Annotated in this window: 106 protein-coding genes (1 of these 106 cut by a window edge); 36 read left to right on the top strand and 70 right to left on the bottom strand. The window is 71.4% G+C overall.

The genetic code is table 11. The features are described 5' to 3' along the window. On the bottom strand, nt 1–631 hold the beginning of the coding sequence (recQ, locus tag ACFV88_RS29355) for a DNA helicase RecQ (RefSeq protein ID WP_385495022.1). 1,463 nt of this gene lie to the left of the window's left edge; only the first 631 of its 2,094 coding nucleotides appear in the window; the start codon lies at nt 629–631; the stop codon falls past the left edge of the window. Nucleotides 632–854: 223 nt separating this feature from the next. Between recQ and ACFV88_RS29350 the strand changes: the two genes are divergently transcribed. The 3 genes from ACFV88_RS29350 (at nt 855) to ACFV88_RS29340 (ending at nt 3,731) form a co-directional block, all read left to right on the top strand. Beyond that, nucleotides 855–1,439: a TetR/AcrR family transcriptional regulator gene (locus ACFV88_RS29350; RefSeq protein WP_385495006.1), complete on the top strand. Its 585-nt coding sequence runs from the start codon at nt 855–857 to the stop codon at nt 1,437–1,439. A gap of 154 nt (nt 1,440–1,593) precedes the next feature. Next, nucleotides 1,594–2,976 carry an MFS transporter gene (locus ACFV88_RS29345; protein ID WP_385495005.1) on the top strand — a complete coding sequence of 461 codons (1,383 nt, stop codon included), beginning with the start codon at nt 1,594–1,596 and terminating at the stop codon, nt 2,974–2,976. Further along, the gene (locus ACFV88_RS29340) at nt 2,973–3,731 is read left to right on the top strand and encodes an SDR family NAD(P)-dependent oxidoreductase (protein ID WP_385495004.1); all 759 of its coding nucleotides are present in this window, start codon (nt 2,973–2,975) and stop codon (nt 3,729–3,731) included. The genes ACFV88_RS29345 and ACFV88_RS29340 overlap by 4 nt, the downstream gene beginning before the upstream one ends. A gap of 90 nt (nt 3,732–3,821) precedes the next feature. Here the strand turns inward: ACFV88_RS29340 and nuoN are convergent, their stop codons facing one another. Genes nuoN through ACFV88_RS29270 form a run of 14 tightly spaced genes read right to left on the bottom strand, consistent with a single transcriptional unit; the run spans nt 3,822 to nt 19,850 of the window. Continuing rightward, the gene (gene nuoN, locus ACFV88_RS29335) at nt 3,822–5,471 is read right to left on the bottom strand and encodes an NADH-quinone oxidoreductase subunit NuoN (protein WP_385495003.1); all 1,650 of its coding nucleotides are present in this window, start codon (nt 5,469–5,471) and stop codon (nt 3,822–3,824) included. Next, nucleotides 5,468–7,039 (bottom strand): NADH-quinone oxidoreductase subunit M, encoded by a 1,572-nt coding sequence (locus tag ACFV88_RS29330; protein WP_385495001.1) that lies wholly within the window; start codon nt 7,037–7,039, stop codon nt 5,468–5,470. The genes nuoN and ACFV88_RS29330 overlap by 4 nt, the downstream gene beginning before the upstream one ends. Nucleotides 7,040–7,043: 4 nt before the next feature. Then, complete coding sequence (gene nuoL / locus ACFV88_RS29325; RefSeq protein ID WP_385495000.1) at nt 7,044–8,942, bottom strand: NADH-quinone oxidoreductase subunit L; 1,899 nt, start codon at nt 8,940–8,942, stop codon at nt 7,044–7,046. A gap of 14 nt (nt 8,943–8,956) precedes the next feature. After that, complete coding sequence (nuoK, locus tag ACFV88_RS29320) at nt 8,957–9,256, bottom strand: NADH-quinone oxidoreductase subunit NuoK (RefSeq protein ID WP_385494999.1); 300 nt, start codon at nt 9,254–9,256, stop codon at nt 8,957–8,959. Continuing rightward, complete coding sequence (locus ACFV88_RS29315) at nt 9,253–10,065, bottom strand: NADH-quinone oxidoreductase subunit J (RefSeq protein WP_385494998.1); 813 nt, start codon at nt 10,063–10,065, stop codon at nt 9,253–9,255. Before ACFV88_RS29315 ends, nuoK begins: the two co-directional genes overlap by 4 nt. Then, nucleotides 10,062–10,757, bottom strand: a complete 696-nt coding sequence (gene nuoI, locus ACFV88_RS29310) for an NADH-quinone oxidoreductase subunit NuoI (RefSeq protein ID WP_385494996.1) — start codon at nt 10,755–10,757, stop codon at nt 10,062–10,064. The genes ACFV88_RS29315 and nuoI overlap by 4 nt, the downstream gene beginning before the upstream one ends. Beyond that, nucleotides 10,750–12,144: an NADH-quinone oxidoreductase subunit NuoH gene (gene nuoH, locus ACFV88_RS29305; protein WP_385494995.1), complete on the bottom strand. Its 1,395-nt coding sequence runs from the start codon at nt 12,142–12,144 to the stop codon at nt 10,750–10,752. Before nuoH ends, nuoI begins: the two co-directional genes overlap by 8 nt. Beyond that, the gene (locus ACFV88_RS29300) at nt 12,141–14,657 is read right to left on the bottom strand and encodes an NADH-quinone oxidoreductase subunit G (protein ID WP_385494994.1); all 2,517 of its coding nucleotides are present in this window, start codon (nt 14,655–14,657) and stop codon (nt 12,141–12,143) included. The genes nuoH and ACFV88_RS29300 overlap by 4 nt, the downstream gene beginning before the upstream one ends. Further along, a complete protein-coding gene (nuoF, locus tag ACFV88_RS29295; RefSeq protein WP_385494993.1) occupies nt 14,654–16,015 on the bottom strand; it encodes an NADH-quinone oxidoreductase subunit NuoF in 1,362 nt (453 codons plus the stop codon). The genes ACFV88_RS29300 and nuoF overlap by 4 nt, the downstream gene beginning before the upstream one ends. Continuing rightward, nucleotides 16,012–16,803 (bottom strand): NADH-quinone oxidoreductase subunit NuoE, encoded by a 792-nt coding sequence (nuoE, locus tag ACFV88_RS29290; RefSeq protein ID WP_385494992.1) that lies wholly within the window; start codon nt 16,801–16,803, stop codon nt 16,012–16,014. The genes nuoF and nuoE overlap by 4 nt, the downstream gene beginning before the upstream one ends. 44 nt (nt 16,804–16,847) lie before the next feature. Then, entirely contained in the window at nt 16,848–18,170 is a 1,323-nt protein-coding gene (locus tag ACFV88_RS29285; RefSeq protein ID WP_385494991.1) for an NADH-quinone oxidoreductase subunit D, read from the bottom strand. Next, nucleotides 18,170–18,904 (bottom strand): NADH-quinone oxidoreductase subunit C, encoded by a 735-nt coding sequence (locus ACFV88_RS29280; RefSeq protein ID WP_385494990.1) that lies wholly within the window; start codon nt 18,902–18,904, stop codon nt 18,170–18,172. The genes ACFV88_RS29285 and ACFV88_RS29280 overlap by 1 nt, the downstream gene beginning before the upstream one ends. Beyond that, nucleotides 18,901–19,455: a NuoB/complex I 20 kDa subunit family protein gene (locus ACFV88_RS29275; RefSeq protein ID WP_385494988.1), complete on the bottom strand. Its 555-nt coding sequence runs from the start codon at nt 19,453–19,455 to the stop codon at nt 18,901–18,903. Before ACFV88_RS29275 ends, ACFV88_RS29280 begins: the two co-directional genes overlap by 4 nt. A 35-nt stretch (nt 19,456–19,490) precedes the next feature. Further along, the gene (locus ACFV88_RS29270; RefSeq protein ID WP_073792966.1) at nt 19,491–19,850 is read right to left on the bottom strand and encodes an NADH-quinone oxidoreductase subunit A; all 360 of its coding nucleotides are present in this window, start codon (nt 19,848–19,850) and stop codon (nt 19,491–19,493) included. Nucleotides 19,851–21,020: 1,170 nt separating this feature from the next. Here ACFV88_RS29270 and ACFV88_RS29265 point away from each other — a divergent pair. Then, nucleotides 21,021–21,956, top strand: coding sequence for a C40 family peptidase (locus tag ACFV88_RS29265; protein ID WP_385494987.1), 936 nt, complete (start codon nt 21,021–21,023; stop codon nt 21,954–21,956). 124 nt (nt 21,957–22,080) lie between these two features. Here the strand turns inward: ACFV88_RS29265 and ACFV88_RS29260 are convergent, their stop codons facing one another. Further along, nucleotides 22,081–23,469, bottom strand: a complete 1,389-nt coding sequence (locus tag ACFV88_RS29260; RefSeq protein ID WP_385494986.1) for a tetratricopeptide repeat protein — start codon at nt 23,467–23,469, stop codon at nt 22,081–22,083. A 240-nt stretch (nt 23,470–23,709) separates the two neighbouring features. Here ACFV88_RS29260 and tgmA point away from each other — a divergent pair, with 240 nt between their 5' ends. The 3 genes from tgmA to ACFV88_RS29245 are packed head-to-tail and all read left to right on the top strand — an operon-like array spanning nt 23,710 to nt 26,164. Then, nucleotides 23,710–23,988 carry a putative ATP-grasp-modified RiPP gene (tgmA, locus tag ACFV88_RS29255; RefSeq protein WP_385494985.1) on the top strand — a complete coding sequence of 93 codons (279 nt, stop codon included), beginning with the start codon at nt 23,710–23,712 and terminating at the stop codon, nt 23,986–23,988. A 32-nt stretch (nt 23,989–24,020) separates the two neighbouring features. Further along, the gene (locus ACFV88_RS29250) at nt 24,021–24,989 is read left to right on the top strand and encodes an MvdC/MvdD family ATP grasp protein (RefSeq protein WP_385494984.1); all 969 of its coding nucleotides are present in this window, start codon (nt 24,021–24,023) and stop codon (nt 24,987–24,989) included. Then, the gene (locus ACFV88_RS29245) at nt 24,986–26,164 is read left to right on the top strand and encodes a methyltransferase domain-containing protein (RefSeq protein WP_385494983.1); all 1,179 of its coding nucleotides are present in this window, start codon (nt 24,986–24,988) and stop codon (nt 26,162–26,164) included. Before ACFV88_RS29250 ends, ACFV88_RS29245 begins: the two co-directional genes overlap by 4 nt. A 68-nt stretch (nt 26,165–26,232) precedes the next feature. Here ACFV88_RS29245 and ACFV88_RS29240 read toward each other — a convergent pair whose 3' ends face one another. After that, nucleotides 26,233–27,516 (bottom strand): geranylgeranyl reductase family protein, encoded by a 1,284-nt coding sequence (locus ACFV88_RS29240; RefSeq protein ID WP_385494982.1) that lies wholly within the window; start codon nt 27,514–27,516, stop codon nt 26,233–26,235. 100 nt (nt 27,517–27,616) lie between these two features. On the opposite strand from ACFV88_RS29240, the gene ACFV88_RS29235 reads away from it, so the two are divergent. Continuing rightward, a complete protein-coding gene (locus tag ACFV88_RS29235; RefSeq protein ID WP_385494981.1) occupies nt 27,617–28,177 on the top strand; it encodes a GNAT family N-acetyltransferase in 561 nt (186 codons plus the stop codon). 157 nt (nt 28,178–28,334) lie between these two features. Beyond that, nucleotides 28,335–28,655, top strand: coding sequence for a PASTA domain-containing protein (locus ACFV88_RS29230; RefSeq protein WP_385494979.1), 321 nt, complete (start codon nt 28,335–28,337; stop codon nt 28,653–28,655). A gap of 545 nt (nt 28,656–29,200) precedes the next feature. Here the strand turns inward: ACFV88_RS29230 and ACFV88_RS29225 are convergent. The 5 genes from ACFV88_RS29225 to ACFV88_RS29205 form a co-directional block, all read right to left on the bottom strand. Then, the gene (locus ACFV88_RS29225) at nt 29,201–30,922 is read right to left on the bottom strand and encodes a zinc ribbon domain-containing protein (RefSeq protein WP_385494978.1); all 1,722 of its coding nucleotides are present in this window, start codon (nt 30,920–30,922) and stop codon (nt 29,201–29,203) included. A 184-nt stretch (nt 30,923–31,106) separates the two neighbouring features. After that, nucleotides 31,107–31,802 (bottom strand): demethylmenaquinone methyltransferase, encoded by a 696-nt coding sequence (locus tag ACFV88_RS29220; RefSeq protein WP_385494977.1) that lies wholly within the window; start codon nt 31,800–31,802, stop codon nt 31,107–31,109. A 45-nt stretch (nt 31,803–31,847) separates the two neighbouring features. Then, nucleotides 31,848–32,315 (bottom strand): hypothetical protein, encoded by a 468-nt coding sequence (locus ACFV88_RS29215; RefSeq protein ID WP_385494976.1) that lies wholly within the window; start codon nt 32,313–32,315, stop codon nt 31,848–31,850. Between the two features lie 7 nt (nt 32,316–32,322). Next, nucleotides 32,323–33,522 (bottom strand): cyclic dehypoxanthinyl futalosine synthase, encoded by a 1,200-nt coding sequence (gene mqnC / locus ACFV88_RS29210; RefSeq protein WP_385494975.1) that lies wholly within the window; start codon nt 33,520–33,522, stop codon nt 32,323–32,325. Between the two features lie 81 nt (nt 33,523–33,603). Then, on the bottom strand, nt 33,604–34,341 hold the full coding sequence (locus ACFV88_RS29205) for a prepilin peptidase (RefSeq protein WP_385494974.1): 738 nt from the start codon (nt 34,339–34,341) through the stop codon (nt 33,604–33,606). 230 nt (nt 34,342–34,571) lie between these two features. Between ACFV88_RS29205 and ACFV88_RS29200 the strand changes: the two genes are divergently transcribed. Continuing rightward, nucleotides 34,572–35,285, top strand: coding sequence for a hypothetical protein (locus ACFV88_RS29200; protein WP_385494972.1), 714 nt, complete (start codon nt 34,572–34,574; stop codon nt 35,283–35,285). A 22-nt stretch (nt 35,286–35,307) separates the two neighbouring features. Here the strand turns inward: ACFV88_RS29200 and ACFV88_RS29195 are convergent, their stop codons facing one another. Then, the gene (locus ACFV88_RS29195) at nt 35,308–36,993 is read right to left on the bottom strand and encodes a serine/threonine-protein kinase (RefSeq protein WP_385494971.1); all 1,686 of its coding nucleotides are present in this window, start codon (nt 36,991–36,993) and stop codon (nt 35,308–35,310) included. Between the two features lie 579 nt (nt 36,994–37,572). After that, the gene (locus tag ACFV88_RS29190) at nt 37,573–38,448 is read right to left on the bottom strand and encodes a menaquinone biosynthetic enzyme MqnA/MqnD family protein (RefSeq protein WP_385495020.1); all 876 of its coding nucleotides are present in this window, start codon (nt 38,446–38,448) and stop codon (nt 37,573–37,575) included. Between the two features lie 495 nt (nt 38,449–38,943). Between ACFV88_RS29190 and ACFV88_RS29185 the strand changes: the two genes are divergently transcribed. Further along, complete coding sequence (locus tag ACFV88_RS29185; RefSeq protein ID WP_385494970.1) at nt 38,944–39,147, top strand: cold-shock protein; 204 nt, start codon at nt 38,944–38,946, stop codon at nt 39,145–39,147. Between the two features lie 136 nt (nt 39,148–39,283). Here ACFV88_RS29185 and ACFV88_RS29180 read toward each other — a convergent pair whose 3' ends face one another. Further along, entirely contained in the window at nt 39,284–40,855 is a 1,572-nt protein-coding gene (locus ACFV88_RS29180) for an alpha/beta hydrolase (protein ID WP_385494969.1), read from the bottom strand. A 529-nt stretch (nt 40,856–41,384) separates the two neighbouring features. On the opposite strand from ACFV88_RS29180, the gene ACFV88_RS29175 reads away from it, so the two are divergent. The 4 genes from ACFV88_RS29175 to ACFV88_RS29160 all read left to right on the top strand — a co-directional run bounded on the left by ACFV88_RS29175 (nt 41,385) and on the right by ACFV88_RS29160 (nt 44,997). Continuing rightward, nucleotides 41,385–42,275: a helix-turn-helix domain-containing protein gene (locus ACFV88_RS29175; RefSeq protein WP_385494968.1), complete on the top strand. Its 891-nt coding sequence runs from the start codon at nt 41,385–41,387 to the stop codon at nt 42,273–42,275. Continuing rightward, nucleotides 42,272–42,931: a short chain dehydrogenase gene (locus ACFV88_RS29170; protein WP_385494967.1), complete on the top strand. Its 660-nt coding sequence runs from the start codon at nt 42,272–42,274 to the stop codon at nt 42,929–42,931. The genes ACFV88_RS29175 and ACFV88_RS29170 overlap by 4 nt, the downstream gene beginning before the upstream one ends. After that, nucleotides 42,928–43,431, top strand: a complete 504-nt coding sequence (locus ACFV88_RS29165; RefSeq protein WP_385494965.1) for a precorrin-3B C(17)-methyltransferase — start codon at nt 42,928–42,930, stop codon at nt 43,429–43,431. Before ACFV88_RS29170 ends, ACFV88_RS29165 begins: the two co-directional genes overlap by 4 nt. 210 nt (nt 43,432–43,641) lie before the next feature. Continuing rightward, entirely contained in the window at nt 43,642–44,997 is a 1,356-nt protein-coding gene (locus tag ACFV88_RS29160; protein WP_385494964.1) for a capsule biosynthesis protein CapZ, read from the top strand. 128 nt (nt 44,998–45,125) lie between these two features. On the opposite strand, the gene ACFV88_RS29155 is transcribed toward ACFV88_RS29160, so the two are convergent. From ACFV88_RS29155 to ACFV88_RS29125, 7 genes are all read right to left on the bottom strand, one after another. Then, the gene (locus ACFV88_RS29155; protein ID WP_385494963.1) at nt 45,126–46,478 is read right to left on the bottom strand and encodes a dicarboxylate/amino acid:cation symporter; all 1,353 of its coding nucleotides are present in this window, start codon (nt 46,476–46,478) and stop codon (nt 45,126–45,128) included. Between the two features lie 177 nt (nt 46,479–46,655). After that, nucleotides 46,656–46,805, bottom strand: coding sequence for a hypothetical protein (locus ACFV88_RS29150; protein WP_385495023.1), 150 nt, complete (start codon nt 46,803–46,805; stop codon nt 46,656–46,658). A 199-nt stretch (nt 46,806–47,004) separates the two neighbouring features. Continuing rightward, nucleotides 47,005–47,307 (bottom strand): DUF4229 domain-containing protein, encoded by a 303-nt coding sequence (locus ACFV88_RS29145; protein WP_385494962.1) that lies wholly within the window; start codon nt 47,305–47,307, stop codon nt 47,005–47,007. A 128-nt stretch (nt 47,308–47,435) separates the two neighbouring features. Beyond that, the gene (locus tag ACFV88_RS29140; RefSeq protein WP_385494961.1) at nt 47,436–47,960 is read right to left on the bottom strand and encodes a GNAT family N-acetyltransferase; all 525 of its coding nucleotides are present in this window, start codon (nt 47,958–47,960) and stop codon (nt 47,436–47,438) included. 163 nt (nt 47,961–48,123) lie between these two features. Then, on the bottom strand, nt 48,124–49,287 hold the full coding sequence (gene mqnE / locus ACFV88_RS29135) for an aminofutalosine synthase MqnE (protein WP_385494959.1): 1,164 nt from the start codon (nt 49,285–49,287) through the stop codon (nt 48,124–48,126). Nucleotides 49,288–49,408: 121 nt separating this feature from the next. Further along, entirely contained in the window at nt 49,409–49,864 is a 456-nt protein-coding gene (locus ACFV88_RS29130; protein WP_385494957.1) for an Lrp/AsnC family transcriptional regulator, read from the bottom strand. A gap of 117 nt (nt 49,865–49,981) precedes the next feature. Further along, nucleotides 49,982–50,689, bottom strand: coding sequence for a UbiX family flavin prenyltransferase (locus tag ACFV88_RS29125; protein ID WP_385494956.1), 708 nt, complete (start codon nt 50,687–50,689; stop codon nt 49,982–49,984). 254 nt (nt 50,690–50,943) lie between these two features. On the opposite strand from ACFV88_RS29125, the gene ACFV88_RS29120 reads away from it, so the two are divergent. Together ACFV88_RS29120 and ACFV88_RS29115 are read left to right on the top strand one after the other, a co-directional pair. Next, nucleotides 50,944–51,537 (top strand): rhomboid family intramembrane serine protease, encoded by a 594-nt coding sequence (locus ACFV88_RS29120; RefSeq protein WP_385494955.1) that lies wholly within the window; start codon nt 50,944–50,946, stop codon nt 51,535–51,537. Between the two features lie 111 nt (nt 51,538–51,648). Continuing rightward, the gene (locus tag ACFV88_RS29115; protein WP_385494953.1) at nt 51,649–52,521 is read left to right on the top strand and encodes a helix-turn-helix domain-containing protein; all 873 of its coding nucleotides are present in this window, start codon (nt 51,649–51,651) and stop codon (nt 52,519–52,521) included. Between the two features lie 141 nt (nt 52,522–52,662). Here the strand turns inward: ACFV88_RS29115 and mqnP are convergent, their stop codons facing one another. Together mqnP and ACFV88_RS29105 are read right to left on the bottom strand one after the other, a co-directional pair. Beyond that, nucleotides 52,663–53,583: a menaquinone biosynthesis prenyltransferase MqnP gene (gene mqnP / locus ACFV88_RS29110; protein ID WP_385494952.1), complete on the bottom strand. Its 921-nt coding sequence runs from the start codon at nt 53,581–53,583 to the stop codon at nt 52,663–52,665. A gap of 28 nt (nt 53,584–53,611) precedes the next feature. Then, nucleotides 53,612–55,063, bottom strand: coding sequence for a menaquinone biosynthesis decarboxylase (locus tag ACFV88_RS29105; protein ID WP_385494950.1), 1,452 nt, complete (start codon nt 55,061–55,063; stop codon nt 53,612–53,614). Nucleotides 55,064–55,152: 89 nt separating this feature from the next. Here ACFV88_RS29105 and ACFV88_RS29100 point away from each other — a divergent pair, with 89 nt between their 5' ends. After that, nucleotides 55,153–55,539 carry a PLD nuclease N-terminal domain-containing protein gene (locus tag ACFV88_RS29100; protein ID WP_385494949.1) on the top strand — a complete coding sequence of 129 codons (387 nt, stop codon included), beginning with the start codon at nt 55,153–55,155 and terminating at the stop codon, nt 55,537–55,539. 105 nt (nt 55,540–55,644) lie between these two features. Here ACFV88_RS29100 and ACFV88_RS29095 read toward each other — a convergent pair whose 3' ends face one another. The 9 genes from ACFV88_RS29095 to hemL form a co-directional block, all read right to left on the bottom strand. Next, entirely contained in the window at nt 55,645–56,559 is a 915-nt protein-coding gene (locus ACFV88_RS29095; protein ID WP_385494948.1) for a CU044_5270 family protein, read from the bottom strand. Beyond that, a complete protein-coding gene (locus ACFV88_RS29090; protein WP_385494947.1) occupies nt 56,556–57,206 on the bottom strand; it encodes an RNA polymerase sigma factor in 651 nt (216 codons plus the stop codon). Before ACFV88_RS29090 ends, ACFV88_RS29095 begins: the two co-directional genes overlap by 4 nt. 100 nt (nt 57,207–57,306) lie before the next feature. Beyond that, nucleotides 57,307–58,386 carry a c-type cytochrome biogenesis protein CcsB gene (gene ccsB / locus ACFV88_RS29085; protein WP_385494946.1) on the bottom strand — a complete coding sequence of 360 codons (1,080 nt, stop codon included), beginning with the start codon at nt 58,384–58,386 and terminating at the stop codon, nt 57,307–57,309. After that, nucleotides 58,383–60,224 carry a cytochrome c biogenesis protein ResB gene (locus ACFV88_RS29080; protein WP_385494944.1) on the bottom strand — a complete coding sequence of 614 codons (1,842 nt, stop codon included), beginning with the start codon at nt 60,222–60,224 and terminating at the stop codon, nt 58,383–58,385. Before ACFV88_RS29080 ends, ccsB begins: the two co-directional genes overlap by 4 nt. A gap of 4 nt (nt 60,225–60,228) precedes the next feature. Continuing rightward, nucleotides 60,229–60,951 (bottom strand): cytochrome c biogenesis CcdA family protein, encoded by a 723-nt coding sequence (locus tag ACFV88_RS29075; RefSeq protein ID WP_385495018.1) that lies wholly within the window; start codon nt 60,949–60,951, stop codon nt 60,229–60,231. A gap of 104 nt (nt 60,952–61,055) precedes the next feature. Continuing rightward, nucleotides 61,056–61,748: a TlpA family protein disulfide reductase gene (locus tag ACFV88_RS29070; protein WP_385494943.1), complete on the bottom strand. Its 693-nt coding sequence runs from the start codon at nt 61,746–61,748 to the stop codon at nt 61,056–61,058. Between the two features lie 144 nt (nt 61,749–61,892). Continuing rightward, a complete protein-coding gene (locus tag ACFV88_RS29065) occupies nt 61,893–63,233 on the bottom strand; it encodes a hypothetical protein (RefSeq protein ID WP_385494942.1) in 1,341 nt (446 codons plus the stop codon). 132 nt (nt 63,234–63,365) lie between these two features. Then, nucleotides 63,366–64,064, bottom strand: a complete 699-nt coding sequence (locus tag ACFV88_RS29060; protein ID WP_385494941.1) for a histidine phosphatase family protein — start codon at nt 64,062–64,064, stop codon at nt 63,366–63,368. Then, the gene (gene hemL, locus ACFV88_RS29055) at nt 64,061–65,401 is read right to left on the bottom strand and encodes a glutamate-1-semialdehyde 2,1-aminomutase (RefSeq protein WP_385494940.1); all 1,341 of its coding nucleotides are present in this window, start codon (nt 65,399–65,401) and stop codon (nt 64,061–64,063) included. The genes ACFV88_RS29060 and hemL overlap by 4 nt, the downstream gene beginning before the upstream one ends. Before the next feature lie 1,158 nt (nt 65,402–66,559). Between hemL and ACFV88_RS29050 the strand changes: the two genes are divergently transcribed. Both ACFV88_RS29050 and ACFV88_RS29045 read left to right on the top strand, forming a co-directional pair. Next, a complete protein-coding gene (locus ACFV88_RS29050; protein WP_385494939.1) occupies nt 66,560–67,177 on the top strand; it encodes a hypothetical protein in 618 nt (205 codons plus the stop codon). Between the two features lie 343 nt (nt 67,178–67,520). After that, nucleotides 67,521–68,813 (top strand): glycosyltransferase family 4 protein, encoded by a 1,293-nt coding sequence (locus tag ACFV88_RS29045; protein WP_385494937.1) that lies wholly within the window; start codon nt 67,521–67,523, stop codon nt 68,811–68,813. A gap of 124 nt (nt 68,814–68,937) precedes the next feature. Here ACFV88_RS29045 and ACFV88_RS29040 read toward each other — a convergent pair whose 3' ends face one another. The 3 genes from ACFV88_RS29040 to ACFV88_RS29030 form a co-directional block, all read right to left on the bottom strand. Then, entirely contained in the window at nt 68,938–69,627 is a 690-nt protein-coding gene (locus ACFV88_RS29040; protein ID WP_385494936.1) for an FMN reductase, read from the bottom strand. Continuing rightward, nucleotides 69,624–70,745, bottom strand: a complete 1,122-nt coding sequence (locus ACFV88_RS29035) for an LLM class flavin-dependent oxidoreductase (RefSeq protein WP_385494935.1) — start codon at nt 70,743–70,745, stop codon at nt 69,624–69,626. Before ACFV88_RS29035 ends, ACFV88_RS29040 begins: the two co-directional genes overlap by 4 nt. Nucleotides 70,746–70,980: 235 nt before the next feature. Continuing rightward, on the bottom strand, nt 70,981–71,628 hold the full coding sequence (locus ACFV88_RS29030) for a TIGR03086 family metal-binding protein (RefSeq protein WP_385494934.1): 648 nt from the start codon (nt 71,626–71,628) through the stop codon (nt 70,981–70,983). 83 nt (nt 71,629–71,711) lie between these two features. Between ACFV88_RS29030 and ACFV88_RS29025 the strand changes: the two genes are divergently transcribed. Next, on the top strand, nt 71,712–72,548 hold the full coding sequence (locus ACFV88_RS29025; protein WP_385494933.1) for a DUF6597 domain-containing transcriptional factor: 837 nt from the start codon (nt 71,712–71,714) through the stop codon (nt 72,546–72,548). Between the two features lie 183 nt (nt 72,549–72,731). Here ACFV88_RS29025 and ACFV88_RS29020 read toward each other — a convergent pair whose 3' ends face one another. Then, nucleotides 72,732–73,307: a hypothetical protein gene (locus ACFV88_RS29020; protein ID WP_385494932.1), complete on the bottom strand. Its 576-nt coding sequence runs from the start codon at nt 73,305–73,307 to the stop codon at nt 72,732–72,734. A 198-nt stretch (nt 73,308–73,505) separates the two neighbouring features. On the opposite strand from ACFV88_RS29020, the gene ACFV88_RS29015 reads away from it, so the two are divergent. From ACFV88_RS29015 to ACFV88_RS29005, 3 genes are all read left to right on the top strand, one after another. After that, the gene (locus tag ACFV88_RS29015; RefSeq protein WP_385494930.1) at nt 73,506–73,844 is read left to right on the top strand and encodes a YnfA family protein; all 339 of its coding nucleotides are present in this window, start codon (nt 73,506–73,508) and stop codon (nt 73,842–73,844) included. Nucleotides 73,845–73,985: 141 nt separating this feature from the next. After that, on the top strand, nt 73,986–74,783 hold the full coding sequence (locus ACFV88_RS29010; RefSeq protein WP_385494929.1) for an SDR family NAD(P)-dependent oxidoreductase: 798 nt from the start codon (nt 73,986–73,988) through the stop codon (nt 74,781–74,783). After that, nucleotides 74,780–74,980, top strand: a complete 201-nt coding sequence (locus ACFV88_RS29005; protein WP_385494928.1) for a hypothetical protein — start codon at nt 74,780–74,782, stop codon at nt 74,978–74,980. Before ACFV88_RS29010 ends, ACFV88_RS29005 begins: the two co-directional genes overlap by 4 nt. Before the next feature lie 31 nt (nt 74,981–75,011). Here the strand turns inward: ACFV88_RS29005 and ACFV88_RS29000 are convergent, their stop codons facing one another. After that, complete coding sequence (locus tag ACFV88_RS29000; protein WP_385494927.1) at nt 75,012–76,205, bottom strand: RtcB family protein; 1,194 nt, start codon at nt 76,203–76,205, stop codon at nt 75,012–75,014. Nucleotides 76,206–76,421: 216 nt separating this feature from the next. Here ACFV88_RS29000 and ACFV88_RS28995 point away from each other — a divergent pair, with 216 nt between their 5' ends. The 3 genes from ACFV88_RS28995 to ACFV88_RS28985 all read left to right on the top strand — a co-directional run bounded on the left by ACFV88_RS28995 (nt 76,422) and on the right by ACFV88_RS28985 (nt 79,976). Continuing rightward, complete coding sequence (locus tag ACFV88_RS28995) at nt 76,422–77,306, top strand: DUF3558 domain-containing protein (protein WP_385494926.1); 885 nt, start codon at nt 76,422–76,424, stop codon at nt 77,304–77,306. Nucleotides 77,307–77,428: 122 nt separating this feature from the next. Next, on the top strand, nt 77,429–78,316 hold the full coding sequence (locus tag ACFV88_RS28990) for a DUF3558 family protein (RefSeq protein ID WP_385494925.1): 888 nt from the start codon (nt 77,429–77,431) through the stop codon (nt 78,314–78,316). A gap of 145 nt (nt 78,317–78,461) precedes the next feature. Continuing rightward, on the top strand, nt 78,462–79,976 hold the full coding sequence (locus ACFV88_RS28985; protein ID WP_385494923.1) for a DUF2637 domain-containing protein: 1,515 nt from the start codon (nt 78,462–78,464) through the stop codon (nt 79,974–79,976). A gap of 14 nt (nt 79,977–79,990) precedes the next feature. Here ACFV88_RS28985 and ACFV88_RS28980 read toward each other — a convergent pair whose 3' ends face one another. Continuing rightward, on the bottom strand, nt 79,991–80,206 hold the full coding sequence (locus ACFV88_RS28980) for a hypothetical protein (protein ID WP_385494922.1): 216 nt from the start codon (nt 80,204–80,206) through the stop codon (nt 79,991–79,993). A gap of 132 nt (nt 80,207–80,338) precedes the next feature. Further along, entirely contained in the window at nt 80,339–82,072 is a 1,734-nt protein-coding gene (gene lysS, locus ACFV88_RS28975; RefSeq protein WP_385494921.1) for a lysine--tRNA ligase, read from the bottom strand. A 272-nt stretch (nt 82,073–82,344) separates the two neighbouring features. On the opposite strand from lysS, the gene argS reads away from it, so the two are divergent. Together argS and ACFV88_RS28965 are read left to right on the top strand one after the other, a co-directional pair. Then, nucleotides 82,345–84,126 (top strand): arginine--tRNA ligase, encoded by a 1,782-nt coding sequence (gene argS, locus ACFV88_RS28970; RefSeq protein ID WP_385494920.1) that lies wholly within the window; start codon nt 82,345–82,347, stop codon nt 84,124–84,126. A gap of 489 nt (nt 84,127–84,615) precedes the next feature. Further along, nucleotides 84,616–85,101 carry a beta-class carbonic anhydrase gene (locus ACFV88_RS28965; RefSeq protein ID WP_385494918.1) on the top strand — a complete coding sequence of 162 codons (486 nt, stop codon included), beginning with the start codon at nt 84,616–84,618 and terminating at the stop codon, nt 85,099–85,101. Here the strand turns inward: ACFV88_RS28965 and ACFV88_RS28960 are convergent. The 7 genes from ACFV88_RS28960 to ACFV88_RS28930 form a co-directional block, all read right to left on the bottom strand. After that, complete coding sequence (locus ACFV88_RS28960) at nt 85,085–86,296, bottom strand: PLP-dependent aminotransferase family protein (protein WP_385494916.1); 1,212 nt, start codon at nt 86,294–86,296, stop codon at nt 85,085–85,087. The genes ACFV88_RS28965 and ACFV88_RS28960 overlap by 17 nt on opposite strands. Before the next feature lie 151 nt (nt 86,297–86,447). Continuing rightward, entirely contained in the window at nt 86,448–87,197 is a 750-nt protein-coding gene (locus ACFV88_RS28955; protein ID WP_385494915.1) for a hypothetical protein, read from the bottom strand. 176 nt (nt 87,198–87,373) lie between these two features. Beyond that, nucleotides 87,374–88,273, bottom strand: a complete 900-nt coding sequence (locus tag ACFV88_RS28950; protein WP_385494914.1) for a DUF3592 domain-containing protein — start codon at nt 88,271–88,273, stop codon at nt 87,374–87,376. 219 nt (nt 88,274–88,492) lie between these two features. Beyond that, nucleotides 88,493–89,683, bottom strand: a complete 1,191-nt coding sequence (locus ACFV88_RS28945) for an ABC transporter permease (protein WP_385495017.1) — start codon at nt 89,681–89,683, stop codon at nt 88,493–88,495. Between the two features lie 89 nt (nt 89,684–89,772). Beyond that, nucleotides 89,773–90,471 (bottom strand): ABC transporter ATP-binding protein, encoded by a 699-nt coding sequence (locus tag ACFV88_RS28940; RefSeq protein WP_385494913.1) that lies wholly within the window; start codon nt 90,469–90,471, stop codon nt 89,773–89,775. Continuing rightward, the gene (locus tag ACFV88_RS28935) at nt 90,468–91,646 is read right to left on the bottom strand and encodes a peptidoglycan-binding protein (protein ID WP_385494911.1); all 1,179 of its coding nucleotides are present in this window, start codon (nt 91,644–91,646) and stop codon (nt 90,468–90,470) included. Before ACFV88_RS28935 ends, ACFV88_RS28940 begins: the two co-directional genes overlap by 4 nt. Nucleotides 91,647–91,684: 38 nt before the next feature. Next, on the bottom strand, nt 91,685–92,221 hold the full coding sequence (locus ACFV88_RS28930; protein WP_385494910.1) for a hypothetical protein: 537 nt from the start codon (nt 92,219–92,221) through the stop codon (nt 91,685–91,687). A gap of 277 nt (nt 92,222–92,498) precedes the next feature. Here ACFV88_RS28930 and ACFV88_RS28925 point away from each other — a divergent pair, with 277 nt between their 5' ends. The 4 genes from ACFV88_RS28925 (at nt 92,499) to ACFV88_RS28910 (ending at nt 96,759) form a co-directional block, all read left to right on the top strand. Further along, entirely contained in the window at nt 92,499–93,155 is a 657-nt protein-coding gene (locus ACFV88_RS28925; protein ID WP_385494909.1) for a response regulator transcription factor, read from the top strand. After that, a complete protein-coding gene (locus ACFV88_RS28920; protein WP_385494908.1) occupies nt 93,152–94,534 on the top strand; it encodes a sensor histidine kinase in 1,383 nt (460 codons plus the stop codon). The genes ACFV88_RS28925 and ACFV88_RS28920 overlap by 4 nt, the downstream gene beginning before the upstream one ends. 86 nt (nt 94,535–94,620) lie before the next feature. Then, nucleotides 94,621–95,514, top strand: coding sequence for an NAD(P)-dependent oxidoreductase (locus ACFV88_RS28915; RefSeq protein ID WP_385494907.1), 894 nt, complete (start codon nt 94,621–94,623; stop codon nt 95,512–95,514). Between the two features lie 471 nt (nt 95,515–95,985). Beyond that, nucleotides 95,986–96,759 carry a glycosyltransferase family 2 protein gene (locus ACFV88_RS28910; protein WP_385494905.1) on the top strand — a complete coding sequence of 258 codons (774 nt, stop codon included), beginning with the start codon at nt 95,986–95,988 and terminating at the stop codon, nt 96,757–96,759. Between the two features lie 70 nt (nt 96,760–96,829). Here ACFV88_RS28910 and hemB read toward each other — a convergent pair whose 3' ends face one another. The 6 genes from hemB to ACFV88_RS28880 all read right to left on the bottom strand — a co-directional run bounded on the left by hemB (nt 96,830) and on the right by ACFV88_RS28880 (nt 103,808). Further along, nucleotides 96,830–97,825 (bottom strand): porphobilinogen synthase, encoded by a 996-nt coding sequence (gene hemB / locus ACFV88_RS28905; RefSeq protein ID WP_385494904.1) that lies wholly within the window; start codon nt 97,823–97,825, stop codon nt 96,830–96,832. A 185-nt stretch (nt 97,826–98,010) separates the two neighbouring features. Continuing rightward, nucleotides 98,011–99,705: a uroporphyrinogen-III synthase gene (locus ACFV88_RS28900; protein ID WP_385494903.1), complete on the bottom strand. Its 1,695-nt coding sequence runs from the start codon at nt 99,703–99,705 to the stop codon at nt 98,011–98,013. After that, the gene (gene hemC / locus ACFV88_RS28895; protein ID WP_385494902.1) at nt 99,702–100,661 is read right to left on the bottom strand and encodes a hydroxymethylbilane synthase; all 960 of its coding nucleotides are present in this window, start codon (nt 100,659–100,661) and stop codon (nt 99,702–99,704) included. The genes ACFV88_RS28900 and hemC overlap by 4 nt, the downstream gene beginning before the upstream one ends. Next, nucleotides 100,658–102,217: a glutamyl-tRNA reductase gene (locus tag ACFV88_RS28890; RefSeq protein ID WP_385494901.1), complete on the bottom strand. Its 1,560-nt coding sequence runs from the start codon at nt 102,215–102,217 to the stop codon at nt 100,658–100,660. The genes hemC and ACFV88_RS28890 overlap by 4 nt, the downstream gene beginning before the upstream one ends. Then, the gene (locus tag ACFV88_RS28885) at nt 102,214–103,008 is read right to left on the bottom strand and encodes a redox-sensing transcriptional repressor Rex (protein WP_385494900.1); all 795 of its coding nucleotides are present in this window, start codon (nt 103,006–103,008) and stop codon (nt 102,214–102,216) included. Before ACFV88_RS28885 ends, ACFV88_RS28890 begins: the two co-directional genes overlap by 4 nt. Before the next feature lie 512 nt (nt 103,009–103,520). Then, nucleotides 103,521–103,808: a glutaredoxin family protein gene (locus ACFV88_RS28880; RefSeq protein ID WP_385494899.1), complete on the bottom strand. Its 288-nt coding sequence runs from the start codon at nt 103,806–103,808 to the stop codon at nt 103,521–103,523. Nucleotides 103,809–104,089: 281 nt separating this feature from the next. On the opposite strand from ACFV88_RS28880, the gene ACFV88_RS28875 reads away from it, so the two are divergent. The 3 genes from ACFV88_RS28875 (at nt 104,090) to ACFV88_RS28865 (ending at nt 107,945) form a co-directional block, all read left to right on the top strand. Beyond that, nucleotides 104,090–105,043, top strand: coding sequence for an HAD family hydrolase (locus ACFV88_RS28875; protein WP_385494898.1), 954 nt, complete (start codon nt 104,090–104,092; stop codon nt 105,041–105,043). Nucleotides 105,044–105,409: 366 nt separating this feature from the next. Next, nucleotides 105,410–106,255 (top strand): ECF subfamily RNA polymerase sigma factor, BldN family, encoded by an 846-nt coding sequence (locus ACFV88_RS28870; RefSeq protein ID WP_385494897.1) that lies wholly within the window; start codon nt 105,410–105,412, stop codon nt 106,253–106,255. A gap of 328 nt (nt 106,256–106,583) precedes the next feature. Further along, nucleotides 106,584–107,945 carry a DUF5667 domain-containing protein gene (locus ACFV88_RS28865; protein ID WP_385494895.1) on the top strand — a complete coding sequence of 454 codons (1,362 nt, stop codon included), beginning with the start codon at nt 106,584–106,586 and terminating at the stop codon, nt 107,943–107,945. Nucleotides 107,946–108,008: 63 nt separating this feature from the next. Here the strand turns inward: ACFV88_RS28865 and ACFV88_RS28860 are convergent, their stop codons facing one another. The 7 genes from ACFV88_RS28860 to ACFV88_RS28830 form a co-directional block, all read right to left on the bottom strand. Beyond that, nucleotides 108,009–109,046, bottom strand: a complete 1,038-nt coding sequence (locus tag ACFV88_RS28860) for a lysophospholipid acyltransferase family protein (RefSeq protein WP_385494894.1) — start codon at nt 109,044–109,046, stop codon at nt 108,009–108,011. A 59-nt stretch (nt 109,047–109,105) separates the two neighbouring features. Beyond that, nucleotides 109,106–110,158 (bottom strand): NAD-dependent epimerase/dehydratase family protein, encoded by a 1,053-nt coding sequence (locus ACFV88_RS28855; RefSeq protein ID WP_385494892.1) that lies wholly within the window; start codon nt 110,156–110,158, stop codon nt 109,106–109,108. A gap of 326 nt (nt 110,159–110,484) precedes the next feature. Continuing rightward, the gene (locus ACFV88_RS28850; protein ID WP_003948845.1) at nt 110,485–110,583 is read right to left on the bottom strand and encodes a 30S ribosomal protein bS22; all 99 of its coding nucleotides are present in this window, start codon (nt 110,581–110,583) and stop codon (nt 110,485–110,487) included. 139 nt (nt 110,584–110,722) lie between these two features. Next, entirely contained in the window at nt 110,723–110,932 is a 210-nt protein-coding gene (locus tag ACFV88_RS28845) for a helix-turn-helix domain-containing protein (protein WP_351249121.1), read from the bottom strand. Between the two features lie 128 nt (nt 110,933–111,060). After that, the gene (locus ACFV88_RS28840; RefSeq protein WP_385494891.1) at nt 111,061–111,876 is read right to left on the bottom strand and encodes a phosphatase; all 816 of its coding nucleotides are present in this window, start codon (nt 111,874–111,876) and stop codon (nt 111,061–111,063) included. Nucleotides 111,877–112,015: 139 nt separating this feature from the next. After that, a complete protein-coding gene (locus tag ACFV88_RS28835; protein ID WP_385494890.1) occupies nt 112,016–113,188 on the bottom strand; it encodes an acetoin utilization protein AcuC in 1,173 nt (390 codons plus the stop codon). 56 nt (nt 113,189–113,244) lie between these two features. Continuing rightward, nucleotides 113,245–113,889 (bottom strand): HAD family hydrolase, encoded by a 645-nt coding sequence (locus ACFV88_RS28830; protein WP_385494889.1) that lies wholly within the window; start codon nt 113,887–113,889, stop codon nt 113,245–113,247. Nucleotides 113,890–114,163 lie beyond the last annotated feature (274 nt).

Genomic DNA, 114,163 nt, shown 5'->3' with positions numbered 1-114,163 from the left:
TCGCCTCGAAGTGCCTGGCCCGGGGCATGCCGAGCCGTGCGGTGATCTCCTGGTGCGTGGCGGCGGTCGCCGTGGCCGTGAGGGCGACCCGGGGGACGTCGGGCCAGCGCTCGCCGAGCACGGAGAGCGCCAGGTAGTCGGGCCGGAAGTCGTGGCCCCACTGGGCGACGCAGTGCGCCTCGTCGATCGCGAAGACCGAGACCTCGCCGCGGGACAGCAGATCGAGGCTGGACTCCAGCCGCAGCCGCTCGGGAGCGAGGTACAGCAGGTCCAGCTCGCCCGCGACGAACTGGGCCTCGACCGTCCGCCGCTCGTCGAAGTCCTGCGTGGAGTTGATGAAGCCGGCGCTGACACCGAGGGCGCGCAGCGCGTCCACCTGGTCCTGCATCAGCGCGATCAGGGGCGACACCACCACGCCCGTACCCCGTCTGACCAGGGCCGGGATCTGGTAGCAGAGCGACTTGCCGCCGCCGGTGGGCATGAGGACCACGGCGTCGCCACCGGCGACCACGTGTTCGATGACCTCTTCCTGGTCCCCGCGGAACGCCTCGTACCCGAACACCCGCCGCAGCGTGTCCAGCGCAGCACTGCGCTCACGCTCCGCCACGGCCGTCGCTTCCGCCCCCGCCATCTCCGTCACCCCGGTCACCTGATCCCCGTCCACCTCGTCCACCTCGACCACGCACCCCACGATAGGCGCACCCGCCGACAGCATGACGAGTTATCCACAACCCGGCCGAAGCGCGCGATCCCCGACTACCCGTTCACCCGTTCACGGGTCACCGGCCGATCACCGGCCGATCACCGGCCAGCAATAATTGACCGATCGTTCCCGATACCCCTAGGGTCACGCCGTGGCCAGGACCAAGGAATTCGATCCGGACGCCGCCCTCCAGTCAGCCCTTGAGCTGTTCTGGCAGCGCGGCTACGAGGCGACCTCGATGACGGACCTCGTCGAGCACCTGGGCATCGGCCGCGCCAGCATCTACGCGACCTTCGGCAACAAGCACGAGCTGTACCTGAAGGCGATGGACCGGTACGTCGAGCTGCGTGACCCGCCATTCCTCGCCGAGCTGTCGCAGCCGGGCCCCGTCCTCCCGGCGGTACGGGCGGTGGTGCGGCGCTTCGCCGCGGAGGCCGCCGCCCCCGAGACCCGACGGAACGGCTGTTTCATCACCAACACCGCGGCCGAGCTGGCACCGCACGACGCCGCGGCGGCCCACCGGGTCGAGATCAGCTGGGAACACGTCGAGACCCCGTTGCACTCCGCGCTGGTACGGGCCCAGGCCCAGGGCGAGCTGCCCGCGGACCGTGATCCGCGGGCACTGGCCCGGCTGCTCTTCGTGATGCTCCAGGGCGTGCGGATCGTCGGCAAGGCGTCGGACAATCCGGCCCGGGTGCGGGACGCGGCCGAGCAGGCACTGACCCTGCTGGACTGAAGCACGCCGACCACGCCACCCCCGCCGCCCCACCTCACCCCATTCCGCCCCGCCCCACCTCACGTCACCTCGGCCACCTCACACCCACCTCAGTCACGGAGACCCCACACCCTGCCCGAATAATGGACCGATCGGTCAAAATTAGGGGGAGGACATGACCGTCACGGGCACCGCCCACCACGCCACCCACCAGAAGCAGCAGCGATACGCCTTCGTCCTACTCGGCAGCGTCCAGGCCACCCTGATCTTCACCTTCACCTCGATCTCCGTACCGTTACCCCTCATCGAGCGCGAACTCGGCCTGCAACACGCCGACTTGATCCTGCTCAACGCCGCCTACGGACTGACCTTCGCCGGGCTGCTGCTCTGGGGCGGACGCCTCGCCGACCGCTACGGCGGGCGGCCGACCCTCACGGCGGGCCTGGCCCTCTTCGGTGCCGCATCGGCCGCCGCCCTGCTCGCCCCCGGCCTGGGAACCCTGCTCGTCGCGCGCTTCGTGCAGGGCGCGGGAGCGGCTCTGATCGCCCCCGCCGCCATGGCCGTGCTGCGCACCGTCTTCCCCTCCGCCGCCGCGTACGGCAGGGCGATGGCCGTCTGGGGCGGGCTCTCGGTGCTCGGCGCGACCGCGGGCAACCTGCTCTCCGGCGTCGTCGCCACCCTGCTGTCCTGGCGCGGGACCTTCGCCGTACCGCTCGTGGTGGCGGTGGCGGCCCTCGTTCTCGCCCCCCGATTGCCGCTCGACACCACCCCGAGCCGGGGCCGGGCGCTCGACCTGACGGGCGCCCTGCTCGCCACCGCGGGGATCACCTCCACCAGTTACGGGCTCGTCGTCACCCACACCCTGCCCTGGTCGTCCGGCAGCGTGCTCGTGCCGCTGCTCGGCGGGACCGCGCTCCTGGTCGCCTTCTGGTGCGTCGAGCGCCGCGCCCGCGACCCGCTGCTGCCGCCCAGCTTCCTGCTCGACCGGCGTCGGGCCGCCGCGCTCGCGGCCATCGCCCTGAGCGCCTGCGGAACCTCACTGACCTTCCTGGTCCTCTCGCTCCACCTCCAGCAGGAGCGCGCCTGGTCACCGCTGCGCACCTCGGCCGCGTTCGTCCCGTTCGCCGTCGCACTGATCGCCGCGGGTCGCGCGGCCGGACCGCTCATCGACCGGTACGGGGCCCGGACCGTCACCGCCGCCGGGCTGGGCACCGGCGCGGTCGGCCTCGCCCTCCTCGCGCTCACCGGGACCGACGCCCACGTCCCCTACGGGTACGGGCTGCTGCCGGGCCTCGTCCTGTTGTCAGCCGGTGCGGGGGCCTCCTTCGCGGGGGCCGCGGTGCTCGCCACCGAAGGCGTGTCGGAGCAGCAGAGCGGGCTCGCGGGCGGCGTGCTGAACACCGCGATGGAGTTCGGCCCGACCGTCCTGTTCGCGCTCCTGCTCGCGCTCGGCGACGACGCCGCGTCCTTGGCCGCGACGGGCACCGCGCTCGCCGCCGTCGCCCTCCTGAACCACCGCACCCGACTGTCCACCACGTCCAAGGAGTCACCGCAATGAACCGTTTCCCCGGCAAGACCGTCCTCGTCACCGGCGCGGGGTCCGGCATCGGGCGCGCCGTCGCGCTCGCCTTCGCCGCGGAGGGCGCGTCCGTGGTCGTTGCGGGGCGCACCGCGGCGCCCCTGGACGAGACGGTCGCCCTGATCGAGGCGGCCGGCGGCACGGCCGCCGCCGTCACCGTCGACGTCACCGACTCCGACCGGCTCCGCAACCTCGTGCGGGAGAGCGTCGACCGCTTCGGCTCCCTGGACGTCGCGGTCAACAACGCGGGGATACTCCGCGGCACCGTGCCCGTCGCGGAGGTGAGCGAGGAGGACTGGGACGCGGTGCTGCGGACCAATGTCACCGGTGTCTGGCTGGCCATGAAGCACGAGATCGCGCACATGCGGGAGAACGGCGGCGGCACCATCGTCAACGTCTCCTCCAACCTGGGCGCCCACCAGCGCATCCCGAACGCCGCCGCGTACCTGACCTCGAAGGCGGCGGTCTCCGCGCTGACCCGGGCCGCCGCGCTGGACCACATCCACCAGGGCGTCCGCATCGTCGCGGTGAGCCCCGGGGCCGTGGACGCCCCGATGTCGTTGCGGCCCGGCGAGACGGCGGCGGACCGTGCCGAGCGGATGAAGACGGAGAACCCGCTGGGCCGGGTCGCGCAGGCGGCGGAGGTGGCGGAGGCGGTGCTGTACCTCGCCTCGCCCGCGGCGGGTTCGGTGGTCGGCGCCGACCTGGTCATCGACAGCGGCTCCTCGGCCTGACCGTTCCCGGCGCCGTACCGGGCGGGAACACGTCGACGGCCCGCCGGGGGGCGGGCCGTCGAGGTGTCGAGCCGGTGCGCGCCGGGTGGATCAGCGCACGAACACCCCTGCCTGACCTGCGAGGTCGAGGAAGTACTGGGGGGCGACGCCCAGTACCAGGGTCACCGCGACGCCCACGGCGATCGCCGTGGAGGTCAGCACGGAGGGCACCGCCACGGTCGGCCCCTCGGGGTTCGGCTCGCTGAAGAACATCAGCACGATCACCCGGATGTAGAAGAACGCGGCGATCGCGGAGGACAGCACACCGACCACGACCAGCGCCCCGGCGCCCCCTTCGGCCGCCGCCTTGAAGACGGCGAACTTGCCCGAGAAGCCGGAGGTCAGCGGAATGCCGGCGAAGGCCAGCAGGAACACCGCGAACACCGCCGCGACCAGGGGCGAGCGCCGGCCGAGCCCCGCCCATTTGGACAGGTGCGTGGCCTCGCCGCCGGCGTCGCGCACCAGGGTGACCACGGCGAAGGCGCCGACGGTCACGAAGGAGTACGCGCCCAGGTAGAAGAGCACCGAGGAGACGCCCTCCGGGGAGGCCGCGATGACACCCGCGAGGATGAATCCCGCGTGCGCGATGGACGAGTAGGCGAGCAGTCGCTTGATGTCCGTCTGGGTGATCGCGACGATCGCACCGCCCAGCATGGTGAGGATGGCGATGCCCCACATCACCGGTCGCCAGTCCCAGCGCAGCCCGGGCAGCACCACGTACAGCACGCGCAGCAGCGCGCCGAAGGCGGCGACCTTGGTGGCCGCGGCCATGAACCCGGTGACGGGGGTCGGCGCGCCCTGGTAGACGTCCGGGGTCCACATGTGGAACGGCACCGCGCCGACCTTGAACAGCAGGCCCATGATCAGCATGGCCGCGCCGACGAGCAGCAGGGCGTCGTTGCCCATGGTCTCGGCGAGCGCCGGGGTGACCTCGGCGACGGTGCCGTCGACGACCTGGGCGATGGTGGCGTACGACACGGAGCCTGCGTACCCGTACAGCAGGGCGATGCCGAAGAGGGTGAAGGCGGAGGCGAAGGCGCCGAGCAGGAAGTACTTGACGGCCGCTTCCTGGGAGATGAGCCGCTTGCGGCGGGCCAGCGCGCACAGCAGGTACAGCGGCAGCGAGAAGACCTCCAGGGCGATGAACAGCGTCAGGAGGTCGTTCGCGGCGGGGAAGACGAGCATCCCGCCGATCGCGAACAGGGCGAGCGGGAACACCTCGGTGGTGGTGAACCCGGCGCGGACCGCGGCCTTCTCGCTGTCGCTGCCGGGGACGGCGGCCCCCTGGGCGGCGAAGGAGTCGACGCGGTTGCCGTGGGTGGCCGGGTCCAGGCGCCGTTCGGCGAAGGTGAAGACCGCGACGATCCCGGTCAGCAGGATGACGCCCTGGAGGAACAGGGCGGGGCCGTCGACCGCGATGGCGCCCATGGCGGCGATGCCCGCCTTGGTGGTGGCGTACCCGCTCGCGGCGAGGGCCACCACTGCGGCGAAGGCGGCGGCCAGGGCGCCCACCGACAGCAGGAGTTGGGCGTGGTAGCGCGCTTTGCGCGGGACCGCGGCTTCCACGAGGATGCCGAGGACCGCCGCGACGATCACGATCAGGACGGGCGAGAGCTGCCCGTACTCGATCTTGGGTGCGTCGATCTTGTTGAGGGGATCGGCCGCTGTTGTCCACAGGCTGTGGACGGCTGATGCGTTCACTTGGCCGCCTCCACCTCGGGCTGGGGGTCCTTCTTCTGGACGTCGGACATGGTGTGCTCGACCGCCGGGTTGACGATGTCCGTGAGCGGCTTCGGGAAGACGCCCAGGAAGAGCAGCAGGGCGATCAGCGGGGTCACGACCACGAGTTCCCGCACCCGTAGGTCGGGCATGGACGCGACTTCCGGTTTGACCGGGCCGGTCATCGTCCGCTGGTAGAGGACGAGCACGTACAGCGCGGCCAGGACGATGCCGAGGGTCGCGACGATCCCGGCGGCCGGATAGCGCGAGAAGGTGCCGACCAGGACGAGGAACTCACTGACGAACGGGGCCAGTCCGGGCAGCGAGAGGGTGGCGAGCCCGCCGATCAGGAAGGTCCCGGCGAGCACCGGGGCGACCTTCTGGACTCCCCCGTAGTCGGCGATGAGCCGGGAGCCGCGCCGGGTGATCAGGAACCCGGCGACGAGCATCAGGGCCGCCGTCGAGATGCCGTGGTTGACCATGTACAGCGTGGCGCCGCTCTGACCCTGGGAGGTCATCGCGAAGATGCCGAGCACGATGAACCCGAAGTGGGAGATCGACGCGTACGCGATCAGGCGCTTGATGTCGCGCTGGCCGACCGCGAGCAGCGCCCCGTACACGATGCTGATCAGGGCGAGCACGATCACCACCGGCGTGGCCCACTGGGACGCCTCGGGGAACAGGCCCAGGCAGAAGCGGAGCATCGCGAAGGTGCCGACCTTGTCGACGACGGCGGTGATCAGCACGGCGACCGGTGCGGTGGACTCGCCCATCGCGTTGGGCAGCCAGGTGTGCAGCGGCCACAGGGGCGCCTTCACCGCGAAGGCGAAGAAGAAGCCCAGGAACAGCCAGCGTTCGGTGCTGGTCGCCATCTCCAGCGAGCCGTTGGCGCGGGCCTCGGCGATCTCCTGGAGCGAGAAGCTCCCGGCGACCACGTAGAGGCCGATCACCGCGGCGAGCATGATGAGGCCGCCGGCGAGGTTGTAGAGCAGGAACTTGACCGCGGCGTAGGAGCGTTGGGTGGCCGCGGCCTTGTCGCCGCCCTCGTGGGCCCGGTCCCCGAAGCCGCCGATGAGGAAGTACATCGGGATGAGCATGGCTTCGAAGAAGATGTAGAAGAGGAAGACGTCGGTGGCCTCGAAGGAGAGGATCACCATCGCCTCGACGGCGAGGATCAGGGCGAAGAAGCCCTGGGTCGGGCGCCAGCGGGAATTGTGGGTCTCCAGCGGGTCGGCGTCGTGCCAGCCGGCGAGGATGATGAACGGGATCAGCAGCGCGGTGAGCGCGATGAGGACCACGGCGATGCCGTCGACCCCGAGTTCGTAGCGCACCCCGAAGTCGCTGATCCAGGAGTGCGATTCGGTGAGCTGGTAGCGGTCGCCGCCCGGTTCGAAGCGGACCAGTACGGCGACCGCGAGGGCCAGGGTGGCCAGCGAGACGAGCAGCGCCAGCCACTTGGCGGCGGTGCGGCGGGCGGCGGGGACGGCGGCGGTGGCGATCGCACCGAGCGCCGGGAGCACCGCCGTCGCGGTGAGCAGGGGAAAGGACATGGCTTCAGACCGCCCTCATGAGCAGGGTCGCGGCGATGAGGACAGCCGCGCCGCCGAACATCGAGACCGCGTACGAGCGCGCGTAACCGTTCTGGAGTCTGCGCAGCCGCCCCGACAGTCCACCGACGGAGGCGGCGGTGCCGTTGACGACCCCGTCGACCAGGGTGTGGTCGACGTACACCAGGGAGCGGGTGAGGTGCTCGCCGCCGCGGACCAGGACGACGTGGTTGAAGTCGTCCTGGAGGAGGTCGCGACGGGCGGCGCGGGTGAGCAGGGAGCCGCGCGGAGCGAGAACCGGAACGGGGCGGCGACCGTACATGACGTAGGCGACGCCGGCGCCGAGGACGAGTGCGACGACCGTGGCCAGGGTGATGGTCAGGGCGCTGAGCGGCGGGTTCCCGTGCTCGGTGTGGCCGATGACGGGCTCCAGCCAGTGCTGGAAGCGGTCGCCGATGCTGAACAGGGCGCCCGCGAACACCGAACCGAAGGCCAGGACGATCATGGGGATGGTCATCGAGCGGGGCGACTCGTGCGGGTGCGGCGGGTTGCCGTCCGCATCGGGCTGCCAGCGCTTCTCACCGAAGAACGTCATGATCATCACGCGGGTCATGTAGAACGCGGTGATGACCGCGCCCAGCAGGGCCGCGCCCCCGAAGATCCAGCCCTCGACGCCGCCCTTGGCGAACGCCGCTTCGATGATCTTGTCCTTGGAGAAGAAGCCGGACAGACCGGGGAAGCCGATGATCGCGAGGTAGCCGAGGCCGAAGGTGACGAAGGTGACCGGCATGTACTTCCGCAGGCCGCCGTACTTGCGCATGTCGACCTCGTCGTTCATGCCGTGCATCACGGACCCGGCCCCCAGGAACAGCCCGGCCTTGAAGAAGCCGTGCGTCACCAGGTGCATGATCGCGAAGGCGTAGCCCAGCGGGCCGAGACCCGCGGCGAGCACCATGTAGCCGATCTGCGACATGGTCGAACCGGCGAGCGCCTTCTTGATGTCGTCCTTGGCGCAACCGACGATCGCACCGAACAGCAGCGTCACCGTGCCGACGATGGCGACGACCAGCTGCGCGTCCGGGGCGGCGTTGAAGATGGCCCCGGAGCGCACGATCAGATAGACGCCGGCGGTCACCATGGTCGCCGCGTGGATCAGCGCGGAGACCGGGGTGGGGCCCTCCATCGCGTCCCCCAGCCAGGACTGGAGCGGCACCTGCGCGGACTTGCCGCAGGCCGCGAGCAGCAGCATCAGGCCGATCGCGGTGAGCGTGCCCTCGGAGACCTCCCCGGTGGACGCCAGGACCGGCCCGAAGGCGAAGGTCCCGAAGGTGGTGAACATCAGCATGATCGCGATGGACAGGCCGATGTCACCGACCCGGTTGACCAGGAACGCCTTCTTGGCGGCGGTCGCCGCGCTGGGCTTGTGCTGCCAGAAGCCGATCAGCAGGTACGAGGCGAGGCCCACGCCCTCCCAACCGAAGTACAGCAGCAGGTAGTTGTCGGCGAGCACCAGCAGGAGCATCGCCGCGAGGAACAGGTTGAGGTAGCCGAAGAAGCGGCGGCGCCGCTCGTCGTGCTCCATGTAGCCGATCGAGTAGACGTGGATCAGGGTGCCCACACCGGTGATCAGCAGGACGAAGGTCATCGACAGCGGGTCGAGCTGGAAGGCGATGTCCGCCTGGAAGCCCTCGACGGGGATCCAGCTGAACAGGTGCTGGTACAGCGTGCGGTCGTCGGCGCTCCGGCCGAGGAGTCCCGCGAACAGCACCGCACCGATGACGAACGACGCACCGGCGAAGGCCGTGCCGAGCAGATGGCCGGTGCGGTCGAGCCGACGGCCGCCGCAGAGCAGGACCGCCGCTCCGAGCAGGGGCGCCGCGACCAGCAGCGCGATCAGGTTCTCCACGATTCAGGGTCCCCTTACAGCTTCATCAGGCTGGCGTCGTCGACCGAGGCCGAATGCCGGGAACGGAACAGCGACACGATGATCGCGAGCCCGACCACGACCTCGGCGGCGGCGACGACCATCGTGAAGAACGCGATGATCTGCCCGTCGAGGTTGCCGTGCATCCGGGAGAAGGCGACGAGCGCGAGGTTGCAGGCGTTCAGCATCAGCTCGATGCACATGAACACCACGATCGCGTTGCGTCGGATCAGTACGCCGGTGGCCCCGATGGTGAACAACAGGGCGGCGAGGTACAGGTAGTTGATCGGGTTCACTTCGACGCCTCCTCGGGCCGGGTCCGCTCCAGCCGGTCCTCGGAGCTCCGCTCGATGGCCTTCAGGTCGTCGAGCGCGTCCCGGGACACGTCACGGATCTGGCCCCGCGCGCGCAGCGTCTGGTTGACGGTCAGTTCGGACGGGGTGCCGTCCGGCAGCAGACCGGCGATGTCGACGGCGTTGTGCCGGGCGTAGACGCCCGGCGCGGGCAGCGGCGGCACGTGCGTGTTCGCGCGCACCCGCTGCTCGGCCAGCTCGCGCTGGGTCTTCGCCCGCTCGGTGCGCTCCCGGTGGGTGAGCACCATGGCGCCGACGGTCGCCGTGATCAGCAGCGCGCCGGTGATCTCGAAGGCGAAGACGTACTTGGTGAAGATGAGGGCGGCCAGCCCCTCGACGTTGCCGCCGGCGTTGGCCTGGGCGAGGCCCTGCGACTCGGTGATCGCGGCGTTGCCGATCCCCCCGATCAGCAGGGCGCCGAAGCCGAGGCCGCAGGCCACGGCCAACCAGCGCTGGCCCTTGATGGTCTCCTTGAGGGAGTCCGCGGCGGTCACGCCGACGAGCATGACCACGAAGAGGAACAGCATCATGATCGCGCCGGTGTAGACGACGATCTGGACGATCCCGAGGAAGTACGCGCCGTTGGCGAGGTAGAACACCGCCAGGATGATCATGGTCCCGGCGAGACAGAGCGCGCTGTGCACCGCCTTGCGCATCAGGATCGTGCACAGTGCGCCGATGACGGCGACCGTTCCGAGGATCCAGAACTGGATCGCCTCACCCGTCGACGTGGCGGCGGCGAGCTGGTTCACGCCTGGCTCCCTTCCGCCCGCCGGGCCGCCGAAGTGCGCTGTGCCGACGGCTCGGGCACACCGCCCCCGGCGGCCTGGGCGGACTCGTCGCCCTCGGGCTTCTCCCCCTTGGAGACGGCCGCTTGGGGCACCGTCCCCGGAGCTGCACGGGTGATCAGGCCCTTGTAGTAGTCCTGTTCGTCGGCGCCCGGGAAGATCGAGTGCGGGCTGTCGACCATGCCCTCGTCCAGGCCGGCGAGGAGCTGTTCCTTGGTGTAGATCAGGTTCTCGCGGCTGCTGTCCGCCAACTCGAACTCGTTGGTCATCGTCAGCGCCCGGGTGGGGCACGCCTCGATGCAGAGCCCGCACAGGATGCAGCGGGCGTAGTTGATCTGGTAGACGCGGCCGTAGCGCTCACCGGGCGAGTAGCGCTCCTCCTCGGTGTTGTCGGCGCCCTCCACGTAGATGGCGTCGGCCGGGCACGCCCAGGCGCACAGCTCGCAGCCCACGCACTTCTCCAGGCCGTCCGGGTGCCGGTTCAGCTGGTGACGGCCGTGGAAGCGGGGCGCCGTGGTCTTCGGCTGCTCCGGGTACTGCTCGGTCAGCCGCTTCTTGAACATCGCCTTGAACGTCACGCCGAAGCCCGCCACGGGGTTCTGGAACCCCTGCTTGGCCGCCTGGGTGTCGTCCGGCTCGGGGGATCGCTCAGCCATCGGACGCCTCCTTTCCGTCGGTGGTGCCGCCCACGGGTTGCTCGCTCGTCGGGTCCGGCCCGCCGCTGGTGACGAGCTCCCGCTCCCGCCGCGAACGCCTGCGCGGCACGGCCGGCAGCTCCTGGCCGGGCAGCGGGGGCACCGGGAACCCGCCCGCCAACGGGTCGAACGCGGGCGGTTCCACGGCCTGTTCGGCGGCGGTCCGGGCCCGGCCGCGATCGCGGAAGATGTCCACCACGATCGACAGCAACAACAGGGTGAGGATGCCGCCGCCGACGTACAGCGCGATGTCGGCGAAGTCGTAGTTCTCGTTGCGCAGGGTCCGCACGGTGGCGACGAGCATCAGCCACACCACGGAGACCGGGATCAGGACCTTCCAGCCGAGCTTCATCAACTGGTCGTAGCGGACGCGGGGCAGGGTGCCGCGCAGCCAGATGAAGAAGAACAACAGCAGCTGGACCTTGACGATGAACCAGAGCATCGGCCACCAGCCCTGGTTGGCGCCCTCCCAGAACGTGCTGATCGGGTACGGGGCCCGCCAGCCGCCCAGGAACAACGTCACCGACACCGCGGAGACCGTCACCATGTTCACGTACTCGGCGAGCATGAACATCGCGAACTTGATCGACGAGTACTCGGTGTTGAAGCCGCCGACCAGGTCGCCCTCGGACTCCGGCATGTCGAACGGCGCCCGGTTGGTCTCGCCGACCATGGTGACCACGTAGATCAGGAACGACACCGGCAGCAGCACCACGAACCAGCGGTCCGCCTGGGCGTCCACGATCGCCGAGGTGGACATCGAGCCGGAGTACAGGAACACCGACGCGAACGCCGCGCCCATGGCGATCTCGTACGAGATCATCTGCGCGCAGGACCGCAGGCCGCCGAGGAGCGGGTACGTCGATCCGGAGCTCCAGCCGGCCAGCACGATGCCGTAGATGCCGACCGAGGCGACCGCGAGCACGTACAGCATCGCGATCGGCAGGTCGGTGAGCTGCATCGTGGTGCGCTGCCCGAAGATGGACACCTGGTTGTCGGCGGGGCCGAACGGGATCACCGCGATCGCCATGAACGCGGGCACCGCCGCGACGATCGGCGCGAGGACGTAGACCACCTTGTCCGCGCGCTTGACGATGAGGTCTTCCTTGAGCATCAGCTTGATGCCGTCGGCGAGCGACTGGAGCATGCCCCACGGGCCGTGCCGGTTGGGGCCGATCCGCAACTGCATCCAGGCGACGACCTTGCGCTCCCAGACGATGGACACCAGCACGGTCACCATCAGGAAGGCGAAGCAGAACACCGCTTTGATGACCACCAGCCACCACGGGTCGCGGCCGAACATGGACAGGTCTTCCAGGGCGAGCGACGTCAGCGCCGGGGGCGTCATGACTCCACCTCCGTACCCTCCTGTGACGCCGACGCCGGCGGGTCCGCCGGGCCGATCCGGACCAGGGCGCCGGGCAGCGCCCCGGTGTCGGCGGCGACGCCCGCGCCCGCCGAGTTGAGCGGCAGCCACACCACCCGGTCGGGCATCCGGGTCACCTGCAACGGCAGCGCGGTGCTGCCCGCGGGCCCGGTGACGGTGAGGACCTCGCCGTCCGCGACGCCCGCCTCGGCCGCGGTGGCCGCCGAGAGCCGGGCGACGACGGCGTGCCGGGTCCCGGCGAGCGCGTCGTCACCGTCCTGGAGCCGGCCCCGGTCGAGCAGCATCCGGTGGCCCGCGAGCACGGCCTCACCGGCGGCCGGGCGGGGCAGCGCGGCGCCGGCGGTCACCGGGTCGTCGGCCCGCGGACCGCTCCAGCCGCCGAGCCGGTCCACCTCCCGGCGCAGGGTGGCGAGGTCCGGCAGGCCCAGGTGGACGTCCATCGCGTCGGCGAGCATCTGGAGGACGCGCGCATCGGTGGGTGCGACCCGGCGGGCCATCTGGTCGGGCTTGAGCGCGGCCTCGAACGGCCGGGCGCGGCCCTCCCAGTTGAGGAAGGTGCCGGCCTTCTCGGCGACCGCCGCGACCGGCAGCACCACGTCCGCGCGGTCGGTGACCTCGCTGGGCCGCAGTTCCAGGCTGACCACGAACGCGGCCCCGTCGAGCGCGGCACGGGCGCGCGCCGGGTCCGGGAGGTCCTCGACCTCGACCCCGCCGACCAGCAGGGCGCCGAGGACTCCGTCCGCGGCAGCCGCCACCATCTCGGCGGTGTCCCGACCCCGGCGGTGCGGGAGTTCGGCGAGGCCCCAGGCCGCGGCGACCTCCTCGCGGGCCCGCGGGTCGGTGGCCGGCCGGCCGCCCGGCAGCAGGGTCGGCAGGGCGCCCGCCTCGACCGCACCGCGTTCACCGGCCCGGCGCGGGATCCACACCAGTCGGGCGCCGGTCGCGGTGGCGGCCCGCGCGGCGGCCGTCAGACCGCCCTTGACCCCGGCGAGGCGTTCGCCGACGACCAGCACGGCCCCCTCGGTGCGCAGCGCCTCGGCGGCCCCGGTGCCACCGGCCTCCAGACCGATCCCGGTGGCCAGGGCGTCCAGCCACTCGGTCTCGGTGCCGGGGGCGGCCGGCAGCAGGGTGCCGCCCGCCTTCACCAGTCCCCGGCTGGCGTGGGTGGCGAGCGCGAACACCCGCTGTCCGTGGGTGCGCCACGCCTTGCGCAGCCGCAGGAAGACCCCGGGGGCCTCCTCCTCGGACTCGAAGCCGACGAGGAGCACGGCGGGCGCCCGCTCCAGCGTGCGGTACGTGAGTCCGCTGCCGTCGAGGTCCCGGCCGCGGCCGGCGACCCGGGCGGCCAGGAAGTCGGCCTCCTCGGCGCTGTGCACCCGGGCCCGGAAGTCGACGTCGTTGGTGTCGAGGGCCACCCGCGCGAACTTGCCGTACGCGTAGGCGTCCTCCACGGTCAGTCGCCCGCCGGCCAGCACCCCGGCCCGGCCGCGGGCCGCGGCCAGTCCGCGGGCCGCCGCGTCCAGCGCCTCCGGCCAGCTCGCGGGCTCCAGTTCACCGGTGTCGGCGTTGCGGACCAGCGGGTGGGTGAGCCGGTCGGGCCGCTGGGCGTAGCGGAACCCGAAGCGGCCCTTGTCGCACATCCACTCCTCGTTGACCTCGGGGTCGTCGGCCGCGAGGCGGCGCATGACCTTGCCGCGCCGGTGGTCGGTGCGGGTGGCGCAGCCGCCGGAGCAGTGTTCGCACACGCTGGGCGAGGACACCAGGTCGAAGGGGCGGGAGCGGAACCGGTAGGCGGCCGAGGTGAGCGCGCCGACCGGGCAGATCTGGATGGTGTTGCCGGAGAAGTACGACTCGAAGGGGTCGCCCTCGCCGGTGCCGACCTGTTGCAGGGCGCCCCGCTCGACGAGTTCGATCATCGGGTCGCCGGCGATCTGGTTGCTGAAGCGGGTGCAGCGGGCGCACAGCACGCAGCGCTCGCGGTCGAGGAGCACCTGGGTGGAGATGGGGACGGGCTTCTCGTAGGTGCGCTTCCTGCCCTCGAAGCGGGTGTCCGGGGCACCGACCGACATGGCCTGGTTCTGGAGCGGGCACTCGCCGCCCTTGTCGCAGACGGGACAGTCCAGCGGGTGGTTGATGAGCAGCAGCTCCATCACCCCGCGCTGCGCCTTCTCAGCGACCGGGGAGGTGACCTGGGTGCGGACCACCATCCCGTCGGTGCAGGTGATGGTGCAGGAGGCCATGGGCTTGCGCTGGCCCTCCACCTCGACGATGCACTGGCGGCAGGCGCCCGCGGGGTCGAGCAGGGGGTGGTCGCAGAAGCGGGGGATCTCGATCCCGAGGAGTTCGGCGGCGCGGATCACCAGGGTGCCCTTGGGCACGCTGATCTCGACGCCGTCGACGGTCAGGGTGACGAGGTCCACGGGCGGGAGCACCGCGTCGCCGCCCCCGGAGGGGGTGCTCGTGGTGACCGTCATGCGTTCACCTCCGTGGTGTCGGCGGGGTTGTCGGCCCAGGCGGTGGACCGGGCGGGGTCGAAGGGGCAGCCCCGACCGGTGATGTGCTCCTCGTACTCGGCGCGGAAGTGCTGGAGCGAGGAGAAGATCGGCGACGCGGCTCCGTCGCCGAGGGCGCAGAAGGACTTGCCGTTGATGTTGTCGGCGATGTCGTTCAGCTTGTCGAGGTCGCGCATCAGTCCGCGGCCGGCCTCGATGTCGCGCAGCAACTGGACGAGCCAGTAGGTGCCTTCGCGGCAGGGGGTGCACTTGCCGCAGGACTCGTGGGCGTAGAACTCGGTCCAGCGGGTCACCGCGCGCACCACGCAGGTCGTCTCGTCGAAGCACTGGAGCGCCTTGGTGCCGAGCATGGAGCCGGCGGCGGCGACGCCCTCGTAGTCGAGCGGGACGTCGAGGTGTTCCTCGGTGAGGATCGGGGTGGAGGAGCCGCCGGGCGTCCAGAACTTGAGGCGGTGTCCGGGGCGCATCCCGCCGCTCATGTCGAGCAGTTGACGCAGGGTGATCCCCAGGGGTGCCTCGTACTGGCCGGGGCCGGCGACGTGGCCGCTGAGCGAGTACAGGGTGAAGCCCGGGGACTTCTCGCTGCCGAGCGAACGGAACCACTCCTTGCCCCGGTTGAGGATCGCGGGAACCGAAGCGATGGACTCGACGTTGTTCACCACAGTGGGGCACGCGTACAGGCCCGCGACGGCAGGGAAGGGGGGGCGCAGTCGCGGTTGGCCGCGGCGACCTTCCAGCGAGTCCAGGAGAGCGGTCTCCTCGCCGCAGATGTACGCGCCGGCGCCGGCGTGGACGACGACGTCGAGGTCGAGGCCGCTGCCGAGGGCGTCCTTGCCGAGGAAGCCCGCGTCGTACGCCTCGCGCACGGCCTCGTGCAGTCTGCGCAGCACGGGGACGACCTCACCGCGCAGATAGATGAAGGCGTGCTGCGAGCGGATGGCGTAGCAGGCGATGGCGATGCCCTCGATGAGGGAGTGCGGGTTGGCGAAGAGGAGCGGGATGTCCTTGCAGGTCCCGGGCTCCGATTCGTCCGCGTTGACAACTAGATAGTGGGGTTTGCCGTCTCCCTGGGGGATGAACTGCCACTTCATCCCGGTGGGGAAGCCCGCGCCGCCCCGGCCGCGCAGGCCGGATTCCTTGACGTAGGCGATGACGTCGTCGGGCGACATGGCGAGGGCCTTGCGGAGCCCTTCGTAGCCCTCGTGCCGTCGGTAGACGTCCAGTGACCAGGACTTCTCCTCGTCCCAGAAGGCCGACAGAACCGGTGAGAGCAGTTTCTCCGGGTTGCTGTGGCTGATCTCCGGCGCCAAGGTCATCACGCTCCCTCCTCGGTGTCCCCGCTGGCCGGGCCCGCCGGGTGTGACGGGTCGGGTGCCGGCGTGTCCTGCGGGGTCTGCGGTGCGTGCGGGTCGTGGTGTCCGGCGCGCGGGTGGACGACGCGTGCGGCGGACTCGCCGCGGGCCAGGCGCAGTCCGATCAGGGACGCGGGGCCGGCGCCGCCGGTCGCGTCCACGGCTCCGGCGCGCTCGTCGGGGAAGCCGGCGAGGATGCGGGAGGTCTCCTTGAAGCTGCACAGCGGGGCGCCGCGGGTGGGCTCGACGGTGGCGCCGGTGCGCAGGTCGTCGACGAGGCGCCGGGCGGAGGCGGGGGTCTGGTTGTCGAAGAACTCCCAGTTGACCATCACCACCGGGGCGAAGTCGCAGGCCGCGTTGCACTCGATGTGTTCGAGGGTGACCGTGCCGTCCTCGGTGGTCTCGCTGTTGTCGACGCCGAGGTGTTCCTTCAGGCTCTCGAAGATGGCGTCGCCGCCCATGACGGCGCACAGGGTGTTGGTGCAGACGCCGACCTGGTAGTCACCGCCCTGCTTGCGCCGGTACATCGAGTAGAAGGTGGCGACGGCGGTGACCTCGGCGGTGGTCAGGTCGAGCACGTCGGCGCAGAACCGCATACCGGTCCGGGTGACGTACCCCTCCTCGGCCTGCACGAGGTGCAGCAGCGGCAGGAGCGCGGAGCGGGAGTCGGGGTAGCGGGCGATCAGTTCCCCGGCGTCCGCTTCGAGTCGGGCGCGGACGTCGGCCGGGTAGTCGGCGGCGGGCAGCTGGGGCATGCCCAGGCCCACCTCCCGGGGTGCGGGGTGAGCGGGTGTGGCGGTCACCGGTCGACGCCTCCCATCACGGGGTCGATGGATGCGACGGCGACGATGACGTCGGCGATCTGGCCGCCTTCGCACATCGCCGCCATGGCCTGGAGGTTGGTGAAGGACGGGTCGCGGAAGTGGACCCGGAAGGGGCGGGTGCCGCCGTCGGACACCACGTGCACGCCGAGTTCGCCCTTGGGCGACTCGACGGCGGTGTACACCTGGCCGGCGGGGACCCGGAAGCCCTCGGTCACCAGCTTGAAGTGGTGGATCAGGGCCTCCATGGAGGTGCCCATGATCTTCTTGATGTGGTCGAGGGAGTTGCCGAGTCCGTCCGGGCCCTGGGCGAGCTGGGCGGGCCAGGCGATCTTCTTGTCCGCGACCATGACCGGTCCGGGCTCCAGCCGGTCGATGCACTGCTCGACGATCCGCAGTGACTGCCGCATCTCCTCCAGCCGGACCAGGAAGCGCCCGTAGGAGTCGCAGGTGTCGGCGGTCGGGACCTCGAAGTCGTACGTCTCGTAGCCGCAGTACGGCTGGGACTTGCGCAGGTCGTGCGGGAGGCCGGCGGAGCGCAGTACGGGTCCGGTGGCGCCGAGGGCCATGCAGCCGGTGAGGTCGAGGTATCCGACGTCCTGCATGCGGGCCTTGAAGATGGGGTTCCCGGTGGCGAGCTTGTCGTACTCGGGGAGGTTCTTCTTCATCTTCTTGAGGAAGTCGCGCAGGTGGTCGATCGTGCCGGGGGGCAGGTCCTGGGCGAGTCCGCCGGGCCGGATGAACGCGTGGTTCATCCGGAGGCCGGTGATCAGTTCGAAGATGTCGAGGATGAGTTCGCGGTCGCGGAAGCCGTAGATCATGATGGTGGTCGCGCCGAGTTCCATGCCGCCGGTGGCGATGCAGACCAGGTGCGACGACAGCCGGTTGAGCTCCATCAGGAGCACTCGGATCACGGTGGCCCGGTCGGGGACCTCGTCCTCGATGCCGAGCAGCTTCTCGACCGCCAGACAGTACGCCGCCTCGTTGTAGAACGGCGTCAGGTAGTCCATGCGGGTCACGAAGGTGGTGCCCTGGGTCCAGGTCCGGTATTCGAGGTTCTTCTCGATGCCGGTGTGGAGGTAGCCGATGCCGCAGCGGGCCTCGGTGACCGTCTCCCCGTCGATCTCCAGGATCAGTCGCAGCACCCCGTGCGTGGAGGGGTGCTGGGGACCCATGTTGACGATGATGCGCTCGTCGTCGGCCTTGGAGGCGGACTCGACGATCTCGTCCCAGTCCCCGCCGGTGACCGTGTAGACGGCGCCTTCGGTCGTTTCCCTCGGGAAGGCAGATGAAGTGGTCATCAGGAGTACGACCTCCGCTGGTCGGGAGCCGGGATCTGGGCGCCCTTGTACTCGACGGCGATGCCGCCCAGGGGGTAGTCCTTGCGCTGCGGGAAGCCCTGCCAGTCGTCCGGCATCATGATCCGGGTGAGCGCGGGGTGGCCGTCGAAGACGATGCCGAAGAAGTCGTACGTCTCGCGCTCGTGCCAGTCGTTGGTGGGGTAGACGCGGACCAGCGAGGGGATGTGCGGGTCGGCGTCGGGGGCCGAGACCTCCAGGCGGATCAACCGGTTGTGGGTGATCGAGCGCAGGTGGTAGACGGCGTGCAGTTCGCGGCCCCGGTCCCCGAGGTAGTGCACCCCGCTGACGCCGGTGCACAGTTCGAAGCGGAGCGCCGGGTCGTCGCGCAGGATCTGGGCGACGCGCACCAGGTAGCCGCGCTCGATGTGGAAGGTCAACTCGTCGCGGTCGACGACCGTCTTGTCGATCGCCTCCTCGGGGACGAGCCCCTGTTCCTCCAGGGCGCCTTCGAGTTCGTCGGCGACCTCGTCGAACCAGCCGCCGTAGGGGCGGTTGGCCTCGCCGGGCAGCCGCACCGAGCGGACCAGCCCGCCGAAGCCGGAGGTGTCCCCGGTGCCCCCGGCGCCGAACATGCCGCGCTGGACGCGGATCTCCTCGCCGTGGTCGCCGCGCTGGCCCGGCAGGTTCTGGGCGTTGAGTTCCCGGTCGGGGTTCACGCCGTTGCCCTCGCTCATCGCAGCAGCCCCTTCATCTCGATGGTCGGGAGCGCCTTGAGGGCCGCTTCCTCCGCCTCGCGGGCCGCCTCCTCGGCGTTGACGCCGAGCTTGGAGGTCTGGATCTTCTCGTGCAGCTTGAGGATCGCGTCCAGCAGCATTTCGGGCCGCGGGGGGCAGCCCGGCAGGTAGATGTCCACGGGCACGACGTGGTCGACGCCCTGGACGATCGCGTAGTTGTTGAACATGCCGCCCGAGGACGCGCAGACGCCCATCGAGATGACCCACTTGGGGTTCGGCATCTGGTCGTAGACCTGCCGCAGCACGGGCGCCATCTTCTGGCTGACGCGTCCGGCGACGATCATCAGGTCGGCCTGGCGCGGTGAACCGCGGAACACCTCCATGCCGAAGCGCGCGAGGTCGTAGCGGCCCGCGCCCGTCGTCATCATCTCGATCGCGCAGCACGCGAGGCCGAAGGTGGCGGGGAAGACGGACGCCTTGCGCACCCAGCCCGCGGCCTGTTCGACGGTGGTCAGCAGAAATCCGCTCGGCAGTTTCTCTTCGAGTCCCATGGGTGGCTCCTAGACCCTTCTGTCCCTCGCGGGTTTCAGTCCCATTCCAGGCCGCCGCGCCGCCACACGTACGCGTAGGCGACGAAGACGGTGAGCACGAAGAGCAACATCTCCACGAGCCCGAAAAGACCCAGGGCGTCGAAGCTGACGGCCCACGGGTACAGGAAGACGATCTCGATGTCGAAGATGATGAAGAGCATCGCCGTCAGGTAGTACTTGATCGGGAACCGCCCGCCGCCCGCTGGCGTCGGTGTCGGTTCGATACCGCATTCGTACGCTTCGAGCTTCGCCCGGTTGTATCGCTTTGGACCGATAAGCGTGGCCATGACCACGGAGAAGATCGCAAAGCCTGCCCCGAGGGCTCCCAGTACGAGGATGGGCGCATATGCGTTCACCGCTCCTCGCTCCTCTCAGTCGGCATTGACTGCTTCGGCGGTCCCCCCGCGACCACGGGGCCGGGGAGGCTTCGAACCCGTCACCCGCCCCATGCGCCTCACGAGCCCTGCGGAACTCTCCCGTCCCGTAGGCCTCATGAGCCTCTGCCACCTCGGGATGCCCCCCAGGTCACTCCTGGAGCGCCTACCAAGATCGCGTTCATGTGAAGCAGGTCACAAGCCCAACTGCGGTGCATCCTATGCCTGCGGGTCTGTGATCTGCGACACGGGGGTCTTGATCAGCTTTGTGATCTCCACCACCCGGCGAAGGATCATCAAGTCGGATGAGCGGTGATCTTCGTACGCGAAGCGGCGGTGCGGTCACGAGACGTGACAAGTTGACTCGTCGGCGCAGGTGAAACGGGGTTTGCACTATCAAGCGATGCACCGTTCAGGCAAATTCGCGCTGGACGCAATGCCTTGATAGTGGAGTCGCGTTCACATCCGCCCCCTTCCGAGCCGGCTCTGTGAACGCGATGTGAACACCCGCCCGCCGGGCGCCACTACGCGCCCCCGTTCACGAGCGGCGACGATTCAGCCGCCCCAGAACGCCCCTCACGCCACATCCATCACAGAGATGATGTGACCGGGACGATCGCCTCGAATCGCAACCTTCGGGACGGCCGGCGTGACGACGGCGACCACTCGACACCCACACCCCGCGACGACACCCCGACGCCAGCCGACGGAACCCACCGCACATCCGTCGGACACCGCTCACCCACCCGCCGGGCACCCAGCGACAGCGGGCGGCGACGGAGGGCGACGACGACGCACAGCGACGGAGCCGCCTCGGTGTGCAAGGATGGGAACAAGGGGAGGCGTCGACCCGATCGAGCCGCGGGAAGCCGTCCGTAAGCACGGCGGGAGCCCCCATATGTGACCTCCGTCACACGACACGTTCCGTGTGACTTACCGGGCTTGGCCATCCTCCGTAACCAGTGGTAAGCGCGGGGCAATTCGGACGTAAACAAGAAACCGTGTGATCACAGGCATGATCACCAACGCCCGCATTGTCCGTTACGGCGTCAATAAAGGTCGACACGCCCGGGATTCACGGCAGCGGTGGCGCAACTGTGGCGCAGGCCACGTTTCTTGAAGGTAACGGTGACCCCCTGATAGCGGTGGAGCATGTCCCACACCGCTCACATACCCAGCCACCGGAAGCCCCGCCGCGGCAACGCCACGAAGCTGCGCGCCGGAGTGGCCGGTGGCGTGCTCAGCACCCTCGCGGTGGCCGGTTCGGCCGGATCGGCGTCCGCCGCCGAGCCCGTGACCGAGACCATCGAACTCCCCACGCTCTCCTCCGACCTGTCCGTGCAGGTCGCCCGTTCGGCGAGCGCCACCCAGCTCACCGCCGCGACCTACGAACTCCAGGCCCAGCAGGAGCAGGTCGAGGCCGAGCGCGACGCGGCCACCCAGAAGGCCGCCAAGCAGGCGAAGAAGGACCGCGACGAGGCCGTCCGCAAGGCCGAGGCCAAGAAGGCCGAGGAGCGCGCCGCCGCCGAGGCCGAGCGCAAGGCCGAGGAGCGCGCCTCCCGCACCTCCGACGAGCGCACCACGCTCGCCACCGCTTCGGCCCCCGCCGCCGGCGGCTCGTCCGGTTCCGCCGGTTCGTCCGGTTCCGCCGGCTCGGGCAACTCCTCCGGCTCCGCCGACTCGGGCAACTCGTCCTCCAGCGGCAACCAGCAGGGCACCGCCACCCCGTCCAGCGGCAATCTGAACGCCGTCATCGCCTTCCTCAAGGCGCAGGTGGGCGACGCCTACGTCATGGGTGCCACGGGCCCCAGCTCCTGGGACTGCTCGGGCCTCGTCCAGGCCGCCTTCAAGCAGGCCAACATCAACCTGCCGCGCACCTCGCAGCAGCAGTCGACGGCCGGCACCCAGGTCGGCACGTCGAACCTCCAGGTCGGCGACATCCTCTACTGGGGCGGTGCCGGCTCGGCGTACCACACGGGCGTCTACATCGGTAACGGCCAGTACCTGGACGCGGCGAACCCCGCGAAGGGCGTCGTCATCCAGGACCTGTCGGGCTACCCCGCCGACGGTGCGATCCGCGTGCTCTGAGCGTCACCCGCTACCCCGCCACGTGCAAGGGGGCCGTCATCCTCCCGGGGTGACGGCCCCCTTGCACGTGGCGGTTCAGGCCGGGGCGAGCGCAACCCCGGCGTACGGCGGCTGGACGCTCCGCTCACCTGGTCCGATGCTCCCGGGCAGCGGTCAGCCGGGTGGGGCGCGGGGGCAGCTTGCCCCTCACCTCCCGCGCCCGGTCGAGGACGAGACGTGCGTGAGTGTTGTTCCTGTGCGGGCGCAGTGCCGACATCATGGCGGTGAACCGGTCGTCGCAACGCCCGGACTGGACATACGGGTAGTCGTCCAGCATGGCGTGCCAGGACCGGCAGGCTTCTTCCAGCCGTCCGACGCGGAGTTTCCGTTCGGCCAAGAGGGCGCTGTAGCGGACGCGGGTGCGCCGCAGCGCAGGGGCCCTAGTCCGCTGTGCCCGCTCCATTTCGCGGATGGATCCGTCGAGGTCTCCGAGATGGGCTCGTACCTCGCTGATGTGGTAGCGCAGAGCCGAAGGGGTGTAGGAGCCGAAGGTGTCGCCTTCGTCCTCGGCTCGCGCCACCGCGGCCTCAGCACGGCGGATGCTCGTCAGGGCGCCCGCCTTGTCGTCGCTGGCAGCTGCGACGTGCGCCTGTTGTCCTGCGAGGAAGGCTTCGAAGCGGGGGTCCGCTTTGGGCAGGGCGCCGGCGGCGGCGTTCGCCGTGCGCACCGCGAGACCGGTGTGCCCCAGGTCGATGGCGTGGACACTCATGCCCCGCAAGACCCTGCTGTACCTGAGCTGGTCCTCGGCGCCACCCGCCAGTTCGAGGGCCTTCACGAAGTAGCTCTGGGCGATGCCGTCCTCGCGTTCGTCCATGGCCATCCAGCCCGTCAGATACGCGTGGTCGGCCGCAGCGGACAGCATGGAGCGCGCGACGTCGGGGGCGGCGTCGGCCTGGAGGTAGGGCGCGATGGTGTTCACCAGGAAAGCGGCAGCCATGGGCCGGGCATGACGGCCGCCGAACTGATCGTCCATGGCGATCAGTTCGGCGGTCACCGTCGTCACAGCGGTCACATCGGCACGGCCGATCCGCATCCGTGGGTTGATCGTGAAGGTGTCGAATCGGTCAGCCAGATCGTCGTATCCGGGAATGGGCAAGGCGGCCGAGAACAGTCCTGCGGTGCCGCCGATGAGCGCACGCCGTGAAGGGTCCATGTCTGAGCTCCCCAGTTCGATCAGTCCAGAGACAGTGTCCCCCGACGTGGCCGCCACGGCAGGGACCGTGCCGATACCCGCCTGGGTCACGGTGATGGGGCGGCCGAGTCGGCGCGCCAGTGCTTCACAGATCGCCAGGTGCGCCTTCACTCGTGGAACGGTGCCGTCGTGGAGCCAGTGCGACACGGCGGTCTCGTCGTAGCGGAGCCTGATGCCCAACTCGATTCCGATCCGGTTGATCGCGCTGACGAACTCCCTGTTCGTCCAGTCGGACTCTCGCAGGAGAGCGGCAAGTGCCGTGTTCGGCAAGCGTGTTGGCATGGCTTTCTCCCTGGTCTCGCGCAAGATTCAGGTCTTTCAGGTTCTTACACCACCCGACCCATGCGCACTCTGCGTATCGGCAGGTTAACTGGGAGTGCTCCGGGGGCGGAGTGAGGCGGATGCTCTGATGCGCCGCCCCGCCTCGCAGCTTGCCCTCGTGGGCGCCCCCGGAGCACACCGCTTCCGCTCTGTGCTCAGGAGCGGAGTGCCCATCGGCTTCGACTTGAGAAGGAGATCGCTGTGACTCTCGTACCCCCCATGTTTCCCAAGACGCCCCTGGTAAGTGAGGGCCCGTCCACGGGCACGGTCCGGCCGTTCGGGCTCACCCTCGCCCTGCCGGTCGTGACCGGGACGCCGACAGTGCCGGACACGACCGTCACCTACTCCGAGGAGCGTCAAGTCATGGTCACCTCCGACGGGCTCCCACATGCCCCGTCGGCGAAGACCGAGCGGCAGACCGTCAGCCAGACACGGGTGGACATGCAGCTCTTCACGGACAACGAGAACGACACCGACTGAGTCGGCGCCCGCGCTGAGAGGAGAGTTCCGAGATGACGGTCCTGGTGCTGACCCGCCGCCTGCACGACTCGGTGTCGGACGGTGTGATCACCGAACTCGCCGACCGAGATGTGCCCGTGTACCGCATGGACCCGGGTGACTTCCCCGAGTCCGCCGGGTTCACCGCCCGTATCGAGCCCGGCCTGTCCCACTGGGAGACATCGTGGCGGGGCCAGCGCCGGGGCCTTCGCCTCGAAGAGGTCACGGCTGTGTACTACCGGCGCCCCAACGGCTTCCGGCTGCACCCGGGTCTGTCCGGGCAGGACGCGCAGTGGGCGCGGGCAGAGGCGCGCGCCGGCATCGGCGGCGTACTCACCTCCCTGGACTGCACATGGGTCAACCACCCCCATGACAACGCGCGAGCCGGTGTCGCCCCGCTCGCGCTGAAGACGGCGTCCGCCTGCGGGCTCACCGTGCCGCGCACGCTGATCACCAACGATCCGCAGGAGGCGCGGGACTTCATCACTGATCTTCCCGGGAAGCAAGCGGCCTACAAGGCGTTGGGGCATGTCGGTGCGAGCACCCACGCGGGGCAGCGGTACGCCCTGTGGACGTCCCGGATCACCTCCGATGACATCACCGACGACCTCGGACGCACTGCCCACCTGCTCCAGGAGTGGATCGACAAGTCCTTCGAGGTCCGCCTGACGGCCGTGGGCCCCGAACTCTTCGCCGGGGCGATCCACGCCGGGTCGGAAGCGTCCCGGATCGACTTCCGTCGCGACTACGACTCCCTCACCTACAGCGAGATCGATGTCCCTCCGAACGTGCGGCGGGGTGTCCGGGCCCTCATGGGTGCCTTCGGCCTCCGGTACGTCGCCATGGACTTCGTCGTTGGTCCGGACGGCGTGTGGAACGCCGTCGACATCAATCCGAACGGTCAGTTCGGCTTCATCCCCCACCTGCGCGAACCGATCACGCGGGCCCTCGCCGACCTCCTCGAAGGAGCCGTGAACCCATGACCACGACCACCCCGCACGACGAGGCGGCCGACCTCCGGCGACGGCTCGCCGACAGCCTCACCAGCGGTGGCGCCCTCAGCCACACCTCGCCTTGGCACAAGGCGTTCGCCGCCGTGTCCCGCGAAGCCTTCGTCCCCCGTTTCTCCGTGCGATCCGGCGGTGAGCTCAGGTCCTTCGGGGCCAAAGACGCCGGATACCTCGCTGTCGTCTACTCCGATGACACCTTGGTGACTCGCCGGGACGAGGCCGGGACTCCGGTCAGCTCGTCCAGCACCCCGTCCCTGATGGCGAGGATGCTGGAGGCGTTCACCGTGGCCGACGGTGCCCAGGTCCTCGAAATCGGTACGGGCACCGGCTACAACTCCGCGTTGCTCTGCCACCGCCTGGGCAGCGAGAACGTCACCACGATCGATGTTGACCCCGATCTGACGGCGACGGCTCGCGAACGCCTCGCCGTCATCGGCTACACGCCACTCGTGGTCACCAGCGACGGCACCCGTGCGTACACCACCGGGGCGCGGTATGACGGTGTCCTGGCGACCTGCGGAGTGGACCGCGTTCCGGCCGCGTGGGTCCGTCAGGTGCGTCCGGGAGGAGTCATCGTGACGAACATCGGCGACGGGATCATCCGTCTCGTAGTGGACGGGGACGGGACCGCACGGGGTGGCTTCCTCCCCGACGAGGCATCCTTCATGCGTGCCCGCCCCACCGCCGATCATGTCGCCCCTACCGCACCAGAGTTCACTGGCCTGGTCGTGAACGGGAAAGGCGTCGCACGGACCATGGACGTTCCTGTGCCGGACGACGACGAGCACGACGAGATGGTGGACAGGGTGAAGGCGTTCTTCGGGGAGTTCGTCCATCGTCCCGCGCTGGAGATCGGGATGCTCCAGCACGACGTCCTCGCCATGACCCTTGACCCCGAAGGTGACACCATGCACGGCCTGGTCCACCCGGAATCCGGATCGTGGGCCAGGATCACCCCCCGGGCCGGAGCCCGTGCCCTCGTCGAGTACGGCGGCCCACGGGACCTGGTGACCGAGCGCTTGGCCCTCACCACCCAGTGGCTGGCCGCAGGGCGCCCGCACCTCGGCGCGTACACCCTCGCCGTCACCGCCGACGGCGCCCACACCCTAAGCCGCGCCGAGCCCGCCGCAAGGTCCTGGGCACTCTGAGCGCGCCGGTACGCGAAAGGGGGCGGTCACCGCTTCCCAGGGTGACCGCCCCCTTTCGCGTGGCCGGGTCAGGCGCGGGGGGTGACCTTGGTGAGGCCGTTGATGATGCGGTCCATCGCATCGCCCCCCGTGGGGTCGGTGAGGTTGGCGAGCATCTTGAGGGTGAAGCGCATCAGCACCGGATGCGTGAGGCCGCGCTCGCTCGCGAGCTTCATGATCTTCGGGTTCCCGATCAGCTTCACGAAGGCGCGGCCGAGGTTGTAGTAGCCGCCGTACGTGTCCTTGAGGACCTTCGGGTACCGCTGGAGCGCGAGTTCGCGTTGCGCCGGCGTCGTACGGGCGTTGGCCTGGACGATGACCTCGGCCGCGATCTGCCCGGACTCCATGGCGTACGCAATGCCCTCGCCGTTGAACGGGTTGACCAGCCCGCCCGCGTCACCGACGAGCAGCAGCCCCCGCGTGTAGTGGGGTTGGCGATTGAACGCCATCGGCAGCGCGGCGCCCCGGATCGGGGTCGTCATGTTCTCCTCGGTGTAGCCCCACTCCTCGGGCATCGAGGCGCACCACGCCTTCAGCACCTCGCGCCAGTCGAGCTCCTTGAACGAGGCGGTGGTGTTGAGGACGCCGAGACCGACGTTGGACGTGCCGTCGCCCATGCCGAAGACCCAGCCGTAGCCGGGCAGCAGCTTGTCCACCGGGCCGCGCCGGTCCCACAGCTCCAGCCAGGACTCCAGGTAGTCGTCGTCGTGGCGGGGCGAGGTGAAGTAGGTGCGCACGGCGACGCCCATCGGACGGTCCTCGCGCCGGTGCAGCCCCATCGCCAGCGACAGCCGGGTGGAGTTGCCGTCCGCGGCGACCACGACCGGGGCGTGGAAGGTGACGGGCGTCTTCTCGTCACCGAGCTTGGCCTCGACACCCGTGATCCGGCCGGTGCGGGGGTCGGTGACGGGTGCGCCGACGTTGCAGCGTTCGTAGAGCCGGGCGCCCGCCTTCTGGGCCTGCTGGGCGAGTTGCTCGTCGAAGTCGTCGCGTTTGCGGACCAGTCCGTAGTCAGGGAAGCTGGCGAGTTCCGGCCAATCCAGCTGGAGTCGGGTGCCGCCGCTGATGATCCGCAGACCCTTGTTGCGCAGCCACCCCGCCTCCTCGGAGATGTCGATGCCCATCGCGACGAGCTGTTTGGTGGCGCGCGGGGTGAGGCCGTCGCCGCAGACCTTCTCCCGCGGGAAGGCGGTCTTCTCCAGCAGCAGTACGTCCAGGCCCGCCTTGGCCAGGTAGTACGCGGTCGTCGAACCGGCCGGTCCGGCCCCGACGACGATCACATCTGCGCGGTGTTCGGAGAGGGGCTCGGTCACGGCGGGTTCTCCCCAAGGACGTGGATTTCTACGTGCCGACCGGCACGGGACACGTGCAGTCTAAGAGGCGGAACCGACCAGCCAGCCGAAGGGCCGCCCAGTGAGTCAACCCGTACGCCCCGCCGTCCCGTCCGCCGTGTCGTCCGCCGTGCCGCTCCCCGCGGTCGGTCTGCGGGTGCCCACCCACGAGGACGCCCACCACTGGCACCGGGTGTTCGACGACCCGGAGGTGATGCACTTCCTCGGCGGGACGTCGGCGGAGCCGTCCGCGTACGAGGAGTTGACCGCCAGGCAGCGGCGTCACCACGCGGAACTCGGCTTCTGTCTCTGGACGGTGACCGGTGAAGGTGGCGGTGGCAGTGGCGGTGAGGTGCTCGGGTTCGCCGGCGCGCAGCCCTGGCCGCGGGACTGGGGGCCGGTGGGCGAGATGGAGATCGGCTGGCGGCTGGGGCGCGCGCACTGGGGGCGCGGGTACGCGACCGCGGCGGCGCTCGCCGGGCTCGACGCGGTGCGCGGCGCCGGGGTGCGTCACGTGGTGGCGATGGTGGACTCCCACAACGCCCGCTCGCTCGCGGTGACCGAACGGCTGGGCATGGAACGGTCGGAGGAGTTCACCACCCCGGGCGGACGGCTGGCGTACTGCTTCCGGCTCGACCTGTAGGCCCGGTGCCCACGGGGCGTGTGGACGGTGCCGGGGGCGCGCCCTGATGAGCACGCTCCCGTAGGACGGTCATCACGCTCCGCGTACGCGGGGTCGCGGCGCTTCCGGGCGGGCCGGTGTCGGAGCTACCCTTTTCGGTACCACTGGGGGTGAGTTTGTGCGCTTTGCACCCAGAACACATGACGTACGGGTCCCCCGGCTCGTCGGTCTGATGGCCGTGGACGCGAAGGCCGCCGCGCAGGCGCACGGAGTGCTGCTCACCGCGCCTGACCGGCCCGATCTGCAGCACGCCGTCGTCGACTACGTGGTGCGGCAGTACCCCGCGGCCGGGGTCGAGGTGCCGCGGGGCGCCACGGTCACCGTCTGGTTCGATCTGGGGCCCGGGGAGGGGGACGGTGGCTCGGGGGTGCGGGAGCCTCGGCGGTCTGGGCCCGCGCCGGACGGGGTGGGTCGGGAGCGGGCGCCCTGCGGCTCGTAGCCTCCGCGTGGGGTTCCTTGTGTGCGGTGCGCTGCGCTGTGCGGTGCCCCTGGGCGGGTGCGATCCGGTGCTCGTACGCGGTTCAGTCCGCGTGCGCTGTGCGGTTCGCGCAGTTCCCCGCGCCCCTTACGGTGCGACCCGCCCGAGGTCCGCGGGGCTGTGCGGGTGCGCTGCCGTTTCGCGCAGTTCCCCGCGCCCCTGATCGGGTGCGATCCAGTGCTCGTGCGCGGTTCCTGGGCGGGTGCGCTGTGCGGTTCGCGCAGTTCCCCGCGCCCCCTGATCGGGTGCGACCCGCCCGAGCTTCGCTGCCCTGCACAGGTGCGCTGTGGTTTCGCGCAGTTCCCCGCGCCCCTGACGGGGCGCCTTCCGATGCCACTGGGCCACAGGCGTGCCCCGATAGGGGCGCGGGGAACTGCGCAACCCCGCAGCGCACCCGCCCAGGAACCGCGTACGGACACCGGAACGCACCCGCCCAGGAACCGCGCACGCCCACGGGAACGCACCCGATAGGGGCGCGGGGAACTGCGCGAACGGCACACGCACCGTTACCGCTGAGGTGGCCGCACCGCCGGAGGGGAAACCATCCGGACCAGCAACGCACCCACCAGGATGCCCCCGGCGACCCAAAGGAGCCCGAAGAGCAGCGCGTCCGCCACCTGAGTGCCGATCTCCGTGCCCCCGAAGGACCCGTAGCTGCCGGCGGGAACCTGCTGCTCCATCCCGTAGCTGCCGATCGCCACCAGGACCAGGAACAGCCCCAGGAACAGCGCGCCCGCCAGCACCCGGTCCGCGGTCCCCGGGTGGCGACGGGCCGCGAGGACGCCCAGGAACACCGCGCACACCGCGCCAGCCGTGAGCGAACCGGCGACCGCCCACCCACCGACCGCGTCGCCGAGTTCGGACAGGCCGAAGGTCTCGCGCTCCCGGCTCCCGCCGCTGCCGGCCTCCACCCCGGTGGCGGCGCCCCAGGAGAAACCGAGCCCGGACACCGCGAAGTTCAGCAGCAGGAACAGGGCGACGGGGTACGAGGAGTAGTCGCCGCCCAGCGAACCGCCGTCCTCGAACTCGTCGTGTTGCAGGTAGACGACGAGCAGGATCACGGCGCACAGGCCCAGGGCGAAGCCCATCGCCCGCAGGGCGGTGCCGAACGCCTGGGTGAGCCGCAGGAGGCCCGGCCGGGCGGCGAGCCAGCCGGCGTGTTCGTCACGGCCGAGGACGACCGCCGACAGCACGGCGCTCAGCAGCAGCGCGCCCGGGACCGCCCACAGCGCCCCGGACATCTCGACGTTCTTGATGGAGGGCCGGGCGAACAGGGCCAGCACCAGCACCCCGCCGGTGACGAGCACGCTGACCCGCACGGCCGCTTCGAGCCCGGAGGTGGCGCCCCGGGCCCACGGCGTGGCCGTCGCCCAGGGGTCCGCCGCGGCGCCGGAGACCGGGAAGCCGAGGGCGGACCGTTGCCGTGTCCGGGTGCGCAGGCCCCGCAGCCCGCCGTAGAGGGCGAGCAGCCACAGGGCCGTGACGGTGAACGGGACCAGTGATATCTCGACCTTCTCGCCGTCCGTGCCGTCCGCGCCGCCGAGCGCCGAGGAGTCCGATCCGTACGTGTCGCCGTAGTCGTCCCCGTAGTCGTCCCCGTAGTCGTCGCCGTATTCGTCGCCCTCCGGTCGGGACTCCTGGAACGTGACGTCCCCGCCCACCGACTGGAGCACCATGCCGAGGCTGACCTGGAAGCGGTCGCCGAAGCCCACGGCATCCGGGTCGGACGTGTCCTGACCGTAGGTGGGCGCGGCGAGCGCGAAGGTGACCGCCACCAGGAGCACCAGCGGCCACACGGCGGCCTGGAGCGCCCCGCCCCAGTCTCCGCCGAACGCCCGCCGCAGGAACGAGCCCGTGCTGGACGGCGGGGCCGGGGGCGGCGGCAGTACGTGACCGGGCGGGTAGGCGGTGAACCCCGGTGCGGCCGGGGGGACCGGTCCGACGGGAGGCGGCGGCGGTGCGCTGGAGGCGATGAGTTCGGGCTCCCCGACGGCCTGGCCGGGGGCCGGTGGGGGCGGGGTGGGTGAGGGTGGGGAGCCGGGCGGCGCGGGCGGGACCTTCGCCGTCGACACCTGGCCGGTGGGCGGTCCGGTCGGCACCGGCGGGGCCTGGGGCGCGGGTGGCGCCGTCGGGGGGTCGGGCACGAGCGGGCGTTCCCGCCCGCAGCTCATGCAGAAGCGCCCCTCTTCGGGAGCAGGTGTTCCGCAGTACGGGCAGTACGACACCATCAGGGCACGCTCCGTCGTCCGGGACCGGGAGTGAGACACCCGCTACGGGGCGCGATCACGTAGTCAACGGACACATCTTCGATGCCGCCGGTTCCCGTCATCCAGACATCTGCGCAAGGAAGTTGGTCCGATTCGACCGGGAGTGGACGGCACCCGTCCCGCAGCGGGGCGCGACCGAGGGGGCTCAGCCCTGTTTGAAGCCCCGGTGCAGGGTCACGATCCCGCCCGACAGGTTCCGCCAGGCGACCCGCGACCAGCCCGCATCCTGCAACATCGCGGCCAACCGGGGCTGGTCCGGCCAGTCGCGGATGGACTCGGCGAGGTACACGTACGCCTCGGGGTTCGAGGACACCGCGCGGGCCACCGGCGGCAGGGCGCGCATCAGGTACTCGCTGTAGGCGGTGCGCAGCGGGGCCCAGGTGGGGTGGGAGAACTCGCAGATGACGACGCGTCCGCCGGGCCGGGTGACGCGCAGCATCTCGCGCAGCGCCCGCTCGGTGCCGTGGACGTTGCGCAGCCCGAAGGAGATGGTGACCGCGTCGAAGGTGTCGTCCTTGAACGGCAGTCGGGTCGCGTCGCCCGCCGTGAGCGGCAGCCAGGGGTTGCGCCGCTTGCCGACCTTGAGCATGCCGAGGGAGAAGTCGCAGGGCACGACGTAGGCGCCGGCGCGGACGAACGGGAGGGAGGAGGTGGCGGTTCCGGCGGCGAGGTCCAGGACCTTCTGCGCGGGCCGGGCGTCCACCGCCTTGGCGACCTCGCGGCGCCAGATCCGGTCCTGTCCGAGGGACAGCACGTCATTGGTGAGGTCGTAGCGTTCCGCGACGTCGTCGAACATCGAGGCGACGTCGTGCGGCTGCTTGTCCAGGGATGCGCGGGTCACCCCCCCATTGTCGCAGCCCCCCGCCGCCCGCCAGGGGCGGGGGCGCTATCGGCGGCGGTGCACGATGCGGCCGGCGCAGACGGTGACGAGGCATTCGCCCGGGGCGCCCGCGCGCGGGTCGCCGTCGAAGGCCGCGAGGTCCGCGCGGGCCGACTCGGCGAGCGCCAGCGGCCGTCCGTCGGGGCGGACGAGGACCCCGGCCCGCTCGGCCGCGGACCGCAGGGCCGGATCGGTGAGGTGGCCGGCCACCACGGCCACGCCGCCCGTGGTGAGGACCGCGTGCACCCGCTCCCGGGGCGAGGGCGCCCCGGGCAGTGCGCCGTCGTGCACCCGCCCGGGGCCGAGCACCCCGGGCCAGGACCGCACCCGGGCGGTGGGGAACCGCTCCCGCAGGACGTCGAGCGCGCCGATCGCGGCGATCCGGTCCCCTCGTACGGCGACCGCGCCGTGCGGCACCGACGGGCCGCCGTCCCAGTCGAGGACCAGTTCCCGGCCGGTGTGGAGGGTCAGCACCGGCGGGTCAGTTGCTGCTGAGGAGCTTGAGTTCGGGGTGCGCGGTGCCCCCGGCGATCGCGGTGGAGGAGATGTGCGACTGCACCCGCTCGTCCACCGGGTCGTTCGCCGGGTCGTCGTGCACCACCAGGTGCTCGTACGTGGTGGCCCGCTGCGCGGGGACCCGCCCGGCCTTGCGGATCAGGTCGATGATCTCCAGCCGGTTGGACCGGTGCTTGGCCCCGGCCGAGGAGACGACGTTCTCCTCCAGCATGATCGACCCGAGGTCGTCCGCGCCGTAGTGCAGGGAGAGTTGTCCGACCTCCTTGCCCGTGGTCAGCCAGGAGCCCTGGATGTGCGCAACGTTGTCGAAGAAGAGCCGGGCGATCGCGATCATGCGCAGGTACTCGAAGAGGGTGGCCTGCGTACGGCCCTTGAGGTGGTTGTTCTCCGGCTGGTACGTGTACGGGATGAAGGCGCGGAAGCCGCCCGTCCGGTCCTGGACGTCCCGGATCATCCGCAGGTGCTCGATGCGCTCGGCGTTGGTCTCGCCGGTCCCCATGAGCATGGTGGACGTGGACTCGACGCCCAGGCCGTGCGCCGTCTCCATGATCTCCAACCAGCGCTCGCCGCTCTCCTTGAGCGGGGCGATGGCCTTGCGCGGGCGGGCCGGCAGCAGCTCCGCGCCGGCCCCGGCGAACGAGTCGAGCCCGGCCGCGTGGATGCGGGTGACGGCCTCCTCCACGGAGACCTTGGAGATCCGCGCCATGTGATCGACCTCGGAGGCCCCGAGGGAGTGGATGACGAGCTGCGGGAACGCCCCCTTGATCGCGGCGAAGTGCTCCTCGTAGTACTCGACGCCGTAGTCGGGGTGGTGGCCGCCCTGGAACATGATCTGGGTGCCGCCGAGTTCGACGGTCTCGGCGCAGCGGCGCAGGATGTCGTCGAGCTCGCGCGTCCAGCCCTTCTTCTTGTCCTTGGGGGCCGCGTAGAAGGCGCAGAACTTGCACGCCGTCACGCACACGTTGGTGTAGTTGATGTTCCGCTCGATGATGTACGTCGCGATGTGCTCGGTCCCCGCGTACCGCAGCCGGCGGGCGGCGTCGGCGGCGGAGCCCAGGGCGTGCAGCGGCGCGTCCCGGTACAGGTCGAGGGCTTCCTCGGGGGTGATCCGGCCACCCGCGGCGGCACGGTCGAGGATGGGCTGGAGGCCGGCCTTCTCGGTCACCGGGCGGTCCCTTTCGGCAGGGGTTGGTCGGTCCGATCCAGCGTACGTCAGCGGGGTGCGGCCCCTGGGAACGGGCCGCCGTCAGGCCCCGTACCCGCCGAGCAGGACGCCGACGAGGGCCCCGCCGAGCAGGAACGGCCCGAAGGGGATGGCCGTGCGCCGGGTCGCGCGCCGCCGCAGCACCAGCACCGCCCCGTACAGCGCGGCGAACAGGAACCCGGCGAAGGTGCCGACGAAGACGGCCCCCCAGCCGTACCAGCCGAGGGCGGCCCCGAGCGGCAGGGCGAGCTTCACGTCACCGAAGCCCATGCCGTCGGGGTTCACCAGGAACAGGACGAGGTATCCGGCGCCCAGGGCCAGCGCACCGAGCAGGGCGCCCGACCAGCTGCCCCCGTGGCCGGGGACCAGGGCGGCGGCGCCCAGGAGCACGGGTGCGGCGGCGGCGAGCGGCAGGGTCAGCACGTCTGGCAGCCGCTTCACCGCCAGGTCCACGAGCGCGAGCAGCACCGCCGGCGGTGCCAGCAGCAGCCAAACGGCGACTTCCGGCCGTACTCCGGTGGTGCCCGCGAGCAGCGCGCACGCCCCCGCCGTCACCCCCGCGACCAGGGGCGTCCCGGGACCGAGACGGCCCTCGGCGCAGCGCGCCGGGCCCAGCCAGCCGCGCACCCCGGGAGGCAGCGGGTGGCCCTGCGGGCCGTGCGCGCGCCAGGGGTCGCCGGGCTCCACCGACAGGCGGTACGCCACCCGGGGGAGCAACGCACCGGCGGCGAGCCCCCACAGCGCCGCCACCACCGTCACGACCGCCCCACCCGTCCCCATGCCGTCCCCGCTCCCTGGCCGTCGGCCCGCCGCCCACCGCTCGCGGGGTCCACCCTGGCCACCCCGGCGCCCGCCTGGATACCGTTTCCGCGTCCCGGGACGGACGTTGGCCGAAATCACACCGTCAGCGGCAGGACGCAACCGTGGGCCCGGTCCCCGTCGTCACCGCACGCGAGGGCCCGACCCGCGGGTGGGGGTCTCACCGGGGGCACGCAGCGAGGAGACGACACATGCGCACGGTCACGACGGGGTCCGGCGGCGGGCTCCGGGCTCCCGGGTGGACGGCACGGTCCGCCGCGGCGTTCGCACTGGCGACGACCCTGCTGCTCACCGGCTGCGGAGGCGGGTCGAAGGACGGGGCGACGGAGCGGGCCGCCCCCGCGCCCACGCTCAGCGCCTCCGTCGCGCCGCTCGAAACCGGCAGCGCCCTGCCGCGCACCGAACGCCCCGACGTCACCCTCCCCCGTGACCTGACGGAACGGTACGAGACCTGGGTGACCCACGACTCCGAGCGGGACCTGGTGATGGGCGACGCCGGCCTGGCCCAGGGCACGGTCCTGGACGCGCTGGTCGGCGGCGAGACCACCACGGGGGCGGTGGAGTTCTTCTTCACCGGGAAGGCCCTGTCGGCGGTCCGCGCGTACACCCGCGACAGCGCCGCCTCCGGCTCCCGGCCCACCGGCTTCGTCCGCTACTTCAAGCCGGAACTCACCCTCCCCGACGGCCTGTTCGACCTTCCGGAACGGCCCCGTGCGGCCCTGTCCTTCTGCGCCGACGAATCGCGGCTGTCCCCCAAGAACCGGGTGACCGGCAAGGTCGGCCCGGCCCCGCGCGGGGCGGACGCACTCGTGTTCTACGAGACCCGGCTCCGGCTGAGCGACCGGGGCGTGTGGCAGACCTTCGAACTCGCCACGGAGCGCGGCGCCGCGGAATGCGCCCCGTGACCCGGCGGACCTCCCCCGTAGCTCAGGAGACCTTCCTCAGTTGGGCCTGGGGATTGCCCGCCCGCGTGTTGTCGGACTCGTACCGCAGGCCCTCCGCGGTCGGCACCAACCGGACCTCGTGGGCCTCGGTCGTGCACTGGTACGGGTTCGACTCCAGGGGACGGCCGGTGGCGACGAGGCGCTTCTCGTCGGCGCTGCGCAGCACCAGGACGTTCTCGCAGACCCCGTCGATCGGGTCGACCTGCCGGAACGTCCCGACCGTGGCGCCCGTCGCGGCCTGCCGGACGGTGACGGTGAAGGTGCCCATCGGCAGGGTGTCGGACAGGGCGTAACCCTCGCCCTCCCAGGTGCCCAGGTACCGCTCGGGCACCGCCAGTTGCTTGGCGTCGGAGGAGCCCGGGGAACGGTCATCCGCGTCGCCCCCGCCGAACAGGTCGAACACGAACGCCGAGCCCACCGTGACGGCGGCCAGGGCGCCCGCCACGACCAGGGCGATCGTGCAGCTCACCCTGCGCCCCCGGCCGCGGACGTCCGCCGTGCGTTCGGCGCTCGCCTCCACGGAGATCCGGCCGGGCTGCGCGGTGTCGATCGGGGCCTCGGCGAGGGCGGCGGAGGTCGACGCCGGGGCGACGGCCACGGGCGGGAAGGGCGGCGGCGGCCCCACCCGGCCACCGCCGGGCAGGGTCGTTCCGGGGCCGCCCACGGACGAGCTGGTGAACGGGACCGGGCCGGTGGGGCCGGCGGCAGGTTCCGGGGGTGCCGGGGGTTCCGGGGGTTCCCGGTGCGGGACCGCGTCCAGGTCCAGCAGGCCCACCGCGACCCGGCTCACCTCGGCCACCAGCGCCGTCGGCAACCAGCCGGCCGCCACCAGCGGGGCGGTGCCCTCGGGCGCCAGTCGCCGCACCAGTTCCGCGGCGTCCGGCCGGTCGCCGGGGTCCTTCGCCAGACAGGCGGCCACGACCTCGCGCAGTTCCCCGGTGACCCCGGACAACTCCGGCTCCTCGTGGACGACCCGGTAGAGCAGCGAGGCCGAGGAGTCCCCGGGGAACGGGGACGCGCCGCTCGCGGCGAAGGCCAGGACCGCGCCGAGCGAGAAGACGTCCGCCGCGACCGTGACGTCCCCGCCGAGGATCTGCTCGGGAGCCATGTAACCGGGCGAACCGATGGAGACGCCGGTGGAGGTGAGGGTGGAGGTGCCGTCGGTCGCCCGGGCTATGCCGAAGTCGATCAGCCGCGGCCCGTCGAGGGCGAGGAGCACGTTCGAGGGCTTCACGTCGCGGTGGACGAGCCGCAGCCCGTGCACCCGGACCAACGCTTCGGCGAGCCCCGCACCGAGGGTGCGGACCGTGTGCGCGGGAAGCGGTACGGGCCCGTCCGGGCCGGCGACCGCGCGGGCCAGCGAGGGGCCCGCGACGTAGCCGGTCGCCACCCAGGGCACCGCGGCGGTCGGGTCGGCGTCCAGGACGGGGGCCGTCCAGTCGCCGCCGACCCGACGGGCGGCGGCCACCTCACGGCGGAACCGGGCCCGGAACTCCTCGTCGCGCGCGAAGTGCGGGTGCACGACCTTGACGGCGACCGTCCGGCCGCCGGCGCTGCGCCCGAGGTAGACCCGGCCCATCCCACCGGAGCCTAGGCGGCCGACCAGGCGGTAGGGGCCGATGGAGGTCGGCTCGTCGACGTCGAGTGGTTGTACGGTGCCCGGCTGCACGACGTCGGCCTCCCCCAGAAGCACATGGCTGTGCGCAGCAGCGTAGCCCCGTGCGATGCGGGGCGGTGCGGGGCCGTCGGGGCGGCGTTGCGGGCCGGTGCGGATTCACCCGTCCCGTAGGAGTCCTCCGGGCCCGGACGCCCCCTCAGCCGCCGTTCGTGGAAAACCCGTTGCCGGGGACGCTCCCGTTCGTCCCGCAAATGCCCTCGTAATTGACGCCGGACATGATTGGCCCGTCGAACAGGACCGGCTCGTTCCGCAAGGAGTGGGGACCGCGCCCGGTTCCGTCCCCCCGGCCCCGGGATCGGAAGGACCGTCGGGGGTTAGGGAAATTTCCGGTGACGCCCCGGGGAATTCCAGGACGCCGTCAGCACGCTTTGACGCCGCTAAAGCGATTCACGCGGAATGCGCACGGCCACCGCACGGAAACCCGGTACCGCCCGGTTCCGTCGTGTTCCGTTCCGTCGTGCTCCGTTCCGTTGCGTTCCGTTCCGACCCGTTCGGGTTCGTTGCGCGACGTTCGGGTTCGTTGCAGGGCGTTCGTTTGCGGTGCGGGGCACCCCGGCCTGGGTGCCCCGCTCACGGTTGGAGGAGTCGCACCCGGACGTCCGCCGGGAACCCGGTCGTCGGGCCCACCCGACGGGCGAACTCGGAGACGGCGGCCAGCTGCGGAGCGGCGAAACGGAAGTCGAGCGTCCGGAAGTACCGTTCCAGCACCTCCGTGTCGAACGTCTCCCACCGCGCGGCCTGTTCGGCCACCTTGGTGACCTCCTCCAACGACAGGTCACGGGAGGCGAGGAACGCCTCGTGCACCTGCCGCACCACCTCGGGCTCCCGCTCCAGGTAGTCGCGACGGGCCGCCCACACGGCGAACACGAAGGGCAGCCCCGTCCACTCCTTCCACAGCGCACCCAGGTCGTGCACCTGGAGCCCGAGCCGGGGCGCGTAGTGCAGGTTCGCCCGCAGGGCCGCGTCCCCGATCAGCACCGCCGCGTCCGCCTCCTGCATCATCAGACCCAGGTCCGGCGGGCAGGTGTAGTAGTCGGGGCGCACGCCGAAGCGCTCGGCCAGCAGGAGTTGCGCCAGGCGCACGGAGGTCCGCGAGGTGGAACCCAGGGCGACCCGGGCCCCGTCCAGCTGGTCCAGCGGCACTTGAGAGACGATCACGCAGGACATGACCGGGCCGTCGCAGCCCACCGCGATGTCGGGGAAGGCGACCAGGTCGTCCGCGTGCTTCAGGAACTCCACGAGGGTGATGGGCCCGATGTCCAGCCGGCCCTCCACGAGGTGCTCGCTCAGCTGTTCGGGGGTGTCCTTCATCAGTTCGAGGTCGAGGAGCGTTCCGGTCCGCGCGAGCCCCCAGTACAGGGGTACGCAGTTCAGGAACTGGATGTGCCCGACACGGGGCCGGGTACGGCCGGCGGCCGAGGGCGCGGTGGCGTCCTGGACCGGCAGGGGTGCCGCGGGAGAATTGTCCACATCGCGAGGCTAGCCCGCGGGGGCGCGCGGCGGGCGCAGGGGGGCGCCCGGCACGGTGCGCCGGACGGCGGTCCGGGCAGTGGGTGGGCAGCGGGTCGGGCCTCGCGCGCCAGTGGCAAGGGGCAGCGGGTTATGCCCCGTCACTTTGCCGAACTATTGGCTCCTACACGGCCCCGGCATGGCCCCCAGAGGGCTTCCACATGGGCTCCGACGTCGCCCCGGCGCGGCTCCGACACGACACCCTCGCGTCAAGGCCAACGGCCCGACTCAAACATCCGGGTGACGTGATCTTGACCTCTATCGCTTTCCCGGGGCTCCGTGCTAAGCTCAACGCAAGTTGCAGTTTGGTTTCCCTTGCAGTACAGAGCCTGCGGAGCATGTAACCCGCAGGCTTTTGTCGTTTTCAGACTTTTGCAGTTGTTACAACAGCAGGTTCTGGAGCAGGGCAACCCTTTGGCCCAAGGAGGGCTTATGGCTACCGGAACCGTGAAGTGGTTCAACGCCGAAAAGGGCTTTGGTTTCATCGCCCAGGAAGGCGGGGGCCCCGATGTCTTCGTCCACTACTCCGCGATCAACGCGGCCGGGTTCCGCTCCCTTGAGGAGAACCAGGCCGTGAGCTTCGACGTCACGCAGGGCCCGAAGGGCCCGCAGGCGGAGAACGTCACCCCGCTGTAGCGGGACTCCCGAGGTCACTCGGGGACCGATCCGGAACGGATAGCAGTACCCAAGGAGCCCCGCTCCCTCCGCGCCTGCCGCGGCGGGAGGCGGGGCTCCTGCCTGTTCCGCCCGCGTCACGGGTCGGGCGCCCGCTTCACGGGTCGGGCAACAGGGCGGGGTCCACCGGGTCGGCGGGGCAGGAACGCCCCGAAGCGGGCAGGTCCCCCTCCAGGAAGAACGCGTCCACCACCCGCTTCACGCACTTGGACGAGGTGTAGGCGCCGTGGCCCTCGCCCCGGTTGTCCAGGACGACGGCCGAGTCACCGAGACGGCGGGCGGTCTCGACGGTCCACCGGTAGGGCGTGGCGGGGTCCCCGCGCGTGCCCACCAGCAGGAACTTGGGCGTCGGAACGTCGTGGATCGAGCGGACGAAGTCACTGCCCGGCGGGTAGCCCGTACACAGCAGGACCTGACTCAGCTGGGTGGGACCGAAGACGGGCGAGGCGGCGGTGTAGTCGGCGAGCAGCCGTTCGTACGCCGGGCCGGACAACTCGGCGGCGGTCGGCCGGTCGGGGTCGTCCGCACAGTTGACGGCGACCAGCGCGGCCGATCCGTTGTCCAGGGGCACGACGGGCACGTCCTCGCCCCGGGGGTGGGGGGCGCCGGTGACCGGGACCGGCATGGAGGTCGCCAGCAGCGGGATCGGGTCGTCGTCCTCGATCAGCGAGGTCAGGGCGAGGGACAGCGCCGGCCAGTTGGACTGGCTGTACAGCGTGGCCGACAGCGCGGAGACCAGGGTGTCGACCGTGAACAGCGAACCGTCGTAGAGGGTGATCGGCTCGGCCGTGACGCGCTCGACCAGTCGGGTGACGGCACGCTTGGCGTCCCGGGCGTTGGTCCCGAGCGGACAGTGGGGGCGGGCGGCGCACCAGGTGGCGAAGTCGTCCAGGGCCCGCTGCCGCCCCTCCGCGGTCACCAGGCCCTGTTCGACCAGCGGCTCGGTGAGGGTGTCGACGCCGTCGAGGACCATCCGGCCGACGCGGTGCGGGAACTCGGCGGCGTACGCGGCACCGAGCCGGGTCCCGTAGGAGAAGCCCAGGTAGTTGAGACGGTCGTCCCCGAGGGCGTGCCGGATGACGTCCAGGTCACGGGCGGCGTTGATGGTCCCCACGTACGGCAGCACGGGGCCCGAGTCGCGGCGGCACTGCGCGTAGTGGGCGTCCGCCTGCGCGACGAAGACGTCCGGGTCCGCGCCGGTGAAGACGGGCGGAGCGCTGTCGCCGCAGCTGACGGGGGAGCTCCGGCCGACACCGCGCGGGTCGAAGGTGACCACGTCGTACGCGTCGGTGAACTCGTTGAAGGTCCTGCCGAAGCCGGCGAGGGTGACGATGCCGGGGTCGCCCGGGCCGCCGAAGTTCAGCAGCAGCGAGCCTTCGGGGTCGTCGGTGGTGGCCGTGATGCGGGCCAGGGCGATGCGCAGGGTGCCCTTGTCCGGGGCGGCGTAGTCGAGGGGGACGGTGACCTCCGCGCAGGTCATGTCCTCCGGGTTCTGCGGTAGGTCCTCGCAGGGGTGCCAGGTGGCGCGTTGCTCGTAGAACGGGCGCAGGTCCGGCTGCTCTGCGCGGTCCGGCCGGTCGGGGCTGGTCGGTTGCGCCGGGGCGGTCACTGTGAGTAGCGCTGCTGCCAGGGCTGCGGAACGTATCCGTAGCGTGCGCTTCGCGCGCATCGCGCCCTCCAGTGGGGGGAAGGTGCACTCACCTCACCATAGGAGTGGTGAGGTGACCCCGCGCTACGAAGTTCCGTCCGGGGTGCTCGGGGCTCTTGCGGTGCGCTGCACTCTGCGGGTGCGTCGTGGTTGCTCGCGCAGTTCCCCGCGCCCCTTGGGTGCGTTCACCTGTGCGTGCGTTGTCCCCGCGCCCCTGGGTGGGTGCCTCCCCGGGTCCGTCGTTCACCGCGGGTGCGTCGTGGTTGCCCGCGCCGTTCCTCGCGCCCCTATCGGGGCGCCCCCCTGCTGGGTGGCCTGGCGGTCGGGGCGTTCAGCGGGTCGATCAGGGGCGCGGGGAACTGCGCGAAGCCCCAGCGCACCGAACTGGACAACTCACGCCGAGCAGGACGTCCCGACAGGGGCGCGGGGAACTGCGCGAAACCGGAGCGCACCGGACGGGACAACGCACGCACAGGTGAACGCACCCAGGGGGCGCGGGTATCCCTGTTTGGGGCAGGGGGAGTGCGGGGATCCGCGCGACGATGGGCCCGTGGTCACCACAGGAGCGAACAACCTAGGCGGATTCCTGCGCAGCAGGCGCGAACGTCTGACCCCAGAGGCCGCAGGCATAGCACCCGGCATCACCCATCGGCGCGTCCCGGGACTCCGCAGGGAGGAGCTGGCCGAACTCGCCGGGGTCAGCATCGGCTACTACACCCGGCTCGAACAGGGAGCCAGCAGCAGCGCTTCGCCCGCGGTCGTCGACGCGCTGGCCGCAGCGTTGCGACTGGACCCGTCCGAACACGAACACCTGCGCGTGCTCGCCGCCCCGAGAAGGCCGACCCGCTCCCGTGCGCACCGCAGCAAGCTGAGGCCGTCGGTGCGCGATCTGCTGGCCGCCGTCCCCACAGCAGCGGCGATCGTGATCGACCACCGCGCCGACGTCCTGGCGTGGAACCGTCTCGGTCACGCGCTCCTGGCCTGTCACCTCGACGTCGACGCCCCGGACGCACGCATCCGGCCGAACATCGCACGCATGCTGTTCCTCGATCCGCACCACCGCGCGCTGTACTGCGACTGGGCCGGCAAGGCGCAGGTCACGGTCGCCGCCCTGCACCAAGCAGTCGCCCGGCACCGGTCCGACGCCGGCCTCGAACACCTCGTGGGCGAACTCGTCTCCGAGAGCGTGGAGTTCGCCCGACTGTGGGCGCGGCGTCCCGTTCGCACCTGCTCGTCCTACCTGCGCGCGCTCGACCATCCCCTCGTCGGACGGATGACCCTGTCGAACGAGACGGTCACCCTGCCCGACGACGACCAGCAGCTCGGGCTGTTCTACGCCCGCCCCGGCACCCCCGACGCCGACGCCCTCGCCCTGCTGGCACAGAGCATCGACCGACGATCCGCGCCGGACGCCCCGTCGCAGAAGGAGAACGCACGATGAAGATCATCACGGTGGGCGGCGCCGGCACCATCGGGCGCCGGCTGGTGCCCGCGCTCCGGGCCCGGGGCCACGAGGTCGTCGTGGCCGGACGCACCTCGGGTGACGTCCACGTCGATCTGACCTCGCACGAGACCATCGAGGCCATGTACGGCGAGGTCGGGGCGGTCGACGCGGTCGTGAGCATCGCGGCGCACGGTGAGCTCGACGACTTCCGGACGCTGACGAGGGAAGCGCTGTACGAGAACATGCGCGCCAAGCTCTTCGGCCAGGCCGATCTGGTCCTCACCGGTCAGCACCACGTCGCCGACGGCGCCTCCTTCACCCTGACGTCCGGCGTCTTCGCCGACCGCCCGTGGCCGAACGTCACCGGTGGGGGCGTCATCAGCGGCTCCCTGCACAGCTTCGTCCTGTCAGCCGCGATCGAGTTGCCGCGGGACCTGCGGATCAACGTGGTCAGCCCGACGCTGATCGGCGACTCCGTCGACGAGTTCGGCGAGCACTTCCCCGGCCTGCGACCGGTGCCGATGGACGAGCTGGTCGATCACTACGTCGCCTGCGTCGAAGGCGACGGCACCGGCCGGATCATCCGCGCGTACGGCCTCGATTTCGCGAAGGCCCACGCGGGGGGCGCGCACCTGGGATCGTCGGGAGGATGACCCGGATACGCCCGCGGCTGACCACCGCTGCCCCGTCCCTCGCCCTGCTCGCCCTCATGGCAGCCGGCTGCGGCCTCCCGAACGCGGACCCCGACTCCGACGCTCCCCCGTCGGCGCCCCCGCCGTCCGTCACGGACGAATGGACCGAGCGGGTCGCGGAGAACCACGCGTACCGCAAGCAGGCGTCGATCACCGCCGAGCAGCGGCGGGAAGCCGGGCCCGGGGCCGAGGCGTTGGCCACGGCCCTGCGGAAACTCGCGGACTCCGACAGCACCACCGAAGCGGCCCTGCGCACCGCGACCGCCCGGGCGCTCGGCTTGCGGCCCGAGCACATCGAGTCGGTGGGCGACCGGTTCGCCCCGCTGCGCAGTGCGCTGGTGGGCGGCGGCGAGGGCCGCGTGTGCGTCAACGGCACGGTCCACCCCACCGGCGAGGTGGAGACGGAGGTCGTCGGCCGCACCGCGGACGGCACCTGCATCCCCGGCCTGGGCAAGTACTGACCCCCACCCGGGCCGAACGGGCTGGCCAGCCCGGCGGCCGGGGAACAGCCGCAGGCACCCCTTCGGGCTCGCGCGAAGCGGCACCGCGAGGGACTGCCATATGCTGGACACTTCATTGACTGCAAACCGTCGTGCTCATCGGCGCGCACCGCCGCCGGCCGTGACCCGGCGACCGGCCCACCGGAGGGCGCTCGGAAAACGGGAGCGAGAATGACATCTGGAGCCGTCGAGGACACCCACGCACCGGCGGAGGGCTTGCGGGCGGAGATAGCGCGCCTCGACCGCCGCGTGGCCGAGCTGGAGGCGGAGCGCCGCAGATACGCGCACGGCTCCGGCTCCCTCACGCTCGATGAATTCCTCGAACCGGTCCGTCTCTCCCGTCGGGCCTGGGACCTGCGGCGGGCGAGCGGGGAGCAGCAGCACAAGGTGATCAAGGTGGTCCGGCCGTCCGCGGTGACGCTGCCCCTCTCCTCCCCCTTCCGCCGGGAGCCGCCGCGCAAGCCGGAGGACCAGCAGCCCGAATACCTTGAGCAGTTCGATGACCGCACCCTCTTCTACGACGCCTTCCAGCACGGCGACGACGTATGGCTGAGCGGCCCGCCGGTGAGCAACCTCAAAGCGCCGCTCAGCAACGGGGCCTGGCGCGTCGACGGCGTCGACGTCACGGGCGACCTCGGTCTCCGCGACTGGGGCCGCACGCAGCGCTCGGTGATCACGGGGGCCGGTGCGGGCCGCGAGCTGTCCTTCAGCCTGGGGAACGACAGGTTCAGCGCGGACATCGCGCCGAACGAGTCGGACCTCTTCGCCGGGCAGCGCACGATCATCACGAAGTCCAAGGACAACGACCTCGTCTGGATCCAGGACTTCCTGCGCTACTACCACCTCGTGCACGGGGTGACCGGAATCGTCTTCTACGACAACAATTCCACGCGCTACACCCCGCAGGACGTCGCCGACGCCATCGCGGAGGTGGACGGGATCACCACGGCCGTCGTCGTGGACTGGCCCTTCCCCTTCGGACCGCAGGGCGGCCCCAACAAGGTCTGGGACTCGGACTACTGCCAGTACGGGCTCCTGGAGCACGGCCGCTTCCGCTATCTGTCCCAGGCGGCCGGTGTGATCAGCGCGGACATCGACGAGCTGATGCTCTCCGATGACGGCCGGTCCGTCTTCGATCATGCCGTCGAGTCGGAGACCGGCGTCGTGATGTTCTCCGGCTACTGGATGGCCAAGGCGACGCGCACCCCCATGGCCTCCGACCGCCAGCGCCGCTTCACCGACTACCACCACCGTTCCAAGGGCACGACGACGGTGAAGTGGGCGGCCCTGCCGGGCGTCGTGGACGAGATGACCACGCAGTGGCGCGTGCACAGCGTCGCAGGCTCGGGAGCCGCGAAGACCGACAAGATCCACCACCGGCACTTCGCAGGTGTGAACAACGGCTGGCGTTACGACCGCTCCGAGGACGTCGCCCAGCCGGACGCCCACGTCTACGACCCGCGCATGAGCCGCGTCCTCGACCTCGTCTTCGGCTCCAACCCCGAAGAAGTCCGGGGCACCCGGTAGCCGCCCGCCTCACCCGGCAGGTTCCTCCCCGCGCACCCGCAGGACCGCGCCGACACGCCCGTGGGGCCCGCCGTTCTCGGCGGGCCCCACGGGCGTGAGCGGCACCCCGGGAACCCGGGGGTCAGAGGTCAGGCAGCAGCGGGAGCCGGGCCCCGGTCCTGCGGGACGGGAGCGACGGCACCCGCCTCGTCGATCGGCGAGGCCGACGCGTTGTTGTACGCGTCGTGGTCGAGGATCTTCTCGCGGGCCGAGACGATCACCGGAACCAGCGCCTGGCCGGCGACGTTCGTGGCGGTGCGGATCATGTCGACGATCGGGTCGATCGCGAGGAGCAGGCCGACGCCCTCGATCGGCAGGCCCAGCGTCGACAGGGTCAGCGTCAGCATGACCGTGGCGCCGGTGAGGCCGGCCGTGGCCGCGGAGCCGACCACCGAGACGAAGGCGATCAGGATGTAGTCACCGAGGTTGAGGTCGACCTTGAAGATCTCCGCGACGAAGATCGCCGCGATGGCCGGGTAGATCGCGGCGCAGCCGTCCATCTTGGTCGTGGCGCCGAACGGCACGGCGAAGGACGCGTACTCCTTCGGGACGCCCAGGCGCTCGGTGACGCGCTGGGTCAGCGGCATCGTGCCCACGGAGGAGCGGGAGACGAAGGCGAGCTGGATCGCGGGCCAGGCACCCTTGAAGAACTGGAGCGGGTTGACCTTGGCGACGACCGCCAGCAGCGTCGGGTACACGCCGAAGAGCACCAGGAGGCAGCCGACGTACACGGCGGCGGTGAAGACGGCGTAGTCGCCGATCAGGTCCCAGCCGTAGGTGGCGATGGCGTAGCCGATGAGGCCGACGGTGCCGAGCGGGGCGAGCTGGATGACCCACCACAGGGCCTTCTGGAGGAGTTCGAGGACGGCCTCGCTGAGGCTGAGGATCGGCTTGGCGCGGTCACCGATCTTCAGCGCGGCGATACCGGCGACGGCGGCCAGGAAGACGATCTGGAGGACGTTCAGCTCGGTGAACGGCGTGATCACGTCGGTGGGCACGATGCCGGTGAGGAAGTCGATCCAGGAGCCGGTGTTCTTCGGCTCGCCGCCGTCCTTGGGGGTCAGGCCGGTGCCCGAGCCCGGGTTGGTCACCAGGCCGATGACCAGGCCGATCGCCACGGCGATCAGCGAGGTGATCATGAACCAGAGGAGTGTGCGGGAGGCCAGCCGCGCGGCGTTGTTGACCTTCCGGAGGTTGGTGATCGACACCAGGATGGCGAAGAACACCAGCGGGCCCACGGCGAGCTTCAGCAGCCCGACGAAGATGTCGCCGATCTTCTCCAGCGTGGTCTGCAGCCACGAGATGTCGAAGTATCGGGACAGCCAGCCCAGGGCCACACCGAGTACGAGACCGATGAGTATCTGGGCCCAGAAGGGCACCGGGAACTGCCGCTTGGCCGGTGTCACCGGCTGTGACGGCGTGTTCGTGGCGGGGACGGACACGAGGACACTCCCTTGGGGGTGATGGGGGTCGGGGGGTGGTGCTGGCGGCGCGGCGCTGCCCTGGGGAACGGGTGCCCGAAGGCTCGGGGCAGGGGCGGGAAGCACCACCGGATCGGCCGGCGGTCGCGCACGGGGGTCCGGACGGGCCTGGGAACGGGGCGGGTCCGGCGGGGGAACTCAGAAGCGGCGACAGGCCGCGCGGGGGTGACGACAGGCCGCGGAGAGACAGCGGCACAGGTCCACGTGCAGGCGCGCCACGAGCGGGACGCCCATGGTGGTCATGGGCGACGGACCCATGACGGAGCGACGCGCGGCGGTGGACTTCATGCCACACACGTTAACACTTGTACTTTCAGGTCCTCAAAGCCCCACTTTGACCTCGGTGCCGGGGTCCGCACTCTCGGTTCCATGCCCTGATGGTCCCCAACAGCCCCCGCACGCACACCACATGAAACAGGCCGACTCCTCGTCACGGCGAGGAGCCGGCCCTTTACCTGAGACATACCTCACGCCCGCGGAACGCGGTTCACGCGCGCGTGGACCTCGCGTCCTCCACGAGGTCCACCAGGTGGTCCTCCTGCCTGGCGGAGCGGTCGAACCCGGCCTTGGCCCGGTCGACGCGGTGGACGATCTGCCCGGAGGCGACGTCGCGCTGCTTGCGCAGCATGACGAAGCTGAGCGGCGCGGAGACCACCATGGCGAGCAGCAGGATCCACAGGCCGTTGGAGGAGCCGAGCCCGCGGGGGAGCAGACCCGCGTAGACGAGGGCCCAGACGAGCCCCAAGCAACCCGCGAAGATCCCCAGGCGCATCAGTGTGTAGCGGAGCATGATCCACTCTTCCGTTCCGACAGTGGGCGCATATCAGTGAAGCACTACGCCCTCGGCGGCCGTCAGCCGGGTGGGACGCTCGGCGCGCCGGACCCGCCCGTCCGGCCCTCGGCGGACGCCCTCAGCGGTCAGGTGAGCGGCAGCAGCATGGTGACGTCGTCGCGGTCGTCCCCCGGGGCGACCCGGATCGCGTCGGGCACCCGTCCGACCTCCTTGTACCCGCAGGAGGCGTAGAACCGCTCCAGCCCGAGACCGCCGCGGCAGGTCAGCCGGAGGGCTTCGACGCCGGGCACGGTGCGCGCCATGTCCGCGGCGGCGGCCATGAGGTCCCGCCCGTAGCCCTTGCCCTGGTGCCGGGGGTGGACCATCACCGTGTACAGCCACAGCCAGTGGCGCATCAACCGGTGCTGGTTGGCGGTGAGGAACGCGGTCGCGGCGACCTCGTCGCGGTCGTCGCGGCCGATGAGCAGGCGGGTGCGACCCTCGGCCATCGTCGCGAAGTGTTTGACCACCTCGGGCCGGACCTCCCGGGCGCTCACGGGCGGCACGAAGCCCACCGCGCCGCCCGCGTTGGAGACGTCCACCCAGAGGCCGACCAGCCCGTCACGGAGCTCCTCGTCAATGGAGGGGTCCACAGTGAATGTAAGGGTCATAGTCGTATTCTAATCATTACGTCAGGGTGGTCGTTCCGGGTGCCGCCGGGCGCCTCCCCCGGGAACGACCGTGCCCCCGTACGCGCTTCGGCAGGCGAGGCGTACGGGGGCACGGCGGCGTCCACTCGGACCCGCGCGGAGGGTTCGGAACCGCGCGGTGGGTTCAGACCCGCATCGGCTGCGGCGACTCCCGCCGCTCGGGGTCGGGACCGTCGTACTCGCGGATGATCTCGTACCGCGTGTTCCGCTCCACCGGCCGGAAACCGGCGTCCCGGATCAGCTCCAGCAGATCGTCACGGGTCAGCTTGTTCGGGGTGCCGAAGTCGTCCGCGTCGTGCGTGATCTTGTACTCGACGACCGAGCCGTCCATGTCGTCGGCGCCGTGCAGCAGGGCGAGCTGCGCGGTGTGCAGTCCGTGCATCACCCAGAAGCACTTCACGTGCTGCACGTTGTCGAAGAGCAGTCGGGAGACGGCGAAGGTCTTCAGGGCCTCCGCGCCGGTGGCCATGGTGGTCTGCGCCTGGATGCGGTTGCGGACCTTGCCGTCCTTCACGTCCACGAAGTCGTGCTGGTAGCGCAGCGGGATGAAGACCTGGAAACCGCCGGTCTCGTCCTGGAGCTCACGCAGCCGCAGTACGTGGTCGACCCGGTGGCGCGGCTCCTCGATGTGGCCGTACAGCATCGTCGACGGGGTCTTGAGCCCCTTCTCGTGGGCCAGCCGGTGGATGCGCGACCAGTCCTCCCAGTGCGTGCGGTGGTCCACGATGTGCTGGCGGACCTCCCAGTCGAAGATCTCCGCCCCGCCGCCGGTCAGCGATTCGAGGCCGGCGTCGATCAGCTCGTCCAGGATCTCGCTCGCAGTGAGCCCCGAGATCGTCTCGAAGTGGTGGATCTCGGTGGCGGTGAACGCCTTCAGCCCGACGTTCGGCAGGGCCTCCTTGAGGGCCCGCAGCGAACGCGGGTAGTACCGCCACGGGAGCGAGGGGTGCAGACCGTTGACGATGTGCAGCTCGGTGAGGTGGTCGCCCTCCATCTCCTTGGCCAGCCGCACGGCCTCCTCGATGCGCATGGTGTACGCGTCCTTCTCCCCCGGCTTGCGCTGGAAGGAGCAGTACGCGCACGACGCGGTGCACACGTTCGTCATGTTCAGGTGGCGGTTGACGTTGAAGTGGACCACGTCACCGTTCTTGCGGGTGCGCACCTCGTGTGCGAGACCGCCGAGCCAGGCCAGGTCGTCGCACGCGTACAGCGCGACACCGTCCTCGCGGGTCAGCCGCTCACCGGCGCGGACCTTCGCCTCCAGTTCGCGCTTCAGCCCGACGTCCATGCCCCTGCCTCTCTCGCCCTGCCTGCCGTGTGCGGCCCCGTCCGCGGTGCCGGTGCGGGGCCCTGTTCGGTCCGCCCACCGGGAGCGTCCGTCCGGAGCGCACGCGCGCTCCACCGTACGCCTAGACCTCTTCGGGCAGGTCCCCGACCCTGTTCTCCCACTTGGTGGAGAGCACGATCGTGGTCCGGGTCCGGGAGACGCCCTTGGTGCCGGACAGCCGCCTGATCGTCTTCTCCAGCCCGTCGACGTCCCCGACGCGCACCTTCAACATGAACGAGTCGTCGCCCGCGATGAACCAGCAGTCCTCGATCTCACTGAGGTCCCGCAGCCGCTGGGCCACGTCCTCGTGGTCGGCCGCGTCGGAGAGGGAGATGCCGATCAGGGCGGTGACGCCGAGCCCCAGGGATGCCGAGTCGACGCTCGCGCGGTAGCCCGTGATGACCCCGGCCGCCTCCAACCGGTTGATCCGGTCGGTCACGCTGGGGCCGGAGAGCCCCACGAGGCGACCCAGTTCGGCGTAGGAGGCCCTGCCGTTCTCCCGCAGGGCCTGGATGAGCTGCCTGTCCACGGCGTCCATGAAATCCGAGCCTTTCATTATTCAGCAGTCCCGCGAGTTTACGTCTGAGATCAAAGGCACGTTGGCCGGACACCCTACGAATCTCACCTGGTGGAACGCCGGGAGCGTACGGGACGGCTACGGCGCGGAACGGACGCCCCCACCACCGTGTTCCTCCCGCCCGCCACCCAGCGAGCCGTCCCACCGCCGGTACAGCCCGTGCCGCACCCCGACCGCGTCGAGCGCCCGGCCGGCGACGAAGTCCACCAGGTCCTGGATGTGCACGGCCCCGGCGTAGAAGGCGGGCGACGCGGGCAGCACCACCGCACCCGCCTCGTCGAGGGCCACCAGCTGTCGCAGCGTCTGACCGCTGAGCGGGGTCTCCCGGACGGCGACGACCAGCGGCCGGCCCTCCTTGAGGGTCACGCTCGCGGTCCGCTGGAGGAGGTCCTTCGACAGCCCCAGCGCGACCCCGGCCACGCACGCGGTGGACGCCGGCACGATGATCATGCCCCGGGCCGGGTACGAGCCCGAGGACGGCCCGGCGGCCAAGTCCCCGGCGGCCCAGTACCGCACCTCGTCCAACGGCGGCGGGGCGAACGCGTCGGGCTTGCCGTCGGCGCCCCGCGCCAACCACTGCGCGAGGTCGTCCCGCCAGTGGGCGTCCCGGAAGGCGATGCCCGTCTCGTCGAGCAGGGTCAGCCGCGAGGCGCGCGAGACCACGAGGTCGACGCTCTCGCCCGCCGCGAGCAACGCCCGCAGCAAGGACGCGGCGTACGGCGTTCCCGATGCGCCGGACACCCCCACGATCCAGGGGCGCCGGGTGGTCTTCTCTGACTGCTCCACGCCTTCGAGCCTATCCGGCGCCCCCGCGCGCCCCGCCCCCCGGTGCACGTCGGCCGCCGGGGAACGCGCCGGGCGCGCAGTGCGTTGGAGGTGCACGGGGGAGGCTCCCCGGGCAGCCTCCGTACGGGGCCGGCGACCGAGCCGGCGGACCGGCCCGAGCAGCGACCCGGACAGCGACGCGGACGCGGCACGGAAGCAGCACGGGAACCGCGCGGCAACGGCGGGCGGACACATCGGCGAGCGGGGAAGGACCCATGGCACTCGACACACCGGGAAGCAGCACGACCCGCGGCGCCGCCCTGCCCGCGGCCAAGCTGATGCTGCTGTGGGTGGGACTCCTGTGGGTCCTGGAAGCGGTGGACACCGCCCTCGGCCACCGGCTGGACGCCTACGGCATAACACCCCGGGCGGCCGGTGAGCTGTGGGACGTCGTGCCGGCGGCCTTCCTGCACGTGGGCTGGGACCACCTCGCGTCCAACACGGTCCCGCTGCTGGTCCTCGGTTTCCTCACCGCCCTGGCCGGCCTGCGCAAGTTCCTCGGCGTGGTCCTGACGATCACCCTGATCAGCGGGGTCGGCGTCTGGCTGACCTCCCCGCCGGACACGGTGACCCTCGGCGCCTCCGGCGTGGTCTTCGGACTCCTCGGCTACCTCGTGGTCCGCGGACTGGTCGACCGCCGACCGTGGGAGATCGTGATCGGCGCGGTCGTCGCCGTGTTCTACGGGTCACTCCTGTGGGGTGTTCTGCCCACCGACTCCGGCGTCAGCTGGCAGGGCCACCTGTTCGGACTCCTCGGCGGTGTTCTGGCGGCCTTCGCCTTCCGCCGCACCCGCCCCGCCGTCAACTGACGGCCGTCCGCGGGGGCCCCGGCTCCGGAGCGGACACCGCCGGCCGGGTGACAGCGGATCACGGCGCACGGCAGACTGTCCCGTCCATCGACCGGACGGAAGGGGGCTCCTGTGAGTGCGCCCACGGTGCGCCGGCGCAGGTTGGGCGCGAAACTGCGAGCCCTGCGCGGTGACCTCACCCTCGACGAGGTGGCGGAGAAGTCGGCGGGCGGGTTCATCACCTCGAAGCTGTCCCGGATAGAGACGGCGAAGAGCGCCGCCAAGGCCAGCGACGTGGAGGCACTGCTCGACCTGTACGCCACCCTGGGCCGGGACGTCACCGACGAACTGCGCGCCGCGATGGTCGCCCTCACCAAGGACAGCACCCAACGGGGCTGGTGGCACTCGTACCGGGGCGTGCTGTCCCCCGTCTACGAGGACCTGATCAGCCTGGAGGCCGAGGCCGAGTCCGTCTCCACCTGGCACCTGGGGGTCATCCCCGGACTGCTCCAGACCGCCGAGTACTCCCGCGAGATCATCCGCGCCACCGCCATGACGGAGGCGGTCGAGGCCCGGGTCGACGCCCTGGTCGAGGTGAGGCTCGCCCGTCAGGCGGTGCTCACCCGGGACCGGCCGCTCGCCCTGTGGGCGATCATCTCGGAGCAGGCGCTGCGCTCCTCGGTGCCCGGCAACGGCGTGATGTACGACCAGCTCGGCAAGTTGCTGTCGATGGGGCGGCGGACCAACGTCAACATCCAGATCCTGCGCTCCGACGCCCCGCTGCACGCCGGGCAGATGGGCTCGTTCAGCATCCTCGGTTTCGGCACCCACGCCGACCTCGACGTGGTCCACGCCGAGAGCCTGACCGCCGCGCTGTACATCGAGGAGCCGGACAAGGTCGCCATGTACAAGGACGCGGTGCAGCGCCTGACCTCCGCCGCGGAGTCCGTGGAGGCGTCCGTCGGACTGCTCGCCCGGTTGAGGAAGGACCACGAACCGTGCTGAGAACGCCGCCGTCCTGCGCGTGAGCTGGCGGAAGTCCTCAGCCCTCGGACGCCGACAGCGGTCGCGGACCCCGCCTGAGCCGGACCCGGCGGTCCGGACCCCGCGCCGCGCCGGGCGCGGGGCGGCACGCCGAGCCGGGGCTCAGAGCGAGAGGCCGCGCACCACCAGGTCGAGCAGCGCACAGACGAACAGGGCGATGCCGATGAACCCGTTGACCGTGAAGAACGCCCGGTTCAACCGGGACAGGTCGTGCGGCCGGACCACCCGGTGCTCGTACACGAACGCCACGGCGACGATCAGCAGCCCCAGCCAGAGGAAGAACCCGGCGTCGGTGAGGAACGCGTACCAGACCAGGAGTCCCATCGTCACCGCGTGGCAGGCCCGCGCCCCGTACAGGGCCGCCGGGATGCCGAAGCGGGCCGGGACGGACAGCACGCCGGTCGCCCGGTCGGCCTGCACGTCCTGACAGGCGAAGATCAGGTCGAAGCCGCCGATCCAGATGCCGACCGCGAGCCCGAGGACCACCGCGTCCCAGGACCAGGTGCCGGTGACCGCGAGCCAGGCGCCGATCGGACCGATCGCCTGCGCCACGCCCAGGATGGCGTGCGGGAAGTTGGTGAACCGCTTCCCGTACGGGTAGACCACCATCGGCACCACCGCGGCCGGGGCGAGCACCAGGCACAGCGGGTTGAGCAGCGCCGCCGCGCCGAGGAAGACCGCGAGGGCGATGATCGCACCGGTCCACGCCGAGCGCACCGACACCGCGCCGGTCACCAGCTCCCGACCCGCGGTGCGGGGGTTGCGGGCGTCGATCTCCCGGTCGATGATCCGGTTGCAGGCCATCGCGAAGGTCCGCATCCCGACCATCGCCACGGTGACCAGCAGCAGCGTCCCCCAGTGCACGGTGCCGTCGACCTGGAACATCGCGGTCAGGGTGGCGATGTAGGCGAACGGCAGCGCGAAGATCGAGTGCTCGATCATCACCAGCCGCAGGAACGCCCGGGTCCCGCCCTTCGGACGGGCCGGACCCGGTCCCCCGATGACGCCCTCGGCGGCCGACATCAACGCTCCCCGCCGGTACGTACGGTGCTCACAGTCCGTACTCCTTCCAACGACGGTCGACCGTGGCCGCCGTCGCCGGGTCCGAGGAGACCATCTCGGGCCAGCCGCCGTCGCGGGTGTACCCCTCCTCGGGGAGCTTGCGGGTGGCGTCGACGCCCATCTTGCCGCCCCAGAACTTCTGGTACGAGGCGTGGTCGAGGTGGTCGACGGGACCCTCGACGTGGGTGACGTCCCGGGCGTAGTCGACGTTGCCGAGCGCCCGCCAGGCGACCTGTTCGACGTCGTGGACGTCGCAGTCGGCGTCCACCACCACGATCAGCTTGGTCAGGGACATCATGTGGGCGCCCCAGATGGCGTGCATGACCTTCTGCGCGTGCTTCGGGTACTTCTTGTCGATGGAGATCAGCGCACAGTTGTGGAAGACGCCCGCCTCCGGCAGGTGGTAGTCCACGATGTCCGGGACGACGACCTTGAGCAGCGGCAGGAAGAAGCGTTCCGTGGCGCGGCCCAGCGGTCCGTCCTCGGTCGGCGGGCGGCCGACCACGATCGACTGGAGCAGCGGACGCTTGCGCATGGTGATGCAGTCGATGGTGAGGGCCGGGAAGTCCTCCTGCGGGGTGTAGAACCCCGTGTGGTCGCCGAAGGGGCCCTCGGGGAGCATCTTCCCCGGCTCCAGCCAGCCCTCCAGCACGACCTCCGCCTGCGCGGGGACCTGGAGCGGCACGGTCTTGCAGTCGACCATCTCGACCCGCTTGCCCTGGAGGAAACCGGCGAGCATGTACTCGTCCATGTCGCCGGGCAGCGGGGCGGACGAGGCGTACGTCACGGCCGGCGGACAGCCGAAGGCGATGGCCACCGGCAGCCGCTCCCCGCGGCGGGCGGCGACCTGGTAGTGGTTGTGGCTGTTCTTGTGGATCTGCCAGTGCATCCCGATGGTGCGCTTGTCGTGGCGCTGGAGCCGGTAGAGCCCCAGGTTGCGCACCCCGGACTCGGGGTCCTTCGTATGGGTGAGACCCAGGTTGAAGAACGAGCCGCCGTCCTTGGGCCAGGTGAAGAGCGCGGGCAGCGCGTCGAGGTCCACCTCGTCGCCGTGCAGCACGACCTCCTGCACGGGGCCGTCCTTGACCTTCTTCGGCGGGACGTGGGACATCGCACCCAGCTTGCCGAACGCCTCCCGGACCCCGACGAAACCGTTCGGCAGCTCGGGCTTGAGCAGCCCGCCGATCTTCTCGGTGATCTCCTCGTACGACTTCAGCCCCAGGGCCTTCAGCAGGCGCCGGTCCGTCCCGAAGACGTTCATCGCCAACGGCATCGACGAGCCCTTGACGTTCTCGAAGAGGAGCGCGGGGCCCTTGGCCTTCTGCACCCGGTCGACGATCTCGCCGACCTCCAGGTACGGATCGACCTCGACCTTGATCCTCTTGAGATCACCTTCGCGTTCGAGCGCCCTGAGCAGAGACCGGAGATCGTCATAAGCCATGCTGTCCAGTATCCGGTACCGGTTACCCTGGCCCCGTCACCGGGGCCGCACCGCGGCCCGTCGCCGCTCGCTGGGGGGTCACACCACCAATGCTCAGGGCCCTTCCCTTCCTGCTGATCCTCGCGCTGTGGATCTACGCCTTCATCGACTGCCTGAACACGCCGGAGAAGGAGGTCAAGCACCTGCCCAAGATCGCGTGGGTGATCATCGTCCTGCTCTTCGGCCAGGTCCTCATCGGCCCCATCGCCTGGTTCGTGGCGGGCAAGGAGCGCAAGGGCGCCCTGGCCGGCGGACCGGGGCGCCGCGGGAGCGCCCCGTGGGTGGCGCCCGACGACAACCCCGAGTTCCTGAAGTCCCTCGGTGAGGAGAACCGGCGCAAGGCCGCGCCGGACCCGACGGACCCGACCGGGTCCGCGGACCCCACCGACCCCACGGACCCGGACCGCCAGGACCCGAAGGGCGACGCGCCCAAGTAGGCTCCGCCGACCCCGGGCCCCGGTGGGGCCCGGTCAGGGGCTCGGGGCCGCTGTCACCGGCTCCGAGCCCCCTGCGCGGACCAGCCGCCGGGGTCCTACGGGACGTCAGGGGCGCTGCTCGCGCTTGTCGACGACCTGGCGGTCGAGGACCGCGGCGGTGCCCTGCACGTCGCCCTTCTTCAGACCGGTCTCGGCGTGGTCCTCGGTGGTGACCACGCGCTCGCCCAGGTACTGCTTGGTCTTCGGGTCGAAGATCAGCTGCCGCTGGGCGCTTTCGCCCTCGTCCCGGACGACCGCGATGCCGGTGCGGCCCGCGGCGTCCTTGACGTCCTTGACCACCTCGACGTCGGGCACCTTGGCGACGGCCCGGTAGAGCGCGGCGGCCTGCGCCGGCGGCACCAGGGACTCCCGCACCAGGTCACCGACGAAGGTGAACACCTGCTCGTCCTTCTGGTTGTCGCCCTGCTTGTTCTTGTACAGCCACTTCAGCATGGCGTCGGGGTCGGTCGGCAGGGTCTTGAGGTTCTTGTAGTTGGTGTTGCTGGGGATGCCGGGGGTGTCGGCCTCCAACTCGATGCGTCCGTTGCGGTTGTCCTCGACCAGCAGTCCGGGCCGCTTGCCGTCGACGGCGAACCAGATCTCGCGGTCGTGCACCGGGTCCAGCTTCGGCTTCTTGCCCACCTCCTGCGAGGTGTAGCCGACGCGGCTCTTGATGTAGACGTACTGGTCGTCGCGGATGTCGTCCGGGGCGTCGCCCTTGGCCGCGGCCAGGGCGATGTCCTCCAGCAGCACCGCCGCCTCGCTGGCGGTGGCGTCCTCGGCGCCGCCCGCGGGCAGCGCGACCAGCGCGCCCGCCGCGACGGCGGCGGCTGCCGCGCCGATGAGGACGGGACGCAGCCAGGGGCTGCGGCGGGGACGGCTCTCGATCGCCTGGGTTTCCTGCCGGATCTCGGTCATCAGATGCTCCTTGAGGAGTCGGTGACGGCCCGGCGGGAGGTCCTTCTCGGGAAGAACGCTCATCGGTTTCCCTCCTGGGTGGGCCCGGCCGCAGGAACGCGGCCACCTCTCATCTGTCCGTACCTGGGGAGGAGTTCCCCACGACGTTCGGGAGTTTCCCCGCGGAGCGCGCCGACGGCCGTCGCGAGCTTCTTGCGGGCGCGCGAAAGCCGGGACCGCACGGTCCCCACCGGTATGCCGAGCGCGACCGCCGCCGAGCCGTAGTCGAGGCCCGACCAGACGCACAGCGCCAGCACCTCCCGCTCCGCGCGCCGCAACTTCGCCAGCGCGGCGCGCACCAGGGCGAGCTGTTCGGCGTCGTCGATGCGTTCGGCGAGTTCGTCCGCGAAGTCCGGTACCGCCTCAGCCCGCGGCAGTCGGGCCACCGCCGCCGCGTGTCTGCGGGCGGTGCGGCGGGTGTTGCGGGTCACGTTGGTGGCGACGCCCAGGAGCCAGGGCCGTAGGGAGCCGCCGTCCGGGTCGATCTTTCCCCGCAGCCGCCATGCCTCCAGAAAGGTCAGTGAGACGACGTCCTCGGCCGAGGCCCAGTCCCCCGTCAGCCGGAACCCGTGGTTGTAGACGGAGCGGGCGTACGCGTCGAAGAGTTCGCCGAAAGCGTCGGCGTCCCCGTCCCGTACGCGGGCCCTGATCCGCCGCGTGTTGGTGTCCACGCCCCTTCACCTGTCCGCACGGGCCACCCGGGTTCCCGTACGACACGGGCCGGCCCCCATGACCCGTGTCACAGGAACCGGCCCGATGCGTACGGAACCGTCAGACGCCGCCGTACGAGTGCTTGCCGCTGACGAAGATGTTGACGCCGTAGTAGTTGAACAGCCAGCAGCCGAAGGCCAGCAGCGCCAGGTACGCGGCCTTGCGGCCCTTCCAGCCGGCGGTGGCCCGGGCGTGCAGGTAGCAGGCGTAGGCGACCCAGGTGATGAACGACCAGGTCTCCTTGGGGTCCCAGCCCCAGTAGCGGCCCCACGCGTCGCCGGCCCAGATGGAGCCGGCGATGATGGTGAACGTCCACAGCGGGAAGACCGCCGCGTTGACCCGGTACGCGAACTTGTCGAGGGTGGCCGCGGCCGGCAGTCGGGACAGCACCGAGCTGGCGAAGGTGCCGGGCGTCTTGCCGCTCACGAGCTTGTTCTCGTAGGAGTCGCGGAAGAGGTAGAGGACCGTCGTCACCGCGCCCACGTAGAACACGGCCCCGCAGAAGATCGCGGTGGAGACGTGAATCCACATCCAGTACGACTTGAGCGCGGGGACCAACTGGGCGCTCTCGGTGTACAGGACGGTGACGGCGAGCCCGAGGTCGAGCAGGACCGAGGTGGTCAGCGGCAGGCCGATCCAGCGGACGTTCTTCTTCGCCACGAGGAGCCCGAGGTACACGCCGGTCGCCACGCACGAGAACGTGATGTTGAACTCGTACATGTTGCCCCAGGGGGCACGCTGTACCGACAGGGCGCGGGTGAGGACGCCGCCCACGTGCACGGCGAACGCCAGGAAGCTGAGGGCGATCGCGATCCGCCCGTACAGGTCGCCCTGCTCGGTGCCGCCCGCGGCGCCCGGCCCGTCCGGGAGGTCCCGGGCCCCGGAGACGGCCCGGGTGACGACCTGGGGGCGTTCCAGGGTGGTGGTGCCACCGGCGGACTTCACGGTGACGGCGGGCCCGGCGGACTTGTCCGTGCCCTGGGTGAGCGAGGCAGCGGTACGGCCGACCTTGCTCCGGCTGCCGAAGATCCACTCGGCGATGTAGGCGAAGAAGGCGAGCGTGTAGACGGCCATCGCCGAGTAGATCAGCACATTGCTGATGCTCGCGAGGTTTTCGTTGGTCGCTGCGGCGAGAGTCACTTCTCTGCCCCTTCGGCAGGAACGGCTGGGGTCTCGGGGGTGGACGGGGCGGGGTCGACGCTACCCGCCCCGGGTTTCCCGCCGTCGGGCCCGTCCGCGGAAGCGGAAGCGGAGGGCCCGCAGGGCTCAGCGGGTCGGGCCGATCCGGCGGGCGCGGTCGGGGCTTCGGGCGCGGTCGGCGCGGTGGCGTGGAGGGCGGCGGCCAGGTCACCGAGTTCCTCGGCCACCTTCGCGGACTCGCTGCGGCCGAGTCCGGCCATCTCCACCACGGTCACTCCGTCCGGACCGGTCACCGCCCGCACCCAGACGCGGCGGCGCTGGATGAACAGGGAGCCGGCGAGACCGGCGATGGCCGCGAGGGCACCGGTGAGGGCCCAGCCGCTACCGGGCTCCTTGGCGATCTGGAAGCCGGCCCACTCCTGGATCTCCTTCTCGAAGGTGATCGAGCCGGCGCCACCGGGCAGCTTCATGGTCTCGCCCGGCCGCAGCATCTTCTTGAACAGTTCGCCGTCCTCGTTCTTGAACTCCTTCATCTTCCGCTTGTCGAGCTGGTAGACGTTCTGCGGAACGCCCGAGTCGACGCCGAGGGAGCCGTGGTACGCGGAGAGCGCGAGGACCGGGAAGTCGAGGGCCGGGAAGGTCGAGATCATCTGTCCGCTGCCCGCACCGGCGAAGGTCGGCACGAAGAAGGCGTTGAAGCCGAGCTGCTCCTTCTTGCCCTGCTTGTTGCGGTAGCCGTCGAGGACCTTGATCGCCCCGGACGAGGTGACGTTGGCGTCCAGCGGCAGCAGCGGCACCGGCTCCTTGAAGATCACCTTGCCCTTGGGGTCGCGCACGGTCACCACGGGCGCGTAGCCGTGGCTGACCAGGTAGACCTTGGTGCCGTCGATCTCCAAGGGCTCGTTGACCTTGATCGTCCGCTTCTTCTCCGGCCCGTCGACGCCCTCGCTGTACGTGACGTCCGCCTTGAACGTGCTCGGGGTGCCGCGGGCCGGGCCGGAGCGCTCGTAGGTGCCCTCGAACTTGTCGAAGCGGAAGCTGAAGGGGGTGAGGTCGTCGGTGTGGAAGAGGTTGCCGGACTTGAAGTCGTCGTACTGCGTGAGCGTGTTGGAGAAGCCGCCGCCCGGCAGGATCAGCTTGTTGCCCTCGTGCCGCAGCAACTGGCCGGCGGCGAAGGCGAGCAGCATCACGATCAAGGCGATGTGGAAGACCAGGTTGCCGGCCTCGCGCAGGTAGCCCTTCTCCGCGGCGACCGCGTCACCGACGGCGTGCACCCGGAACCGCTTCTTGCGCAGCAGGGCGAGCGCGGCCTCGCGCACCGCCTCCGGCTCGGCCCCGGTGCGCCAGGTCGCGTACGCGGGCAGCCGGGTGAGCCGCTTGGGGGCGCCCGGCGGACGGCCGCGGAGCTGGCCGACGAACTGCCAGGTGCGCGGGAGGATGCAGCCGATCAGCGAGACGAAGAGCAGGATGTAGATCGCGGAGAACCACACCGAGCCGTAGACGTTGAAGAGGCCGACCGCGTCGTAGAAGGACGCCAGCTTCGGGCTCTCCTTGCGGAGGTCCTCGATCCGGAAGTCGTCGACGCCGGCCTGCGGGATCAACGAGCCCGGGATCGCGGCGAGCGACAGCAGCAGGAGCAGCAGCAGGGCCACCCGCATCGAGGTGAGCTGGCGCCAGAACCAGCGGAACCAGCCGACCACCCCGAGCGCCGGGAGGTTCGGGGCGTCCTCGCGGGGGGCGGTGGTGAGCTGGGCGCCGGCGGCGCCGAGTTCGTCGCCGTCCGGTGCGGAGGGGCCCCGGCCGGGCGCGTTGCCGGGCTTGGCCTTGGTGTCGCTCATGTGCTCAGATCCCCACCACGAAACCGTTGGACCAGACCTGCATGTGCTGGACCATGGTGTTCCAGACCCCGGTCAGCAGCAGCAGCCCGGTCACGATCATCATTCCGCCGCCGATCCGCATCACCCACACGTAGTGCCGCTTGACCCAGGCGAAGGCGCCCAGCGACTTGCGGAAGGCCACCGCGGCGAGGATGAAGGGCAGCCCCAGTCCCAGGCAGTACGCGATCATCAATATGGCACCGCGGCCCGCGCTGCCCTCGTTCATGGCGAGCGTGTTGACCGCCGACAGCGTGGGGCCCATGCACGGCGTCCAGCCGACCCCGAACATCGCCCCGAGCAGCGGGGCACCGGCGAGTCCGGCCGCGGGCTTGCGGTGGAAGCGGAACTCGCGCTGGGTCATCCCGGGGATCATCCCCATGAAGAACAGGCCCATCAGCACCATGAGCCCGCCCAGGACCCGGGTGATGACCTCCTGCTGCTCCTGGAGTTCCCGCCCGAAGTACCCGAACAGGGCGCCGCCGGAGACGAAGACCACGGTGAAGCCGAGGACGAACAGCGCGGCGCCGGCGGTCATCCGGCCGCGCCGGGCCTCGGCGAGGTCGGTGCCGCCGACCCCGGTGACGTAGCTGAGGTAGCCGGGGACCAGGGGCAGCACGCACGGCGAGAAGAACGAGACGAGTCCGGCGAGCAGGGCGACCGGCAGGGCCAGCAGGAGCGCACCGCCCATGACGGTCGTGCTCGGGCCCTCGATCGCGGCGAGGAACTGCGGTGCGGCGGCGAGTACCTGGGGGTCCGCGAGGGCGGCCCCGTCGGTGGAGGAGGTCACACCGATCACTTCTCCGCGATGACGGGGTCGACCATCTTGCGCAGGTTCTCCTCGCTCAGCGGGGTGAGCGCACGGGCGGCCACCCGCCCCTCACGGTCGAGCACGATCGTGGACGGGATCGACTGCGGGTTCAGGGTGCCCTTGGGGAAGCGGAGCATCAGCTTGCCCATCGGGTCGTAGAGGCTGGGGTAGGTCACGCCGAAGTTCTTCTCGAACTCCCGGGCGGGGCCCTTGCTGGAGTCCCGGGTGTTGATGCCGACGAACTCGACGCCCTCGGCCTTGGTCTCCTTGGCCACCTTCTGGAAACCGGGTGCCTCCGCGCGGCAGGGCGGGCACCAGGAGCCCCAGACGTTGAGGACGACGACCTTGCCCTTGAAGTCGGCGACGTCGAGCCGCTCGCCCTCCAGGGTCTCGCCGTCGATCTTCGGTCCGGCCGCGCGCTCGCCCTTCTTGACGGTGGAGACACCGTCGGAGCTGGCCACGAAGTTGGTGCCGTTCGCACCTCCGCTGGTGCCGCCGGAACCGCAGGCGGTGAGCAGCAGGGCGGCGCCCGTGACGGCGGCGGTGAGCACCGCGATCCGGCCCCGTCGCCCCCCGGCGGCCCGGACCGCGGCCCCTGGACGGTGGTGGTGGCCCGACTGGCGGTGGGCGCGGGGTGCTGCGGCTGGGCTCTGCGGGGCGCGGCGGACGGCACTCATGTGAAAAGTTTCGCATGCCCGATTCGGGGATCTTCCGCACCCCCCTGACGGGGTCGAACGCCCATTTCAGAGGGGGTGCGGGAAGCTCCGGACGGGATCGCCGACGGCACCGTCCGAAGGCGTACCGGAACCCGTCCCGCCGGTTCAGGTGGTGGGCGTCGCGGCGGACTTCCCCAGGTACGCCCGCCAGCCCCCGACGGGGGCCCTGCCCACGTCCAGGGCGCGCAGCCGGTCGAGGACCTCGGGCCGTTGGACGTCCAGCCAGTCCACCAACTGCCGGAAGGAGACGATCCTTATGTCGTTGTCGTGCGTCTTTCCCGATGCGCCAGACCTGCCGGACTTGCTGGACCTTCCGGACTTCCCGGGCCCGCCTGCGGTGTCGGCGATCCGCCGGAGGGCGTTCTCCACGGCGTCCATGTAGATGCCGCCGTTCCACTGCTCGAAGTGGTTGCCGATGAACAGCGGGGCCCGGTTGCTCTCGTAGGCACGACGGAAGCCGGCGAGGAGGGCGTCCGTGGCCTGCTCGCGCCAGCGTGCGCGGTGCCGGGTCGGGCCCTGGGTGGAGTTCCCCGACTGGTTGACCATGATGTTGTAGTCCATCGACAGGACCTCGAACGAGCGCCCGGGGAAGGGTATCGCCTGGAGCGGCAGGTCCCACAGGCCGCCGCGCTTGCCGGGCCAGCGCTGGGTGCCGCCGGGCGAGGAGGAGTCGTAGCGCCAGCCCCGTTCGCGGGCGGCGGGCAGCAGTCGGTCCCGACCCAGCAGGCACGGGGTGCGGGCCCCCACCAACTCCTTCTGGTAGTCGAAGGGGAGCGGGGGCAGGTCGGTCCAGCCGGTGTGGGTGCGCCACTTCCCGACGAAGGACTCGGCCTGCTCGATCTCGCTGCGCCACTGCGCCGAGGTCCAGTGCGCCACGGAACCGCTACCGCCGCAGAAGTGGCCGTTGAAGTGCGTGCCTATCTCATGGCCCTCGCGCCAGGCGCGGTCGACGCACGTGAGCGTCGCCCGGATGTTCTCGTCCTTCAGATATCCGATGTCGGACGCCCCGACCGGATTGTTCGGCGGACGGTACAGCCGTTTCTTCGACTCGGGCAGCAGATAGATCCCCGAAAGGAAGAAGGTCATGTGCGCGTCGTGTTCACGGGCGAGATCGAGGAATCGCGGGAACAGCCCGTTGCCGACCTCCCCCGCACCGTCCCAGGAGAAGACCACGAACTGCGGTGGCGTCTGGCCCGGCTCCAGCGGTACCGGGGCGGGGGGTTGGTGCGGCTGCTTTCCGGTGTACGAGGTGGAACCGTCGCCGATGGGTTTGGCCGGCCGCCCGGTCGGGCTGCTCCTGACCGGGCCGGGTTCCTTTCCCGGGCGGGCGTCCGTACCGCCGTTGCCGCTCCCGCCGTTACCGCCCGGGTCGCAACCCGCGAGCCCGAGCGCGGCGAGCGCGCCCGCCCCGGCCCCGATCATTTCCCGTCGACCGATGTCCTGCATGGAATCCCCTGAAGATCACTTTGCGCCCCCCAATGACGCGTCCACTTGTTCGACGCTTCTTGAGAGCACGCAAAGAACCCGGGGGTTCCCTTTCGGACCGTTTCTGATCGGTTCTTTACCGATTCATGATTACTAGGCCCCGAACGCCTTGTCTTTCCCCTTGACCTTCTTGGCCCCTGCCAGCAGGTGCGCGGGCACCAGGTCCCGGGCGGGCTCGGAGTACCCCACGGACACGATCCGGTCACCGACGTACGTGAAGCTGGTGAGCGAGGCGAGGGTGCACTGCCGCCGCCGCGGGTCGTGCCACAGTCGGCGCCGCTCCACGTAACTGCGCACGATCCAGATCGGCAGCTGATGGCTGACGAGCACGGCCTCGTGCCCCCGTGCGGCCTCCTTCGCCGCGTCCATCGCCCGCATCATCCGCACCACCTGGTCGATGTACGGCTCGCCCCAGGAGGGACGGAACGGGTTGATCAGGTGCTGCCAGTTCTCCGGCCTGCGCAGCGCCCCGTCGCCCACCCCGAAGGTCTTGCCCTGGAAGACGTTGCCCGCCTCGATGAGCCGGACGTCGCTGCCCACGTCGAGGCCGTGCGACTTGGCGACGGGCTCCGCCGTCTCCTGCGCGCGCTCCAGCGGGGAGGCCGCGACATGGGTGACGTCCCGCTCCGCGAAGTGCTCGGCGACCCGGTCGGCCATCCGCTGCCCCAGCTCGGACAGGTGGTACCCGGACAGCCGCCCGTACAGGATGCCCTCCGGGTTGTGGACCTCGCCGTGCCGCACCAGGTGGACGACCGTGCGGTCCGCGACCGTCTCGCGCGCCCCGCCGCTCATGCCGCGCCTCCCGCGGTCCCCGGAGCGACGGCCTCGGCGGCGGCGCGGGCCGCTGCGGGCAGCGCCGCCGCGATCCGCTCGACCGCCCGCTCGTCGTGCGCGGTGGACACGAACCAGGACTCGAAGGCGGAGGGCGGCAGATAGACCCCCTGGGCGAGCATCGAGTGGAAGAACGCGGTGAACCGGAAGGACTCCTGCCGCTTGGCGTCCTCGTAGTCGTGGACCTCGTCCGCCGTGAAGAACACGGAGAACATGTTGGAGGCGCTCTGCACCCGGTGGGCGACGCCCTCCTTGGCGAGCGCCCCGGTGACCAGGGTCCGGATCTGCTCGGCGACCGCGTCGACGGTCGCGTACGCGGCGTCGTCCAGCAGGCGCAGTTGGGCGAGACCGGCGGCCGTCGCGATCGGGTTCCCGGACAGCGTGCCCGCCTGGTAGACCGGGCCGGCCGGGGCCAGCGCGGCCATCACGTCCGCCCGGCCGCCGAAGGCCGCCGCGGGGAAGCCGCCGCCCATGACCTTGCCGAAGGTCATCAGGTCGGGCGCCACCCCGTCCACCCCGTACCAACCGGCTCGGGAGGTGCGGAACCCGGTCATCACCTCGTCCGAGACGAACAGCGCGCCGTTCTCCCGGCACAGGTCCCGCAGCCCCGCGTTGAAGCCCTCGCGCGGCGGGACCACGCCCATGTTGCCGGGGGACGCCTCGGTGATCACGCAGGCGATCTCGCCCGGGTGCGCGGCGAACGCGGCCCGGACGGCGTCGAGGTCGTTGTAGGGGAGGACCACGGTGTCCCCGGCCTGCGCACCGGTCACGCCCGGGGTGTCCGGCAGGGCGAAGGTCGCGAGTCCGGACCCGGCGGCGGCCAGCAGGGCGTCCACGTGACCGTGGTAGCAGCCGGCGAACTTGACCACCTTGGCCCGGCCGGTGAAGCCGCGGGCCAGCCGGATGGCGGACATGGTGGCCTCGGTCCCGCTGGAGACCAGTCGGACCTGGTCCACCGGAGCCACCCGGGCCACGATCTCCTCGGCGAGCGCGACCTCCCCCTCACCGGGCGTCCCGAAGGACGTGCCGCGGACGACGGCCTCCTGCACGGCGGCGATCACCTCGGGACGCGCGTGCCCGAGGATCATGGGCCCCCAGGAACACACGAGGTCCACGTACTCGCGGCCGTCGGCGTCGGTCAGGTAGGGCCCACGGCCGGACACCATGAACCGGGGCGTACCGCCCACCGCGCGGAAGGCGCGTACGGGGGAATTCACACCCCCGGGCGTCACCAGGGCCGCGCGGTCGAAAAGCGACTGCGAAGCGGGGGCTTCATACCGATAGGGTAGTTGGCTCATGACCTGCGGTTCCCTAGTGCCGAATGGGGTGGACGCCCCCCAGACTAGAAGAAAGGCCCCGCCCCCATCTCCGGGGGCGGTGCGGTCACCGGGTCTCCGGGGCGGGTAGCGGGTACGTGATCTCCGATGCGGTGCCGCACGACCGTGGGAGCCGACGGCCGACGGACCGGCCGAAGGACCGCCGACCCGGCAGACGGACCCGGACCCGGCGGACGCGCGGGACGGGTCGACGCGGGCCGGACCCGGGATCGACGCGGCGGGCGACCGATCGGCGCGCATCCGCACCGGTTCCCCGCATTTCCCTTACCGGTAGTGCACACCCGCATTGCCGGTCGGCCCGGACACGTCCATTCCGTACCGCAAACCGGCGCGTCGGTTCCCGCTGGCTCGTCGGGCGCTCCCCATCACGGGCACCGGGAATTCCCCACGCGTTCAACAACGCGGTGCTGGCCCTTCCCGATACCGGTGGGGTGTTCCGTTTGCGGGGCCACCGTTTCCCTCTGTTGCACGAGCCCCGGAACGGAACGCGCAGAACACGAATATCCGGGCCGCTCCGTAGCGGAGTGTCATCGGCACGGCCCGGCGCAGCGGTCACTACAGGGCAACACGCAGGAACACGGGGGCAACCGGGGAACCACCCACGAGGGGGCGGGTTCCGGGCAACCCCGCAGGGACGGCGGCCACCGGTCGTGCGGGTCCCGCGGTTGCGGACGTCCTCGGGTTCGTTCTCGAGTTCCCGGTGAAAAGGGCGGGGCCACAGCGAACACGGTGATTTCCCGGCGCAACCGCGCCCCGGGGTTCAACGGGCTTTTCCCCGCGCGACTTCACCCCGCGTTCACCCCGCGCTTTCGAGCCGGCTCCGCGCTTATCCCCTTTGGACTTTGCCCGACGGGTATATCCTGCTGCCACCCGGAGTACGGTGGCGACCCGCCTCCGGGCGCCCCACCTCATGAGCCGGACCCATGATCCGTAGACTACCCAGACGGCTCGAAGCCGGACATGATACGGACTGCGGCCTTGGTGCCAGAGCCTTCCGACGTCCGGCGTCAGGGTGTTTCACGGCACGTTTCGGCGCGTGGGCGTGGGGGAGGTCACTGACACGATGATCGGGTTGCGCGGCCGGTTCCGCGTGCCTTGGAAAAGCAGTCGGGTGGAGATATGCATCGCGGTGGCGGACTGGGCGAGGGGACCGATGACCTGGGCCCCCGGCGTGCCCGGCGGGGAAGGCACCGGCGTGAAGCGGCGGAGGCGGCGGGAGCCCAGCTTCCCGGCGGGGCGCACGTCCCGGGGGGCCGGGGCGAGACGGAGCGGGCGTACCCGGGAAGCAGGAGCGGGCGGGTGGGGGTGACCTACAAGTACTTCGGCGCTCCCGACGGTGCCACCGCGGCCCGGGTGCCGATCTCGATGCGTCCCGAGGAACTCGGCGGCGACGAGCTGGGCATGGGCGGCATGTTCACGAAGATCAAGCCGGAGACGATGGCCGCCATGGTCCTCACCGGCATCGAGGGCATACCCCTGCACAAGGTGCCGCCGCTGGAACTCGTCGTCCTCCATCCCGACTACGCCGTCGTCAAACTCCCCATGACGGTCGTCGACCCGCTGCGCGGCGTGGGCGAGGAGTCGGTGGGCGCGGCGGCGTTCATCTGGTCCACGGTCCCCGACCGGGGCGGCCCACGTGACGCGTTTAACGTCTACCAACTGTTGCACCAGTGGCAGGACTTCAGCCACCGCCTCCACGAGGCCGGTCACCAACCGTACTGTCTAGTATGGCCTTGACCATTGCACTACCGCATCACCCTTGACGTTCCGTCACCACCTCCGGGGCACAGCACGTTCCACCTCGCCGTGCCCGCACTCTCCCGTCCACCATCTGGCTCGCGCTCGTAACCACTTCTCGACACGGGGCGTTCCAAGTCTGTACACCGCGCGGCCGAGGCCGGGGACGCAAGTCGTGGAGGTGACGTGCGCGCGGTGCGCGGGCCAAAAGCTGGAGGAAGCACGTGGAACCGCCAGAGCACGTGAACGACATCGCACGAAACGTTCCGACCGGCGGGGGGGTGGGCAGCCGCGCTGGCGACGGCCCGGCCCCCGGGGACCGACCGGTACGGGGGGCTGGCGCATGAAGATCGCTTTCCTGCTGCACAACGGATACGCCATCGGGGGCACCGTCCGGGTGACCCTCAACCTCGCGGGTGCGCTCGCCGAACGACACGACGTGGAGATCGTGTCGATGATGCGGCACCGCGAGAAGCCCCGGTTCGTGACGCCCCCGGGGGTCCGGCTCGTCCCGCTGGTGGACATGCGCGAGGACGGACCGGACGCGGCCCTCCCGGAATTCTCCGAACCCGCCCGCGATTTTCCCGTCGAAGACACGCGTCACCACCAGTACAGCCGGCTGGTGGACCTGCGCGTACGGGAGTATCTGAAGGGCTGTACCGCGGACATCGTCATCGGGACGCGGCCCGGGATAAATGTGTATCTGGCACGTTTCGGGCCCCCCGGTGCCCTGCGGATCGCCCAGGAGCACCTGCGGCACGACGCCCACGAAAAGCCGTTGCGCGGGGTGCTCGCCCGCCACTACCGCACCCTCGACGCGCTGGTGACGATCACGGAGGCGGACGCCGCCACCTACCAGGCGAAGATGCGGCTGCCGGGCGTCCCGGTGATCGCGGTGCCGAACATCGTGCCGGCCACGGACGTGACCCCCTCCGACGGTTCCGCCAAGGTCATCGCCGCGGCCGGGCGACTCGCCAAGGGGAAACGGTTCGACCTGCTGCTTGACGCGTTCCGGCAGGTCTCCGACAAGCAGCCGGACTGGCGGCTGCGGATCTACGGGGGCGGGGCGCAGCAGGAGCGGTTGCAGCGGCAGATCGATCGGCTGGAGCTGGCCGGCCGGGCCACGTTGATGGGTCCGCACTCGCCGATCGAGCCGGAGTTCGCCAAGGCGTCGCTGCTGGTCAGCGCCTCGGACGCCGAGTCCTTCGGGATGACGCTGGTCGAGGCGATGCGCTGCGGGGTGCCGGTGGTCAGTACGGACTGCCCGCTCGGGCCCGCCGAGATCATCCGCGACGGCGTCAACGGCAGGCTCGTCCCGATGGGGGACGCCCGTGCGCTGGCCGAGGCCATGCTCGCCCTGATCGACGACGAGTCGGGGCGTCGGGAGATGGCCGCCGCCGCGCTGGAGAGCGCCCGGCGCTACGACCCGGGACCGATCGTCGATCGTTACGAACTGTTGTTCGACGATCTGGGGGCCAGCCGGGGCCGGCGGAACTGGCAACGCACCCGCGCCCGGTACGTCGCCTCGCTGATGCGCAGACGTCGCGCCCTCATACGACGGGTGCGGCGATGGCGCGCGGCACGGTGGCTGCGCGATCTGCTGCGGGGGCCGAGCCCGGCGCGTTCCCGGGCCTGACCCCCGCGCACGCGGCGGTCATGACTGCGTCACCTACACGGGACGCCCCCCTGCGGGGCGGTTGCCCGCGGCCCGGGCCGTATCCACGGCGCGGGCCGCGGGTACGACCCGGCGGAGGGGTCCGTCACCGCACCTTCAGCGCGGCGAGCTGCTGCTCGAAGGGCACGACCCGGTCCTTGAGGGATCCGGTGCCGAGCGGCCGGTCCTCGATCGAGCCGACCGTGCGGGGCGCCCCGCCGGCCGGGGCGGCCGGGCCGTCACCCCGGTCCTGCGCAGGCACCTCGGCGGAGGCCGCCCGGTCCCGCGGCGCCGTGAGGGCCACGAGTTCCCCGGCGGCCCGCTCGATCCGCTCGGCGAGCCCTTCGGCTCCCCAGTCCTCGGACGCGGCGTAGACGCCGGTCGGCAGGACCACGGCCCGCAGGTACCCGAACAGCGGCCGTAGGGCGTGGTCGAGCACCAGCGAGTGCCGTCCGGTGCCCCCGGTGGCGCCGATGAGCACCGGCTTCCCGGTCAGCGCGTCCTTGTCGATCACGTCGAAGAACGACTTGAACAGTCCGCTGTAGGAGGCGGAGAACACGGGCGACACCACGATCAGCGCGTCCGCCTGCGCCACCGACTCCAGGGCCGACTCCAGGGCGGGCCCCGGGAAGCCGGTGACGAAGTTGTGCGCGATCTCGACGGCGAGGTCCCGCAGTTCGATCACCTCGACGTCCGTACCGGGCGCCCGCCGCACCGTCGACTCGGTGAGCCGGTCGGCGAGCAGCCGGGTGGACGAGGGGACGCTCAGTCCCGCGGAAACGACCACGAGCTTCATGCGGTCGTCACCTCCTGCGTGTCGTTGCTGTCACTGGTGTCGGCGGCGCGCGCCGCGGCGAGCCGGCTGGCGTGGGTCGGCGCGTCCGGCACGCTCGCCGGGCGGTTCTTGGCGAACTCCTTGCGCAGCACCGGGACGACCTCCTCACCGAGCAGGTCCAGCTGCTCCAGGACCGTCTTGAGCGGCAGTCCCGCGTGGTCGACGAGGAACAGTTGACGCTGGTAGTCGCCCGCGTACTCGCGGAAGGACAGCGTCTTCTCGATGACCTCCTGCGGCGAACCCACGGTCAGCGGCGTCTGCTGGGAGAACTCCTCCAGCGACGGGCCGTGCCCGTAGACCGGCGCGTTGTCGAAGTACGGACGGAAGTCCCGGATCGCGTCCTGCGAGTTCTTCCGCAGGAACACGTGTCCGCCGAGTCCGACGATGGCCTGCTCGGCCGTGCCGTGCCCGTAGTGGGCGTACCGGTCGCGGTAGAGCTCCACCATCCGCTCGGTGTGCTGCTTGGGCCAGAAGATGTTGTTGTGGAAGAAGCCGTCACCGTAGTACGCGGCCTGTTCCGCGATCTCCGGGGAGCGGATCGAACCGTGCCACACGAAGGGCGGCACCCCGTCCAGCGGACGCGGGGTCGAGGTGAACGACTGGAGCGGCGTACGGAACTTGCCCTCCCAGTCGACCACGTCCTCGCGCCACAGGCGGTGCAGCAGCGCGTAGTTCTCGATGGCCAGCGGGATGCCCTGCCGGATGTCCTGACCGAACCACGGATACACCGGGCCGGTGTTGCCGCGGCCCATCATCACGTCGATGCGACCGTTCGCGAGGTGCTGGAGCATCGCGTAGTCCTCGGCGATCTTCACCGGGTCGTTGGTGGTGATGAGGGTGGTGGAGGTGGAGAGGATCAGGTTCTCGGTGCGGGCGGCGATCCAGCCGAGCATGGTCGTCGGCGAGGAGGGGACGAACGGCGGGTTGTGGTGCTCACCCATCGCGAAGACGTCGAGCCCGACCTCTTCGGCCTTCAGCGCGATGGACGTCATCGCGTTGATCCGCTCGTGCTCGGTGGGGAGACGCCCGGTCGTCGGATCCGGCGTGACGTCCCCGACGGAGAAGATTCCGAACTGCATGGCTACTCACCCTTCGAAGTGGTTGATTGTTCAACTACATCAGTCCGAACCGTACCCCACCCCCAGGTATTCCCGCACCCCCGCCCCGCACGCACCCCGCACCCGACACCGCCCGCCGCACGTCCCGGGCCGCCGCACTTCCCCGGACCGCCGCACGCACGAGGGCCCGGCGGGCGATCCACCGCCCCACCGGACCCTCATCACGTTCCGTAGCACCGCGCCTGCCGAGGGGCGCCTACGACTCCGGCTCCCCCGGCGCCGACCCCCGGGCCGACGGGGCCCACCGCGGGTCACGCCCCGTCGCGGCCAGCAGCCGTTCGAACGCCTCGGCCCCCTGCGGCACGGCCACCGGCTCCCCCATCATCCCCATCCGGCGCGCCGTCGGTCCCAGCTCCGCCACCGCCCGCTCCAGCACCGGCACCACGCCCGTACCGTCCGGATCGGGCCGGTAGGGCACCTCCAGGGCCCGGGCGAGGTCCCAGGCGTGCACCGTGAGGTCGAGCAGCGCCATGCACCCCACCGTCCGCGCCGGCATGTCCAGCGCCCCCGTGGTGCCCTCCTCCGCGCCGGGCAGCGACCACGCCCCCACCAGCTCCGCCACCGCCGCGGCGAACCCCTCGCGCCAGTCGGCGGCCACCGCCACCCGCTCGGGCGTGGCGCTGAAGTCGGACGGCTGCTTCAGCGCCAGCTCCCGGAACTGGACCACCACGTGGAAGAGGTGGTCCAGCAGGGCCCGCACGTCGTAGTCGGCGCACGGGGTGCGGCGGGTCAGCGAGGCGTCGGGCAGCGCCCGGACCAGGTCCACCGCCTGGCGACCTGAGGCGTCGAGGAGCACGCCCAGCGCGGGGGCACCGGACTCCGGTGCGGTACGAAGATCACTCATACGTTCACCGTAAGAACGCGCCACGGCCGCGGCTTGAACAAACGCGACAGCTCTTCGCGAGCACCCCCGCTTACGATTCCCCCATGTCAGCGCCACGCCGTGACACCCGGGGCATCGTGAACGCCGCCGACCTGCTCAACCACGTACGTTTCCGCCGCCACGAACCCGCCGCCGACCTACGCCCCTACCTGGAGCACTACTGGCTGATCGACTGGGACCTGCCACGGCCCTACGCGACCCATGTCGTCCCCCACCCCTGCGTCAACATCGTCTTCCAGCACTACGCGGGCCAGCAGCCGTTCTGCGAGGTGGCGGGCGTCGGACTCGACCTGTTCACCCAGGAACTGGCGGCCACCGGACGCGTCTGCGGCATCCAGTTCCGTCCGGGCGGCTTCCGCCCCTTCGCCCCGCACGCGCCCGCCGCCGAGTGGACCGGACGCCGTCTCGCCCCGCCCGCGGTCTTCGACGAGCCCGCGCACGCACCCGCGCTCACCACCGCCCTGCACGCCGTCCTCACCCCCGAGGACGACCGGGCACGCGTGGCGGCGCTCGACGCCTTCCTCCGAGGGCTCGGCCCGCACGGTCGGGGCCCCGAAGCCGACCCGCAGGCCACCCTGGCCACCGACCTGGTCGACCTCATCCGCCGGGACCGGTCGATCCGCCGGGTCGGCGACTTCGCCCGCGACCAGGACATGCCGGTCCGCACGATGCAACGGCTGTTCGCCGCGTACGTCGGGGTCGGACCCAAGTGGGTCATCCTCCGCTACCGCATCCACGAGGCCCTGGAGCGCGCCGAGGACGAGCGGGCGGTGGACTGGGCGGGGCTCGCGGCCGACCTCGGCTACGCGGACCAGGCCCATCTGGTCCGCGACTTCACCGCGACGGTCGGCGTCCCCCCGACCGCCCACGCGGCGCGCTGACGGAGGTGCGTTCACCTGGCGGTGCGCTGTCGGGTGCGGGTGCGGGTGCGCTGTCGTTCTGCGCAGTTCCCCGCGCCCCCATCGGGTGCTCGTGTGCGGGTGGGCGGTGGTTGCCCGTGCAGTTCCTCGCGCCCCTGAAGGGCTCCCGGCCGGTCCGATGCGCATCAGAAGTGCCGGTGTGCCTCAGAAGTGGTAGACGTCGCCCGTCTCCAGCACCAGCACCTCGTGCCGGTGGTTGTCCGGGTTGTCGTCCCGTGCGCCGCCGTTCCACAGGGTGTCGATCCGTAGGAGCACCTCCGTCGGCGCACCCTCCAGCCGGACCGCCAGGTCGACGGGGTCACCGAGGCCGCCCGCCGTCAGCCCGCCGGTCCGGCACACCAGCGCGGCCCGGCCCGCGCGCACGCACCGCGCCGGGAGGGTCTGCTCGTCGGCGAGCGGCACCGACCAGTCGAGTCGGGTCGTCGCGTCGCTGATGTCGGAGGGCCCGAAGTTCTGCGGGGTGAACCGCAGGCTCACCCGGCCCTGCGCCATCGACGCGCTGCCGTGCTGCGCCAGGTCGGCCTCCGACACCGGCGAGTCCGGTCCGTCGCCGGGGGCCGCCCCCGTCGGCAGCGGTCCCGCGGCGGCCGTGCCGAGCACCACGGTGCCCACCAGGCACGCCGCCAGCACACCACGGACCGGACGCCACCCGGTCCCGCGGCGGCCGTGGCCGTACGTGTGTCCGCACTCCCGGCCGTGGCCGTGTCCCCGTCCGCGCACCGCGCCCCACTCCTCACCCTCATACCGGTCCGGTCTAGTCCGGTCCGATCAGGTCTGGTCCGGTCTAGTCTAGTCCGGTCCGGTCCGGTCCGGTCCGGTCATACGATCCGATGCATCACGGGGATGTATCCCCCGCCACGCACGCCCCAGGCGCCACCCAACAGGTGACGTGTCCCGGCGACGTGGCAGCCTCTCCCCATGCTCACCGCCCGCTCCGTCCTGCTCTTCGTCATCGCCGCCCTCTTCGAGATCGGCGGCGCCTGGCTGGTCTGGCAGGGGGTGCGGGAACACCGGGGCTGGGTGTGGATCGGCGCCGGGATCATCGCTCTCGGCGCGTACGGATTCGTCGCCACCCTCCAGCCCGACGCCGAGTTCGGCCGTGTCCTCGCCGCCTACGGGGGTGTCTTCGTCGCCGGTTCGATCGCCTGGGGCATGGTCGCGGACGGCTACCGGCCGGACCGATGGGACGTGACGGGGGCTCTGATCTGCCTCGCCGGCATGGCCGTGATCATGTACGCGCCCCGGAGCGGCAGCTGAGGCGATCGGGGCGTCCGCGCTGGTCAGCGGGGTGTCGCCGAAAGTTATCCACAGGCCCGAACGGTGCGCGCCGGACCCGCCTATCCTGAATCCCGGCGACGCAGCCGCGCCACCAGCCGCCCCAGGCCGAGGAGTCCCGTCATGACCCGCCCGGACGCCAGTACCCTCCCCCACGGCGCGCCCCCGCCGGGGCGCACGGCGGTCGTGACCGGAGCCAGCAGCGGCATCGGCGCGGCCACCGCCCGCCGACTCGCCGCCGAGGGGTTCCGGGTGGTGCTCACCGCCCGCCGCAAGGAACGGATAGCGGACCTGGCGGCGGAGCTGACCGCGGCCGGCCACCAGGCCACGGCCCACCCGCTGGACGTCACCGACCGCGCCGCCGTGGAGTCCTTCGCGGCGACCCTGGACCACTGCGCGGTCCTGGTGAACAACGCCGGCGGAGCACTCGGCGCCGACCCGGTGGCGACGGCCGACCCGGCGGACTGGCGCCAGATGTACGAGACGAACGTCCTCGGCACCCTGCACGTCACCCAGTGCCTCCTCCCGGCGCTGGAGGCGAGCGGCGACGGCACGGTGGTGATCGTGTCGTCCACCGCGGGCCACGCCGCGTACGAGGGCGGCGGCGGGTACGTCGCGGCGAAGCACGCCGAGCACGTCCTCGCCGAGACGCTCCGACTGGAGATCGTGGGGCGCCCGGTGCGGGTCGTCGAGGTGGCGCCCGGCATGGTCCGCACGGACGAGTTCGCGAAGACCCGGTTCCGGGGCGACGAGGAGAAGGCCGCGAAGGTCTACGAAGGGGTGGCCGAACCCCTCACCGCGGACGACGTGGCCGACACCATCGCCTGGACGGTCACCCGCCCGAGCCACGTCAACATCGACCTGCTGGTGGTGCGCCCCCGCGCCCAGGCGTCCAACACCAAGGTCCACCGGGTCCGATGACCACCGGCCCGGAGGACCCCGGCCCCGACGACCCCGCCGCCCGCCCGGCCCCGCCCACCGACAGCGAAGCGGACGGGCGCCGCCGCGCCGAGGAGAAGCGCACCGAGCGCCACGTCTGGTGGTACCTCGCCTACTTCCTCTTCGGCATCCACCTGGTCGCCTTCGTCATGATCTACGCGGTCCGCCACGGCAAGTAGCCCACCGGGGCGGACCGGCCGTCCCGACGGCTCAGCCCTTGACGCAGACGACCTGCTTCAGCTTCGCCACCACCTGCACCAGGTCCTGCTGCTGCTCGATGACGTGCTCGATCGGCTTGTACGCGCCGGGGATCTCGTCCACCACGCCGGCGTCCTTGCGGCATTCGACGCCCCGGGTCTGGTCCGCCAGGTCCTGGACGGAGAACCGCCGCTTCGCCGCACTGCGGCTCATCCGCCGGCCCGCCCCGTGGGAGGCCGAGTTGAACGACTTCTCGTTGCCGAGCCCGCGCACGATGTACGAGCCGGTGCCCATGGACCCGGGGATGATCCCGTAGTCCCCGGACCCGGCACGGATCGCGCCCTTGCGGGTGACCAACAGGTCCATGCCGTCGTACCGCTCCTCGGCCACGTAGTTGTGGTGGCAGGAGATCTCCGGTTCGAACCCGACCTTGGCCTTGCGGAACTCCTTGCGGACCACGTCCCGCAGCAGCGACATCATCAGCGCACGGTTGTACTTCGCGTACTCCTGCGCCCAGAAGAGGTCATTGCGGTAGGCGGCCATCTGCGGGGTGTCCGCGACGAAGACCGCGAGGTCACGGTCGACGATGCCCCGGTTGTGCGGCAGGGACTGCGCGATGCCGATGTGGTGCTCGGCGAGTTCCTTGCCGATGTTGCGCGAACCCGAGTGCAGCATCAGCCACACCGCGTCGTCCGTGTCGATGCACACCTCGACGAAGTGGTTGCCGCCCCCGAGCGTCCCCATCTGTTTGGCCGCCCGGTCCTGGCGGAAGTGCACCGCCTCGGCGATCCCGCCGAACCGGGTCCAGAAGTCGTTCCAGCCCGCGGTGGCGAAGCCGTGGAACCGCCCCGGATCCACCGCCTCGTCGTGCATGGCGCGGCCGACCGGGATGGCCTCCTCGATCTTCGAGCGCAGCCGGGACAGGTCGCCCGGCAGGTCACCCGCCGTCAGCGAGGTCCGGACCGCCGACATCCCGCAGCCGATGTCCACCCCGACCGCGGCCGGACACACCGCGTCCCGCATCGCGATCACCGAACCCACCGTGGCGCCCTTGCCGTAGTGGACGTCCGGCATCACGGCGAGACCCTTGATCCAGGGCAGCGTCGCCACGTTCTGGAGCTGTCGCAGTGCCCCGTCCTCGACGGTCGCCGGGTCCGCCCACATCCGGATCGGTACCCCGGCCCCCTCAAGCTCCACGTACGACATAACGCCCTCTTAACCCCGTAGTTAGACAAATGCCCGAAAACGCAAATACCGGCGCCAAGGTCAAGGAAAAGGATGCTGGACCGGCATTCACGGCCGTGCGTGCGATACACATTGTGTCGGCCGGACCGTCCCCTGCGGCAAGCGATTAAGCCCTCCCGGGGACCCGGCCGCGCCCCCGCGCCTGCCTGGCGCACCCCCGTCGAGAGGAACACCACCGTGCAGCGGAAGGCGTACGTACCGGGCGTCGCCGTACTCCTCACGGCCCTGCTCGCGGGCTGCACCAGCGGCTCCGAAGCGAACGGCTCGGCCGGTGACGCCAAGCAGGGCGGGCCCGGCGCCTCCGTGCCCGCCGCCGAACCCGGCCGCTACCGCACCCTGCCCGAACCCTGCGGCGCCCTCAATCGCAGCACCCTGGACTCCCTGCTCCCCGGGATCAAGGAGATCGCCGACGAGGAACAGCGGAACAAGGCCTACGAGGGCACGGCGACCGCCACCTACGACACCGACCGCCGGGTCGGCTGCCGTTGGAAGGCCGAGTCCGTCGACGCCACCCACCACCTGCTGATCGACCTGGACCGGGTGGTGTCCTACGACGGAGAGGTCAGCGACGAGGAGCGCGCCCAGGAGGTGTACGAGGCGAAGAGGTCCGACGCCGACATCCCGGAGCCCGCCCGCTCCTCCCCGGACACGCCGTCGAACTCCGGTTCCCCTGCCGGCAGCACGTCCCCGGACGCCTCCGGCACCCCCGACGACGGGACGGGTTCGCAACCCGCGGCCTCGGACGACCCCACGGCCGACACGGACACCGGCACCGGCGGCGACGCGGACACCGGCACCGGCACCGACACCGACTCCGCGGACGAGTTGCTCCCCCGCGTCCTCGACGACCTCGGCGACGCCGCCTTCATCGACGACGCCGCCACTTCCTCGGGCTCCGCCCAGCACCGCGAGGTGACTGTGGTGTTCCGCACGTCGAACGTCATCGTGACCATCGGTTACGAGGCCCAGCCGACGCTCGCCGGCGAACAGCCCGACAGCAAGGACATGCAGGACAGGGCGCGGAACCTCGCCGCCCGGCTGGCCGACCGACTGAGCAACTGACGGCGGTCCGGCCCGTCCCCGCAGGGGGTGTTGCGAACCCGCCCGTCACCCGTTCGGCGTACCGTGACCCCTCGGACCATCCGCAAGGCCCACTGATCCACCGCGTCACGAGTGAAGGAACCATGCACCGACCAGCACAGCGACTCACCCGCGTCCTCGTCTGCGCGGCCACCGCGACGGTGATCATCGGCGCGGCCGGCTGCTCGTCCGACTCCGGGTCGGACTCCGGCTCCGACGACGCGAAGAAGGGCAGCGCGTCCAGCGCCCCGGCGTCCGGCTCCACCACCCCGGACTCCGCGCCCCCGCCTGTCGAGGAAGCCGCCTACGCGAAGTTGCCCGACCCGTGCGAGACGCTGTCGAAGACGACCCGCGGGGAACTCGCCCCGAAGGCCGGGGCGGGCAAGGCCAGCACCTCCGACGACACGGCGACGCGCGGCACGTGCTCGTGGAGCAGCCTCGACAACAACGGGGTCAAGGGTTCGCAGTTCCGCTGGCTGAACGTCTCGCTGCTGCGCTTCGAGTCCGACCAGAACCGCGGTTCCGGCGCGAAGCTCGCCAAGGAGTACCTGGGCAAGCAGATCACGGACGCCCAGGGCACGAGCGGGGCGAAGAAGCTCGCCACCGCCCCGCTGAGCGGCACGGGCGACGAGGCGCAGCGGGTGGCGTACGACCTGAAGAAGAAGGAAGGCACCTTCAAGCAGAACACGGTCGTGGCGCGCGTCGAGAACGTCGTCGTGACGGTCGACTACAACGGTGCGGGCCTCGCCGGTGACACGACCCCGAGCGCCGACACCCTGACGAAGGCGGCCCAGAAGGCGGCCAAGGAAGCGGTGGCCGCGGTCGTCGCCGCCAACGAGCAGTCCGCCGACGCCGACAAGGACGGCGACGGCAAGAACAAGAAGAAGAACGGCACGGGCGACAAGGGTTCCGAAGAGGGCAAGACCGGCGGCGGCTCGGGCAGCGGCATCTCGCGGTCCCCCGACAAGAGCAAGCCCCAGAAGGCCGCTTAGCCCACGCCCGGCCCTGGTCAGGGGAGGTCGGGAAGGGCACCGCGGCGGCGACCACCCGCACAGGTGTGCCACTCTGTTGCGCGCAACAGCCTCACACGGCAGGGCGAGGGCGCGGCAACACAGGCGGCGCAGGGAGGGGGCGACGGTGGCCGAACCACTTGAGCTGACGCGGACCCACCGCATTCTCATCGGGCTGGTCGTCGCCGGCGCGGTCATCATCGCCGGCATCGGCTTCGCCGGTTCCTATGCGGCGGTGCGCGAACTCGCCCTGGCCAAGGGCTTCGGGAACTTCAGCTACGTGTTCCCGATCGGCATCGACGCGGGCATCTGCGTACTGCTCGCGCTCGACCTGCTGTTGACCTGGATACGCATCCCGTTCCCGTTGCTGCGGCAGACGGCGTGGCTGCTGACCCTGGCGACGATCGCGTTCAACGGCGCGGCGGCCTGGCCCGATCCGCTGGGCGTGGGCATGCACTCCGTGATCCCGGTGCTGTTCGTCGTCTCCGTGGAGGCGGCCCGGCACGCGGTGGGCCGGATCGCGGACATCACCGCGGACAAGCACATGGAGGGCGTCCGGCTGACCCGGTGGCTGCTGTCGCCGCTGCCGACGTTCCTGCTGTGGCGCCGGATGAAGCTGTGGGAGCTGCGCAGTTACGACCAGGTGATCCGGCTGGAACAGGACCGGCTCGTCTACCAGGCGCGGTTGCGCTCCCGCTTCGGTCGCGCGTGGCGGCGCAAGGCCCCGGTGGAGTCCCTGATGCCGCTGCGGCTCGCGCGCTACGGGGTCCCGCTGGCCGAGACCGCCCCCGCGGGTCTCGCCGCCGCCGGCATCGAACCGGCCGTGCTGCCCGCAGCCGAGGCCAAGAGCACCCCGATCGCACCCACCGCACCGGCCCCGGCCCTCGATCACGAGCCGGAACGCCAACTCGCGCCCGCCCCGAGCACCGCGCCCCCGCAGCACCGGGGCCCGGACCGGCCGGCCCCCGCGAACCGGGGCCCGGCGCAGAGGGTCGACGAGCACGGCAACCCGTGGTTCAAGGACCCGCAGCCGCAGAAGCCCTACGCGGGCGGCTACGACCCCACGTTCGAACCGGACGAGCGGTACGAGGACGAGGACGGGCACCGGGCCCCCCGGCGTGCGGAGAGCATGCGGCCCGAGGACCTGTGGCGCGACGACCTGTGGCCCGAGGACCCCGAGGCGTCCCTGCCCGACGACATGCTGCCCCCGTACCCGGAAGCCGGGTTCCCGGGTACGGAGTACGTGCAGCCCGAGCCCCCGCGGCCGGGGTTCCACGTGCCCGCGGGGCCGAACCAGACCCGTCCGCTCGGTCACGGCACGGTCCCCGGCCCGCGGACGGGGGACGTCATCGAGCAGGCACCGGACGACGCCGTCCTGCCGCATCCGGAAGGGGAGCCGACCGGGGTCGCGGGCGACGACGAGCGTTCGAGGTTCCCGGAGGGCATGTCCCGCCAGGACGCGTACTACCAGGTCTTCCGCCAGAGCTTCAAGGCCCAGGGGAGCATGCCGACCCCGGGGAGCTTCGGCGCGGACCTCCAGTCGACGTACAGCGTCCAGGAGAGCGACGCCGCACTCAAGCGCTATGTGAAGTCCTTCGGGGAGCGGTTCAACACCGAGCTGGCCGAGGACCACATCGCGTAGGAGCTCGTGGACGACTAGCGCGCAGCCCGCGCCCGGTCCCGCTTGCGGGAGACGTCCGCCCACACGCCCAACGGCAGCCCGACGACCAGCAGTACGGCGTACACGGCGGGGGGCAGATCGAACCAGAGGTGGAGCAGGCCCATGGGCTGGTCCCCGAAGACCGGCCCGAACAGTCCGAGCCCGCCCTGGATTCCGACGACCCATCCGACGATGGCGAGGAATTCCTTCATGCCTCCACCGTCCTCCCGACGGTGACCCGTTTCGTCCTGCGCGGGGCGGAACCGGGACTACATCCAAAGATGCAGGGAGCCCCCGGCGCGTGCGTCGCCGGGGGCTCCCTGGTCGTCCTGGATGTCCGGGTGTCAGCCGCCGAGCAGCTTGCGCACCCGGTCGGCGCCCACCGCGAGCAGCAGGGTGGGCAGCCGCGGACCGGTGTCCCGTCCGACGAGCAGCCGGTAGAGCAGCACGAAGAACTCGCGCTGGGCGACCTTCAGCTCGGCCGTCGGCTTGGCGTCCGGCTCCAGTCCGGCGAGGACCTTGGGCACCCCGTAGACCAGCGTGGTCAGTCCGTCGAGCGACCAGTGGTCGTCCAGTCCGTCGAGCAGCAGCCGCAGCGAGTCGCGGCCCCGGTCGTCGAGCGAGGACAGCAGCTCGGCGTCGGCGTCGGCCCGGACCACCGTCCGGGCGTCGGCGGGCACGTACCGCAGGATCCACGCCTCGGCCCGGTCGAGCCGCGGCCGGACCTCGTCCAGCGAGGTCAGCGGGCTCTGCGGGTCCAGCTCGCCGAGGATGCGCAGCGCCTGGTCCGCGTGGCCGCCGGTGATGTCGGCGACGGACGCGAGGGTGCGGTAGGGCAGGGGGCGCGGGGTCGCCGGCAGCGGGCCCGCTGCGGTGCCCACGGCGCGGGCGTGCGCGGCGGCGTCGGCGGGCAGCACCGACCCGTCGGCGACCTTCGCGCCGAGCTTGTCCCACTCGTCGTAGAGCCGCTGGATCTCCTGGTCGAACGCGATCTTGAACGACTGGTTGGGCCGCCGCCGTGCGTACAACCAGCGCAGCAGCTGGGGCTCCATGATCTCCAGCGCATCGGCCGGGGTGGGCACCCCGCCCTTGCTGGACGACATCTTCGCCATGCCGGAGATCCCGACGAACGCGTACATCGGTCCGATCGGCTGCTTCCCGCCGAAGATGGGCCCGACGATCTGCCCGCCGACCTGGAACGACGAGCCGGGCGACGAGTGGTCCACGCCGGAGGGCTCGAAGATCACGCCCTCGTAGGCCCAGCGCATCGGCCAGTCGACCTTCCACACCAGCTTGCCGCGGTTGAACTCGTTCAGCCGCACAGTCTCCGTGAAGCCGCAGCCCGCGCAGGTGTAGGAGAGCTCGGTGGTGTCGTCGTCGTACGCGGTGATGGTGGTGAGGTCCTTCTCGCAGCCGCCGCAGTACGGCTTGTACGGGAAGTACCCGGTGGCGCCGGAGGACCCGTCGTCCTCGGCGGCTGCGCCGGAGCCCTCGGCGGCCTCGATCTCGGCCTCGTCCAGCGGCTTCTGCTGCTTCTTGGGCGCACCCTTCTTGGTGCGGTACTGGGCGAGGATGGCGTCGATGTCGCCGCGGTGCCGCACGGCGTGCAGCACCTGCTCGCGGTAGGTGCCCGCGGTGTACTGCTCGGTCTGGCTGATGCCGTCGTACTCGACGCCGAGGTCGGCGAGCGCCCCGGTCATGGCGGCCTTGAAGTGCTCGGCCCAGTTCGGGTGCGCGGAGCCCGCCGGGGCGGGCACCGAGGTCAGCGGCTTGCCGATGTGCTCGGCCCAGGAGCCGTCCACCCCGTCGATGCCCGCGGGCACCTTGCGGTAGCGGTCGTAGTCGTCCCACGACAGCACGTGGCGGACCTCGCGGCCCCGGCGGCGGATCTCGTCCGCGACCAGGTGCGGGGTCATGACCTCGCGCAGGTTGCCGAGGTGGATCGGGCCGGACGGCGACAGGCCGGACGCGACGACGACGGGTTTCCCGGGGGCGCGGCGCTCCGACTCCTCGATGACCTCGTCCGCGAAACGGGAGACCCAGTCGGTGGTCTCGTTGCTCTGAGCCACGATCGGCACGTCCTTCTTTCCCAGTGTTCCCAGTGGTTGCCTGTGGCGGCGCCCGGGAGCGCTCCGTCCTCAGCCGACCGCCCCGCACGGGCGTGCGCGGGCCGTCCGTGCCATTCTCCCAGTTCCCCCCGCATGGGCGAAAACGCCTTATCAGTGGGCGCGGGGCGCGTGGGATACTTCGGTGCGGGCCCTCCGTGCGGTCGCGGTGAGCGCGGGCGGACGGGAGCGGCCCCGGAACCACCTCAGACAGCTCCGGAACCCGAGCAGAACGGCACTCACCCATGGCCTCGGTCACGTCCCTTTCCGCTTCCGTCCACCAGCGCCTCGCGACGGCCCTCCAGGCAGCCCTGCCGGAGGCCGGCGCCGCGGACCCGCTGCTGCGACGAAGCGACCGGGCCGACTTCCAGGCCAACGGCATCCTGGCCCTGGCGAAGAAGACGAAGGCCAACCCGCGCGAGCTGGCCGGCAAGGTCACCGACGCCCTCCCCGCCGGCGGGGTGATCGGCGAGATCGAGGTGTCGGGCCCCGGCTTCCTCAACATCACGGTCACGGACCGGGCGATCACCGAGAACCTGGCCGCGCGGCTCGCCGACGGGGAGGGCCGCCTCGGCGTGCCGCTCGCCACGGACCCGGGCACCACGGTCGTCGACTACGCGCAGCCGAACGTGGCCAAGGAGATGCACGTCGGGCACCTGCGGTCGGCGGTGATCGGCGACGCCGTGGTCCGGCTGATGGAGTTCGCGGGCGAGACGGTCGTGCGCCGGCACCACATCGGCGACTGGGGCACCCAGTTCGGGATGCTCATCGAGTACCTGATCGACCACCCGCACGAGCTGGACCGGGAGCAGGACGACGACGGCGCCGCCGCCGAGGGCACCACCGCCATGTCGAACCTGAACCGCCTCTACAAGGCGGCGCGGACGCTGTTCGACGCGGACGAGGACTTCAAGGCGCGGGCCCGCCGCCGGGTGGTGGCGCTCCAGTCCGGCGATCCGCTCACCCGTGAGCTGTGGCAGCGGTTCGTCGACGAGTCGAAGGTCTACTTCCACTCGGTCTTCGACAAGCTGGACATGGAGGTCCGCGACCCGGACGTGGTCGGCGAGTCCGGCTACAACGACATGCTGGAGGAGACCTGCCGGCTGTTGGAGGAGTCGGGCGTGGCGGTCCGCTCGGAGGGCGCGCTGTGCGTGTTCTTCGACGACGTCCTGGGCGCCGACGGCAATCCGACGCCGCTGATCGTCCGCAAGTCCGACGGCGGCTACGGCTACGCGGCCACCGACCTGTCGGCGATCCGTGACCGGGTCTTCCACCTGAAGGCGTCCACCCTGCTGTACGTGGTGGACGCACGCCAGGCACTGCACTTCCGGATGGTCTTCGAGACGGCCCGTCGCGCGGGCTGGCTGAACGACGAGGTCCGGGCCGTGCAGTTGGCGTTCGGCACGGTGCTCGGCGCCGACGGCAAGCCGTTCAAGACCCGTGAGGGCGAGACGGTGCGGCTGGAGGACCTGCTGGACGAGGCGGTGCAGCGGGCCACGGCGGTCGTCCGGGAGAAGGACCACCTGGGGCAGCTGACCGAGGAGGAGATCGTCCAGCGGGGCACCCAGGTCGGCATCGGCGCGGTGAAGTACGCGGACCTGTCGACGTCCGCGAGCCGTGACTACAAGTTCGACCTGGACCAGATGGTGTCGCTGCACGGCGACACCAGCGTGTACCTCCAGTACGCGTACGCCCGCATCCGCTCCATCCTGCGCAAGGCGGGCGAGGCGCGGGCGGTGGCCCACCCGGAGCTGGCGCTCGAAGACGCCGAGCGGGCGCTGGGCCTGCATCTGGACCGGTTCGGCGACACGGTCGCGGAGGCGGCGACCGAGTACGCACCGCACAAGGTGACCGCGTACCTGTACCAGGTGGCCTCGCTGTTCACCACGTTCTACGACAAGTGCTCGGTGCTGAAGGCGGACACGGACGAGCAGCGCGAGAACCGGCTGTTCCTGTGCGAGGTCACCGCGGCGACCCTGCGCCGGGGTATGGATCTGTTGGGCATCAGGACGCCTGAACGGCTCTGAGTTCGGGCGTTCGCCCGTCGGGGTGTACGGGGGCGTGGCCGTGTGCGGCTGCGCCCCCGTTCCTGTGCGGTACCCGTCCGGGTGCGTGGCCCGGTGCGGGTGCGTGGCCCGGTGCGGGTGCGTGGCCCGGTCCGGGTGCGTCGGGGCTGGGCGCGCAGTTCCTCGCGCCCCTTTCAGGTGCGTCCCGGACGGGGTGTGCGGTCACGTGCGGGTGCGACCTGGTGTTGCGCAGTTCCCCGCGCCCCTATCGGGGCACGTCCCGGACGGCGTGTGCGGGTGCGACTCGGTGTTGCGCAGTTCCCCGCGCCCCTATCGGGGGGCGAGGCGGGTGGTGTGTGGGTGTTTCTGGGGCGTTGCTTTCTTGTTTCTCTGTTGACGGAATTCCTGGCGCGTGTGCAATGCGCCGCTACTGTTTCCCCGCCATAGCGGTACGGCGTCCGACCGTACGGACACGGGCGCCGATCTTCATACGAATGCGAGGTCCTGAACATGTCAGTGACCGATGAGTTCCTGGAGAACAACGCGACGTTCGCGACGACGTTCTCCGGACCGCTCTCCCTCCCCCCGAAAAGGCGGCTCGCCGTCGTCGCGTGCATGGACGCGCGCATGGACATCTTCTCGATCCTGGGCCTGCGCCCGGGAGACGCGCACGTCATCCGCAACGCGGGCGGCGTGATCACCGAGGACGTGATCCGTTCCCTGGTGATCAGTCAGCGCCTGCTCGGCACCCGCACCGTCATGCTCATCCACCACACGGATTGCGGAATGCTCACCTTCACCGACGATGAATTCAAACACGAGATCGAAGAGGAAACACTGATCCGTCCGGCCTGGTCGCCGGAATCCTTCAAGAGCCTGGACGACGACGTCCGGCAATCGATCCGTCGCATCGAGACGAGCCCCTTCGTCCCGTACACGCGCATTCGCGGATTCGTGTTCGACGTGGCGACGGGGAACCTCAACGAGGTGAAGTGACCGCCGGATTCCGCAGCACCCGGGCGAGGCGTTCCAGGCCGAGCCGGATCTCGTCCGGGGTGTGGGTGACGAAGCACAGGCGCAGGGTCGCCGGGTCCGGGGCGTCGCAGTGGAAGGGCGCCCCGGGCACGTAGGCCACGCCCTCGGCGACCGCCTCCCGCAGCAGCGCCCCGGTGTCGTGGCCGTCGGGCAGCCGGGCCCACACGAACATGCCGCCCTCCGGACGGGTCCACGTCGACCCCGGGGGCAGGGCGTCGGCGAGCCCCGCGAGCAGCGCGTCCCGGCGCTGCCCGTACGCGGCGGCCACGGTCCGCACATGGGCGTCGAGGTCCCGGTCGGCGAGGTAGCGGGCGGCGGCGAGCTGGTTGACGGTCGGCGTGTGCAGGTCGGCGGCCTGCTTGGCGACCGCGCAGGCGCGCAGCAGTGCTGCGGGCGCCCGCAGCCAACCGAGCCGGAGCCCCGGCGCCATCACCTTGGAGAAACTGCCGAGCAGCGCGGTTCGGTCACGGGCGCCGTCGAGCGAGGCGATCCAGGGCACCCGCCGCCCCTCGAACCGCAGCTCCCCGTACGGGTCGTCCTCCACCAGCCACAGTCCGCGGCGCGCGGCCACCTCCGCGACGGCGATGCGCCGTTCCAGCGGCACGGTCCTCCCGGTGGGGTTCTGGAAGGTCGGCACCGAGTAGAACAGCTTGGGCCGCAGCTGGACGGTGAGCCGGTCCAGCTCCTCGGGGTCCACCCCGTCGGCGTCCCCCGGCACGGCGACGACCCGGGCGCCGGCGAAGGAGAACGCCTGTATCGCCGCGAGGTAGCAGGGCCGCTCCACCAGGACGGTGTCACCGGGGTCGACGAGCGCCTGCGCCAGCAGGGACAGCGCCTGCTGCGACCCGGTGGTGACGAGGACGTCATCGGCGTCGGTGGGCAGCCCTCGGTCGGCGGTCCGCCGGGCCAGCGCCTCGCGCAGGACGGGTTCGCCCTCGGTGGTGGCGTACTGGAGCGCCTGTGCGGGGGTGCCCTCCAGCACGTCCCGGAAGGCGGCGGCGACCCCCGCGGCGTCGAACAGTTCGGGCGCGGGCAGCCCACCCGCGAAGTTGATCATCCCGGGGCGGCCCACGACGGACAGGATGTCCCGGACCGGCGACCCGCCCACGGCAGTGGCGCGGGCGGCGAACGGAGGAGGGGCCACGACAGTGCTCACAAGGACTCCTGGAGGACGGGGCCCGACCGGGCCCGGCGGCTGTGGCCGCACCCTAGCGAGACGCATGCCGTGTACACCCACCGTTCCGCGATCCGGACAGCGGGCCCGGCCGTCCGGCGGGCCCGCACCGTGCCACGAGGCCGGCGCCGTCTCACCCCACCGCGCCGGTCCGGGCCGTCGACCAGCGCATGCCGTCCGTGAGGTGCTCCAGGTACCCGGCGTCGGTGACCTTGACGACGACCTCCGCGTACGGCTGCTCCTCGAAGGGACGGCCGTCCAACAGCCGCCAGGTGCGCCAGTAGTCGAGATCGGCGGGCTCCGTCCAGGTCGCCATCTCCTCCAGGCCCGGCTCCCACTCGTCGGGCTCGACGGCGGCCACCTCGCTCCACAACGGCACGTTGCGCAGCGGCCCGATCTCGTACCCGGCGACGATGGCGGCGGCCCGACGGGCGAGTTCGTCGGTGTCCCTGAGGGTGCGGACGTACGGGGAGACGTCATCGCGCCCGGAACCCCCCAGGTCGTACACCTCGGTGGCCCGGCGCCGGGGTTCGAGGAGGGTGCTGCCGTCGTCGGACAGCAGGAAGCCCTCGTCCGTCACCCGCAGCAGCCGCCCGGCGAGGCAGGCGTGCAGATCGTGGAACTCCCCGGCGAGCCGCATGCCCGCCGCGATCTGACGTCCGCGCTCCGCGGAGAACGGGTACCGGTCGACGGGACGCGTCACCGCCTCCTCCTCGTCGCCCAATCGACCGCGGTCCAACCGGGCCCACGCATCGGCCAACAGCGCTACGGGGAAGGAGTTCTCGCGGGGCACCCGGACGGCGTCGGCGCCGAGGATGTGTATCCGCCCGCGGAAGGCCGGCCCCTCGACGCCGTCGACGGACACGGTGAACAGATCGGTCATGGAGAGTCCATTTCGCCCAGGCCACGGGTGATCACCGCCGACCACCACAGCCCAGACATTAACCGGCCCGACGCCCCGTCAAATCCACCATGCCTCCGTCCCGTTCACGCGCGGTGGCCGACTCCGACCCGTCCGTCATCGCGGCGGCCCGCCGACCCCGGAGATCCGGACCCGCCTCACAGGTACGGGAGTTCGCCCCGCCGCAACGACTCCTCCACATCGCCCCTCCGGTCGCACAGCGCGACTGGGATCGCCCGCTGGTCACCGGGGGCCAGCGGATCGAACCACACCACGGCCCGGTCCCCCGCCCGGGGCAACCGCCCGCCGTCAGCGTCGGCACCGAAATGCGCCCGTTTGGTCACCCAACGCCCCCTGCCCTCCTGGTCGGTTAACCGGACGACGACGTCCAGCTGCGGTCTTCCGTCGCGTTCCACTCCCGTCCCCGACACGTCGGTCACCTCGCCGGACACCCGACGCCCGGTACGGATGACCTCCCACGCGCGGGCCTCGCGCCGCTGACGCGCCCGGTGCCCCCGCACCGCGCGCACCCACCGCAACACCAACACCACCAGGAGCAGCGCGGGCACCCACCACTGCGCGGTCCAGACGATCCACGGCCCGCCGCCCCAGGACCCGACGACCACCCCCGCGGCATCGACGAACTCCCCCTCCCGGGGCGGTCGCACCCACCGCTGACGGGCCCCGTACAGCAGTCCCGCAGCGCCGCCCAGATGGGCGAACCCGGCGGCGTACAACGGGCCGTAGTGCGTTGCGCGGCGCGCGGTGCACCGGCCCCGGCCGGACGGGCCCAGCACCAGCGCCGCGATCAGCCCGCCGAAGAGGGCCCACAGGAACGCGGGGGTGTCGTTCACCGGGTACCGGTCCTCGGTGAGGTACGCCGACGCCACCGGGTAGGACGCCGCATCGGCCGCCCCGAACCCGCACAGCGCCCACAGCCCCCCGTACCCCGCGAGGGCCGCCCACGTCCCGAACCCCAGCGGCGCCCCCTCACGGCCCGGCGCGGCCGACCGCCGCGCCTGCTCGCGCCGTACGGCGACCGGATCGACCGTACTCATCGACCACTCCCCGACCTCGCCCGGCGGTACGCCCCACCGGGCGCCGTCGCCCCAGGATCACGGGCGACGCGGCCCCGTGTACACCCCCCCCGACCCACGGCCCGAGCAGCGGAACGGGGCGGGAGGGCCCACCGGTCCGGCATCCCCCGCCGTACCGTCACCCGGGTCGCCCCGGGCGCCCTCCCGCCCCGCTCCGTCGCCGGCCGGCGACCCGTCACCTCAGGTCGCCGCCAGCGCCTCCGTCGGCGCCAGCCGCGAAGCCCGCACCGCCGGGTAGAGGCCCGCGATCCCCCCGATGACCAGCGTCGCCCCCACGCCGCCGGCGACCGCCCACAGCGGAACGACCGTCGGCCAACCCTGGTAGACCGCGAACCCGGTGGTCACCCCGGAGCCGAGGACGGCCCCGCCCAGCCCGCCGAGCGCCGACAGCAACAGCGACTCCGCGAGGAACTGCGTGCGGATCTGCCCCCGCGTCGCGCCCAGCGAGCGCCGCAGACCGATCTCGGCCCGCCGCTCCAGCACCGAGATCACCATGGTGTTGGCCACGCCGACCCCGCCGACCAGCAGCGCCACTCCGCCGAGTCCGAGCAGCAGCCCGGTGAACGCCTCGCCGGCGGCCTTCTGCGCGGTCAGCGCGTCGGAGGGCCGCGACACGTTGACCTCGTCGGGCTGCTCCGGGTTGGCGGTCGCACCGAGCACCGACTGCACCTGGGGCACCGCCGACTCCTTCGACCGCGTGTAGATGGTGGTGGCATGCCCGTCGAACCCGAGGTACGAGGTCGCCCCCTTCCATCCGACCAGCGCCGCGACGTCCAACTCCGGTGCGAGCGGAGACTCTTCGAGGACCCCGACGACCGTGAACCAGCGCTTGCCGATGAGGACCCGGGTGTCCGGGTCGACCTTCCCGATGCCGAGCCGGTCCGCCGCGTCCGAGCCGAGGACGACCGCCGGATAACGCCCGGTCGCCCCGTTCAGCCAGGACCCGGAGCGCAGCCCCGCACCGACGGCGGTCCGCAGGTCCTGGCGCGCCGCGAAGACCGAGATGCCGTTGGTCTCCGCCTTGGGGATGCGGTCGTTGCGGTACACATTGGCGTCCGCGACCTCCCCGATCGCCGAGACCGACTCCACCGGAGCGATCCGCGCCACCATGCGCTCCGCCGTCAGCGGCAGCGTGGCCTGCTTGCCCATCATCGTGTTGCCGGGGCTGACGGTGAGCAGATTGGTGCCCAACGCGTCCAGGGTGCGGTCGAGTCCGGCGCGCGAGGAGGACGAGATGCCGACCACGCCCACCATCGCGGCGATGCCGATCGCGATGCCCAGCGCGGACAGGAACGCCCGCAGCGGACGGGTGCGCAGCCCCACCGCGCCGACCTTCAGCACGTCCCCCGCGGACAGCCGCGCGGGCTTCAACCGCGGCCGGGCCCCGGCGCCGCCGTCCGGACGCCGGGCACGCCGCCCGGTGCCGTTGCCCGCGGCAGCCCTCGTCGCGGAACCCGCGCTCACAGCAGCGCCCCGTCCCGGCCCGGCGCGACGGCACGGACCTCGTCCGCGACCATCCGACCGTCCCGCATCCGCACCTGCCGGGGCAGCGACTCGGCGATCTCCCGCTCGTGCGTGATCACGACGACGGTGGTCCCGGCGGCGTTCAGCTCCCACAACAGGTCCATCACCCCGGCGCCCGACTGGGAGTCGAGGGCGCCCGTCGGCTCGTCGGCGAGCAGCAGCGCGGGCTCCCCGGCGACGGCCCGCGCGATCGCGACCCGCTGCCGCTCGCCCCCGGACAGTTCCTGGGGCTCGTGGTCGAGCCGGTGGCCGAGGCCGACCCGCTCCAGCACCTCCGCGGCCCGGCGGCGCCGCTGCCCGGACCGCAGACCGGTGTACAGCAACCCGTCGGCGACGTTGTCCAGGGCGGTGGTCCCGGCCGCCAGGTGGAAGCTCTGGAACACGAACCCGATCCGGGACGCCCGCAGCGCCGACAACTGCGCGTCGTTCAGTTCCCCGACCGCGTAGCCGTCGATGTGGACGTGCCCGGAGGTGGGCCGGTCCAGGGTGCCGAGCAGATTCAGCATGGTCGACTTCCCGGAGCCCGACGGGCCGACGATGGCGACGAGTTCCCCCGGGGCGACGTACAGGGACACCCCGTCCAGCGCGCGTACCCCGCCGGGGTAGGTCCGGGTCACCCGATCCAGCTCGATCACTCCGGAATCCCCACCTTCGTGCCCTCGGTGAGGCCCTCGCCGGTGATCTCGACCCGGCCGTCGGCGAAGAGTCCCGGTTCCACCGCCACGTAGCGGGAGGTGCCGCCCTCCACGACCTCGACGCCGAAGCCGCCCTCCGAGAGGGCCAGCAGCGCGGCGACCGGGACGGTGAGCACGTCCTTGCGGGTGCCGGAGGAGAACTCCACGTCGACCGCGGCCAGCACGTAACGGTCGGCGGCCTTGCGGCCCTTGGCCTCGGACAGACCGATGACGACCTCGACGGTGGTCTGGGCGTCCTCGCCGTCGGTACCGGGAGTGATGACCGTGCTGACCTCGTCCACCACGCCCTTGGCGACGGTGTCGTCCGGCAGCACCACGTCGACCTTGGTGCCCTCCTTCGCCAACTCCTGGTCGGACGGGTCGAGTTCGACGGTGACGGCCTTGGCGATGCCGGTGTACGTGAGGACCTTCCCGCCGGGGGTGAGCGCGGCGCCCTCCTCCGAATCGACACTGTCCACCCGGACCTGACCGGAGGCGAACACGACCCGCCCCAGGTCCACGATCCCGGTCTCCTTCACCCCCAGGTCCTCCTGCCACTCCTTGACGGCCGCGGCGGTCTTGTCGCTGAACTCGTCGTCGACGGTGAACCCGCCGCCGTACCCGAGCGCCACGAGGTTGCGCTCCAACTGCCGCACGTCCTCGCCCTCCACGCCCGAACGCAACGCCCGGTACGCGGGCTTCGACCCGTACAGCAACGTCACCGGCGCGCCGTCCACCTCGTACAGCGCCCCGCCCCGCTTGACGGTCGCACCGGCCTTCGGCACGTCGGTCAACGTCCCGCCGACCCGCGCAGTGGCCGTCCGGGAGGCGCCGAAGCCCAGCGAACCGTCCTCGCTCTGCGCGTCCTTCAGGTCCCGACGGTCCACCTCGGCGGTCTTCGGCGGCAGCGCGGAGTCGTCACGGGTCTCCGCGTCCGCCCCGCCCAGTCCGAGCGTTGCCGCCGCCACGGCCCCGCCCGCGACCAGCACCGCGATCCCGGCGATCAAGCCGCCGCGGCGGGTCCGCCGCTTGCGGCGGGCCACCCGGGGCCCGGCCGCCGAGGCGTTCTCGGGCTCCTCGCGCACCTCCTCCGCGGCGGTCCCCTCCGCGGGAGCGGCAGCGGTCGGTTCGGTCACAGCAGGTCGATCGGCCACCGGCCGCCCGTCCCCCGCCATCAGCCCTTGCCCTGACGCGTCAGTCCGCCGCCCTTGCCCAGCTTGGACTTGCACTCCTTGTCGGCCGCCTCGAAGTCAGGGTCCTCGGCGATGCTCCGGTCCAACCGCATCGCCCCCTTCTCCGGGTCGGGGAACTCGTCCACCCCGTTCTCACGCATGCACTTGGCGTAGTCGCGCATCCCGTTCATCGCCTTGGGGTCGCCGTTCTTCGCCAGGCCCTGCGGAGCCCACTTGCGGCAGGCGGCCATCGCCTTGTCGGCCTTCGCCCGGTCGGTCTTCTTGTTGCTGCCCCCGCCGATCAGCACTCCGCCGTCGGGCCTCGGGTCCTCGACGTCGAGGCCGTTCTTGCGCAGGCACTCGGTCAACTTCAGGGCCCGCTGCTCAGGGCTCAGGCTCTCGGCGGCACCGGGCTCCTTCGACTTCCCGCCGTCCGCCGAAGCAACCTTGTCGCCGCTGCCGCCGCCCCCACACCCGGTGAGCAGCAGGGCGAGGGCCACGGGCACCGCAGCCAGCGCGCCCCGCGTCCTGGATCGCATCGTGTCGTCTCCTCTGGTCGTCTGGTCCACGCGGCGGGCCCGCCGTCAGCACATCGCCCCGGCGGGCCGCCCCGTGGCACCGAGGGAACGCCATCGACTGTTTCTCCGGTGTTTCCGTCAACCCGCCGCAGATACAAGTCGTTTGATGGTTAACGGGGAAGAAACACGGCAGCCGGGACGATGTCCTGACGGCGGGCCCGCACCGGCCCGCCCCCACCCCGCCGCGGACGAGACCCCGGGCGGACCACGGACGGCGAGGAACGGCGGAGGACACGGCATGCGGGTACTCGTGGTGGAGGACGAACCCCTGCTCGCGGACGCCATCGCGGAATGGCTGCGCGGGGAGACCCACGCGGTCGACATCGCGTACGACGGAGCGGCGGCCCTGGAGCGGCTGACGGTCCACGCCTACGACGTGGTCGTCCTCGACCGGGACATCCCGGCCGTCCACGGCGACGAGGTGTGCCGCGAGCTGGTCGGCTGGGGCGCCGCCGCTCGCGTGCTGATGCTGACGGCGGCGGCCCAGGTCGCCGACCGGGTGGCCGGGCTGTCCCTGGGCGCGGACGACTATCTGACGAAGCCGTTCGCGTTCCCGGAACTAGCCGCCCGCGTCCACTCGCTGGGCCGCCGCTCCCGCCCCGCCGCACCACCCGTACTGCGCCGCTCCGGCATCACCCTGGACCCCGCCCGCCGCGAGGTGTACCGCGACGGACGGTACGTACCGCTGTCCCCCAAGGAGTTCGCCGTCCTGGCGGAGCTGCTGCGCGCCGACGGGGCACCCGTATCGGCGGAGACCCTGTTGGAGAAGGCATGGGACGAACACGCCGACCCGTTCTCCGGGGTGGTGCGACTGACCATCCTCAAGCTCCGCCGCAAACTCGACGCGCCCCCGGCCGTCGAAACGGTCACCGGCGTCGGCTACCGCATCCCGTGACCGCCACCCGTGGCCGTCGCGCCCCCCGCAGCCCCCGCCCCGACCGCACCCGCCGCGCCCTGCGGCTGCTGCCCCGCCGGCTGGCCCCGCGCCGCCTGACCCTGCGGGCCCGGCTCACCCTCCTGTACGGGGGACTGTTCCTGGTCGCCGGACTGGTCCTGCTGACCGTCACCAACGTCCTGTTCAACCAGCGGGCCGCTGAGACCGGGCCCAAGCTGATGCCCGACCCGAACTCCGTCACCGTCAGCGGCTCCGTCACCGGTCCCGACGGGCCCATGCCGGACCACACCGCCCGCACCCGGGTCTACCTGATGAAGAACGGTGCGGTCCTCCAGGGCCAGGCAGCCGCCGCGGAGTTCCTCTCCGACGAACAGAAACGGCTGCGGTCGGCCGCCAGGACGGCCCTGCTCACCCAGAGCAGCATCGCCCTGGTCGTGGTCGGCGGGGCGGCGGCCGGCCTCGGCTGGCTCGTCACGGGCCGGGTACTGACCCCGCTGCGCCGGGTCACCGACACCGCCCGGCGGATCGCCGTGGCGCCCGCCGCCGACCGGGGCCTGCACGAACGCATCGCGCTGCACGGCCCCGACGACGAGGTGAAGGACCTCGCGGACACCTTCGACACCATGGTGGAACGCCTCGACCGGTCCTTCGACGGACAGCGCCGCTTCGTCGCGAACGCCTCCCACGAACTGCGCACCCCACTGACCCTGGGCCGGGCCCTGGTCGAAGTGGCGATGCACCGACGGGACGCCTCCGAGGACGTCCAGCAGTTGGGCGAGAACCTCCTGGCGATCAACGTCCGGCACGAACGGCTCATCAACGGACTGCTGATGCTCGCGTCCTCCGAGAACGCGATCACCGAACGGGCCCCCGTGGACCTCGCGGACGTGGTGGAACACGTCGTCGCCCAAAGCACTGCGGAGGCCGCGGCGGCGGAGGTCACCGTCGAGCACACCACCCGGGAAGCCCTCACCACGGGGGACGCACTGCTCCTGGAGCGCCTGGTGCACAACCTGGTGGAGAACGCGGTGCGCCACAACCACGGGCCCGGCGGGCGGCTGGAGATCACCACCGGCCCCGACGCCGCCGAACCCGGCAACGTCCAGGTGACCGTCAGCAACACGGGCCCCGTGATCCCCGCGTACGAGGTCCCGACCCTGTTCGAACCGTTCCGCCGCCGGGGCGCCGAACGACTCGTCAGTGCGAAGGGCGCGGGGCTCGGGCTGTCCATCGTCCGGTCGATCGCCCACGCGCACGACGGCGGGGTCACCGCCCGACCCCGCGAGGGCGGCGGCCTGACGATCACGGTGACCCTCCCGGCCGCCGAAGAATCCGACGGGTTCGCGGACCTCGACACTGACCATTCGGTGGGTATCTAACGAAGAAGTCAGTACTTGTGGGCTCCCACTCCCTGGAAGAGAATTTAGCCAACCACAAGTCGACGCGCTTTCAGAGGAATTCCACGATGTCCGAGTTCACCGCCACCCCCGCTTCCGCTCCCGCCCGAGTTTCCGTTATCGGACTTGGCTTGATGGGATCGGCCCTCGCCGCCGCCCTCCTCAAGGCGGGCCACCAAGTGACGGTGTGGAACCGAAGTCAGGCGAAGGTCGGAATCCTCGCCGCGCAGGGAGCGATTCCCGCGGATTCCCCGGCCGCGGCAATAGCCGCCAGCGACCTGACCATCCTGTGCCTCACCACCTACGACAACGTCAGCGAACTCCTGGAGCCGATCGCCGGCTCCCTCGCCGGCCGCGTCCTCGCCAACCTCACCAACGGCACCCCCGACCAGGCCCGCACCCTCGCCGCCTGGGTCGAGGCACAGGGCGCCGCCTACCTCGACGGCGGCATCATGGCCGTCCCCCAGTTGATCGCCACGCCCGCCGGATACGTCCTCTACAGCGGCGACGAGCAGGCCTACGAGACGCACCGCGCCACCCTGGCCGCGCTCGGCGGCACCCGCTGGACCGGCACCGACCCCGGATTCGCCGCCCTGTACGACATTTCCCTGCTCACCGGCATGTACGGCATGATCACGGGCATCAGCCAGGCGTTCGCCGTGATGCGCTCGGCGGACGTCCCCGCGGCCGAGTTCGGCCCCCTGCTGGAGAGCTGGGTCATCGCGATGACCCAGGGCCTCGTCGCCGACTACACCCAGGCCCTCGACTCCGGTGACCACCTCACCGACGTCGCCAGCCTCGGCATGCAGGCACCCGCCTTCGACAACCTCATGGACCTCTACCGCGCCCAGGGCGTCAGCACCGAGCTCTTCGAACCCCTGGCCGCCCTCCTCAAGCGCTCCGTCGAGGAGGGCCACGGCGCCGACGGACTGTCCCGCCTCGCGGAACTCGTCCGAAAGTAACTACCCCAACGACAAACGAATTCCGAGGAAGCGGGCGCGAATACGTCAACAACAATTCACCGCGTAGCGATACAGAGCCGTACGGTGCTCCACTCTTCCTGTTCCAGCAGAGACCTCATTCACCTACGGAACCAGCCATTACGGGCCGACCATCAAGGCCCATGTGAACGGCCAGCACATCACCGGCCACCTCGCCCGGACGAACTACACGGTCGTGCGCACCGCCAGCACCAAGGACAGGCCCGCCCCCAGCTACGACTCGGCGAGCGGGGACCTGCCCGAGGACAGCAACCTGATCCCCCCACACGGGTCGGGCCCGGCAGCACCACGGTGCCGCCGGGCCCGACCCGTTTCCGAACGGGTGGGGCGGCCCCGACGCCGACGCCTCCACTCGGACCAGGCCTGCGTCCGTGCGGATGTCATCCACTGCTTGAATGGACTGCCGTCTTCGGCCGAGCGAGGAGAAGAGCCGTGCCCCTGGTCTCTGTCGTGATGCCCGTGTACAACTCGGCAGTCACTCTCGGCGCTGCGATCCGGTCGGTACTCACGCAGACCCACAGCGATCTGGAAGTTCTGGCCACCGACGACAAGTCCTCCGACGACTCCATGGACCTGCTCAGGGATTTCGCTCGACAGGACGAACGCGTCCTCCCGGAATCGGCACCCGAACGCGGTGGTGCGGGCCGGGCCCGCAACCTCGCCATCACCCGGGCCCGGGGGGACTACATCGCCTTCCTCGACAGTGACGACATGTGGCTTCCGGAGAAGATCGAACGGCAAGTCACCTTCGCGGCGACTGCCGATACGCCTTTGACGTTCACCTCCTACTACAAGATGGACGCCGAGCATGACGGTGAGAGTGTCGATTTCGCCCCGAACGGGCGCGTGGTCCGGGCACGAGAGCACGTGGACTACCGCGCGATGCTGGTCCAGGACCACATCGGTGCGCTGACCGCCATGTACGACCGCACCGTCCTCGGCACGCGGCTGATGCCGGAGATGCCCAAGCGACAGGACTACGCCCTGTGGCTGTCCATCATGCGTGACGGCATCGACGCCAGGGGCCTTCCCGAGCCGCTGGCGGTGTACAGGTCCCACCGCGCGGGATCGCTGTCCTCGAACAAGCTGTCACTCGTCCCGTACAACTGGTCGTTGTACCGCGAACACGAACAACTGTCGGTTCCGCGGTCGACGCAGGCGCTGGCCGGAGCGGTGTGGCACTCACTGCGGAAGTCACGCATCTAGGACCCGGCCGCCATCCGCCCGCGCCGCCTACGAGACGGCCGGCCCCGCCAGGTCAGCGCCCCGCGCGACCTCAGCCCCGCAACCCCCGCGCCACCTCCGTGGCCCAGTACGTGAGGATCACGCTCGCGCCGGCCCGCTTGATGCCGAGCAGCGACTCCAGGATCGCCCGCTCCCGGTCGATCCACCCCTTCTCCGCCGCCGCCTCGATCATCGCGTACTCACCGGAGATCTGGTACGCGGCCACCGGCACGTCCACCGCGCCCGCGACCCGCGCCAACACGTCCAGGTACGGACCCGCCGGCTTGACCATCACCAGGTCCGCGCCCTCCGCCAGGTCCAGCGCCAACTCCCGCATCGACTCACGGACGTTCGCCGGGTCCTGCTGGTACGTCTTGCGGTCACCGGTGAGCGAGGAACCGACGGCCTCCCGGAACGGACCGTAGAACGCGGACGCGTACTTCGCCGTGTACGCGAGGACCGCCACGTCGTCCCGGTCGATCTGGTCGAGCGCATCGCGGACCACCCCGACCTGACCGTCCATCATCCCGCTGGGCCCCACCACGTGGGCCCCCGCGTCCGCCTGCACCTGCGCCATCTCGGCGTAGCGCTCCAACGTCGCGTCGTTGTCGACCCGGCCCTGCGCGTCGAGCACCCCGCAGTGACCGTGGTCGGTGACCTCGTCCAGACACAGGTCCGACATCACGAGCAGGTCGTCCCCGACCTCGGAGCGCACGGCGCGCAGCGCCATCTGGAGGATGCCGTCCGGGTCGGTCCCCGGGGTCCCCAGCGCGTCCTTCTTGCCCTCCTCGGGCACCCCGAACAGCATGATCCCGGACACCCCGGCCCCCACCGCGTCCACCGCGGCCTTGCGCAGGCTGTCCAGGGTGTGCTGGTACACCCCGGGCATCGACCGGATCGCCACCGGCTCGTTGACGCCCTCCCGCACGAACGCGGGCAGGACCAGGTCCGCGGGGTCCAACCGGGTCTCGGCGACCATCCGGCGCATCACCGCGGTCGACCGCAGCCGCCGGGGACGCACCCCGGGGAAAGAACCGTACTCACTCACGACAACACCAGCTCCGTACCGTCACGGCCCGGGGCGTGTGCCCCGGGTCCCGGATCGGCCCCGGTCGAACGCGGTCCGCCCCCGCCACGGCCGACGGGCCCGGCGACCGCCGCTGGGGCGGGCCGGGCCCGCCCCGGGCGGTTCGGGCGGACCCCCGCCACGGGGCGTCCGCACTGCACTCCAACCTACGGGGTGGCGCGCCTGCGCCGTGCCCCGGGCCGCCGCTCGCTGGGCCGGGTCACGTGTTCGCCCGCCTCCACCGCGGCGTCCCGCCGGGCCGCACCGAAGTCGGCCAGCGCGGCGGCCAACTTGTGCACGGACGGCTCCGGCGCCATCACGTCCACCCGCAGCCCGTGTTCCTCCGCCGTCTTCGCGGTGGCGGGGCCGATGCAGGCGATGACGGTGACGTTGTGCGGCTTCCCGGCGATGCCGACCAGGTTCCGCACGGTCGAGGACGAGGTGAACAGCACCGCGTCGAACCCACCGCCCTTGATCGCCTCCCGGGTGTCCGCCGGCGGCGGCGACGCCCGCACGGTCCGGTAGGCCGTGACGTCGTCCACCTCCCAACCGAGCTCGATCAGCCCGGCCACCAGCGTCTCGGTGGCGATGTCGGCCCGCGGCAGGAACACCCGGTCGATCGGGTCGAACACCGGGTCGTACGGCGGCCAGTCCTCCAGCAGACCGGCGGCCGACTGCTCGCCGCTCGGCACCAGGTCCGGCTTGACCCCGAACGCGACCAGCGCAGCAGCGGTCTGCTCGCCGACCGCGGCGACCTTGATCCCCGCGAACGCCCGCGCGTCGAGCCCGTACTCCTCGAACTTCTCCCGGACCGCCTTCACCGCATTGACGGAGGTGAACGCGATCCACTCGTAGCGGCCGGTGACCAGGCCCTTGACGGCCCGCTCCATCTGCTGCGGGGTCCGCGGCGGCTCCACCGCGATGGTGGGCACCTCGTGCGGCACCGCACCGTAGGAACGCAACTGGTCGGAGAGCGACGCCGCCTGCTCCTTGGTCCGCGGCACCAGCACCCGCCAGCCGAACAGCGGCTTGGACTCGAACCACGACAGACGGTCCCGCTGGGCCGCGGCCGAACACTCGCCGACCACGGCTATCACCGGGCGGCCCCCGTCCGGCGCGGGCAGCACCTTCGCCTGCTTCAGGGCCTGCGCGATCGTCCCGAGCGTCGCCGACCAGGTCCGCTGGCGGGTCGTCGTCCCGCCCACGGTCACCGTCAACGGGGTGTCCGGCTTGCGGCCCGCCGCGACGAGCTCACCCGCCGCCGCGGCCACCGTCTCCAACGTCGCCGAGACCACCAGGGTCCCGTCCGACGCCCCGACCTCGGACCAACAGCGCTCGGACGCGGTCCGCGCGTCCACGAACCGCACGTCGGTGCCCTGCTCGTCGCGCAACGGCACCCCCGCGTACGCGGGCACCCCGACGGCGGCGGCGATCCCGGGCACCACCTCGAAGGGCACCCCGCCGGAAGCGCAGACCAGCATCTCGCCGGCCGCGTACGTGTCGAGGCCGGGATCCCCCGGCACCGCGCGCACGACCCGCTTGCCGCCCCGGGCGGCCTCCATGACAAGATTGGCCGTGTCCCTCAACACGGGACCACCGACGGCAGTTGACGCCCCGTCAGCAGCCTGGTCCGGTGCGCCCGAGGGCGACCGGGGCGAGGCCGCGTCCAGGACGGTGACACCCACCCTGGCGTGCGCCCGGACCACATCGAGCACATCGGGCTCGGCGATCAGTACGTCCGCACCCGCGAGCGCCTCCACGGCGCGCAGGGTCAGCAGCCCCGGATCACCCGGTCCGGCACCCAGGAAGGTGACGTGCCCGTGTGCGGGAACGGCGGAATGGTTCGAGGCGGTGGGGCTCAAAGTTCTCGCTCCCCCATCAGACCGGCCGCGCCCTTGGCCAGCATCTCGGTCGCGAGTTCGCGACCGAGCGCCATGGCCTGCTCCTGCGTGGAGGGCACGGGACCGGTGGTGGACAGCTGCACCAGCGTCGAGCCGTCGGTCGTACCGACGACACCGCGCAAGCGCATCTCCTTGACAATCTGCCCGTCGGCCAACAGGTCGGCCAGCGCCCCGACAGGGGCACTGCAACCGGCCTCCAGGGCGGCGAGCAGGGAACGCTCGGCAGTCACGGCGGCCCGCGTCAACGGGTCGTCCAGTTCCGCGAGCACGGCGACGAGCGACGCGTCCTGCGCGGCGCACTCGATCGCCAGGGCCCCCTGGCCGGGGGCGGGCAGCACCGTGTCGACGGACAGGAAGTCGGTGACCTCACCGATCCGGCCGATCCGATGCAGTCCGGCGGCGGCGAGCACGACGGCGTCGAGCTCCCCGTCCCGTACGTATCCGATGCGCGTGTCCACGTTCCCGCGGATCGCGACCGTCTCGACGGTCATCCCGTGATCCCGGGCGTACGCGTTGAGCTGCGCCATCCGGCGCGGCGAACCGGTACCGATCCGCGCCCCGCTCGGCAGCTCGGGGAAGGTGAGCCCGTCGCGGGCCACCAACACGTCCCGCGGGTCCTCGCGCTCCGGCACCGCCGCCAGCACGAGCCCCTCGGCGGGAGCCGTCGGCAGGTCCTTCAACGAGTGCACCGCGAAGTCCACCTCGCCACGCAGCAGCGCCTCGCGCAGCGCGGCCACGAACACGCCGGTGCCACCGATCTGCGCCAGGTGCTCGCGCGAGGTGTCGCCGTACGTGGTGATCTCGACCAGTTCCACGTCGCGCCCGGTCAACTCCCGGACGGCCCGGGCCACGAGTCCGGACTGGGCGGTGGCGAGCTTGCTGCGCCTGGTCCCCAGCCTCAGTGCCTTCTCAGTCATGCGCGTCCTCGGTTCCTGCCGTTCGTGACGTTCGGGGGGACACCGGTGACGTCCAGGGGTACGCCAGCGATGCCCTGGGGGGCGCCCGTGCGGCCGGGTGCTTCGGCGAGCCGGACGAGGTGGGCCGCGCCCGGCACCTCGATTCCCGACTCACCGCGCGGGTCGGTGTCGTTCCACCGGGGCCGCTCGGCGCGCGAGACGGAGGCGACGGCCTCCGGGTCCAGGTCGAACAGGGTGCGCAGCGCGTCCGCGTACCCCGCACCACCGGGTTCGGCGGCGAGCTCCTTGATCCGTACGGTCGGCGCGTGCAACAGCTTGTCGACCACGCGCTTGACGGTCTGGGTGATCTCCGCGCGTTCCTTGTCGGCGAGATCGGGCAGCCGCCCTTCCAGGCGGGCGATCTCCCCGGCGACGACGTCGGCGGCCATGGTGCGCAGCGCGACCACGGTGGGGGTGATGTGCGCGGCCCGCTGGGCGGCGCCGAAGGTCTCGACCTCGCTGGAGACGATCGTGCGGACCTGGTCGACGTCGGCGGCCATCGGAGCGTCGGCGGACGCCTCGGCGAGGGACTCGATGTCGACGAGCCGGACCCCTTCGAGGTCGTGCACCGCCGCGTCGACGTCCCGGGGCATCGCCAGGTCGAGCAGCACCGGCGAGGTGGCGGGCGCTCCCGACACGGCGTCCTCGACGGCGCGCCCGGCGATGGCGTCGGCCACGTCCTGCGCCGTCAGCACCAGCCCGGACGCCCCGGTGCAGGACACCACGACGTCTGCACGTGTCAGCTCCGCGGCCACCTTGTCCATCGGGACGGCCCGGGCGGAGACGCCCGTGCCACCGGGTTCGCCGAGGATCGCCACCAGGCGCTCGGCGCGGTCCAGGGTCCGGTTGGCGACGACGACCTCGGCGACGCCCGCGCGCGCCAGGGTCGCGGCGGCCAGCGAGGACATCGAACCGGCCCCGATGACCAGGGCCCGCTTGCCCTTCGCCCAGGCGGTGAGCGACGCGGCGGCGTCCCCCGCCACCGGGTCGGTGCCGGCGAACTGCTGGAGCCCGAAGGTGACGAGCGACTGCCCGGCCCGGTCGATCCCGGTCTCGGAGTGGGCGCGCTTGCCGACCCGCAGCGACTGCTGGAAGAGGTCGTTGAGCAGCCGCCCGGCGGTGTGCAGGTCCTGGGAGACGGCGAGGGCGTCCTTGATCTGCGCGAGGATCTGCCCCTCCCCGACGACCATCGAGTCGAGTCCGCAGGCCACCGAGAACAGATGGTGAACGGCCCGGTCCTCGTAGTGGACGTACAGGTGGGGCGTCAGCTCGTCCAGCCCGACGCCGCTGTGCCGGGCGAGCAGGGTGGACAGCTCGGCGACGCCCGCGTGGAACTTGTCGACGTCCGCGTACAGCTCGATGCGGTTGCAGGTGGCGAGGACGGCGGCCTCGGCCGTGGGTTCGGTGGCCAGGGCGTCGTGGAGCAGCTCGCCCTGGCGGGGCCGGGACAGCGTGGCGCGCTCCAGCACGCTCACGGGCGCGGTGCGGTGACTCAGCCCGACGACGAGGAGACTCATGCCGGCATCACGGCGGGTACGTCCCCGTCGGGTCCCTTGCGCGGGGAGCGGGCGCCCTCGGCCACCGCGTCGGTGCCCTTCGCGGGCTCCTCGGCGGCGTCGGCCGCCTCCGCCGCTTCGGTCAGTTCCTCCCCGGCCTTGCGCTGCTCGTGGAAGGCGAGGATCTGGAGTTCGATGGAGAGGTCGACCTTGCGCACGTCGACGCCGTCCGGAACGCTCAGGACGGTCGGCGCGAAGTTGAGGATGGACGTCACCCCGGCGGCGACGAGCCGCTCGCACACCTGCTGCGCGGCCCCGGCGGGCGTGGCGATGACCCCGATGGAGACCCCGTTCTCATCGATGATCTTCTCCAGCTCATCGGTGTGCTGGACGGGGATGCCGGCGACCGGCTTGCCCGCCATCGCCGGATCGGCGTCGATGAGCGCGGCGACCCGGAACCCCCGGGAGGCGAACCCGCCGTAGTTGGCGAGCGCGGCGCCGAGGTTGCCGATGCCGACGATGACCACGGGCCAGTCCTGGGTCAGCCCCAGCTCGCGGGAGATCTGGTACACGAGGTACTCGACGTCGTAGCCGACCCCGCGGGTGCCGTAGGAGCCGAGGTACGAGAAGTCCTTGCGGAGCTTGGCGGAGTTGACGCCCGCCGCCGCCGCCAACTCCTCCGAGGAAACCGTGGGAACCGAGCGCTCGGACAGCCCGTTGAGGGCGCGGAGGTACAGCGGAAGCCGGGCGACGGTGGCCTCGGGAATCCCTCGGCTACGGGTCGCCGGTCGGTGTGTTCGGCCAGTTGCCACGGTGCTCCTGCGGGTAGAGCGGGGCTGTGGGCGGCCGAGTGTGCCGGGACCGCCCCGTCGACAGAAGGCTATGTCTTTGTGAACGCGTGCACAAAGATGGTGTCCGATTTGCCCGGCCAACGTGACCGGGGTCACGCACTCTCGACGCACGTTCCGGGAACCGACGCACGGACACCCAGAACGCTCACCTGAAGGGGGCAAAGCGGAACACACTCCTCAACACAACCCCGCCCCCCGAAGTCGAACCGAAGCCAAGCGGCATCCGAACAGCCACGATCGTAACCCGTCCTTTAGCCCTAAAGTGCCCACTCGATCCCGAATCGCCCCGTGACGGACACCCGTTTCCGGCCAACGCCCGCCCGCCCCACGGGAATCGCCCCCCTCACCCGCCCCCGAGCACCACACATCACACCGGACGCACCCACCCCCGCCCGCACCTCGGCCACCGGACCGGCCCGACCGGAGCCCGCGACGCCCCCGCCGCCCCGGCCTCCGATCAGCCGGTCAGGCCGTCAGGCCGTCAGGGCTCGGCGCAGCCGGTCCTCGCGGACCCGCCAGAAGTCGTGCTGCGCACCGTCCACGAGCACCACCGGGATCTGCTCCGCGTACAAACGGTGCAGCTCCTCGTCCTGGGTGATGTCCTTCGACTCCCAGGCCGCCCCCAGCTCCCCGCACACCTTCTCGATCACGGCCTGCGCGTCCTCGCACAGATGGCACCCCGGCTTGCCGATCAGGGTCACGACACGCTCGGCGGGCGGCTTCTTCTGGGTACGTCGAAAGAGCGGACTCATACGGGCCATTCTCACCCCCGCACCCCGACACCCGGCCCCCGCCCGGCCCCCGCCCGACCCCGGCCGATCCTTGCCGCTCCCGGCCAACCTCCAGCCGCCCCAGCCCGGCCACCCGCGCCGCGGCCGGTCCGCCGCCCCCGCACCGAAGCGGAACCGGCGGCGGCACCGGGAACCGGGCGGGGAGCGCCACCTGCACCACCCGCGGCGCCGAACGCCCCGGCCACCCGCGGTTCACCGGGCCGCCCCCGGGCGGGCGGGGCGCCTCCGAACAAACTGGCTATGCTCACGGCATGGCCGCTCTTCGATGGCTCACCCCCCGTAGGCGCTCCGCCACGGCACGGAGCGTGCTGGCAGGCGAGGCGTCGGCGGAGGCCGCCCGCAAGTCCTCGACCGACCTCGAACCCACTCCGGACGCGCCCGCCGAGGAGACCGCCGGGGCGGCCCCCGAGGCGGAGTTCCCCGTCGTGGGCGACCAGCGCGCCGCCGCCTTCTTCGACCTCGACAACACGGTGATGCAGGGCGCCGCCCTCTTCCACTTCGGCCGCGGGCTGTACAAGCGGAAGTTCTTCGACACCCGCGAGCTGACCCGGTTCGCCTGGCAGCAGACGTGGTTCCGGCTCGCCGGCGTCGAGGACCCCGAGCACATGCAGGACGCCCGCGACTCCGCGCTGTCCATCGTCAAGGGCCACCGGGTCGCCGAACTGATGTCGATCGGCGAGGAGATCTACGACGAGTACATGGCCGACCGCATCTGGCCGGGCACCCGCGCCCTCGCCCAGGCCCACCTGGACGCCGGCCAGAAGGTGTGGCTCGTCACCGCCGCCCCGGTCGAGATCGCCACGGTGATCGCCCGCCGGCTGGGCCTGACCGGTGCGCTCGGCACGGTCGCCGAGTCCGTCGGCGGCGTCTACACCGGCAAGCTCGTCGGCGAACCCCTGCACGGCCCGGCCAAGGCCGAGGCGGTGCGCGCGCTCGCCGGCGCCGAGGGCCTCGACCTGGGCCGGTGCGCCGCGTACAGCGACTCGCACAACGACATCCCCATGCTGTCCCTGGTCGGCCACCCCTACGCGATCAACCCGGACAGCAAGCTCCGCAAGCACGCCCGGGCCCGCGAGTGGCGACTGCGCGACTACCGCACGGGCCGCAAGGCGGCGAAGGTCGGCATCCCCGCGGCGGCCGGCGTGGGCGCCGTGGCGGGCGGCACCGCAGCGGCGATCGCCCTGCACCGCAAGACGCGCCGCTGACCGACCCCGCGTCGTCCTCCCGCCCGCGGGCCGTGGCCTGTGTTTGGCGGGATTGCACGTACCGCCACCCCTGCCGGGGGCCCGCCCGGCACGTGCACGCAGACGGCCCGCAGACAGAATCCGCCACAACACACCTGGCTCCCACCCCCAAAGCGATCCATCTCGATCAACAATTGCTCACTCTCAGCTAGTTAAACGGACACGAAGCGAAACCAGAACCGCCGTATTCGATGATTTGAGCAACTGGGTGTAGCACCGCCTGTACGAAGCGTTATTCTCCTCAGACGCAACCGGTACCCACACGTCGCCACGACGGGTGAACGGTCCCGCACAGCACGTGATGCAAGCTCTGCCTCTGGGAGTCCCGTGTACCCACACGTCGGGGTTGACGCCTCGGGCCTGGCTACGCTGCGCGCAACGGTCCTCGACCACCTGCGCGGCTTCGTCCCCACCGCGTACGCCGTCCCCGCATACGCAGTCCCCGCACCACCCGCGCCATCCGTCCGTCGTCCGACCGACTGCCCCCGTCCCTCCGTCCGCACGCCCCGGGCCCCCGGCCCGACCGGCCGCTGCTACGCCCTGGCCGACGGCAGCCCGACCGCCGTCACCCGCCGGGGCCGCGGCGGCACCACGACCACCGTCCGCCGCCCGGCTGCGGACAGCGACAGCGCCCGCATGATGGAGCTGGTCGAACGCGCCCAGTCCGGCGAGGCCGAAGCCTTCGGCCGGCTCTACGACCAGTACAGCGACACCGTCTACCGCTACATCTACTACCGCGTCGGCAGCAAGGCCACCGCCGAGGACCTCACCAGCGAGACCTTCCTGCGCGCCCTGCGCCGGATCGGCACGTTCACCTGGCAGGGCCGCGACTTCGGCGCCTGGCTGGTCACCATCGCCCGCAACCTCGTCGCCGACCACTTCAAGAGCAGCCGCTTCCGCCTCGAAGTGACCACCGGCGAGATGCTCGACGCCAACGAGGTCGAGCGCAGCCCCGAGGACTCCGTCCTGGAGGCCCTGTCCAACGCGGCGCTGCTCGAAGCAGTCCGCCGCCTCAACCCCCAGCAGCAGGAGTGCGTGACCCTCCGGTTCCTCCAGGGACTGTCGGTCGCCGAGACCGCCCGGGTCATGGGCAAGAACGAGGGCGCGATCAAGACCCTCCAGTACCGGGCGGTCCGCACCCTCGCCCGACTCCTCCCGGACGACGCCCGCTGAACCGGGGGTCACCTCCGTGGAGGACCTCCGCGGAGAGCGCCCCCGTACGCACCGCCCCAGCCGCCCCACCGGCCCCGCCTGATCCGGGAAACCGATCCCGACACGGTACGCGACGATCAACTCACCATGCGTAAGCGACATTTGGCCGGCACGTCCGGTCGTCGAGCGTCCGTAACCGAAGTGCCGCGCCACTCGTTGTCCGGGATACAGGCTCCCCGTGGTCAACCCCGACCATCTCTGCTCCCTCGAACGGGTGGAAGCCCTCGGGGAATGGAACCCTCAGGACCCCCTGGGGAGTCGACCGTCATGACGAGAGGAGGTGCCGCCAGTGATCGCGAACGTATCGGCGCACCGGCGGGCGAACGCCTTCGCCCAGGCCCTGGAGGATTCGGGCCCGGGTACGCCCGGCCAGGCGGCCGAGCAGTCCCAGCAGTCCGAGCCACCGTACGAGCCGCAGTCCGAGCCACCCGGCCAGTCCGGCGAATCCGGCCGGCCCGAACGATCCACCCGGGCGAACGACCAGCGGACCGAAGCCGCCCGCATGCTCACCCTGGCGAACGGCCTCACCGCCGTACCCAGACCCACCCTGGACCCCGAGGTCAAGGTCGTCCAGCGCGCCCAGCTCGTGGCCGCCATGGAGGCCATGCTGAGGGAGGGCGCAGGCGGTGGGGCGACGGACCCTTCGGTGCCCGAGCAGCGGACCCGCAAGGGGACGAAGGGCGCCCACCGGGCCGGACCGCTGCGAAAACTGCGCCCCCGCACCCGGCTGAGCAAGGGCCTCGCCGCCGGCGGCCTCACCATCAGCGTTGCTGCGGGCGCCCTGGGGGGCGTGGCCGCAGCGAGCGGCGACGCCCTGCCCGGTGACACCCTCTACGGCCTGAAACGGGGCATGGAGGACGTCAAGCGGGGCCTTGCCGACAGCGACACCGACCGCGGCGAGCTCTACCTCGACCAAGCGTCCACCCGCCTCCACGAAGCCCGCAGGCTCATGGACCGCGGACGCGGCGGCCACCTCGACCACGAGTCCGTCACCGAGGTCCGCCGCACCCTGAACGGCATGCGACACGACGCCGCCGAGGGCCACCGCCTCCTGCTCGCCGCCTACGAACGCGACGGCTCACTCGGCCCCATCCAGGCGCTCTCCGCCTTCTCGCGCTCCCACCGCGACAGCTGGAGCACCCTCCGCGAAACCCTCCCCGTCCAGCTCGGCGACGTCAGCGAACAGGTCAGCTCCGTCTTCGACGCCCTGGAACAGGAGGTGGAACCCCTGCGCTCCCTGCTGCCCCGACGCCCCGCACCCAGCGGCACCCCGGACAGCGGCGGCCCCGCCACCGACCGCACCCCGACCGGCCCGACCCCCGGCGGCGCCGAACGCACCGCACCCGCCCGCCCCAGCGGCGGCGAGAGCGGCGACACCCGGGAACGCGGCACCGGCGGCGCCAGCGACCGCCCCGCACCCTCCGCGTCGAGCCCCGGCAAGGACGGCAAGAGCGGTGCGGACGGCAAGGACGGCGCCCTCATCGGCGGCGGCACCGGCGGACTGCTCGACCCGCCCCGAGGCCGCGACCCCGGGAGCCCCACCGCCTCCGACAAGCCCTCCGCGGACCCCGAGCCGGACGTCACCCTCCCGCCGCTCCTCCCCGGTCTCCTCCCGGACCTCGGCATCGACGCCAAGGACACCCGCCCGTAGGCCACGGGGGTGGGTGGGGGCACCCTCGGGAGGCGCGCCCCCACCCACCGGGTCACCGACCGCCTAGAAGAACACCGACCGCCGCTGCACCAACAGCTTGTACAGCGTGTGCTGGATCTGCTCCCGCACCTGATCGGTCAGATCGAACATCAACATCGGGTCCTCCGCCGCCTCCGGCGGATATCCGTCCGTCGGGATCGGCTCCCCGAACTGGATCGTCCACTTCGTCGGCAGCGGCAACGCCCCCAGCGGACCCAGCCACGGGAAGGTCGGCGTGAGCGGGAAGTACGGCACCCCCAGCAACCGCGCCAGCGTCTTCGCGTTCCCCAACATCGGGTAGATCTCCTCCGCCCCGACGATCGAACACGGCACGATCGGCTTCCCCGCCCGCAACGCCGTCGACACGAACCCGCCCCGCCCGAACCGCTGGAGCTTGTACCGCTCCCCGAACGGCTTGCCGATGCCCTTGAACCCCTCCGGCATCACCCCGACCAACTCGTCGCGGCGCAACAGCGCCTCCGCGTCCTGAGCACACGCCAGCGTGTGCCCGGCCTTCCGCGCCAACTCGTTGACCACCGGCAACATGAACACCAGGTCCGCCGCCAACAGCCGCAGGTGCCGCCCCCGCGGATGATGGTCGTGGACGGCCACCTGCATCATCAGCCCGTCCAACGGCAACGTCCCCGAGTGGTTCGCGACGATCAGCGCACCCCCCTCGTCCGGGATGTTCTCGACACCGCGCACCTCGACCCGGAAGTACTTCTCGTACACCGGCCGCAGCAACGACATCAGCACCTGATCGGTCAGCTCCGCGTCGAACCCGAAGTCATCGACCTCGTACTCACCGGTCAACCGTCGCCGCAGGAACGCCAAACCGCCGCTGATCCGCTCCTCCCAGCCACCCGGCCGCCGCTCCTGCGCCCCGTCGCCCTCCCCCTCGTCACCCCGCGGACCGGGCGCCGCACCGGGCAGCGCCGTCACCTCCGCGGGCTCCTCCGGCGGGCCGGGGCGCCGCGCGGCGGGCGCCCGGCGCCGGGCCGGGCGCTGCGCACCGGTGCGCGACCGGTCGTCGTCGAACGGGATGACCTTGGCGTCCGCCATATCGTGCTGCACTCCTCGATCGGCACCCCCGCCACGGCCATGGGCGTGGGCGCGCTGCGTCAGGTCCGGATGCCGCTCACCGGATCGGGCACCGTGCGTCGCGCGACCCGGTCGACCACCCGGGCCAAGGCCGCGGGCGGCAGCAGTCCGGGCCCCCGGCTGCGTACGAAGTCCGCGAAGGTCTCCGCGGTCGTGTACCGGGGACGGTAGCCGAGGGTCTCGTGCAGTTGGCGCGTCGCCACGACCCGCCCGTGCGTCAGCAGCCGCACCTGCTCCGGCGAGAAGTCCGACAGGTTCAGCGCCCGCAGCGCCGACCCCGCCCACGTCACCGCCGGCAGTAGCGTCGGCACGGTGGGCCGCCCCAACCGGCGCGCGCACTGCGACAACAGCAGCACCCCGTCACCGGCCACGTTGAACGTCCCGCTGTTCAGCGTCCCCGGCACCGGGTCGCCCGCGGCGATCCGCAGCACCTCGACCACGTCGTCCTCGTGCACGAACTGGAGCCGCGGGTCGTACCCGAACACCGTCGGCAGCACCGGCAGCGAGAAGTACCCGGTGAGCGGGGTGTCCAGCCGCGGCCCCAGGATGTTGGCGAACCGCAGCACGCACACCGCGACGTCGGGACGACGACGCGCGAAGCCCCGTACGTACCCCTCGACCTCGACGGCGTCCTTGGCGAACCCGCCGCTCGGCAGGGACTTGGGGGGCGTGGTCTCGTCGAACACCGCCGGGTCGCGCGGCGCCGAGCCGTACACGTTCGTCGACGACTTCACGACCAACCGCCGCACCGTCGGCGACTTCTGGCACGCCCCGAGGAGCTGCATCGTCCCGATGACGTTGGTCTCCTTGAGCGCGGCCCGACCACCACCGCCCGGCGGGGTGCCGGTGACGTCCAGGTGGACCACCGTGTCCACGGCGTGCTCGGCGAGGACCCGCCCGATCGCCGGCCGCCGGATGTCCGCGCGCACGAACACGGCGCCCTCCAGCGGGCTCGCCGGCTCCACCGCGTCCACCGCCACCACCCGCTCGACTTCCGGGTCCCCCAGGACGCGTCGGACGAACGCACCGCCCAACTGCCGGGCCGCCCCGGTCACGAGCACGACCTCGCCCACGTTCCGCGCCTGCCTTCCCCGCCTCCGCCGCACCACCGCCGCGTGGAGTCCGCCGTGCCCGGTCGTGGCCCGACCGGTGCCTGGCCGCCACGTTAGCGGGTCGCCACCGGAGGCGAACGTCCGTCCCGCCGCGGGGCGACGGAAAGCAGACACCGCACCAAACGACTGTGGCCCTCCCACCGAAGTGGAAGGGCCACAGAGCGCCGTCGCGGCGCGACACGAAGCAGCTCCCGGAGGGGGCCAGCCGACGACCGCCACCGATGCCCGGGAGCAGTGCTCCCGGACCACCGGACGACCTGGGCCGACCGCTCCTCCGTGAAGGGGAACTACTTCTTGTTGCGACGCTGCACGCGAGTGCGCTTCAGCAGCTTGCGGTGCTTCTTCTTCGCCATCCGCTTGCGCCGCTTCTTGATTACAGAGCCCACGTCAACCCTCGCTCACTTCTGGGACAACCCCTGCTCAGCAGGGACAATCACTCGGTGCGGGGCTGCATTGGGGCCCACACGACCTACGAGGGGCTAGCCTACCCCGCCCGAGCTCCCAGTCTGTAATCGAGGGTGACGATCAGGCGGTGTCCACCCCCACATAGGAGTCGCGCAGGTACTCGTGAACGGCGTTCTCCGGAACTCGGAAGGACCTCCCCACCCTGATCGCGGGCAGATGACCACTGTGCACCAACCGGTACACGGTCATCTTGGACACTCGCATCACCGAGGCGACTTCCGCCACGGTCAAGAACTGGACCTCGCTCAGAGGCCGATCGGCAGCAGCCATGACACACCTGAACCTTCCACACATGACGGGCACCGGCTTCCCCTCCGGTGACTCCTCGTCGCTGTGCGCTCACTCCCCAGACTAGGGGCGGGTGATGCGAGTGGGGAAGAGGAGCAGCGATCGGCGGCCTACTGTGACAGACACGCCCGTTTGAGTACATAGCGAGTGAGCGGCCGGTAGTAAACAGAGCGCGCAGCGTCATCGAGCGGCACCGCCACGGATACCTTCCCCTCCGCCTCCCCCACGAACAGCGCGGGATCGTCGGAATCCCCCAGGCCGATCGCGTCGAACCCCAGCTGACCTGCCCCGCAGACCCAACCGTGGTCCCCGATGACCAACCCGGGCAGCGGCCCTCCGGAGGCCGCACAGGCCGCCAGCGCCACCCTCACGGGCAGCGGAGAATGGGTGTGCGCGCCGGTCTCACGCCCGGCGCACGGCGCATCGCGTTCCCGAACCAGTGCAACGCCCCGTACGTAGTCGAGACGATGCCCGCGTAGGCCGAACCGGGTCGTTATGTCGACAGAGTCACCGGCACCGGGGGTGAGGACTTCACATCCAGCCGCCGACAGGGCACCGGCCAAACTGGCGTAGAACTCCAACAGCCGATCCGGATGTCCGGTGCCCAACAGAACGGCCTCGCGCCGCCCGACCGCCACCGCGATCCGCTCCGCGAACCCGTCCAGCGCCGCGACCGTCCGCCGCGGGTCGATCACGTCCCGCCCGGTCCGGCACTCCGGGTCCCCCGACACCCCGCACCGGTCGGCCATCAGCGCCATCACCTGCGCCGCGCTCCACTCGCCGAGCGGGTCGAGCCCCAGCAGCGCCCGCGGGTCCCGGTCGGCGAAGAGCCGGTACCTGCGCAGGCTCCCCTCCCGCGAGGTGCTGACCTCGCCGGCGAGCCCCGCCCCCACCACGTAGCCCCGCAGCCATCCCGCGCCCGTCATTCCGTCATGGTCCGTCACCCGGGGCCGTCGCGTACCCGGAACGCCCCCGGCCCCCTCGAACGGCCGAACCGACCGACTGCGCCCACCGCCACCGCCACCGAGCACTACGGACCGGGCCCGGCGGGCAACGGCCGAGCGGTCAGGCCAGCAGCCCCCGCAGCGGGAACACGGCCCGCCGTGCGGCGAGCACGGCCTGGTCGAGCCGGTCGGCGGGGTCGTACCCGGCGTCCCAGTCGGCCCAACCGACGGGCCACCGACCGTCGGTCATCCGTCGGGGCCCCGGCATCCTGGTCTTCGCGAAGACCTCCTGCCGCCACTCCTGCGGCACCTCGGCGGTCGGCTCCACGGGCGCCCCCGCGGCGATCCCCACCAGGTGCGTCCACGACCGCGGCACCACCTCGACCACCGCGTACCCGCCGCCCCCGAGGGCCACCCAGCGCCCGTCCGCGTACGCGTGCGCCAGGTCGTGGCAGGCCAGTTGCACGGCCCGTTGGGCGTCCAGGGACACGGCGAGGTGCGCGAGCGGGTCCTCGAAGTGCGTATCGGCCCCGTGCTGGGTCACGAGGACCTGCGGACGGAACTCCGCGAGCAGTTCGGGCACCACCGCGTGGAAGGCCCGCAACCAGCCCCCGTCGCCGGTCCCCGCGGGCAGCGCGACGTTCACCGCCGACCCCGGAGCCGCGTCCCCGCCCGTCTCCTGGGGCCACCCGGTGCCCGGGAACAGCGTCCGCGGGTGTTCGTGCAGCGAGACGGTCAGCACCCGGGGGTCGTCCCAGAACGCGGTCTGGACGCCGTCCCCGTGGTGCACGTCCACGTCCACGTACGCGACCCGCTCGGCACCCAGCTCCAGCAGCCGCGCGATCGCCAACGACGCGTCGTTGTACACACAGAACCCCGCGGCGGAGCCCGGCATGGCGTGGTGCAGTCCGCCTGCGAAGTTCACCGCGTGCAGCGCGTCGCCCCGCCACACCGCCTCGGCCGCCCCCACCGACTGTCCGGCGATCAACGCGGACACCTCGTGCATGCCCGCGAACGCCGGATCGTCCATGGTGCCGAGGCCGTACGAGCCGTCCGCGGAACCCGGGTCGGCGGAGACCGCCCGCACCGCGTCGATGTAGTCCTGACGGTGCACGAGCCGCAGCGTGGAGTCCCCGGCCCGCCCGGCGGCGACCGTCTCGATCCGCCGGTCCAGTGCGAAGGCCCGCACCAGACTGCGCGTCAGATCCAGTCGAACCGGGTTCATCGGGTGATCCGGCCCGAAGTCGTAGCCCGTCACCGCTTCGTCCCACATCAACCGTGCGTGCCCGCTCATGCCGATCACCGTATCGGTCCGGCTGGGACGGCGACCGCAGGGGCGGCCCGCGGTGCTCAGTCCAGCAGTGCGTACAGCTCCCGCATGTCCCCGAACAGCCCGGTGACGTCGCCGAGTCGTTCGGCGGGCATCATCGCGGTGAACCCGTACACGTCCATGCCGGCCGAGACCGCCGCCCGGACCCCGAGCGGGCTGTCCTCGATCACCACGCAGCGCTCGGGGGCCACGCCCATCTGCCGGGCCGCGTGCAGGAACAGGTCCGGCGCGGGCTTGCCCCGTCCCACGTCCTCCGCGCTGAACACCCGCTCCGGGCCGAACCACCGGTCCAGCCCCGTCGTACGGTGGCCCACGCCGATCCGCTCGTGGCTGCCGGAGGAGGCGAGGCAGTAGGGGACGCCGTCGGCCACCAGCCGCTCCAGCACGTCGACGACCCCGGGTACGGGTTTCAGCTCCCGTACGAAGCCGGCCGCCGTCCGCGCCTGGATCTCACGGTCGAAGTCCGCCGGCAGTCGCTGTCCGGTGCGCTCCTCGACGAGGTCGTGCACCCGGTGCACCGCGGCCCCCATGTAGTCCCGCAAGGAGTCCTCGTACGTGGTCGGGTGCCCCAGTTCGGTGAGATAGGCCGCGAGGATGCGGTTGGCGAGCGGTTCGCTGTCCACGAGGACACCGTCGTTGTCGAAGACCACCAGTTCGTAGCGCATGCCTCCGAGCCTAAGGGTCGTCCGCAACTCCCCCCGCGTGGACGGTCCGTGGGGAACCCGGCCCTTTCCCGGCCCGCCTCGCGGAGGTCGCCCGGGGCGAGACGGGAGACTCCCGCACGCCTCGGTGAGACGGGACGGCGGGTGACGCCCGTGGCCGCGGGCGGCGCCGTGGCGGAAAACAAAAAAGAGCTGTGGGCCCCGGAGGAATAACCCTCCAGAGCCCACAGCTCTCTTATTCAAAATTTGTTCGGCGGCGTCCTACTCTCCCACAGGG

The organism is Streptomyces sp. NPDC059816, from assembly GCF_042732055.1.
Lineage (GTDB): Bacteria > Actinomycetota > Actinomycetes > Streptomycetales > Streptomycetaceae > Streptomyces.
The sequence above is the reverse complement of the archived record's forward strand: the minus strand, read 5'-3'. Positions and strand labels throughout refer to the sequence as shown.

Bases quoted from the DNA above. Each gene is read 5' to 3' on its own strand.
- ACFV88_RS29345 (WP_385495005.1), top strand. From the start codon at position 1,594: ATGACCGTCACGGGCACCGCCCACCACGCCACCCACCAGAAGCAGCAG.
- ACFV88_RS29340 (WP_385495004.1), top strand. From the start codon at position 2,973: ATGAACCGTTTCCCCGGCAAGACCGTCCTCGTCACCGGCGCGGGGTCC.
- ACFV88_RS29330 (WP_385495001.1), bottom strand. From the start codon at position 7,039: ATGTCCTTTCCCCTGCTCACCGCGACGGCGGTGCTCCCGGCGCTCGGT.
- nuoI (WP_385494996.1), bottom strand. From the start codon at position 10,757: ATGGCTGAGCGATCCCCCGAGCCGGACGACACCCAGGCGGCCAAGCAG.
- nuoH (WP_385494995.1), bottom strand. From the start codon at position 12,144: ATGACGCCCCCGGCGCTGACGTCGCTCGCCCTGGAAGACCTGTCCATG.
- ACFV88_RS29300 (WP_385494994.1), bottom strand. From the start codon at position 14,657: ATGACGGTCACCACGAGCACCCCCTCCGGGGGCGGCGACGCGGTGCTC.
- nuoE (WP_385494992.1), bottom strand. From the start codon at position 16,803: ATGCCCCAGCTGCCCGCCGCCGACTACCCGGCCGACGTCCGCGCCCGA.
- ACFV88_RS29285 (WP_385494991.1), bottom strand. From the start codon at position 18,170: ATGACCACTTCATCTGCCTTCCCGAGGGAAACGACCGAAGGCGCCGTC.
- ACFV88_RS29280 (WP_385494990.1), bottom strand. From the start codon at position 18,904: ATGAGCGAGGGCAACGGCGTGAACCCCGACCGGGAACTCAACGCCCAG.
- ACFV88_RS29275 (WP_385494988.1), bottom strand. From the start codon at position 19,455: ATGGGACTCGAAGAGAAACTGCCGAGCGGATTTCTGCTGACCACCGTC.
- ACFV88_RS29265 (WP_385494987.1), top strand. From the start codon at position 21,021: ATGTCCCACACCGCTCACATACCCAGCCACCGGAAGCCCCGCCGCGGC.
- ACFV88_RS29260 (WP_385494986.1), bottom strand. From the start codon at position 23,469: ATGCCAACACGCTTGCCGAACACGGCACTTGCCGCTCTCCTGCGAGAG.
- ACFV88_RS29250 (WP_385494984.1), top strand. From the start codon at position 24,021: ATGACGGTCCTGGTGCTGACCCGCCGCCTGCACGACTCGGTGTCGGAC.
- ACFV88_RS29245 (WP_385494983.1), top strand. From the start codon at position 24,986: ATGACCACGACCACCCCGCACGACGAGGCGGCCGACCTCCGGCGACGG.
- ACFV88_RS29225 (WP_385494978.1), bottom strand. From the start codon at position 30,922: ATGGTGTCGTACTGCCCGTACTGCGGAACACCTGCTCCCGAAGAGGGG.
- ACFV88_RS29205 (WP_385494974.1), bottom strand. From the start codon at position 34,341: ATGGGGACGGGTGGGGCGGTCGTGACGGTGGTGGCGGCGCTGTGGGGG.
- ACFV88_RS29200 (WP_385494972.1), top strand. From the start codon at position 34,572: ATGCGCACGGTCACGACGGGGTCCGGCGGCGGGCTCCGGGCTCCCGGG.
- ACFV88_RS29185 (WP_385494970.1), top strand. From the start codon at position 38,944: ATGGCTACCGGAACCGTGAAGTGGTTCAACGCCGAAAAGGGCTTTGGT.
- ACFV88_RS29180 (WP_385494969.1), bottom strand. From the start codon at position 40,855: ATGCGCGCGAAGCGCACGCTACGGATACGTTCCGCAGCCCTGGCAGCA.
- ACFV88_RS29170 (WP_385494967.1), top strand. From the start codon at position 42,272: ATGAAGATCATCACGGTGGGCGGCGCCGGCACCATCGGGCGCCGGCTG.
- ACFV88_RS29165 (WP_385494965.1), top strand. From the start codon at position 42,928: ATGACCCGGATACGCCCGCGGCTGACCACCGCTGCCCCGTCCCTCGCC.
- ACFV88_RS29160 (WP_385494964.1), top strand. From the start codon at position 43,642: ATGACATCTGGAGCCGTCGAGGACACCCACGCACCGGCGGAGGGCTTG.
- ACFV88_RS29150 (WP_385495023.1), bottom strand. From the start codon at position 46,805: ATGAAGTCCACCGCCGCGCGTCGCTCCGTCATGGGTCCGTCGCCCATG.
- ACFV88_RS29145 (WP_385494962.1), bottom strand. From the start codon at position 47,307: ATGCTCCGCTACACACTGATGCGCCTGGGGATCTTCGCGGGTTGCTTG.
- ACFV88_RS29140 (WP_385494961.1), bottom strand. From the start codon at position 47,960: ATGACCCTTACATTCACTGTGGACCCCTCCATTGACGAGGAGCTCCGT.
- mqnE (WP_385494959.1), bottom strand. From the start codon at position 49,287: ATGGACGTCGGGCTGAAGCGCGAACTGGAGGCGAAGGTCCGCGCCGGT.
- ACFV88_RS29130 (WP_385494957.1), bottom strand. From the start codon at position 49,864: ATGGACGCCGTGGACAGGCAGCTCATCCAGGCCCTGCGGGAGAACGGC.
- ACFV88_RS29120 (WP_385494955.1), top strand. From the start codon at position 50,944: ATGGCACTCGACACACCGGGAAGCAGCACGACCCGCGGCGCCGCCCTG.
- mqnP (WP_385494952.1), bottom strand. From the start codon at position 53,583: ATGTCGGCCGCCGAGGGCGTCATCGGGGGACCGGGTCCGGCCCGTCCG.
- ACFV88_RS29105 (WP_385494950.1), bottom strand. From the start codon at position 55,063: ATGGCTTATGACGATCTCCGGTCTCTGCTCAGGGCGCTCGAACGCGAA.
- ACFV88_RS29100 (WP_385494949.1), top strand. From the start codon at position 55,153: ATGCTCAGGGCCCTTCCCTTCCTGCTGATCCTCGCGCTGTGGATCTAC.
- ACFV88_RS29095 (WP_385494948.1), bottom strand. From the start codon at position 56,559: ATGAGCGTTCTTCCCGAGAAGGACCTCCCGCCGGGCCGTCACCGACTC.
- ACFV88_RS29080 (WP_385494944.1), bottom strand. From the start codon at position 60,224: ATGAGCGACACCAAGGCCAAGCCCGGCAACGCGCCCGGCCGGGGCCCC.
- ACFV88_RS29075 (WP_385495018.1), bottom strand. From the start codon at position 60,951: ATGGGCGGTGCGCTCCTGCTGGCCCTGCCGGTCGCCCTGCTCGCCGGA.
- ACFV88_RS29070 (WP_385494943.1), bottom strand. From the start codon at position 61,748: ATGAGTGCCGTCCGCCGCGCCCCGCAGAGCCCAGCCGCAGCACCCCGC.
- ACFV88_RS29065 (WP_385494942.1), bottom strand. From the start codon at position 63,233: ATGCAGGACATCGGTCGACGGGAAATGATCGGGGCCGGGGCGGGCGCG.
- ACFV88_RS29060 (WP_385494941.1), bottom strand. From the start codon at position 64,064: ATGAGCGGCGGGGCGCGCGAGACGGTCGCGGACCGCACGGTCGTCCAC.
- hemL (WP_385494940.1), bottom strand. From the start codon at position 65,401: ATGAGCCAACTACCCTATCGGTATGAAGCCCCCGCTTCGCAGTCGCTT.
- ACFV88_RS29050 (WP_385494939.1), top strand. From the start codon at position 66,560: ATGCATCGCGGTGGCGGACTGGGCGAGGGGACCGATGACCTGGGCCCC.
- ACFV88_RS29045 (WP_385494937.1), top strand. From the start codon at position 67,521: ATGAAGATCGCTTTCCTGCTGCACAACGGATACGCCATCGGGGGCACC.
- ACFV88_RS29040 (WP_385494936.1), bottom strand. From the start codon at position 69,627: ATGAAGCTCGTGGTCGTTTCCGCGGGACTGAGCGTCCCCTCGTCCACC.
- ACFV88_RS29035 (WP_385494935.1), bottom strand. From the start codon at position 70,745: ATGCAGTTCGGAATCTTCTCCGTCGGGGACGTCACGCCGGATCCGACG.
- ACFV88_RS29030 (WP_385494934.1), bottom strand. From the start codon at position 71,628: ATGAGTGATCTTCGTACCGCACCGGAGTCCGGTGCCCCCGCGCTGGGC.
- ACFV88_RS29025 (WP_385494933.1), top strand. From the start codon at position 71,712: ATGTCAGCGCCACGCCGTGACACCCGGGGCATCGTGAACGCCGCCGAC.
- ACFV88_RS29015 (WP_385494930.1), top strand. From the start codon at position 73,506: ATGCTCACCGCCCGCTCCGTCCTGCTCTTCGTCATCGCCGCCCTCTTC.
- ACFV88_RS29010 (WP_385494929.1), top strand. From the start codon at position 73,986: ATGACCCGCCCGGACGCCAGTACCCTCCCCCACGGCGCGCCCCCGCCG.
- ACFV88_RS29005 (WP_385494928.1), top strand. From the start codon at position 74,780: ATGACCACCGGCCCGGAGGACCCCGGCCCCGACGACCCCGCCGCCCGC.
- ACFV88_RS29000 (WP_385494927.1), bottom strand. From the start codon at position 76,205: ATGTCGTACGTGGAGCTTGAGGGGGCCGGGGTACCGATCCGGATGTGG.
- ACFV88_RS28990 (WP_385494925.1), top strand. From the start codon at position 77,429: ATGCACCGACCAGCACAGCGACTCACCCGCGTCCTCGTCTGCGCGGCC.
- ACFV88_RS28980 (WP_385494922.1), bottom strand. From the start codon at position 80,206: ATGAAGGAATTCCTCGCCATCGTCGGATGGGTCGTCGGAATCCAGGGC.
- argS (WP_385494920.1), top strand. From the start codon at position 82,345: ATGGCCTCGGTCACGTCCCTTTCCGCTTCCGTCCACCAGCGCCTCGCG.
- ACFV88_RS28965 (WP_385494918.1), top strand. From the start codon at position 84,616: ATGTCAGTGACCGATGAGTTCCTGGAGAACAACGCGACGTTCGCGACG.
- ACFV88_RS28955 (WP_385494915.1), bottom strand. From the start codon at position 87,197: ATGACCGATCTGTTCACCGTGTCCGTCGACGGCGTCGAGGGGCCGGCC.
- ACFV88_RS28950 (WP_385494914.1), bottom strand. From the start codon at position 88,273: ATGAGTACGGTCGATCCGGTCGCCGTACGGCGCGAGCAGGCGCGGCGG.
- ACFV88_RS28930 (WP_385494910.1), bottom strand. From the start codon at position 92,221: ATGCGATCCAGGACGCGGGGCGCGCTGGCTGCGGTGCCCGTGGCCCTC.
- ACFV88_RS28925 (WP_385494909.1), top strand. From the start codon at position 92,499: ATGCGGGTACTCGTGGTGGAGGACGAACCCCTGCTCGCGGACGCCATC.
- ACFV88_RS28915 (WP_385494907.1), top strand. From the start codon at position 94,621: ATGTCCGAGTTCACCGCCACCCCCGCTTCCGCTCCCGCCCGAGTTTCC.
- hemC (WP_385494902.1), bottom strand. From the start codon at position 100,661: ATGACTGAGAAGGCACTGAGGCTGGGGACCAGGCGCAGCAAGCTCGCC.
- ACFV88_RS28890 (WP_385494901.1), bottom strand. From the start codon at position 102,217: ATGAGTCTCCTCGTCGTCGGGCTGAGTCACCGCACCGCGCCCGTGAGC.
- ACFV88_RS28880 (WP_385494899.1), bottom strand. From the start codon at position 103,808: ATGGCCCGTATGAGTCCGCTCTTTCGACGTACCCAGAAGAAGCCGCCC.
- ACFV88_RS28875 (WP_385494898.1), top strand. From the start codon at position 104,090: ATGGCCGCTCTTCGATGGCTCACCCCCCGTAGGCGCTCCGCCACGGCA.
- ACFV88_RS28860 (WP_385494894.1), bottom strand. From the start codon at position 109,046: ATGGCGGACGCCAAGGTCATCCCGTTCGACGACGACCGGTCGCGCACC.
- ACFV88_RS28845 (WP_351249121.1), bottom strand. From the start codon at position 110,932: ATGGCTGCTGCCGATCGGCCTCTGAGCGAGGTCCAGTTCTTGACCGTG.
- ACFV88_RS28840 (WP_385494891.1), bottom strand. From the start codon at position 111,876: ATGACGGGCGCGGGATGGCTGCGGGGCTACGTGGTGGGGGCGGGGCTC.
- ACFV88_RS28835 (WP_385494890.1), bottom strand. From the start codon at position 113,188: ATGAGCGGGCACGCACGGTTGATGTGGGACGAAGCGGTGACGGGCTAC.
- ACFV88_RS28830 (WP_385494889.1), bottom strand. From the start codon at position 113,889: ATGCGCTACGAACTGGTGGTCTTCGACAACGACGGTGTCCTCGTGGAC.